Annotated in this window: 99 protein-coding genes and 1 tRNA gene (1 of these 100 running past the window's edge); 50 read left to right on the forward strand and 50 right to left on the reverse strand. The window is 40.2% G+C overall.

The window, feature by feature from the left end; genetic code table 11:
• Positions 1 to 170: 170 nt before the first annotated feature.
• The 5 genes from AAG807_RS07395 to sucC all read right to left on the reverse strand — a co-directional run bounded on the left by AAG807_RS07395 (position 171) and on the right by sucC (position 5,849).
• Positions 171 to 650 (reverse strand): hypothetical protein, encoded by a 480-nt coding sequence (locus tag AAG807_RS07395; RefSeq protein WP_341902005.1) that lies wholly within the window; start codon positions 648 to 650, stop codon positions 171 to 173.
• A complete protein-coding gene (gene prfH, locus AAG807_RS07400) occupies positions 647 to 1,342 on the reverse strand; it encodes a peptide chain release factor H (protein WP_341902007.1) in 696 nt (231 codons plus the stop codon). Before prfH ends, AAG807_RS07395 begins: the two co-directional genes overlap by 4 nt.
• A 7-nt stretch (positions 1,343 to 1,349) precedes the next feature.
• Positions 1,350 to 2,735, reverse strand: a complete 1,386-nt coding sequence (locus AAG807_RS07405) for an RtcB family protein (RefSeq protein ID WP_341902008.1) — start codon at positions 2,733 to 2,735, stop codon at positions 1,350 to 1,352.
• A gap of 688 nt (positions 2,736 to 3,423) precedes the next feature.
• Entirely contained in the window at positions 3,424 to 4,350 is a 927-nt protein-coding gene (locus tag AAG807_RS07410; RefSeq protein ID WP_341902010.1) for a hypothetical protein, read from the reverse strand.
• A gap of 287 nt (positions 4,351 to 4,637) precedes the next feature.
• Entirely contained in the window at positions 4,638 to 5,849 is a 1,212-nt protein-coding gene (gene sucC, locus AAG807_RS07415; protein WP_341902012.1) for an ADP-forming succinate--CoA ligase subunit beta, read from the reverse strand.
• 175 nt (positions 5,850 to 6,024) lie between these two features.
• Between sucC and AAG807_RS07420 the strand changes: the two genes are divergently transcribed.
• The 3 genes from AAG807_RS07420 (at position 6,025) to AAG807_RS07430 (ending at position 9,057) form a co-directional block, all read left to right on the forward strand.
• Positions 6,025 to 7,887: a hypothetical protein gene (locus AAG807_RS07420; RefSeq protein ID WP_341902013.1), complete on the forward strand. Its 1,863-nt coding sequence runs from the start codon at positions 6,025 to 6,027 to the stop codon at positions 7,885 to 7,887.
• A 194-nt stretch (positions 7,888 to 8,081) separates the two neighbouring features.
• Complete coding sequence (gene phhA / locus AAG807_RS07425; RefSeq protein ID WP_341902014.1) at positions 8,082 to 8,825, forward strand: phenylalanine 4-monooxygenase; 744 nt, start codon at positions 8,082 to 8,084, stop codon at positions 8,823 to 8,825.
• Positions 8,794 to 9,057 carry a 4a-hydroxytetrahydrobiopterin dehydratase gene (locus tag AAG807_RS07430; RefSeq protein ID WP_341902015.1) on the forward strand — a complete coding sequence of 88 codons (264 nt, stop codon included), beginning with the start codon at positions 8,794 to 8,796 and terminating at the stop codon, positions 9,055 to 9,057. The genes phhA and AAG807_RS07430 overlap by 32 nt, the downstream gene beginning before the upstream one ends.
• A 60-nt stretch (positions 9,058 to 9,117) precedes the next feature.
• Here the strand turns inward: AAG807_RS07430 and AAG807_RS07435 are convergent, their stop codons facing one another.
• Both AAG807_RS07435 and AAG807_RS07440 read right to left on the reverse strand, forming a co-directional pair.
• Positions 9,118 to 10,602, reverse strand: coding sequence for an acetyl-CoA carboxylase biotin carboxylase subunit (locus AAG807_RS07435; protein ID WP_341902016.1), 1,485 nt, complete (start codon positions 10,600 to 10,602; stop codon positions 9,118 to 9,120).
• Between the two features lie 85 nt (positions 10,603 to 10,687).
• Positions 10,688 to 15,328 carry a translocation/assembly module TamB domain-containing protein gene (locus tag AAG807_RS07440; RefSeq protein ID WP_341902017.1) on the reverse strand — a complete coding sequence of 1,547 codons (4,641 nt, stop codon included), beginning with the start codon at positions 15,326 to 15,328 and terminating at the stop codon, positions 10,688 to 10,690.
• 24 nt (positions 15,329 to 15,352) lie between these two features.
• Here AAG807_RS07440 and tsaD point away from each other — a divergent pair, with 24 nt between their 5' ends.
• Together tsaD and AAG807_RS07450 are read left to right on the forward strand one after the other, a co-directional pair.
• Positions 15,353 to 16,381 carry a tRNA (adenosine(37)-N6)-threonylcarbamoyltransferase complex transferase subunit TsaD gene (gene tsaD / locus AAG807_RS07445; RefSeq protein ID WP_341902018.1) on the forward strand — a complete coding sequence of 343 codons (1,029 nt, stop codon included), beginning with the start codon at positions 15,353 to 15,355 and terminating at the stop codon, positions 16,379 to 16,381.
• Positions 16,378 to 17,715 carry a hypothetical protein gene (locus AAG807_RS07450; protein ID WP_341902019.1) on the forward strand — a complete coding sequence of 446 codons (1,338 nt, stop codon included), beginning with the start codon at positions 16,378 to 16,380 and terminating at the stop codon, positions 17,713 to 17,715. Before tsaD ends, AAG807_RS07450 begins: the two co-directional genes overlap by 4 nt.
• Here AAG807_RS07450 and AAG807_RS07455 read toward each other — a convergent pair.
• From AAG807_RS07455 to AAG807_RS07470, 4 genes are all read right to left on the reverse strand, one after another.
• Complete coding sequence (locus tag AAG807_RS07455) at positions 17,712 to 18,200, reverse strand: hypothetical protein (RefSeq protein ID WP_341902020.1); 489 nt, start codon at positions 18,198 to 18,200, stop codon at positions 17,712 to 17,714. The genes AAG807_RS07450 and AAG807_RS07455 overlap by 4 nt on opposite strands.
• A gap of 211 nt (positions 18,201 to 18,411) precedes the next feature.
• On the reverse strand, positions 18,412 to 21,129 hold the full coding sequence (locus AAG807_RS07460; RefSeq protein ID WP_341902022.1) for a gliding motility-associated C-terminal domain-containing protein: 2,718 nt from the start codon (positions 21,127 to 21,129) through the stop codon (positions 18,412 to 18,414).
• 292 nt (positions 21,130 to 21,421) lie between these two features.
• Complete coding sequence (locus AAG807_RS07465) at positions 21,422 to 23,965, reverse strand: gliding motility-associated C-terminal domain-containing protein (protein WP_341902023.1); 2,544 nt, start codon at positions 23,963 to 23,965, stop codon at positions 21,422 to 21,424.
• Between the two features lie 24 nt (positions 23,966 to 23,989).
• Complete coding sequence (locus AAG807_RS07470) at positions 23,990 to 24,373, reverse strand: hypothetical protein (protein ID WP_341902024.1); 384 nt, start codon at positions 24,371 to 24,373, stop codon at positions 23,990 to 23,992.
• Between the two features lie 208 nt (positions 24,374 to 24,581).
• Between AAG807_RS07470 and gdhA the strand changes: the two genes are divergently transcribed.
• Both gdhA and AAG807_RS07480 read left to right on the forward strand, forming a co-directional pair.
• A complete protein-coding gene (gene gdhA, locus AAG807_RS07475; protein ID WP_341902025.1) occupies positions 24,582 to 25,937 on the forward strand; it encodes an NADP-specific glutamate dehydrogenase in 1,356 nt (451 codons plus the stop codon).
• Positions 25,938 to 26,100: 163 nt separating this feature from the next.
• A complete protein-coding gene (locus AAG807_RS07480) occupies positions 26,101 to 28,107 on the forward strand; it encodes a dehydrogenase E1 component subunit alpha/beta (RefSeq protein ID WP_341902027.1) in 2,007 nt (668 codons plus the stop codon).
• Positions 28,108 to 28,180: 73 nt separating this feature from the next.
• Here AAG807_RS07480 and AAG807_RS07485 read toward each other — a convergent pair whose 3' ends face one another.
• The 4 genes from AAG807_RS07485 to AAG807_RS07500 all read right to left on the reverse strand — a co-directional run bounded on the left by AAG807_RS07485 (position 28,181) and on the right by AAG807_RS07500 (position 32,871).
• A complete protein-coding gene (locus AAG807_RS07485) occupies positions 28,181 to 28,819 on the reverse strand; it encodes an outer membrane lipoprotein carrier protein LolA (RefSeq protein WP_341902028.1) in 639 nt (212 codons plus the stop codon).
• Between the two features lie 78 nt (positions 28,820 to 28,897).
• Positions 28,898 to 31,459 (reverse strand): DNA translocase FtsK, encoded by a 2,562-nt coding sequence (locus tag AAG807_RS07490; protein ID WP_341902030.1) that lies wholly within the window; start codon positions 31,457 to 31,459, stop codon positions 28,898 to 28,900.
• Between the two features lie 76 nt (positions 31,460 to 31,535).
• Positions 31,536 to 32,177: a hypothetical protein gene (locus tag AAG807_RS07495; RefSeq protein ID WP_341902032.1), complete on the reverse strand. Its 642-nt coding sequence runs from the start codon at positions 32,175 to 32,177 to the stop codon at positions 31,536 to 31,538.
• A gap of 1 nt (position 32,178) precedes the next feature.
• Positions 32,179 to 32,871: a hypothetical protein gene (locus AAG807_RS07500; protein ID WP_341902034.1), complete on the reverse strand. Its 693-nt coding sequence runs from the start codon at positions 32,869 to 32,871 to the stop codon at positions 32,179 to 32,181.
• A 118-nt stretch (positions 32,872 to 32,989) separates the two neighbouring features.
• Between AAG807_RS07500 and AAG807_RS07505 the strand changes: the two genes are divergently transcribed.
• Both AAG807_RS07505 and argS read left to right on the forward strand, forming a co-directional pair.
• Entirely contained in the window at positions 32,990 to 33,943 is a 954-nt protein-coding gene (locus AAG807_RS07505; protein ID WP_341902036.1) for an arginase, read from the forward strand.
• Between the two features lie 30 nt (positions 33,944 to 33,973).
• The gene (gene argS / locus AAG807_RS07510) at positions 33,974 to 35,869 is read left to right on the forward strand and encodes an arginine--tRNA ligase (RefSeq protein ID WP_341902038.1); all 1,896 of its coding nucleotides are present in this window, start codon (positions 33,974 to 33,976) and stop codon (positions 35,867 to 35,869) included.
• Between the two features lie 49 nt (positions 35,870 to 35,918).
• On the opposite strand, the gene AAG807_RS07515 is transcribed toward argS, so the two are convergent.
• The 8 genes from AAG807_RS07515 to holA form a co-directional block, all read right to left on the reverse strand.
• Positions 35,919 to 36,170, reverse strand: a complete 252-nt coding sequence (locus tag AAG807_RS07515) for a GlsB/YeaQ/YmgE family stress response membrane protein (protein WP_341902040.1) — start codon at positions 36,168 to 36,170, stop codon at positions 35,919 to 35,921.
• 220 nt (positions 36,171 to 36,390) lie between these two features.
• Positions 36,391 to 37,668 (reverse strand): TolC family protein, encoded by a 1,278-nt coding sequence (locus AAG807_RS07520; RefSeq protein ID WP_341902042.1) that lies wholly within the window; start codon positions 37,666 to 37,668, stop codon positions 36,391 to 36,393.
• Positions 37,669 to 37,707: 39 nt separating this feature from the next.
• On the reverse strand, positions 37,708 to 40,833 hold the full coding sequence (locus tag AAG807_RS07525; RefSeq protein ID WP_341902043.1) for an efflux RND transporter permease subunit: 3,126 nt from the start codon (positions 40,831 to 40,833) through the stop codon (positions 37,708 to 37,710).
• 36 nt (positions 40,834 to 40,869) lie between these two features.
• A complete protein-coding gene (locus AAG807_RS07530; RefSeq protein ID WP_341902044.1) occupies positions 40,870 to 41,907 on the reverse strand; it encodes an efflux RND transporter periplasmic adaptor subunit in 1,038 nt (345 codons plus the stop codon).
• Positions 41,908 to 42,117: 210 nt separating this feature from the next.
• Positions 42,118 to 43,035: a helix-turn-helix domain-containing protein gene (locus AAG807_RS07535; protein ID WP_341902046.1), complete on the reverse strand. Its 918-nt coding sequence runs from the start codon at positions 43,033 to 43,035 to the stop codon at positions 42,118 to 42,120.
• A gap of 37 nt (positions 43,036 to 43,072) precedes the next feature.
• Positions 43,073 to 43,729, reverse strand: a complete 657-nt coding sequence (locus tag AAG807_RS07540; protein WP_341902047.1) for a DUF4159 domain-containing protein — start codon at positions 43,727 to 43,729, stop codon at positions 43,073 to 43,075.
• Between the two features lies 1 nt (position 43,730).
• A complete protein-coding gene (locus tag AAG807_RS07545; RefSeq protein ID WP_341902049.1) occupies positions 43,731 to 44,411 on the reverse strand; it encodes an RsmE family RNA methyltransferase in 681 nt (226 codons plus the stop codon).
• Positions 44,411 to 45,409, reverse strand: a complete 999-nt coding sequence (holA, locus tag AAG807_RS07550; protein WP_341902051.1) for a DNA polymerase III subunit delta — start codon at positions 45,407 to 45,409, stop codon at positions 44,411 to 44,413. Before holA ends, AAG807_RS07545 begins: the two co-directional genes overlap by 1 nt.
• Positions 45,410 to 45,573: 164 nt before the next feature.
• Between holA and AAG807_RS07555 the strand changes: the two genes are divergently transcribed.
• On the forward strand, positions 45,574 to 46,011 hold the full coding sequence (locus AAG807_RS07555; protein WP_341902053.1) for a type I restriction enzyme HsdR N-terminal domain-containing protein: 438 nt from the start codon (positions 45,574 to 45,576) through the stop codon (positions 46,009 to 46,011).
• A 94-nt stretch (positions 46,012 to 46,105) separates the two neighbouring features.
• Here the strand turns inward: AAG807_RS07555 and AAG807_RS07560 are convergent, their stop codons facing one another.
• A complete protein-coding gene (locus tag AAG807_RS07560) occupies positions 46,106 to 47,710 on the reverse strand; it encodes a peptide chain release factor 3 (RefSeq protein ID WP_341902055.1) in 1,605 nt (534 codons plus the stop codon).
• 296 nt (positions 47,711 to 48,006) lie between these two features.
• Complete coding sequence (locus tag AAG807_RS07565; protein WP_341902057.1) at positions 48,007 to 48,894, reverse strand: PorP/SprF family type IX secretion system membrane protein; 888 nt, start codon at positions 48,892 to 48,894, stop codon at positions 48,007 to 48,009.
• A gap of 55 nt (positions 48,895 to 48,949) precedes the next feature.
• On the opposite strand from AAG807_RS07565, the gene ung reads away from it, so the two are divergent.
• From ung to AAG807_RS07605, 8 genes are all read left to right on the forward strand, one after another.
• Entirely contained in the window at positions 48,950 to 49,624 is a 675-nt protein-coding gene (gene ung / locus AAG807_RS07570) for a uracil-DNA glycosylase (RefSeq protein WP_341902059.1), read from the forward strand.
• A gap of 277 nt (positions 49,625 to 49,901) precedes the next feature.
• The gene (hemE, locus tag AAG807_RS07575) at positions 49,902 to 50,939 is read left to right on the forward strand and encodes a uroporphyrinogen decarboxylase (RefSeq protein ID WP_341902060.1); all 1,038 of its coding nucleotides are present in this window, start codon (positions 49,902 to 49,904) and stop codon (positions 50,937 to 50,939) included.
• A 1-nt stretch (position 50,940) separates the two neighbouring features.
• Complete coding sequence (locus AAG807_RS07580) at positions 50,941 to 52,116, forward strand: OmpA family protein (protein ID WP_341902061.1); 1,176 nt, start codon at positions 50,941 to 50,943, stop codon at positions 52,114 to 52,116.
• A 70-nt stretch (positions 52,117 to 52,186) separates the two neighbouring features.
• Positions 52,187 to 52,414, forward strand: coding sequence for a hypothetical protein (locus AAG807_RS07585; RefSeq protein WP_341902063.1), 228 nt, complete (start codon positions 52,187 to 52,189; stop codon positions 52,412 to 52,414).
• Positions 52,415 to 52,488: 74 nt separating this feature from the next.
• Complete coding sequence (locus AAG807_RS07590) at positions 52,489 to 52,938, forward strand: hypothetical protein (protein WP_341902064.1); 450 nt, start codon at positions 52,489 to 52,491, stop codon at positions 52,936 to 52,938.
• A 3-nt stretch (positions 52,939 to 52,941) separates the two neighbouring features.
• Positions 52,942 to 53,373 carry a hypothetical protein gene (locus tag AAG807_RS07595; RefSeq protein WP_341902065.1) on the forward strand — a complete coding sequence of 144 codons (432 nt, stop codon included), beginning with the start codon at positions 52,942 to 52,944 and terminating at the stop codon, positions 53,371 to 53,373.
• Positions 53,374 to 53,382: 9 nt separating this feature from the next.
• Entirely contained in the window at positions 53,383 to 53,766 is a 384-nt protein-coding gene (locus AAG807_RS07600; RefSeq protein WP_341902068.1) for a hypothetical protein, read from the forward strand.
• Positions 53,753 to 55,825 (forward strand): hypothetical protein, encoded by a 2,073-nt coding sequence (locus AAG807_RS07605; RefSeq protein WP_341902069.1) that lies wholly within the window; start codon positions 53,753 to 53,755, stop codon positions 55,823 to 55,825. Before AAG807_RS07600 ends, AAG807_RS07605 begins: the two co-directional genes overlap by 14 nt.
• Before the next feature lie 12 nt (positions 55,826 to 55,837).
• On the opposite strand, the gene AAG807_RS07610 is transcribed toward AAG807_RS07605, so the two are convergent.
• On the reverse strand, positions 55,838 to 57,178 hold the full coding sequence (locus tag AAG807_RS07610) for an ATP-binding protein (RefSeq protein WP_341902070.1): 1,341 nt from the start codon (positions 57,176 to 57,178) through the stop codon (positions 55,838 to 55,840).
• Positions 57,179 to 58,175: 997 nt separating this feature from the next.
• Between AAG807_RS07610 and AAG807_RS07615 the strand changes: the two genes are divergently transcribed.
• The 23 genes from AAG807_RS07615 (at position 58,176) to AAG807_RS07725 (ending at position 85,417) form a co-directional block, all read left to right on the forward strand.
• Positions 58,176 to 58,775: a DUF4255 domain-containing protein gene (locus tag AAG807_RS07615; RefSeq protein ID WP_341902071.1), complete on the forward strand. Its 600-nt coding sequence runs from the start codon at positions 58,176 to 58,178 to the stop codon at positions 58,773 to 58,775.
• Between the two features lie 15 nt (positions 58,776 to 58,790).
• Complete coding sequence (locus AAG807_RS07620) at positions 58,791 to 59,696, forward strand: hypothetical protein (RefSeq protein ID WP_341902073.1); 906 nt, start codon at positions 58,791 to 58,793, stop codon at positions 59,694 to 59,696.
• A 12-nt stretch (positions 59,697 to 59,708) separates the two neighbouring features.
• Positions 59,709 to 61,628: a phage tail sheath C-terminal domain-containing protein gene (locus AAG807_RS07625; RefSeq protein ID WP_341902074.1), complete on the forward strand. Its 1,920-nt coding sequence runs from the start codon at positions 59,709 to 59,711 to the stop codon at positions 61,626 to 61,628.
• A gap of 33 nt (positions 61,629 to 61,661) precedes the next feature.
• Positions 61,662 to 62,093, forward strand: a complete 432-nt coding sequence (locus tag AAG807_RS07630; protein WP_294859415.1) for a phage tail protein — start codon at positions 61,662 to 61,664, stop codon at positions 62,091 to 62,093.
• Between the two features lie 2 nt (positions 62,094 to 62,095).
• Positions 62,096 to 62,548 carry a phage tail protein gene (locus AAG807_RS07635; protein ID WP_341902075.1) on the forward strand — a complete coding sequence of 151 codons (453 nt, stop codon included), beginning with the start codon at positions 62,096 to 62,098 and terminating at the stop codon, positions 62,546 to 62,548.
• A 25-nt stretch (positions 62,549 to 62,573) separates the two neighbouring features.
• Positions 62,574 to 62,726, forward strand: a complete 153-nt coding sequence (locus tag AAG807_RS07640; protein WP_294859417.1) for a DUF5908 family protein — start codon at positions 62,574 to 62,576, stop codon at positions 62,724 to 62,726.
• Complete coding sequence (locus AAG807_RS07645) at positions 62,726 to 63,454, forward strand: LysM peptidoglycan-binding domain-containing protein (protein WP_341902077.1); 729 nt, start codon at positions 62,726 to 62,728, stop codon at positions 63,452 to 63,454. The genes AAG807_RS07640 and AAG807_RS07645 overlap by 1 nt, the downstream gene beginning before the upstream one ends.
• Positions 63,454 to 65,199 (forward strand): type VI secretion system tip protein VgrG, encoded by a 1,746-nt coding sequence (vgrG, locus tag AAG807_RS07650; protein ID WP_341902079.1) that lies wholly within the window; start codon positions 63,454 to 63,456, stop codon positions 65,197 to 65,199. Before AAG807_RS07645 ends, vgrG begins: the two co-directional genes overlap by 1 nt.
• A 2-nt stretch (positions 65,200 to 65,201) precedes the next feature.
• Positions 65,202 to 65,492 carry a PAAR domain-containing protein gene (locus AAG807_RS07655; protein ID WP_294859420.1) on the forward strand — a complete coding sequence of 97 codons (291 nt, stop codon included), beginning with the start codon at positions 65,202 to 65,204 and terminating at the stop codon, positions 65,490 to 65,492.
• A gap of 11 nt (positions 65,493 to 65,503) precedes the next feature.
• Positions 65,504 to 65,938 carry a GPW/gp25 family protein gene (locus tag AAG807_RS07660; protein WP_341902081.1) on the forward strand — a complete coding sequence of 145 codons (435 nt, stop codon included), beginning with the start codon at positions 65,504 to 65,506 and terminating at the stop codon, positions 65,936 to 65,938.
• Entirely contained in the window at positions 65,935 to 69,141 is a 3,207-nt protein-coding gene (locus AAG807_RS07665; RefSeq protein ID WP_341902083.1) for a baseplate J/gp47 family protein, read from the forward strand. Before AAG807_RS07660 ends, AAG807_RS07665 begins: the two co-directional genes overlap by 4 nt.
• Positions 69,129 to 71,828 carry a hypothetical protein gene (locus AAG807_RS07670; RefSeq protein ID WP_341902084.1) on the forward strand — a complete coding sequence of 900 codons (2,700 nt, stop codon included), beginning with the start codon at positions 69,129 to 69,131 and terminating at the stop codon, positions 71,826 to 71,828. Before AAG807_RS07665 ends, AAG807_RS07670 begins: the two co-directional genes overlap by 13 nt.
• A 22-nt stretch (positions 71,829 to 71,850) precedes the next feature.
• Positions 71,851 to 75,291: a PKD domain-containing protein gene (locus AAG807_RS07675; protein ID WP_341902085.1), complete on the forward strand. Its 3,441-nt coding sequence runs from the start codon at positions 71,851 to 71,853 to the stop codon at positions 75,289 to 75,291.
• A 25-nt stretch (positions 75,292 to 75,316) separates the two neighbouring features.
• Complete coding sequence (locus AAG807_RS07680; protein ID WP_341902087.1) at positions 75,317 to 76,720, forward strand: contractile injection system tape measure protein; 1,404 nt, start codon at positions 75,317 to 75,319, stop codon at positions 76,718 to 76,720.
• Between the two features lie 12 nt (positions 76,721 to 76,732).
• Positions 76,733 to 81,019: a DUF4157 domain-containing protein gene (locus AAG807_RS07685; protein WP_341902088.1), complete on the forward strand. Its 4,287-nt coding sequence runs from the start codon at positions 76,733 to 76,735 to the stop codon at positions 81,017 to 81,019.
• 10 nt (positions 81,020 to 81,029) lie between these two features.
• Positions 81,030 to 81,422 carry an Imm7 family immunity protein gene (locus AAG807_RS07690; RefSeq protein ID WP_341902089.1) on the forward strand — a complete coding sequence of 131 codons (393 nt, stop codon included), beginning with the start codon at positions 81,030 to 81,032 and terminating at the stop codon, positions 81,420 to 81,422.
• 279 nt (positions 81,423 to 81,701) lie between these two features.
• Positions 81,702 to 82,487, forward strand: coding sequence for a hypothetical protein (locus tag AAG807_RS07695; RefSeq protein WP_341902091.1), 786 nt, complete (start codon positions 81,702 to 81,704; stop codon positions 82,485 to 82,487).
• On the forward strand, positions 82,484 to 82,837 hold the full coding sequence (locus AAG807_RS07700) for a hypothetical protein (RefSeq protein WP_341902092.1): 354 nt from the start codon (positions 82,484 to 82,486) through the stop codon (positions 82,835 to 82,837). Before AAG807_RS07695 ends, AAG807_RS07700 begins: the two co-directional genes overlap by 4 nt.
• A gap of 114 nt (positions 82,838 to 82,951) precedes the next feature.
• On the forward strand, positions 82,952 to 83,572 hold the full coding sequence (locus AAG807_RS07705) for a hypothetical protein (protein ID WP_341902093.1): 621 nt from the start codon (positions 82,952 to 82,954) through the stop codon (positions 83,570 to 83,572).
• A complete protein-coding gene (locus tag AAG807_RS07710) occupies positions 83,544 to 83,717 on the forward strand; it encodes a hypothetical protein (RefSeq protein WP_341902094.1) in 174 nt (57 codons plus the stop codon). The genes AAG807_RS07705 and AAG807_RS07710 overlap by 29 nt, the downstream gene beginning before the upstream one ends.
• A gap of 11 nt (positions 83,718 to 83,728) precedes the next feature.
• Positions 83,729 to 84,508: a hypothetical protein gene (locus AAG807_RS07715; protein ID WP_341902095.1), complete on the forward strand. Its 780-nt coding sequence runs from the start codon at positions 83,729 to 83,731 to the stop codon at positions 84,506 to 84,508.
• 27 nt (positions 84,509 to 84,535) lie between these two features.
• Positions 84,536 to 84,874: a hypothetical protein gene (locus AAG807_RS07720; RefSeq protein ID WP_341902096.1), complete on the forward strand. Its 339-nt coding sequence runs from the start codon at positions 84,536 to 84,538 to the stop codon at positions 84,872 to 84,874.
• 306 nt (positions 84,875 to 85,180) lie between these two features.
• Positions 85,181 to 85,417 carry a hypothetical protein gene (locus tag AAG807_RS07725; RefSeq protein WP_341902097.1) on the forward strand — a complete coding sequence of 79 codons (237 nt, stop codon included), beginning with the start codon at positions 85,181 to 85,183 and terminating at the stop codon, positions 85,415 to 85,417.
• 74 nt (positions 85,418 to 85,491) lie between these two features.
• Here the strand turns inward: AAG807_RS07725 and AAG807_RS07730 are convergent.
• Positions 85,492 to 85,567, reverse strand: a tRNA-His gene (locus AAG807_RS07730).
• Between the two features lie 186 nt (positions 85,568 to 85,753).
• Here AAG807_RS07730 and AAG807_RS07735 point away from each other — a divergent pair.
• From AAG807_RS07735 to AAG807_RS07755, 5 genes are all read left to right on the forward strand, one after another.
• On the forward strand, positions 85,754 to 86,752 hold the full coding sequence (locus AAG807_RS07735; RefSeq protein ID WP_341902099.1) for a Gfo/Idh/MocA family oxidoreductase: 999 nt from the start codon (positions 85,754 to 85,756) through the stop codon (positions 86,750 to 86,752).
• Positions 86,753 to 86,786: 34 nt separating this feature from the next.
• The gene (locus AAG807_RS07740; protein ID WP_341902100.1) at positions 86,787 to 87,659 is read left to right on the forward strand and encodes a hypothetical protein; all 873 of its coding nucleotides are present in this window, start codon (positions 86,787 to 86,789) and stop codon (positions 87,657 to 87,659) included.
• A 12-nt stretch (positions 87,660 to 87,671) separates the two neighbouring features.
• The gene (locus tag AAG807_RS07745) at positions 87,672 to 89,063 is read left to right on the forward strand and encodes a sugar transferase (RefSeq protein ID WP_341902101.1); all 1,392 of its coding nucleotides are present in this window, start codon (positions 87,672 to 87,674) and stop codon (positions 89,061 to 89,063) included.
• Positions 89,063 to 90,034 carry an NAD-dependent epimerase/dehydratase family protein gene (locus AAG807_RS07750; RefSeq protein ID WP_341902103.1) on the forward strand — a complete coding sequence of 324 codons (972 nt, stop codon included), beginning with the start codon at positions 89,063 to 89,065 and terminating at the stop codon, positions 90,032 to 90,034. The genes AAG807_RS07745 and AAG807_RS07750 overlap by 1 nt, the downstream gene beginning before the upstream one ends.
• Positions 90,035 to 90,106: 72 nt before the next feature.
• Positions 90,107 to 90,862, forward strand: a complete 756-nt coding sequence (locus AAG807_RS07755) for a DUF1295 domain-containing protein (protein ID WP_341902105.1) — start codon at positions 90,107 to 90,109, stop codon at positions 90,860 to 90,862.
• On the opposite strand, the gene rlmD is transcribed toward AAG807_RS07755, so the two are convergent.
• The 15 genes from rlmD to AAG807_RS07830 form a co-directional block, all read right to left on the reverse strand.
• Positions 90,859 to 92,289 (reverse strand): 23S rRNA (uracil(1939)-C(5))-methyltransferase RlmD, encoded by a 1,431-nt coding sequence (gene rlmD / locus AAG807_RS07760; protein ID WP_341902106.1) that lies wholly within the window; start codon positions 92,287 to 92,289, stop codon positions 90,859 to 90,861. The genes AAG807_RS07755 and rlmD overlap by 4 nt on opposite strands.
• A gap of 54 nt (positions 92,290 to 92,343) precedes the next feature.
• Positions 92,344 to 92,763 carry an Rrf2 family transcriptional regulator gene (locus AAG807_RS07765; RefSeq protein WP_294859444.1) on the reverse strand — a complete coding sequence of 140 codons (420 nt, stop codon included), beginning with the start codon at positions 92,761 to 92,763 and terminating at the stop codon, positions 92,344 to 92,346.
• 50 nt (positions 92,764 to 92,813) lie between these two features.
• On the reverse strand, positions 92,814 to 93,590 hold the full coding sequence (gene lpxA, locus AAG807_RS07770) for an acyl-ACP--UDP-N-acetylglucosamine O-acyltransferase (RefSeq protein WP_341902107.1): 777 nt from the start codon (positions 93,588 to 93,590) through the stop codon (positions 92,814 to 92,816).
• Positions 93,587 to 94,993 carry a bifunctional UDP-3-O-[3-hydroxymyristoyl] N-acetylglucosamine deacetylase/3-hydroxyacyl-ACP dehydratase gene (locus AAG807_RS07775; RefSeq protein WP_341902109.1) on the reverse strand — a complete coding sequence of 469 codons (1,407 nt, stop codon included), beginning with the start codon at positions 94,991 to 94,993 and terminating at the stop codon, positions 93,587 to 93,589. Before AAG807_RS07775 ends, lpxA begins: the two co-directional genes overlap by 4 nt.
• 1 nt (position 94,994) lies before the next feature.
• Entirely contained in the window at positions 94,995 to 96,041 is a 1,047-nt protein-coding gene (lpxD, locus tag AAG807_RS07780) for a UDP-3-O-(3-hydroxymyristoyl)glucosamine N-acyltransferase (RefSeq protein WP_341902110.1), read from the reverse strand.
• 90 nt (positions 96,042 to 96,131) lie between these two features.
• On the reverse strand, positions 96,132 to 96,812 hold the full coding sequence (locus AAG807_RS07785) for a hypothetical protein (RefSeq protein ID WP_341902112.1): 681 nt from the start codon (positions 96,810 to 96,812) through the stop codon (positions 96,132 to 96,134).
• A gap of 66 nt (positions 96,813 to 96,878) precedes the next feature.
• Entirely contained in the window at positions 96,879 to 97,196 is a 318-nt protein-coding gene (trxA, locus tag AAG807_RS07790) for a thioredoxin (RefSeq protein ID WP_144332914.1), read from the reverse strand.
• An 83-nt stretch (positions 97,197 to 97,279) separates the two neighbouring features.
• Positions 97,280 to 97,765, reverse strand: coding sequence for a hypothetical protein (locus tag AAG807_RS07795; RefSeq protein ID WP_341902115.1), 486 nt, complete (start codon positions 97,763 to 97,765; stop codon positions 97,280 to 97,282).
• Positions 97,766 to 97,767: 2 nt separating this feature from the next.
• Positions 97,768 to 98,037: a DUF493 family protein gene (locus AAG807_RS07800; protein ID WP_341902116.1), complete on the reverse strand. Its 270-nt coding sequence runs from the start codon at positions 98,035 to 98,037 to the stop codon at positions 97,768 to 97,770.
• Positions 98,034 to 98,612 (reverse strand): hypothetical protein, encoded by a 579-nt coding sequence (locus AAG807_RS07805; protein WP_341902118.1) that lies wholly within the window; start codon positions 98,610 to 98,612, stop codon positions 98,034 to 98,036. Before AAG807_RS07805 ends, AAG807_RS07800 begins: the two co-directional genes overlap by 4 nt.
• Entirely contained in the window at positions 98,609 to 99,364 is a 756-nt protein-coding gene (locus AAG807_RS07810; protein WP_341902119.1) for a TerC family protein, read from the reverse strand. The genes AAG807_RS07805 and AAG807_RS07810 overlap by 4 nt, the downstream gene beginning before the upstream one ends.
• Positions 99,365 to 99,710: 346 nt before the next feature.
• A complete protein-coding gene (gene menD, locus AAG807_RS07815) occupies positions 99,711 to 101,411 on the reverse strand; it encodes a 2-succinyl-5-enolpyruvyl-6-hydroxy-3-cyclohexene-1-carboxylic-acid synthase (RefSeq protein ID WP_341902120.1) in 1,701 nt (566 codons plus the stop codon).
• A gap of 103 nt (positions 101,412 to 101,514) precedes the next feature.
• Positions 101,515 to 102,495: a hypothetical protein gene (locus tag AAG807_RS07820; protein WP_341902122.1), complete on the reverse strand. Its 981-nt coding sequence runs from the start codon at positions 102,493 to 102,495 to the stop codon at positions 101,515 to 101,517.
• Between the two features lie 65 nt (positions 102,496 to 102,560).
• Positions 102,561 to 103,535 carry a chorismate-binding protein gene (locus tag AAG807_RS07825; protein ID WP_341902124.1) on the reverse strand — a complete coding sequence of 325 codons (975 nt, stop codon included), beginning with the start codon at positions 103,533 to 103,535 and terminating at the stop codon, positions 102,561 to 102,563.
• Positions 103,532 to 103,957, reverse strand: coding sequence for a hotdog fold thioesterase (locus AAG807_RS07830; protein WP_341902126.1), 426 nt, complete (start codon positions 103,955 to 103,957; stop codon positions 103,532 to 103,534). The genes AAG807_RS07825 and AAG807_RS07830 overlap by 4 nt, the downstream gene beginning before the upstream one ends.
• A gap of 250 nt (positions 103,958 to 104,207) precedes the next feature.
• Between AAG807_RS07830 and AAG807_RS07835 the strand changes: the two genes are divergently transcribed.
• Positions 104,208 to 105,002 (forward strand): hypothetical protein, encoded by a 795-nt coding sequence (locus AAG807_RS07835; RefSeq protein WP_341902128.1) that lies wholly within the window; start codon positions 104,208 to 104,210, stop codon positions 105,000 to 105,002.
• Positions 105,003 to 105,296: 294 nt separating this feature from the next.
• Here AAG807_RS07835 and AAG807_RS07840 read toward each other — a convergent pair whose 3' ends face one another.
• The 8 genes from AAG807_RS07840 to AAG807_RS07875 form a co-directional block, all read right to left on the reverse strand.
• Positions 105,297 to 106,448 (reverse strand): hypothetical protein, encoded by a 1,152-nt coding sequence (locus AAG807_RS07840; protein WP_341902130.1) that lies wholly within the window; start codon positions 106,446 to 106,448, stop codon positions 105,297 to 105,299.
• Between the two features lies 1 nt (position 106,449).
• Entirely contained in the window at positions 106,450 to 107,874 is a 1,425-nt protein-coding gene (locus AAG807_RS07845) for an MBOAT family O-acyltransferase (protein WP_341902131.1), read from the reverse strand.
• Between the two features lie 76 nt (positions 107,875 to 107,950).
• The gene (locus tag AAG807_RS07850; protein ID WP_341902132.1) at positions 107,951 to 108,112 is read right to left on the reverse strand and encodes a hypothetical protein; all 162 of its coding nucleotides are present in this window, start codon (positions 108,110 to 108,112) and stop codon (positions 107,951 to 107,953) included.
• 8 nt (positions 108,113 to 108,120) lie between these two features.
• Positions 108,121 to 109,437: a c-type cytochrome gene (locus AAG807_RS07855; RefSeq protein ID WP_341902133.1), complete on the reverse strand. Its 1,317-nt coding sequence runs from the start codon at positions 109,435 to 109,437 to the stop codon at positions 108,121 to 108,123.
• Between the two features lie 23 nt (positions 109,438 to 109,460).
• Positions 109,461 to 110,915, reverse strand: coding sequence for a cytochrome c (locus tag AAG807_RS07860; RefSeq protein WP_341902135.1), 1,455 nt, complete (start codon positions 110,913 to 110,915; stop codon positions 109,461 to 109,463).
• A gap of 235 nt (positions 110,916 to 111,150) precedes the next feature.
• Entirely contained in the window at positions 111,151 to 112,014 is an 864-nt protein-coding gene (locus tag AAG807_RS07865) for a helix-turn-helix transcriptional regulator (RefSeq protein ID WP_341902136.1), read from the reverse strand.
• Between the two features lie 28 nt (positions 112,015 to 112,042).
• Positions 112,043 to 112,435: a hypothetical protein gene (locus AAG807_RS07870; protein WP_341902137.1), complete on the reverse strand. Its 393-nt coding sequence runs from the start codon at positions 112,433 to 112,435 to the stop codon at positions 112,043 to 112,045.
• A gap of 12 nt (positions 112,436 to 112,447) precedes the next feature.
• On the reverse strand, positions 112,448 to 113,032 hold the full coding sequence (locus AAG807_RS07875; protein WP_341902139.1) for an SCO family protein: 585 nt from the start codon (positions 113,030 to 113,032) through the stop codon (positions 112,448 to 112,450).
• Positions 113,033 to 113,665: 633 nt separating this feature from the next.
• Between AAG807_RS07875 and AAG807_RS07880 the strand changes: the two genes are divergently transcribed.
• The 3 genes in view from AAG807_RS07880 to AAG807_RS07890 are tightly spaced (at most 34 nt apart) and all read left to right on the forward strand, a layout consistent with a single transcriptional unit that may run on beyond the window.
• The gene (locus AAG807_RS07880; protein WP_341902141.1) at positions 113,666 to 114,076 is read left to right on the forward strand and encodes a hypothetical protein; all 411 of its coding nucleotides are present in this window, start codon (positions 113,666 to 113,668) and stop codon (positions 114,074 to 114,076) included.
• A 34-nt stretch (positions 114,077 to 114,110) separates the two neighbouring features.
• Complete coding sequence (locus AAG807_RS07885) at positions 114,111 to 114,878, forward strand: MbnP family protein (protein WP_341902142.1); 768 nt, start codon at positions 114,111 to 114,113, stop codon at positions 114,876 to 114,878.
• Positions 114,835 to 115,343: the 5' end (the start) of a cytochrome c peroxidase gene (locus tag AAG807_RS07890; RefSeq protein ID WP_341902143.1), read on the forward strand. Its footprint extends 562 nt past the window's final position; only the first 509 of its 1,071 coding nucleotides appear in the window; its start codon is at positions 114,835 to 114,837; its stop codon lies beyond the right edge, outside the window. Before AAG807_RS07885 ends, AAG807_RS07890 begins: the two co-directional genes overlap by 44 nt.

Here is a 115,343-nt window from a genome sequence, read left to right on the forward strand (position 1 = left end):
CTGCCATAGCTATGCGAAGGCTAAGAGCTTCAGCGTAAGTATTAGGCAAGCATTTTTATTTGTGCATTCGTGGGAAAAATTGTGAATCCGTTGGTGTGAACTGTTCCAATGAATAAAATGAGAGGCTGCCTAACTTTTTAGACAGCCTCTTAAACGGTTTATCTGCTTTTTCATTTCAACGCGATTTTCTTCTCAATGCGTTTTTTCATTTCCTCCAGGTCTGACATGAAAGAACCTGTCTGCGCCAAAAGCATCGCCTCTTTGATTGCCTTCTGTGCTTTCTTGAATTTCAGTTGTTTTTCCAAAAGCAAGGCTTCATAATAGAATAACAAACCTCTGTCAATTCCTTTTCGTAAGCGTGCAAAGGTCAACAGCTTGTTCATTTCATCAAAATCTTCCTGAATCAACAGGCAATCCAAAAAGTAAGCATACGTTTCGAGGTAATTGACATTTGCTGCAAGCGCTTCTCTGAAATAACTGTTTGCGAGTGCATAATCTTTGAATATTTCCAAATTTACTCTTCCCATCAGGCAAAGTGCAATCGGATTGTTCTCTTCATATGCCATCGCATAATTCAATGATTCCAGGGCTTCTTCCAGGTTGTATGGATAATAATCCAATGCTTTAACCAGGTAACTATTTGTTGTCATAATTTTAGTTCTTTATGCAATTCGTTTTTCAATTGACTGCGTTGTTTCTTGAATGATTTCACTTCCTTGCTGGGTTTGAAATCCATTCCTGTAAAGGTTCTCACCGGATTTCCCCGTTCCAGTTCATGGTGTTGCGACCACGTTTGATTCACCACTTCTACCATTTTTTCACTTTGGACTTTTTCCAGCTTTTCACGGATGCGTTCTCGTGCAATTTTCTTGTTTTGCATTTGTGAACGGCTTTCCTGAACAAACACGGTTGTTCCCGTTGGTGTATGAGTAGCTCGAACTGCCGAACTTACTTTGTTCACGTGCTGTCCGCCTGCTCCACTGCTTCGAACGGATTGATAAACAATCTCGTTTTCATTCCAGGAAAGCGCTTCTGCCCGATTGACTTCAAAGATGCCGACAAACCAGTTTTTTCTCCCATGATTGGGACGATACGGACTCTTTTGAATCCATTGAATCGTCCCTAACCATGTTTGAATTGCTTCTTGAACTCCGTCTCCCACAACCTGGATTGTAGCAGATAAAATGGTTCCACTTTCTTGCCCTGTAATTCGATCGATTGTTTCAGCTTGTAAGCCTTTATTTCTCAAATCGGCAAGCAAAGCACCCAAAATTTTCCCAGCTGCCAATTGGCATTCCAATGGTCCTTTGGCTGTGGTGATATGTATTAATTTTGTTTCCATTTGTCTCCTATTTATCCATTCTTACAATTCGGGGAGAAAATGTCCCGATCGTTTCCACCAATTCCTGCTGATTTCCCATGACGTGATGGATGTTTTTGTATGCCATCGGACATTCATCCACAGCTCCACCAATCAAGCTTACATCTGCAGCACTCAGAGTCTTCATCATCTCACTTTTAGTGAACCTACTCTTGCATTCGGAACGTGAGAACACGCGTCCTGCGCCGTGTGAAGCGGAATTTAAACTGGAAGTATTTCCCAATCCCCGGACAATGAAACCCGGTGCTGTCATGCTTCCCGGAATCATTCCCAATTCGCCTTTCCCAGCCGGTGTTGCCCCTTTTCGATGCACAATACACTCTTTGCCATTCACGAATTCCTTCCATGCAAAATTGTGGTGGTTCTCTATCGTCATCAACATGCGGAGCCCCAACTTTTTGGTCAATCGTGCGTGAATATCATCGTGACAAGCTTTGGCATATTCACCTGCCAGGTTCATCGCATTCCAATACTCCTGACCATCGTGCGTATCCAGATTCAACCAGGCCAAGTGCTGTACTTGTCTTGGTAATGGACATTGCTTGATCGCCAACTGCGTGTATTGTTTTGCAATATTTGCACCCAATCCTCGTGATCCGCTGTGACTCAGCAAAGCGAAGTACGAACCCGGAGGAATTCCTGCATCGGTAGCAGTGATCGTCACTGTTCCAAACTCCACAAAGTGATTTCCTCCGCCGGAAGTTCCCAGTTGCTGGTAAGCCTTTCCTTGCAATTTTCTCAGGAATGGAATCTCACGAAACAGCTTACTTTCCATAATCGGATGATCGTGTTTGACCTTGTGTGTTTCGTACATTCCAAACTTGGTATGTTCCGAAAGCAAATTCTCCAATTGGTGTGTTTTTCCGTTGAAAAAAGACGCCGGAGCATCAAAAATACTCAGCGACATTCTACAACCGATGTCGACACCGACACCGTAAGGAATCACCGCATTGTCTGTGGCTAAAACTCCTCCGATGGGTAAGCCGTAACCGTAGTGTGCATCCGGCATCAATGCTCCCTGAACGGAAATTGGCAATTTCAATGCCTGGTAAAACTGATGTTTTGTCTTGTCATCAATTTCATTTTCTCCGTAGATTAAAAACGGTGAACGTTCGATCTTCAATTCGTTGAATTTCACTTCAACAGGTGCAACCAATCCTTCTGCTACCTTGCCCCAAACACCGTCTCCGATGTATTCATCCGGAGCGTAAAGTAATTCGGACAATTCACTTAAAACGCGGTCTTTACTTTCTCTTTTTTTATATCTGCTGATCAGCCCCAAGGCGATATTTACAGAGTTATCATTGGGAAAACCTATCTTCAATAGGTCTTTCCCCTTAATCTTATTTCCCATGATATTTGTTCTATGGATTGTCTTTAAACTCCCACAGATGCACAGATATTTATGGCGTCCGCCGTGGCGGATTCGCCATTTTATTTGAACTACAAGCGAGTCCGGTAGGCGAGCCTAAATTTGTGCATTTGTGGTAAAGTCATCACCGACTAATCGATGAGTTCCAATCCAAGTTTTGATTTGGCCATTTATGACCTTGATAAGAAAAGAGATTTCGGCATTTCGACTACGCTCAATGACCGAAATTTGACTTCGATCGGAACGTTTGAAAACAAAAAAAATCCGAAACCTCTAAGAGCTTCGGATTTTCATATGATAGATGATTTTATAATCGCTATTGAAAAACCCAAAGCCCGAGCACACTAGTCCCTAGACCAGTTGGAGCTCCTAATGTTGATTGTAATTTGAACATTGCTTCGGTTTTAAAATTGTTACTACTTGTTTTCGTCGACATCCCTTGAGCGACGATGCAACGCCTAAGCAAAAGCTTCAGCGCCGACACAAAGATAACGCATAAAAAATGACATGGTTGTGTGTCGATTGAAAAAAAAAAATTGAGGGCGATCTCTTATTACGTAGTAATAAGGAAAAATCAAGAAACCAATTTTTTCGTGCGCTTTGCACTCTTCGGGGTTCATTTTGACCACAAGGTAAACGAAGACCATGAGGTGAATTTATTGCCAACTTGTTATTTCAATTCAATTTTCACCTGATAAATCTTACTCAAACCATTCTCGTTTTCGTTCACGTATTCCTGAAATTCTTTCACGTTTTTGAATGCTTTTGATTGAAGCAAATTTCGTTTACTGGTGAAGTACAAAGTCTGTGTTTTTTCATCGTAGAACGGACAATATTCCATGTGCTTACTGTTGATGATTGCACCCAAATTTTCGGCTTTCTGCCATGCTCCATTTTGGTCTTTTTTAGCCATGTACAAATCACCGCTTCCGAAACCTCCATCCGCATTGTATTTGGTGTAAATCAAAAAACGTTCATCATTGGAAATGAAAGCGTTAAATTCGAATCCTGAACTATTGATGTGGTCATTCAAAATCACCGGAGAAGCATATTTTTTACCATCCCAGACACAGAAATAAATGTCGTCTTTTCCTTTACCGGTTGGAACATCCATAGTGAAATACAAATTGTTGTTTTTGCTCAAAGTTGGATAGAATTCGTTGTTCTCGGAATTGACTGTTTTACCTAAGTTTATCGGCTCCGACCACCCGACCATATTCGTTTCCCGTTCCACATACCAGATATCGAAATTCTTTGCCGAATTCTTCGAATCTTTTCGGGGTCTGTCAGAAACGAAATAAAGCCGTAAACCATCGTCGGAAAGGAAAGCCTCCATATAGCTGTTTTCATCGCAAAAAGATAAGAGTTCGGGTTCCGACCAAGCATTGTTTGTTTTCCGGATAGTTGCCAGATGTGAAATGGCTCCGTCGGGGCTTTGGATTGTGAAATAGGCTTCCGCTCCATCTTTGGAAATGCAAAAATCACGCACATTCAAAAATTGATTGAGGCTTTTATCGAATAACGAAACTTGGAGAGAATCCTGAGAGAAAGAGAAATTGGTCAGGAACAGAATACAAAGTAGTTTGAATCGCAGCATGGTGATGAATTATTGAACACGAATGTAGTCAATTCCCAAACAGAAAAAGTTGTCAAAAAGAGCAAAACTTCTCCCACGGACGGGCACGGAAGAGCACAGAAGTTTTTATTATTGTGGGGGTGGATAATACTATTACATCCGTGCTCGTCTGTGTTCCTGCGCCAACGCTGTAGCTAAGGCGTAAGCGTTCTGTGGGAGAAAAAATCTGCGCTATCTGCGTAATTAGCGGGAAACAAAAAAAGCCCTGACATTTATCGTCAAGGCTTTCAAATATAATCTGTGTTGACTTACGCCAATACTTCTTTCACTTTATCTGCTGCTTCTTGCAACAATACAGCTGAATGCACATTCAATCCTGAATCATCAATGATTTTCTTCGCTTCAACAGCATTTGTTCCTTGCAAACGTACAATGATCGGAACAGGAATGTTTCCAATGCTTTTGTAAGCATCAACAACTCCTTGAGCAACACGGTCACAACGAACAATACCACCGAAGATATTGATCAGGATCGCTTTTACGTTCGGATCTTTCAAAATGATGTGGAATGCTTTCTCAACACGCTCAGCATCTGCAGTTCCACCAACATCCAAGAAGTTTGCCGGGTTACCACCTGAGTATTTGATAATATCCATAGTCGCCATTGCAAGACCAGCTCCGTTTACCATACAAGCAACGTTTCCGTCCAATTTCACGAAGTTCAATCCTGCTGCATCAGCTTCCACATCCAATGGATCTTCTTCCATTGTGTCTCTCATAGCAACATAATCCGGGTGACGGAATAAACCGTTTCCATCCAATGTCACTTTCGCATCCACTGCAATAATTTTATTGTCTGAAGTTTTCAATACCGGATTGATCTCGAACATCGCAGCGTCACAACCTTCGTAAGCACTGTACAAGTTCACAACGAATTTCGTCATTTGCTTGAAAGCTTCACCTGATAAACCTAAGTTGAAAGCGATTTTACGCGCCTGGAATCCTTGAATCCCAACACGTGGATCGATTTCTTCTTTGAAGATCAAATGTGGTGTATCGTGAGCAACTGTTTCAATATCCATTCCTCCTTCTGTAGAATACATGATCGTGTTGCGACCTCTTTCGCGATCCAACAAAACAGACATGTAAAACTCCTCTACTTCAGCTTCACCCGGGTAATAAACGTCTTCAGCAAGCAATACTTTGCTAACCAATTTCCCTACACCGTTTGTTTGAGCTGTTTCAAGATGACCACCAAGGATTCCTTTTACTTTTTCTTCAACCTGATCAATTCCTTTTGCAAGAACTACACCATGAGAACCAGTTTCTTCAACGACACCTTTTCCGCGTCCTCCAGCATGGATCTGTGCTTTAACCACATACCAACCTGTTCCGGTTTCTTCTGTCAATTTTTTAGCTGCAGCAACTGCATCTTCTACTTTTTCTACAACAACTCCGCGTTGGATTGCCACGCCGTATTTTTGTAAAATTGTTTTTCCTTGATATTCGTGTAAGTTCATGACAACTTTTTAAATTTTTTGGTGCGCTAAAGGTAAACATTAAATTGGTTCGAGATTATTGGAATTCCATAAAAATTCAATGGATTTGTAAAATTTAAATATGTCGTTTTATACTCAAACCACTAGAGGAAAAGATTAAAAATTATATTTACCAAACTAAACTGAACTATTCATTATGAAACTGGAAAAAATTTTAGATCAATTGAACTCGCTGGAGAAAGGTGCCTTTATCAAAATAATAGACACCATTGTCAGTTCAAAACCAAAAAACTACAAGGAAATTGAAAAAATTCTATCCAATTCGGATCGCATAATCAAAAACGTCGACAATAGTAATATTGCACAGATCTTTCATCTAATCGAAGATGATTTCATTACCTTAATTAAATCTGAATTCCGGAAAACTTCATCTCAGCTAGATATCATTATTGACTTAATAATTCAGGATGGTAATTCTATTCTAAATCAGGAATGGTTTTCCAGACTTTATGAAAATGAAATCAAAATTTTAAAGAACAAAATTAAACAGTTCCAATCAGACATAGATGACGAGAAAAGCGAAATTTCGGCTGAAAGGAAGCGTGATTACAGAATTTACAAATCGTGTTTAAAAACGGCTTATCAGAATGATTCCAACAATAATCAAGAGCAAAAAATAACGAATGATGAGCTATCAATTCTAATTACTATTTCAAAAGAACTGGAACTTTCGCAAGATGAAGTGAAACTGATTAATTATTCAGTTATCGAACCTAAAAAAATTGATACAATCCAAATAATAGAACAATTAAGAAGTTGCGGTCTTTTATTTGTTTCTAAAAAATCAAATACATTGTACATTTCAGATGAAATGGTTCGTGTGCTCCGAAAGGTTCGAAAAAAAGATGTTGCAGATAAGTTTCTTCGACGGGTACTAAAATTATTTAAGGATCCACAAATCAATTTGATCTGCAAAAAGCACAATATTGATCGCAAACTATCAATTGCTGAAAAGATTGAAACGATCATAAAAAATGGAATCTCATTAAGAGATATTCTTTCAGAATCAGTTCATAAGGATGGAACTTCAATACTTGATAAAAGACGATTCATTAATGAGTTTTGCGATAAGCAGTTAAACATTAATCCTGCTCTAAAAGGTTCAACAGTTGATGAAAAGATTGACAACTTACTATATTATTTCGAACAAATAGAAAAAGACGAAAAAGTTGGAATTTCTCACGATGGATATGCTCGACTTCTAAAGGATCTAAAAGAATCAAATCTTGGAATTGAGAAGGCTTTAAAAGCAACCTTAAACCAAAGTTCAGAAATAGATTTGCTTCAAACTGATTATTTATTGGATCGGAATTTTAAACCTGCCGACATTTTGGAATTGATTTCTGAAGAACAATTAATCGCTTTTTGCACAAATCAAAACATCAAGACTAGAGGTGAAAAAATAGCCAATATTCTTGATGCATATACTGACTCTGAAAATATTTTCATTGAGAATTATGAAAACATTGGATTTAGACGATTCAATGAGCTCAAAGAAGCCGGTCTTTTCTTAAAAGAAGCAGACCTAGGTCTAAAATTTGAAGAAGTAACCAAATCCATATTTGCTCAACTTGGTTTGTCAATTGATGACGACTTAAAAAAGAAAATAAATACTTCAAAAGACATGATGGATATTCTCATCAATGTTGGCAATAATGATATCATAATTGTCGAATGTAAAACACAAAAGGAATCTGGTTACAATAAATTCTCAAGTGTTTCACGACAAATAAAATCTTACAAAAATTTAGCAGAATCATTAGGTCATCGGGTAGTAAAAACATTACTCGTTGCTCCTGAATTCTCAGATCAGTTCATTTCAGAATGTGATTCTGATTTATCCACCAGTGAAATTCACTTGTCATTGATTACTTCCAATACATTACTGAAAATATTGGATGGATTTAAGCAACAAACGAAGCATAGTGTGTTTCCTCATGTACTTTTAAGAGATGTATTAATTGATGAAAACCGAATCATTAAAGCTATTTCAAAATAATTCAAACAATAATTCCGTTTTTTGTTATTTATAAAACAATTATCTTACATTTGCCTTATGAATATCCAAATGCACATCTGCACTTATTATTATCAGTTTCTAAATTCAGGAACCGAATAAGTCGTTGTGTAAACTTTATAGCTGAAAAGCCCGGTTCTTATGAATCGGGCTTTTTTTATTTAATTTTTTTTGAAATGAAACAGGAATTTGAAAAGTACACCAAGGAAGACGGTGCAGTTTGGTCGCTGTTATTCAAGCGACAAGTAAAGAACTTGAAACAGTTGGCTTGTTCCGATTATCTGGAATCATTGGATTACATGAAGGAAGTATTGAATCCAACTGAAATCCCGAATTTCGAACAAATCAACAAATGGTTCAAAAAGAGCACCGGCTGGGAAATCTATTGTGTTCCGGGATTGATCGATGTAGCTGATTTTTTCGATCTGTTGGCAGAAAAGAAATTCCCTTCATCCACTTGGTTGCGTTCAAAAGACAAGTTGGATTACCTGGAAGAACCGGATATGTTTCACGATATTTTCGGACATGTTCCCCTGCTTTCCAATCCCGTTTACTCCAACTTCGTTCATGAATTCGGTAAATTGGGGAAAAAGCATAAAGGAAATCATCAGCTTGTTACGGAACTACAGCGTATTTACTGGTTCACCATCGAATTCGGACTTATTTTCGAAAAGGGGAAACCACGAATTTTCGGAGCCGGAATTATTTCCTCTTTTCACGAATCCATTTCCTGCCTTTCAAGCAAAGAGGTCACTCACCTTCCGTTCGGATTGGATTCCATCATACAAACAGACTTTTGCACCAGCGAATTGCAACAAACCTATTTTGTGATCGATCACCTGGAACAATTGGAAACAGCAGTTACATCACTCTCAAACAAACTTCAACATGAATTGGAATATTCTGGCAAATCAATTTAGAACGGTCGTGCAATTCGACAACCAAACAGAACTGGCCAAATTTGTGCTTCTGGTTGCGCAATTGGCGGATCAACTAGATCACCATCCGGATATGGAAATCAAACACTGTAACGAGTTGAGTATTTCCGTTTACTCCCATGACCGACAAAAAATCACCCAGCGTGATCACAAACTGGTTGACAGAATCAGCGAGTTATACAAAGACTGGAAAACAAAAAAAGCGGATGAATAATCCGCTTTTTTCTATAGTTATCAGTAAGGGCGAAAAATTTTCCACCCTTACTAGTATCAATTAATGTGCATGCATTCTCCAATTGGAAGTGATTTCCCTTGAAGCTGCATTCTTGTTTGTTTTCTCTGTCAAATCATTCCAAACCTGTCCGATTCCGGCTTCCAGGGCATGTCGTTCATCCTTAAACATATCCCACATCACAGTCGGATCCTGAAAATAATGTTTGACAAAATTCGTATCGAAATCTCCTGAACGGAATGCCGGATGCATCATCACGAACTTCCCGAAATCCAAGGTTGTTTTCAATCCGGAGATTTGGTAATTGTTGATTGCGATGATCATTTTTTCAATTGCCTCTTCTCTATTTTCACCCCAAACTACCAGCTTGGCAATCATCGGATCGTAATAGATCGGAACTTCCATCCCTTCCTCAAACGCATCGTCTACGCGCGCCATATCTTTTCGGGGTCTGCGGTAACGGTTCAAGGTCCCGATATCCGGAATAAATCCATTTAACGTATCTTCTGCATAAACACGCACTTCAATCGAATGTCCGTGAATATGTAATTCATCTTGTAATTTGGGTAAACGCTCACCTCTTGCAACGCGTACCTGCCATTCAACCAAGTCAGTTCCGGTAATTTCTTCGGTAACCGGATGCTCTACCTGCAAGCGGGTATTCATTTCCAGGAAGTAAAAATTCAATTCAGCATCCAACAAGAACTCAACGGTTCCCGCACCTTCATAATTACACGCTTTACAAACTGCTACTGCAGCTTCCCCCATTTTCTTCCGCAATTCAGGAGAAAGGATTGCTGAAGGAGCTTCTTCGATCACTTTTTGGTGACGACGTTGGATGGAACACTCGCGCTCGAACAAATACACTGTATTGCCCAATTGGTCTGCAAAAACCTGGATTTCGATATGACGCGGTTTTGTCACGAATTTCTCAATGAATACAGCATCGTCCCCAAAGGAAGAACGCGCTTCACTCTGAGCCATTTTCATTTGCTCTTCAAACTCTTCCACATTTTCTACCAAACGCATTCCTTTTCCTCCACCTCCGGCAGATGCTTTGATCAAAATCGGAAATCCAACTTCAGCAGCTACTTTTTTAGCTTCTTCTACATCTGTGATCGCTTCATCAACTCCGGGAACCAAAGGAACATTGTATCCTTTCACCGCTTGTTTCGCAGAAAGTTTATCCCCCATCAATTCCATCGCTTCAGGAGAAGGTCCGATGAATTTGATTCCTGCTTCCTTCACCTTACGTGCAAAGCCCGCATTTTCGGATAGGAAACCATAACCCGGATGAATTCCTTCCACTCCCAGTTCCTTACAATATTTTAAGATCAGATCTTGTTGCAAATAAGACTCCGACGAAGGAGATTTCCCAACATAAACAGCTTCATCAGCCTCATGAACATGCGGAGCGTTTGCATCTGCATCCGAATAGATCGCTACAGTAGCAATATTCATTTTCTTTAATGAACGAATGACTCTTCGTGCAATCTCTCCTCTATTTGCAATTAAAACTTTTTTCATAACCAATTTCAATGACGGTAAAAATAATGAATGTGCAATGAATGACACTAAAGATCCGGATACTTTCCTAACAAATTCGAAGAAATTAAGGATTCGGTTTCTCTCCCTCTTCAGCGGAAGGTGTCGTTTCTTCCTTTTTCTCATTATGAATAACAGGAGGTTGACCCGGAATATAATCCACCGGAACCCGGTTTTTTCGTTTGGAATTGTTCACCTTATTTTTCTTTCTGAATAAGTTGGCAAAGAATTCAATAATCCGTGATTCCGATAAGTTGTTGAATGATTCCTCGTAGTGTAAACCGACCCCTTGCGTGAATTCCCCTTTATCCTTATTACTCAGGATTCCTTTATCATTGGATTCATTGAACAGGGAAATCCGGAAAGTTCCATCCGCGTTGATCAGATAATCCAGGTTAAAGCTTCCTATCAATGAATTCTGTGCTGTTCCGGTCGAAGTGTTATTGGAAACCCCCAATGAGGTAGTCAAGACGATATTTTGCCTCGCACCATAGGCCCGCCGCATCCCGAATTGGAAATTCTTATCTCCGGTAGCAGCATTGTCATTGTACCCCACATTCATTTTCACATCTTTCGATAACTGATCCAAAGCCGTGTTGATTTGCTGTGTGACAATTTCCGCCACAGCACCGTAACTTCCTCCGGCATTTCCGCCGGAACCTTGAAATTTATTCAATAACAGCAAGGAGACAAATTGTTTCTGGACCTCATCCTTATCTGAGCGAATCCTACTCAATATGGCTTTTCCGGATTCACTCACATTCGGAACTTCAATATCCAACATAATGGAAGGATTGGAAAGTGTTTGTCCGATGTTCAATACGCAATGTACCTCCGACTTCGTAACGGACGAACCACCAATCTGATCTTTATTCAATTCATCCAGACTGGCATTCACTTTATAATACGCTTTGATATCCAGGTTTGCATCGTAAGGACTTCCGGTCCAGGTGATATTACTTCCCTGGTCTATCTCAAAGGTCTTTTTAATCGGGTTCAAAACAAAATCATATTGCCCGCTGTTGATAATGTATTGACCTGTCATTTTGATCTGATTCAAATTGTCTATTGACAAGTGCAAATCGCCATGTCCCTGCGCACGAATCTCTTCGTTAGTCTGTTCATTCAAAATCAATCGGATCTTGGCATCAGGTGTTGCCGTGATATCCAGTTTCAAATCAACCCCTGTCAAATCTATTTTCTTTTCTACGGTAGCTGTATCCTGATTGAAATCAATGAAATCAAATTCCTTCACTTCTTTGGCGCCGTACATTGGCAAATCCACTTCGGTACCTTTCTGGGTCTTCGCTTCAACGTTGATTTCCGTATTTCCTTTCTCGATCAGAATACTTGCGGTTCCGGTTGCATAAGCCTTCCCATAATAAATCGTTCCTTCCCGATATCCGGTATTCAGAACCATGAATTTTTCCGGAGACTTCAAACGCGTACCACTTATAGGATCCCTAAATCCACTGACAGATTCATCAAATACCACATCAAAACTCATAGAAAAATCCTTGAAGTTGTCGTGGAATATCGTTGCAATGGCATAAGCGGTATGACCTTCATCATCCTGCACAGGGAAATTCCCGTAAATACCATCATTCTTCCCGTCAAACTTTAGCGGTCCACTCAAATTGTAATGGGTTCCTAAAATCCCGACTTTCAAGCCTCCCTTTTTCAATTGGAGATTTCCTGTAATTTCAGGTTCTTCGATACTTCCGGTAGCATGAATCACACCTTTTAAATTTCCTGCGATATCGGAAATGACATCCGGATCAACAAAAGCATTCGCAAAAGACATGTTCATATCCTTGAATTCCAAGTCAAAGTTGATATTGTCATCCTTCTTCAAAGGCAAAACATACCCGTTGAAATCAAAGGTTTGTAAGTCGTGGTATTTCAAATCTCCATTCAGGATGATTTTCTTTTCCAAATCAACCCAAATACCATTCAAATGGACATCCCCGATTTCCTGTCCTTCTAAAAACAAATCCTTCAAAACAAAATCCCCATCCACTTTAATGTCGGTAAACGGTGTTGCCAGACGAGCAGTACCGTCAAGGTTTCCTTCCATTTTTATTCCCACACCTAGCAGCGATGAAAATTCCGCGATTTGCAGTTCATGTGCTTTTATAGTCAGATAATCTTCTGCTTTTTCTGATAAGATTCCATTGACGGCCAGGAACTGATTTTCTCTTTCCAACATCAAGTGGTCTATTTCCAACTGGTTTTTCTTGTAAACCAATTCGGCCGTGTTCATGATATCCCATTTGTTGTTTTTAACCGAGAAATAGGACGGTTTCACTTGAATTCCGAATTCACCTTCTTCGCGAACATCCAGAATAAAATCAAAATCAGAGGTATTTGCCACATCCTTGTTCCAGATCAGATCTGTTTTATAGATGTTTTTTGTTCCATCCATTGTAAGTTGAATGTTTTCCACATCCAACGAATCCCTTAACTGCGTCTTATCCGCATTCAAGGTCAATGTTCCTTCACCCTGAGTGAACTCCTGATGAAGAACCACATTTGTCAAATAGGCATCACTCTTCTCACTGATGAGTTTTTCATAACTGATCTTTGAGGATTGGATATCCAGCATCTGATGGTGTATCCTGGAATCCAAATCCAATTTGACAACCGTTCCGTAAGCTATTTCCAATTTCGGAACGAAAATATCCAAAAATGACTGTGAATTCTTGATCGTTGCATTCAATTCAAAATTATCTTTAGATTCCACTCCTTTCGGATACTTTTGAGGAGAGAAATAAGATGGGAATGCATCAGAAAGACCATTATTGATAGCAATCGGGAACGTATTGAAATTAATTTTTCCATTCAGGTCCGCATCCACGATATCACTTCTCAATTCAAAGCGGTCACTTCCCGGATTTCGTTCAATATAAAGACTCAATTCGGGCAAGGTCATGACTTTGCCCTTTTCGACAAATACGATATTATCCGCATAGATCATTCCTTCATAGGTTTCCAGCGAGTTCCCTTTCAAATCGAGATCCAAATTCCCAACAAACGATGATTCGGGATCCTTATCAAAATTTAAAATTCCCAGGTTCGCCTTTTCAATTCCAACCTTGAAGTCAAAATGTTGAATTTTCGAAACATCGATCGATCCGTCAAATGTCAACTCCAGATTGGGATCCTGGATATCCAGATTTGCATCCAGGATGTTATTGATAAACGAACCGTTGGTTACCGAAATATTCGAGTAGGTATAGTCGTTAAATTTGAATTTTAAAATTTCACCCTCCAATGTTTCCAGGCGGATCATATCTTTCTGACCAACGATTCCACTCAGGTATACTTGTCCGGAAACATTCCCAAAAGTGGGATTATCAAGGAATTTGGCCAAATTAAAACTATCGATGACCACATCGTAATTCTCATCCAAAGTTCGATTGAACGAATACCCACCTTCCTTGAGTTTATTGAATACGATCTCATGATCCAGTTGTACAGAACCCAGAACGGATTGCAGTTTATCACTCTTCAATGCAAATTTATCGATGGAACCTCTAACAGAAGTGTTTTTAATCTCCGCATATTGGAGCCTATCCACCATTTCATCAAAGTCCACTCTTCTCTTTCCTGAATCTTTAGGAAGTCTGATCCTTTCCACATCCGAAAAATCAATCAGCGCATAATCAATCTGTTCGTTAAAATTTGAGGCTGAAAGGTTCCGGAAATCCGGAAGGGAATAATCTCCGCGCACAACGCTTCGGGTTCCAAAACGCAAATCCAGATTATCAATCCTTAAATCCTTCACTTTTTTGGTCACCGTTGCACTTAGGGAAACCATGTCATTCATTCCTTCCAAAGCCGTCCCAAACATAGAAATATCCCAAAGACTCACCCGGGATGAATCCACTACCGCATCAAATGCAACACTATCCACAAAATCATTGAATCCCTGTAAGGAACTCATCAACATATTCAGTTTGGAGGCATAAATCTGCGAACGGGAGGTGGTGATTTCAACATTACTCAATAAAACTCCCTTATGCGGGTCAATGACTGCATTAGCAAAAAGCCTGTTTAACCAGAACCCTGATTTTTCTTGAGTTTGTAAGTGTTTCAATTGAAATGCAACAATCCCTTTATCCTCTTTGAAATCAACAATATGGAGAATCACATCATTGAATCTCAAATGATCGTAATCCATTCCATAGGTATTCCTGCTCTTCCGGTTATCGTCATACGAAATGGTAACCCATTCGATATCCACATTGTCAACGGTCACTTTGGGAGGATCCGATTTGGGTTTTTGGGACTTTTTCCCGGAGAAGTAATCCGCAATAAATTCGTAATTGTAATCTCCATTGATGGAGTCACGTTCGATTCCTACTCTTCCCTTCAGAAGTCCTACACTTTTCAGGTGGATGTATTCCCCCCCCAAATCAAAACTCTTTACACGAACCATGATCTGATCCAGGGAAGCCAAAGTATCACCATGCAAGTCACGGACAAAAACGTCTTTCAGATAAACCTTGTCAAAGAAAACAATGTCAATCTTCCCGATACGCAATTCGGTATTCAATTCTTTGGATAAAAAATTAGTTGCGAGCGACCCTAAATAGGTTTGAAATTGGCTGGTGCGTATGGCAAACGCAAAAAGAATGAGTACCAAAAGCACCCATTCAAAAGAAATCCCTACTATTCTACCTAGTATTTTGAGTACTTTTACCATGTATTACTTACAAATTTAACAAAGTTGAGCCAACAATCGTTCGTAATTCTGGGAATTGAGTCATCTTGTGATGACACTTCTGCTGCTATACTCAAAGATAATACCATTTTATCGAATGTAACGGCAAGTCAGGCGATTCATGAACAATATGGTGGTGTGGTTCCGGAACTCGCTTCCCGCGCACATCAACAGAATATCATTCCCGTAGTTGATGCCGCTTTGAAGAAGGCTGCTATTGACCTCAAAGACATTGATCTGATTGCATTTACGCAAGGTCCCGGATTAATGGGTTCCTTGGTGGTCGGTACCGCTTTTGCAAAATCACTCAGCTTGGCTTTGAACAAACCAATGGTTGCGGTACATCACATGCATGCACACATTCTGGCACATTTCATCGATGAAGGAGTTCCAATGCCTTCCTTCCCATTTATTTGCATGACAGTTTCCGGCGGACATACGCAATTGGTTCGCATAGATTCACCTGTAGAAATGCATGTTTTGGGAACAACAATCGATGATGCGGCAGGAGAAGCATTTGACAAAACAGCGAAGATATTGGGCTTTCCCTATCCCGGCGGACCTTTGATCGACAAATACGCCAAAGAAGGAAATCCTGCAGCATTTACCTTTGCAAAGCCTCAGGTCGACGGTTATAATTTCAGTTTCAGCGGACTGAAAACTTCTGTGCTTTACTCCATACAGAAGGAACTGGCAAAAAATCCGGCATTCATTGAAGAAAACAAAGCGGATTTGTGCGCATCCATTCAATCCACTATTTTGGAAATTCTCTTCAAACAACTCCGAAAAGTTTCAGCGGATACCGGAATCAAGGACATTGCGATTGCCGGTGGCGTTTCTGCCAATTCCGGATTGAGAGCGAAATTGGCTGAAGAAGGAAAAGCACGCGGTTGGAATGTATTCATCCCGAAATTTGAATATTGTACGGACAATGCGGCAATGATCGCGATGGCTGGAAAGTTTTTAGCCGAAAACAACCAGTTCGCATCTCAAACGATTAGTGCAAATGCACGATTACCATTTGTAAAACCATGAAAAAAGTTGAACTTCCGAAAGCATTTGCAGAACGTGTGACCAAAGATCCGTTCCTGGGCGACTCCTTGCTGCAAGCCTTAAATGAAGAACAACCGATTGCCATTCGAATCAATTCATCAAAAGGAACTTCCGGGTTCAAAGATTTGGAAACGATTCCCTGGTCGGAAAATGGATTTTACCTGAAAGAACGCCCCATTTTCACACTGGATCCACATTTTCACGGAGGAAGCTATTATCCGCAGGAGGCAGGTTCACAGTTTATCGATTATATCCTAAGACAACTCAATCTTACGGATGAACCGGTTTTATTGGACCTATGCGCCGCTCCGGGTGGAAAAAGCACATTGATAGCAGATTTCCTGAATGGACATGGATTACTTTTAGCCAACGAAGTCATTCAGAACAGGTCGAAAATCTTAAAAGAGAATCTAACGAAATGGGGAGCTAAAAACAGCTTGGTAAGCAACAACGACCCCGCAGATTTTGAAGCCCTTAAAAGTGTGTTTGATTGCATTCTGATAGATGCACCATGCTCCGGAGAAGGAATGTTTCGAAAAGATCAGGAAGCGCGAAACGAATGGTCCGTTGAATCCGTGAATCTATGCGCTGCACGACAAAAAAGGATTGTCATGGATGTGTGGGATTCACTAAAACCGGGTGGCTTTTTGATTTATTCGACTTGTACATTCAATACACAGGAGAATGAAGAAAATGTGCAATGGATCCTGGACAAGACAGACTCACAAATCCATTCACTGGAAGTTCCATTTGCCAAAAAAGGAAGAAATGATGTCGGTTATTATGCACTTCCCTCCGAATTAAAAACAGAAGGTTTCTATGTTGTGGTGATTCAAAAATTGGGAGAAGAACGCACCCAAAAGATCAAATCGAAGAAAAAAAGCTCCCTGACCAAATTGAAACCGGAACCCTGGTTCAACGAATGGGTTGGGGATTCAAAATCAGAGTTTATCCAATGGAACAATTACGTATTTGCAATTCCTGAAGGAAAAAGTGAATTGGTGGAAACACTACACGCTCATTTGAGAATCATCAAAATGGGGACTGAATTAGGAGAAGTTTCCCGAAAAGGATTGATTCCAAATGAAGCTCTGGCTCTTGATCCATCCATACTTTCAAGCCAGATTCCCAATATTGAATTAAATCGTGACCAGGCTCTTCATTACTTAAAAGGTGAAACTTTCAACCTGGAAGGAAAACACGGATTTCATACGGTTTCATTCGAAGGAACAAAGCTAGGCTGGATCAAACATTTGGGAAACAGATTCAACAACCTCTTTCCAAAAGAATGGCGAATCCGTATGCGGATCGATTAGTTCTTCGGACGAAAGAATTCCATTTTACCCTTCTTAAAATCCGTCATAAAGATACTCGACTGACCTAATTTCTTTCCGAACCTTCCGGTATTCTGATGCCATAAAACCAACTCACCATTTGGCTTCACTTCCTTCACGACCGCAAAATGCTTTTCCATGTCTTCAAAATACTTCATTCCGTTTTGAACACCTCCGAATTTCACCCCTTTAAATGCAATAATATCTCCCGGAGAGATACATTCCTTTTTGTAATCGTACCGAGTACCGAACACATCGTAACCATTCCAGGTGGCATGCACTTCATTTAATGCCAGGCTCAGCACGTCCCAACATTCGCCTCTTAAAATCTTCTGCCCCATATAGGGTTCCAGGACAGTCAGTATTTTCGAATTCAACGCAGGAACCGAATCACACGATTCAATTTTTTGAGTCTTTCCATGGAAAGAAAACAAAAGAACAAAAACGAGAATACTTAAATACTTCATGTTTTTAATATTGATTGTATAATGCATAAATATAGAAAAGTTAAAATCCAATTTGACGGTGTAGTACCAACATATTATTTCGCATTGTTTGAATTGCTTGTTCCAGTCGGTTATTTTCAAAAACAAACCTGTTCTGCAAACCAAAGTAAAGCAAAAAGCCCCGACATTTATCGTCAGGGCTTTCCTTTATATAATTAAAGTAGTCGGTAATCTATTTGAGAATATTAATTGCTCCGTTAAACGTTTTCTTGGTATCAGAGTAAATGTCTTTCACACGGGCAATCCAGGAATAGGCTCCAGCTGGAACAATCTTACCATTGTAGGTCCCATCCCATGCAGCATTCGGATCGTGTGTTTCCCAGATAATCTCTCCCCAACGATCAAAAATCATCAATTCAAAATTATACACATCAATTCCTGAAACATAGAACTTCCATGTTTGATTGAATTCATCCCCATCCGGTGTAAATGCATTTGGTGCATAGAAGATAATGTCACTATTGACCGATAGAATACGTTCTACCGTATCAATACAACCTTCAGCTGTTTCAACAATCAACTGAATCGGATAAGTTGCCACAACCCCTTCAGGATAATGGAATGTCGGATTCTCATAAGTACTGTTATTTGGTGTTGATCCCGGAGAAGACCAGGTCCAATTCACAACTCCCGGACTTGATTTATCCTGCATTTTTACCACCGTTTCAAAAATGGTCGTCGGATTTGCCGACATCGAAAAATCTGCAACCGGATTCGCAATCACATTTGCTATTCCAGGGAATGTAGCTGTCGTAACACAACCTCTAACGGAAGTTGTCACTACACTGATAGTATAAATCCCTGCCTCTGTGTATGTATAGGCAATATTTGAGTCACCGTAGAAAACTCCCATATCCCCATTTCCAAAATCAACAATTACAGAATCAACCTCATCATCGTGATCATTATTCAATGCATTCAGGAAAATCAGATCTCCAGGCAAACATGAATAAGGTTTATTTGCTTGATAAAGTGGTACGATCGGAGTTGGAAAGTTAATTATCATACACGAATCCGTACTTGGAGAACCACATTGCTCGGTTAGTTCGACACAATAATTTGTTGCTGTATTCGCGGGATCAACTGTAATTGAAGTTCCTGTACCGATCATTGCTCCATTCTCTTTCCAAGTAAATGTATAGGGTGAACTACCACCCGTTCCTTGTACATTCAATGTAATTGATGATTCAGGACAAATAATCGTATCCGGAGTCAGGTTTGTAATCTTTAATGCAGCAGGCTCGCCTATAGTTGCTGTTGTTGTGATGACACAGTTATTCGCATCTGTAATTGTTACCGTATGAGTTCCTGCAAATAAATCGTTTGCCGATGGACCCGTTGAAGGAGAAGCATTCCAAGAATAGGTATAAGGAGCCGTTCCAGCCACTACACTAACCTCAATGATTCCATCATTTACACTATTACAGGTCACATCCACCTGATTGATGATTGTCGACACCATTCCTGGAATCTCTGAAACAATAACTTCAACAGTGTCCGTACAACCGGTAGAGATCGAAGTTGAAACGACACAATGATACGTCCCGGCAATCAAGCCCGTTGCAGTTTGTGTGATTTGTCCACCTGCATCAAACCAATTATAGGAAACAACTCCAAGTGGAGGAGTCATTGTTGCGGTAGCAGTTCCGTCATTTCCACCAGGGCAGCTTACCAATGTGGAAGAACCGCTGAATGTTGCATTGGTATTCGGAACGTTTACATTCACATTGACACCGCAACCAAGTGCATCCGTTATATGAACCGTATATGGTCCGGAAACCAAGTTCGTCGCAGTTTGAGTCGTTTGTCCTCCGGGAGTCCATAAATAAGTAAACGGAGCTGATCCTTGAGTCGGGTTAACCGTAGCTGAACCGACACCTCCGAAACAATAATCGGTAACTGCTGTAGCAGTTCCTGTAACAACCTGACGGGTTATAAACGTGGTATCACTAACTCCTCCAACTGCTGCATTACACGCGGTGGCAGTTAAATAATATCCGGTCGTTCCAGGAGGAATTGTTGTCACATTCAATACTCCGTTATTATAAGGGAATAATCCTCCAATGGTATTTGCCCATTGGATACTGTTATTGGATGTCGAAGTAACAGTGTAATAAGGAACTGTAGCAACGGAATAATTGGAAGTGTTACTTGGTGCGATCGGTGTAAAACGTTTCCCATCCTGATTTGCATTCCAAGCCGTATTGTTTCTTCCCGGAGTAATCGTTGCTACAGTACCTGCTGCATTTTCAACCCCTTGAATAGCCAAACCACCATTCCAGCTCGTGCAATTGGGTTTTTGACCAATCATCATGTCAATTAGATTGCTTGTCTCGTAAAAGATAATCGCTCCATAATAACAGGTATTAGGACATTGGAATGCATTCACACTTTCAAACAATACCACAAACTTTCTATTTGGCGCAGTCCCGATAGTTTGGTACTTGATTGGTCCAATAGGAGTCTGGGAAGGATTGATATCCGAGTAAAACAACATTGCCGAGTTTCTAGCAGTTGTGAGCGTAGTATTGGGAAGTGTTCCCATACCTACTAAACTCCAGGCACATCCGGAATTTGCATTCGACGCAGTAAAACTGATGAGACCATTCGAACCAATAACACAATTGGTATAATTGGTACCGTAAAAATTAAATGTAAAACCCATTGGAATCAATGCGGAGAATGAATCATCCGAAAGTTGAGGAATGGTTGTCGCATTATCAAGAGTAATACCTGAGCCTAGAACCGGACCACCTCCTGAACAATTTGTTATCTGAACTGTTTGACCTGCACATACTGTTGCATCCTGACCCAAACAAAGTGTTACCTGAGCGTTTAACACATTGTTTGAAACAAACAAAAGCATACAAATTAAGATTATCTTCCTCATAGTTAACATATTGTGTTGTTTTTAAAACGAAATTTTTAACTCCAGGTTGCTTGAAATTAAAAGAAAAGGGGAAAAACAACAAACAAGTCATCCTAACCATTGAAAATCAACAAACTTAAACTGAATTTAAACAACCGTTTTTTTTAGTTATATATTGCCTAATACCAAGATAACTTTAAGGTTAAAAAAAGCGCATCATGACTTTATCCCAACGAATTTGTTTCAAAAAAATAGCCCTGATTCACTAATGCGAATCAGGGCTACCCGATATATATTAAAGTAGTTGGTCTATTTACTTGATAATATTAATTGCTCCGTTAAAGACTTTCTTGTTATCCCAGTAAAGATCCTTTACACGTGCAACCCATGTATAGGCTCCTTCTTTCACAGGTGTACCGTTATAAGTCCCATCCCAGCTGGAGTTTACATCATGTGTTTCCCAAATCACTTCTCCCCAACGGTTGAAGATCATTAATTCAAAATCATACTCATCGATTCCTGAAACATAGAATTTCCATGTCTGATTGAATTCATCTCCATCCGGAGTAAAGGCATTCGGTGCGTAGAAGATGATATCACTATTTACGGTCAAAATTCGCTCTACTGTATCCACACATCCTTCCGGTGTTTCAACAATCAACTGAATCGGATAAGTTGCCACAACACCTTCGGGGAAATGGAATGTAGGATTCTGATAAGTACTGTTATTCGGATCAGATCCCGGTGAATACCACGTCCACTGAACAACAGTAGGACTTGATTTATCCTGCATTTTCACAACTGTTTCAAAAAACGTAGTTGGATTTGCCGACATCGTGAAATCAGCCACCGGATTTGCAATCACATTCGCAATTCCAGGGAATGTACCTGTAGTCACACAACCACGTTCCGAAGTTACCGTAACATCGATTGTATAAATTCCAGCTGCTGTATAAATGTAGTGAATGCTATCATTTCCATAGACAACCCCCTCACCTCCGTTTCCGTACATAACTATTACAGAATCAATCGGATCGTCATAATCAAAATTCACCATATTTAATGTGTCTAAGAAGAAAATCAAATCTCCTGGCAGACAAGAATAAGGCTTATTCGAAACATAAAGCGGAACAATCGGTGTAGGGAAATTAACCATCATACAAGAATCTGTACTTGGCGAACCACACACCTCCGTCAACTCCACACAATATTGGGTAGCTGTAGTTAGTGGATCCACCGTAATGGATGTTCCTGTTCCGATAATTGTTCCGTTTTCTTTCCATGTGAAAGTGTAATTCGAATTTGCAGGACCGTTACCACCAATACCTGTAACGCTCAATGTAACTGAAGATTCAGGACAAATGATCGTATCCTGAGTCAGAAAGCTGATCTGCAACGGAGGAGGTTGATTCAAAACCTGACTCTTCGTAATGACACAACCAAGGTTATCTGTAACTGTTACCGTTGAATTTCCAACGAATAAATCATTCGCAGTATTTGATGTGGATGCAGAATGATCCCAAGAATAGCTATACGGTGGCGTACCAGCGGTAACAGAAATTGCTAAGATTCCATCATTAGCTGAATTACATGTTACGTCACTAATAGTATCGAAGGTTGCAATCATTCCGGGGATTTCTGTTACTGTAACATTTACAGTTCCTGTACATCCGATATTGGAAGTGATCACACAAGAATAAGATCCTGCGGATAAACCTGTTGCCACTTGTGTACTTTGAGCTCCCGGATCATTCCATGCATAGGATAATGTTCCGACTACCGGCGCCATAGTTGCAGTTGCAGTACCATCCGCACCTCCAGGACATGAAACCAATGTAGAAGTTGCAGAATATGCAACCGGGTTTGCAGCAACTGTTTTAGTAACAGTTCCGGTACATCCGTTCGACAAAGTAACTGTACAAACATATGTTCCAGGTAAAAGCCCTGTTGCAGTTTGTGTTGTTTGAGCTGCCGGGTCATTCCATAGATAAGTAGCTGTTATTCCCGGCGGATTTCCTGGAACCGAGTAATTTGCAGTAGCTGTTCCGTTGTGCCCCATCGGACAAGATGCATTCGTAGTGGTTCCACTAAAAGATGCATTGATATTTGTAACAGTTACAGTTGCCGTTGTTGGAGGTACAGCCACCCCGTTAGCTGGGTTTGGACTTGAAGACACCTGAACAGTATATGTTCCCGGAGCAACATTGTTCACCGTTTGAGTAGTTGGATTACCCGGAGTATTCCATAAATAAGTATAAGGTGCAAATCCTCCGTTTGCAGTTACCGTAACAGAACCTGTAGCCTGATTACAAGTAGCAGCAGTTGAAGTAGCAGTGGCATTAAAGCTGATTGAATTACAATTCACACTTCCTGATGATGGCAAAGAACCATTCGGTTGTAAACTAATTGTTCCGGCAGAACCACTGAAGTTTGTCACCAACAAAATATATACTTGCCCGGCAACAGCGCCTGTAATATCCACATATTCTGTAGCAGAACCGGAATAAGAACAATCAACTTGCGGCGTTCCGGCTCCGATTGGACAACCGGCTCCAACACTGGTGAAAGGTCCATACAATGCAAAATCCACGTCGATACCAGCTCCACCGGATGTTGTTTGTGTTAATACCAGGTGAATACTTCCGCTGGTTCCGATTGAAAATGCCAACCAGTTCGGATTTGGGGTTGAACCTAAACACCCCCAATTCCCCATACTTCCCACACCTGTTAAGTTTTGGTATGACCCCGCCACAGAACAACCGGCTTGGTTACAGTTTGAACCTGGTGAAACTTGGGCTATTGCAGTTACATTCAAAAGTAAACCTAATGAAAGTAAAGTCTTTTTAATTATTTTCATGATATTAGAATCTCTTGGTTTGGGTTAAATAGAGTATTCGGCGGTGTATCCAGCGATGACACCATTCAATGTTTGGATTAGAAGTTGGAATTCTTCTCTAGTTAATACCGCTTTTGAATCAAGCACCAACGATGTTGCGTCTTCACTTAACACAAAAGAAATAACTCTGGAATCATTTGTCAAGATTGTTTCCAAAGCAGATTTTTGAGAAAGACCAATTCCGGTCAATCCAATAACATGATGGGTTTTCACCCCCGATAAAATTTCAACACCCGCGATCTTATTTTGATCTATCTGATTTTGAACTTCAGAACCGGCCAGACTGTATATTTTTTCATATACCTGTCCAAAGGATTTGAAGGTCAAAAAAACGGTGCTTAATGCGATTAGTAGTATATATTTCTTCATTTTGGATTATTGTAATACATGCAAAAGACGGAATTATTAAGATTTAGTTGTCTCTGCCTTTGCTAAATATTATCAATTGCATCATTTCAACAAACAAAATGGGTCTCACGTCGATTAATTTCAGATTACTTATAATGTTCTATAAAAGTTCGGCTTCATTTTTAAAATTAGTTACATTTGCTTCGCATAAAAACAAAAGCATTTATATATGTCAAGTAAATACCAAGCACAGATTGACGCTTTTATGGACAAAGTAAAAGCTACCAACGGTCATGAAGCAGAATTTTTACAAGCTGTTCATGAAGTTGCTGAAGCAGTTATTCCTTTCATGGAGGAACACCCTAAATACAAGGCTGCAAAAATTTTGGATCGAATTGTCGAGCCAGAAAGAACAATTTTGTTCCGAGTTCCGTGGTTGGATGACAAAGGTGAGATTCAAGTGAATCGTGGATACCGCGTAGAGTTCAACTCCGCAATCGGACCATACAAAGGAGGACTTCGTTTCCACCCTTCTGTAAATCTTTCTATCTTGAAATTCTTAGGATTCGAGCAAATCTTCAAAAACTCTTTGACTACTCTTCCAATGGGAGGTGGTAAAGGTGGTTCTGATTTCGATCCGAAAGGAAAATCAGATAACGAAGTAATGAAATTTTGTCAATCATTCATGACTGAGCTTTCTCGTCATATTGGTGCTGATACGGATGTACCTGCTGGGGATATCGGTGTTGGTGGACGTGAGATCGGTTACATGTTCGGACAGTACAAACGTATTCGTAACGAATTTACAGGTGTATTAACTGGTAAAGCTCGCAACTGGGGTGGATCTTTGATTCGTCCGGAAGCTACAGGTTATGGAACTGTTTATTTCGCGAAAGAAATGTTGGCTACAAAAAATGATTCTTTCAAAGGAAAGATCGTTGCTGTTTCCGGTTCTGGAAACGTTGCTCAATATGCTTGTGAAAAAGCAACTCAATTGGGTGGTAAAGTAGTTACATTATCTGACTCATCAGGATATATCTATGATGCTGAAGGAATTAACGCTGCAAAATTGGATTTCGTTATGGAATTGAAAAATGTGAAGCGTGGTCGTATTGAAGAATACGTAACAAAATATCCTTCTGCTAAATTTATCGCTGGAAAACGTCCTTGGGAAGTGAAAGCTGACATCGCGTTGCCTTGTGCTACTCAAAACGAATTGAATGGTGATGAAGCAAAAGCTTTGATCGCAAACGGAGTGATCTGTGTTGCCGAAGGAGCGAATATGCCAACTACACCGGAAGGTATTGCTGCATTCCAAGCTGCTAATGTATTGTTCTCACCAGGAAAAGCATCCAATGCTGGTGGTGTGGCAACTTCAGGTTTGGAAATGTCTCAAAACTCTTTACGTTTAAGCTGGACTGCTGAAGAAGTAGACGCGAAATTACACGGTATCATGGTTTCTATCCACGAAGCTTGTGTAAAATACGGTAAAGACGACAAAGGAAATGTTGACTATGTGAAAGGTGCAAATATTGCAGGTTTCGTAAAAGTTGCTGATTCTATGATTGACCAAGGTTTGGTATAATCGAAAAAACAAATATCCCTGAACCGCTTTCGTCAATGACGGAAGCGGTTTTTTTGATATAAAAAGGTGGGGACATGATGCATCGCGTCCCTATCCTTTTTAATTTTTGAATTTTTCTCTTTTGAATTTTGAATTTAAAGTACATTTGTGTGCGATATTCAATATGGAGAAAGAAAAAACAAAACGATTGATTGATTTTGATCGAAATGGCTTTGACAACGACGAACTTGTCACCATTTATAAAGCGCTTGTAAAACCGCGTTTGATAGAAGAAAAAATGTTGATTCTCCTGCGTCAGGGGAAAATTTCCAAGTGGTTTTCAGGTTGGGGACAGGAAGGTATTTCCGTAGGGTCCGCCTATGCGATGAAAGAAGAGGAATTCATTCTTCCAATGCATCGAAATTTGGGGGTATTCACAACACGTGGAATTCCATTAAATCGTCTTTTCGCGCAATTTCAAGGAAAAATGTCCGGATTCACGAAAGGTCGTGACCGTTCTTTTCACTTTGGAACAAAAGATTACAACATCGTTGGAATGATTTCGCATTTGGGTCCTCAATTGGGAATCGCAGATGGGATTGCATTGGCAAATAAATTAAAAGGAAATAATCAGGCGACGATCGTATTCACCGGAGATGGCGGAGCTTCCGAGGGTGATTTTCACGAGTCTTTGAACGTTGCTGCTGTTTGGGATCTTCCGGTGATTTTCGCTATCGAAAACAATTGCTGGGGATTATCCACTCCAAGTAACGAACAATTCCGTTGCAAACAATTTATTGACAAAGGAATCGGCTACGGAATGGATGCTTTCCAGGTTGACGGAAACAATATCCTTGACGTCATTCGCACCGTTCGAAAAATTGCAGATTCAATCCGACAAAAGCCTCGTCCGTTCTTGTTGGAATGTATGACGTTTAGAATGCGTGGTCATGAAGAAGCTTCCGGAACAAAATATTATCCAGAGGGACTACAGGACGAGTGGGCGAAAAAAGATCCCGTTTCAAATTATGAATCTTATTTATTGGAACAAGGGGTTTTGACGGACGAATTAGTTGCAGAAATTCACCAGGAGATCAAAGCTGAAATCCAAAACGGATTGGACATTGCATTTGCGGAAAGTCCGATCGAAGCAGATCTTCAAAGAGAATTGGATGACTTGTATGCTCCATTCGAGCAAACCGTTATCAACCCGGTAAGTGAAATAAAAACTGAAAAACGCTTAATCGACGCCATTTCGGATTCCCTGAGAGAAAGTATGGTCCGCTATCCCGATTTAGTGATTATGGGTCAGGATATTGCGGAATACGGAGGTGCTTTTAAAGTCACTGAAGGTTTCGTGGAGCAATTCGGTAAAGGACGCGTTCGCAATACTCCAATCTGTGAATCAGCTATTGTTGGAGCAGGATTGGGATTATCCATTGCCGGAATGAAAGCGATTGTGGAAATGCAGTTTGCAGACTTCGTGACTTGTGGCTTCAATCAGATTATCAATAATTTAGCTAAAATACATTGGAGATGGGGACAAAATGCAGACGTTGTCGTTCGCATGCCTACCGGAGCGAATACTGCCGCAGGTCCTTTCCACAGTCAAAGTAACGAAGCATGGTTCTTCCATACACCAGGGTTAAAAGTGGTTTACCCTGCTTTCCCGGGAGATGCAAAAGGATTATTGAACGCTGCAATTGAAGATCCGAATCCGGTCTTGTTCTTTGAACACAAATTCCTGTACAGAAGTATCCGTGAAGATATCCACGATGATTATTACACCACTGAAATCGGGAAAGCCGGATACGTGCGTAAAGGAGATGATCTGACCATCATCACTTACGGATTGGGAGTTCATTGGGCAATGGAAGTGTTGGACGCACATCCTGAAATCTCTGCAAACCTGATCGACCTGAAAACATTGCTTCCTTTGGATACGGAAACCATTTTTGAAGGAGTCCGTCAAACCGGAAAAGTAATCGTTCTTCATGAAGATTGCATGACCGGTGGAATTGGTGGTGAATTGGTTGCACTGATCAATGAGAATTGCTTTGATGCATTGGATGCTCCCGTGAAGCGCGTTGCTTCCCTGGATACTCCTGTACCGTTCGCTGTGGCTTTAGAAAAGCAGTTCCTGCCTTTAGACAGATTCAAACAGGCATTGATTGAATTGTATGAATTCTAAATAAATACTGAAATAAAAAAGTCGGGGCGAAAAATTTTTCGCCCCGACTTTTTTTTAATAAATCTTCTTTGAATTAATCCTTCACAACCGTGTATCCAGGATACTTTGATTTGTCAAATACAAACTTGCTATCTTCAATAGCCGGGTTTGAAGTGAATTTTGTCATGGTGAAAGTCGAAACTGTTCCATCATTGGCTTTCATGATCGCTTTTTTCAATTCATTGTCATCTTTTGAAATAGAAATGATAATTGTATGATAATTCGCTTTCTTCGGATTCTTCGGGTACAAAAAGATCACATGAACTTTTTCGCCATTCAATGTCTCCTCCTTATCGTATTTGCTTTTGAACCCACTTTCCCAAATGGTCATTAATTTTTTCGGATTGATGGATTCTTCATCGTCACCTGAAGCATCTGTTTCATAAACAGTCTTCTCTTCCTTCACAATACTCCAGGATTTGATTCCATTCGAAATCAAAGTTGTTTCACCATAAGTCGCACTGAATTTATCACCTTTCACCCATCCTTTTCCGGACATGTTGCTATTCGTTCCGTTTGAGCTGTTCTTGATGGTTGCGCTAAATTCGACATAGAATGTCTTCAACCCTTTTATTTTTGCAGAGACCTTATCAAGGATCGCGTCCGCTTTTGCATCCTGACTATAAGACAAGGTGCTTCCAAGTAATGTCAAGCAAATAATTAAATATTTCATGTTTCACAATTTTCTGTGCAAATATCAGAAATTGTGCCAAGAATAAGGCAAATAATAAAAAAATAAGATGTTAGATTTTTAATTGATGCCTTTTGATCTTAGGAATTCTTCCAAACTCTCCAAATCACTGAACATTACTTCACGTGCCTTACTTCCCTGGAAAGGTCCGATGATTCCGTAACCTTCCAATTGATCCACAATTCGACCTGCTCTATTGTAACCCAATTTCAATTTGCGCTGCAACAAAGAAGCCGAACCTTGATTGTTGATGACAACAATTCGTGCAGCATCGGCAAACATGGAATCGATTTCATCCAAGTCCATATCCGAATCATTTCCACCATTCTCACCAACATATTCAGGAAGAATCAATGCTTCGGGATATGCTCTTTGCTCTCCAATGAATCGACAAATAGCTTCCACTTCAGGTGTATCTGCAAAACCGCACTGTACGCGAATCAGATCTTGTCCAAGGGAAATCAACATATCTCCTCGACCAATCAACTGATCGGCACCCGAAGAATCCAGAATGGTGCGTGAATCTATTTTAGAAAGTACCCGGAATGCGATACGCGCCGGGAAGTTTGCTTTGATCATCCCGGTGATGACATTCACAGAAGGTCTTTGGGTTGCAACAATCAAGTGAATTCCGATAGCCCGGGCTAATTGTGCCAAGCGCGCAATCGGGTGTTCCACTTCTTTACCTGCCGTCATGATCAGATCTGCAAACTCATCAATCAGTACGACGATATATGGCAAATAGCGATGTCCTTTTTCCGGATTCAATTTGCGTGCAATGAACTTGGCATTGTATTCCTTAATTGTACGAACCTCTGCCACTTTCAATAATTCGTAGCGATTATCCATCTCAATACACAAGGAATTCAATGTATTCACCACTTTTGAAGTATCTGTAATAATCGCATCCTCTTCTCCGGGAAGTTTTGCCAAATAATGGCGTTCAATGCGGTTATACAATGTCAACTCCACTTTTTTAGGGTCGACCAATACAAATTTAACTTGAGATGGATGTTTCTTATAAAGTATGGAAACCAGAATCGCATTCAATCCAACGGATTTACCTTGTCCGGTTGCTCCTGCCACTAGTAAGTGAGGTGCTTTCGTCAAATCAAATGTATAGGTCTCGTTCGTAATCGTCTTACCCATTACGATTGGCAATTCGAAATCGGAATTTTGGAATTTCTCCGATGCAATCAATGATTTCATAGAAACCATATCCGGATTACTATTCGGAACTTCGATACCAATGGTTCCTTTCCCTGGAATTGGAGCAATAATACGAATTCCTAAAGCAGACAAACTCAAGGCAATATCATCCTCCAGATTCTTGATTTTTGAAATCCGAACTCCCGGAGCCGGAACAATCTCATACAATGTCACGGTCGGACCAACCGTTGCCTTGATTTTAGCAATGTCGATCTTATAATGTGAAAGCGTTTCCACAATTTTATTCTTGTTGTCTTCCAGTTCCTGTTTGTTGATTGAAACTTGTCCGTTTCCATATTCTTTCAACAAATCAATCGGAGGCAACATATACCCGGAAAGATCCAAAGTAGGGTCATAATCCCCATATTCCTGACGGATGGAATTGAACTCATCATCAGAAAGGGTTGCATCCGTTTTTGCAATGCGCACTTTAAAATCACCTTCCTCATCTTCATCTTCCTCATCTTCTTCAATAAGAGCTTCTTCAATTTCCGCTTCATCCTGATAGTTATCAGGCTCCGGTTCCTTTTCCGCGCCATTTTGAATCACGATGAAGCTGTCTTCCTCCCCATCACCATACGATTCATCCTCCTCTTCATCAAAATTGACTTCAGCAGCTTCCTGTTCTGCACGAATTTGGTCATCCCGAATCGTATTCACCACATGAATATCCGTCATGTCAGCCGAAACCGGTTTGTCATCTTCAAAAAACGATTCTTTCGCTCCTTTTGCACGATTCCACCAAGACACAATGTCCGCATTAAACAGGATTACCAGTACCATCCATAAAAGTGCTACAATGGCTATAAAGCTTCCAAAATTTCCAATCGTCAGTTTCAACCATTGATTGATCGCGTAACCGAATGTTCCTCCTAAATAATCAATGTGTTCTACGAAATACCCCAAGAAGATAGAGCTCCAAACCATAAACAAAACGGCTACAGCAATGGATCTTCTGATCGGAAGAAGTAAAATATTGAGCATCCATTTAAAACCGATCAGGAAAATAACGAATGAAATAGCAAAAGATGAAACTCCGAACCAACGATACATGAACAAGTGAGACATCCATGCACCGAACTTCCCTAACCAGTTTTCTACCGGCTCAGGATTACTGTCAAAAAGAAAACCAAATAATGAGACATCCAAGACACGGTCCTGATCGGATGTCCAGGTAAAAAAATAGGAAAAGCAGGAAAGAAATGTGAAAAAGGAAAACAGAACCATTGCAATCCCGAAGATTGTTTTGACTCTTTTTTTATCAAAGCGATTTGACAAACGGTCCAATAACGCATTGTCGGAAGGTTTACGTGCTTTCGCAGGCTTCCCTTTCGGCTCTTTTTTATCCTGATTCGTATCGGATTTCCCTTGCGTTTGCTCGCTTTTTTGCCTGTATTCGTTTTCCAATGTCATTCTTCGCGAAGTATCTCACGAAGATAACGACAGAAAGGGGCTTTGGTTAAAGGCAAGTGATTTAACTATAAACAAACTAGTGTTCATTATTCGAGTAGAATACCCTCATGAATTCCTCAAAGCTGATACGCTTGTAATCCGAGGGGATTCCAAATAAGTCGCGATTGACCGATTCATCTCTTTTTTCAATCAATTCATAATGTATCAACCCATCTTGGGACGGAATATAATAATCCAGTGCCAAGCCCTTTACTTCCGGGTAAACCTGCAGGTATTTACTTCCTAACTTCTTTGAAAAGTAACAGTAGTATCCATCCGTATTTTCATCTTTCACCAGATACTTCTGAGCTTTCAATCCTGCGATTTTCTTCGATCCCATTTTCTTCTTGACTGTATATGTCTTTTTGATCGAATCGTTTTTTTTAGATAAATCCGTTTGAATCGCATATTTGTTCCCATCCAATTCCAATAAGAGGTAAGCTTTATTCAAGCTCATGTTCCGGATATACACCTGAACTCCAAATTGTTGGGTTTCTGTTTCCAAACGAACAACGGTATCATTCGTGTAAAGCGTAACATTCCACGATTTCCAGACTTTATTCGAATCCGGCGCCATGACAGTAGCCTTATATTTCAAAACACCCGAAAATTTTGTTTGGGAAAAACCGGAAATAGAGGTTATTAGGAGAATGCTAAGCGCACAAAGAAATCGATTCATATTACTCAAATGTTGCAAATAAACTGTTCATTTTTTGATTGTACTCATCATAACTGATTGATGTCCCTTTCGCCGGCAAAGTAAACAAACGTTTCTTAGACTCATCCATTTTTGAAATAAACCTGGTAGCCTTGTAATCTATCCGAATCCCGAAACGATCAACTGAATACGCCAATAAAACTCCGGGCACTTCCTTGAATGTATTGTACCAATTGGGGTTTTTCAATTTGATTTCCTCCGTGTACCAGAGCGTGATAACATCTTGCTTGTCTTTCCTATTCGTTGCGAGCGCTTTCTTCACGTTAAATCCTGCCAGTGTATCCACCTCATCCGTAAATTTGATATCGTATTGCGTTTGCTCGTTTAGCATGTTCTGAATCTCCTTCGGTGTCAGCTTCGTCTTAAATGCCTCTTCACCGTATTGGAAATAAATGTCCATTTGCTTTTTGTTACAATCAAAGAGTAAAATATTTTGAAAATTCCCTCTGCTGATATCGTTCCGCACCATACCGTTCTTAAAGCTTATCTCAACTTCTTTCGGAAGGATGTTATACAAAAAAACGTTCTTCTTGTGATTGGGGTAATCCGCTGAATAGATGATCGTTCCCTCATCAATCACTTCTTCTTTGGAAGAGCAAGAAAACAAGAGAACACTGCAGATTACAATCAAAATGGTTGAATGCTTTACAAACATATAATTCCTTTAATAAGAACTTAATACGCCAAATTGTTGAAAAGGTTTCGATAGCCTGCATAACTTAAAATAGTCAGACTAAACCAAATATGTATTTTTGCGGTATTAACAATCTGTTATGCATCGGAAAATTGAAATCATTGTAAACAACTCAGAATTGGCAGCTGGAACCAGAGGAGCCTCCCTAGGACCTGGAGCTATTATGACAGCAGCAAGAAAAGCAAACAATCCTTTTTTTGGATTATACCCGCTTCACCCTTTACCTGATTACAATCGATTTCTAGATCAAGAAAACGAGACTGAATTTGCCAAAAACCTGATTCCGTTTAAACTGGTTTTCGAATCCGTAGCAGAAACAACAAGAGACATTCTGAACAAAGGAGCTTTTCCACTTGTTTTGGCTGGAGACCACGGTTCTGCCGCAGGAACAATTGCAGGAATTAAAGCTGCATTTCCGGATAAGCGCCTGGGTGTTATTTGGATTGATGCTCATGGAGATTTACATTCTCCTTACACCACTCCATCCGGGAATATTCACGGAATGCCTTTGAGTCTTTCACTCGGAAATGACAACTTAGCATGTCAGCGCAATACACCTTCTGAAAAAACAGTTCGTATTTGGGATGAACTGAAGCACAAATACACCAACTCGGTGAAGCTGAATCCTTCTGATCTGGTATTCATCGGAGTAAGAGATACGGAACATGAAGAAGATCATTTAATTGCTCAAAACAATATTACAAATCACACGGTAGAATCTGTTCGAAAAGAAGGTTCAAAAGCGATTGTAGCGCATGTTTTAGAACAACTTCAGTCATGCGAAATCATTTATGTTTCGTTTGACGTGGATTCAATGGATCCGGAAATCACTTCTTTTGGAACAGGAACTCCGGTTGGCAATGGTATTTTCCCGGAAGAAGCCGAAGAAATATTAACTTTGTTAGCTCAAAATCCAAAAACGGTTTGCATCGAATTTGTAGAGGTGAATCCGTGTTTGGACAATAAGATAAATACAATGGCAGAAACTGCATTCTCATTACTAGATTCTGTAGCTGCCGCATTAAAGAGTTAAAAAGTTCAAATAATAAAACAAACAGTCCTAATGGAAGATTTAATCAAGTCGGCAATCATTGAAAAATCAAATCAATTATTTGGTTTTGAATGTTCTGACTCGCTAATTCAGTTTCAAAAAACGAAGAAAGAATTCGAAGGAGATACCACTTTGGTATTGTTTCCTTTGATCAAACTTGCAGGAAAATCTCCGCAAGAAATTGGAAAAGTGCTTGGTGATTTTTTAAGGGACGAACTACGCTGTGTGAGCGACTATTCTATTATTGGCGGATTCTTAAACTTAAGTTTCCCGAATAGCTATTGGACGCAACAATTGAGTGACATAAACGCAGATGCCCATTTCGGTATGGCTGAAAAGAATTCAAAACCGGAGATCATGGTGGAGTATTCCTCGCCGAATACCAACAAGCCATTGCATTTAGGTCATTTACGAAACAACTTCTTAGGTTATTCCGTTGCACAAATACTAGCTGCTTACGGACATCGCGTGATAAAAACACAAATCATCAATGACCGCGGAATTCATATTTGCAAAAGTATGCTTGCCTGGTCCAAATTCTCTCCCTTGAATGAAAAAGGAGAGCGCGAAAACCCAAGCAATACGGGGCTTAAAGGAGATAAACTGGTAGGGAAATACTACGTTGAGTTCGATAAGCGATTCAATGCGGAAGCAAAGGAAATAATAGCCGAATGGAATGCCGGAAAAATGGAAGGTTATCCGAAAGCTACGATTGCCAAATTCCATGAATTTACGGAAGCAAAAGTTGGTAAGGAGGAAAAAGCTATTGCCGGTTTGGATGACAAGATCAAGGAATTGGCAAAAAATGAAACATCCATTCTGCGTGAGGCAAAAGATTTGTTGGTTCGCTGGGAAGGAAGAGATCCGGAAGTTTATTTGCTTTGGACAACCATGAACGGCTGGGTATACGATGGCTTCAATCAGACTTATGAAAAAATGGGGGTTGATTTTGACCGTTTGTACTATGAATCCGACACCTTTATTTTGGGGAAAGATTTGGTGAATGAAGGGTTGGCCAAAGGGGTCTTCTACAAAAAAGAAGATGGATCTGTTTGGATCGATTTGACCGGAGAAGGTTTGGATCACAAACTACTTTTGCGTTCTGACGGAACTTCTGTTTACATGACGCAGGATTTAGGAACAGCAGTCGACCGTTTTAACGATTATCCTGAATTGACGGGAATTATTTATACCGTAGGGAACGAACAAGATTATCATTTCCAAGTACTTTTCTTGATTCTAAAGAAGTTGGGATATTCTTGGGCGGACTCTTGCTTCCATTTATCTTACGGAATGGTGGATTTGCCATCCGGGAAAATGAAATCCCGTGAAGGAACCGTTGTCGATGCAGATGATTTGATGGATGAAGTGATTGAAAGCGCAAAAGAAATGACTTCTGAGCGTGGTCATTTGGAAGGAATGAGTGATGAAGACCGTGAAACCCTATACAAAACGATCGGAATGGGTGGATTGAAGTATTATTTACTAAAAGTTGACCCAAAGAAACGAATGATGTTCAATCCTGCGGAATCGATTGAATTGAATGGTCATACAGGTCCATTTATCCAATACACACATGCACGTATTCAATCGCTCCTTAGAAAAGCAAGCGGATTCAGTTTGGATCCGACAACGGAACTTGGAGCCTCTGAAAAGGAAATCATCAAGCAATTGGCTTTATATCCTGCTATCATTGAGGATGCAGCAAAAACACATGCTCCATCAACTGTAGCGAACTACACCTATGAATTGGTGAAATTGTTCAATCAGTTCTACCAGAATGTGATGATACTAAGCGAAACAGATGAAAAGCAAAAAGCATTGCGCTTGACGGTGAGTCAGAATGTGGCTAAAGTGATTAAGAGTTCGATGAATCTTTTGGGAATTACGGTTCCAGACAAAATGTAATCTATAGAAATAAAGCAGGGGCGCGATTAATCGCGCCCCTGCTTGTTTATTAAACCTTCCCACCCGTGATCAAGCGGGCTATTATAATGATTATAACTGCACCTACCGTGGCAGTTAATAAGACTCCCCAAATATTATCCGCGGGAAAAATATTCAACAACCCGAATAACCAGGCTCCGACAATACCTCCTAAAATCCCTATGACGATATTGAATAAAACTCCACCTCTGGAACTGTCCATAATTGCTCCAGCCAACCAGCCGGCAACCGCTCCTATAATCAATGCTACTAACCAACTCATAATTCCTGTTTTTAGATGTGAATAAAGTCAATTTAACAAAAATGAGCGAAAAAAGAAGCCGTGCTTGAACCTTTTAGATAATGTTAACATGTAAGATTAAATCATAACCTCCACAAAAAAATGATTCAAACTATCGAAAATCAGAGTCGTGCCAGAAACCCTGATCACAATCATTCGCATTCATTCAACTTCATGGAGGTTGTTCAAAACAAACTATTCATCAATTCAATCCTACCGCTTTTTTGTAAGTTGCTTCATTAATCATATACTCAATACGTGCATCGATAAGCTTACTGTAAGCATTTTGCCAAATAGCTTGTGCTTCCTGTACATCTTTCCCTACAATTGTTCCGGACTTCAGACGATCATCCGCTAACTTTAAATTTTCATCTGCCTGAACCAATGATTGTTCTGCAACTTCAATTTGCCGCAATGACTGTTTCAACATTAATTCGGCATGCTGAATTTCCAAATTGATCAATTCTTTCGTGTTTTCAAGCTGCTCCTGCTGCGCAGCAATTTTGAAGGATTGCTCTTTTACTTTATTACTGGTCTTTCCCCAGTCAAAAATCGGAACACTGATACTCAAAACACCATAATAGGTAAACATCGTATTGGATCCATCTTTGATATTCACGCGCTTCCCGGCAGTTCCTAAACCACTTACAGCAAGTCCTATTGTTGGCAAATTATCACCACGCGTAATTTTCCTTTGGAATTCCATTGCTTCAATGGATTTATTTAACATATCAATCTCCGGACGAGCAGCAACTGTATTTTCGGTCTGAGTCGCATCCGCTACCAGAGTAATCACAACTTGATCCTGCACATCAAAAGAAATATCTTTTAATCCAATCAACAAAGCCAAATTTAACTTAGCAAGCTCTAATCCATCCTGCGCTTTTTCGATTGCCAGCTTTGCTTCATTACGACTAACCTGCACCCGTAAAAGATCATTCTTGTAAATCAATCCGGCATTGTACGAGTTATTCAAATCTGTTTCCAAAGCGGCTAACATCAGTTCATATTTTTTTGCCAGTTCTATTTTTTCTTTCACCTGAATAATCTGCCAATATGCTTTTTTCGTACTCAGTAAAACATCCGCCACCGTCATTCTCTTCTGAGCCTCATAAATTTCGATAGCCTTAGCCGCCGCCGCTTTTCCATTGATTATTTTTCCACCGACATATATCGGAATAGTTGCATTTACAGATCCGGACGCTATTGCTTCAGGTATCATTCCGTTGAATCCTCCACCAAGAGGTTTTCCCAAATAAATTCCCATAAGACTTGCATCAAATTCAGGAAAAGCATTTGCATCAACAGATTTTTTAGTTGCTTTGGCTGCTTCAATCTCGAAATCAGCGGCTTTGATCCTTTTATTTTGTTCCAACGCCTTTGATAAGCAGGTATCAAGTGGCAGAATAGTCGCATTTTGTGCAGAAACATCCAATCCGACAAGCAGTAGGATAAAGGATATGCTCTTTATTTTATTCATCTTTTCTAATTTTAAAATTTCCTTTTGTTCCGAAATCGCTTAATTGTTTTCATGAGCTATTTGCACATCACTTATCTCTTCCACCGAATCGGGCCGGGGTTTTACAAAGAGGTAATACAATACAGGAATAATAAACAGAGTCAGGATCATTGAGAAGATCAATCCGAAAGACAAAACACTTCCTAAAGGTGCCCACATAGGTGATTTACTGATAATCATCGGAATAACTCCCACTGCTGCAGCTGCAGAAGTAAGGAATATCGGACGCATTCTCCTTTTTGCGGCGGCAAGTGCAGCGGCTTTGATTGTGTACCCGTGATCTAAAACCAATTCATCTGCATAGTCAATGAGGATAATACCATTTCTGACCACAATTCCGATAAGACTTATGATTCCCATGAAGGCAGTCATACCCATTGGATTATCCAGGACATACAATCCTAAAAAGGCTCCTAATAAACTAAGCGGGAATGTAGCCAGAATAATCAATGCTTTTCCGATCGTTTTGAATTGGAATAATAATGTGAGGAAAATCAGAATCAAACTGATTCCAAGCGCGACCCCCATACCAGGAGCATTTTCCGCACTGGATTCTGCATCTCCTCCATATTCTATACGGATTCCGTCAGGAAGTTTTAGTTTTTCTATTTTGAGTTGTGCTTTTTTCAAAATAGCAGCTGCAGTTATTCCCTTTTGCGCTTCAGACATTACAGTAAGTGTGCGCAATCCATTCTTATGGGCAATCAATCCTGTATGCCAGGACGGCACGAAGTCTGCCACTTGTTTTAACGGAATTTTCCCTCCAAACATAGTACCTACAGTCAGATTTCCTAAATCATTGTAATCTTTTCTGTTACCGGCATCCAGACGAAGAAATATCTCTACGGGTTTATCCCCTTCCCAAAGCTGAGACACCGGAAATCCTTTCAAACCAGCACCAAGAGTTTGAGTTATAATCTGGTTCGGAACTCCCAATCGCAAAGCAACATCTTCTTTGGGTTTAACACTCAGAGCAAAATAATCATCCATATAGTCAGAGCGAACCCAATTGGTTCCTTCTACCTCTTCAAGAATTGATTTGATCTGCCCGGCAACCATTTTTTGTGTGGTTAAATCATTACCTATAATTCGGACTGCAATCGGTGAACCAGACTGCATACTAAGCTGATGCAGGTTAATGTGTCCATCAGGAACAAACCCTTCAAATTTAGGAAGGAATTCTTTCACCAGATCATTTACATCTTCCGCTGAATTAGCCGTAATAAATATTTGAGCATAACTGGTTCTCGGTGTTTGAGATGAATAAGCAATATTGAATCGTGGAGATCCCGTACCAATAAAACTTGCGGTGCGTATAACTCTTTTGTCTTTGCGGAATTCTTGTTCAACCCGTTTGGCTACTTTATCCGTTTCTTCTAAAGAGGTTCCCAAAGGCATCCATACTTCCGCATTAAACTGCTTTACTTCGCTCAACGGAAAAAATTCCTGATCCACCTTTCCAGCAATAAAGAAGCTTAAAAAAACAACTAAAACGCCTAATCCAATAGTTGTTTTTGGCCAGCGAAACGCAGCTTCAACACCTTTGTTAAATACATTTTGCAACCTGTCAAGCAACGATTTTCGCTGAGTCTTCCTGTTTGCCATCTTATGCTTCAAACCATTCTTAATAAAGACGTAACAAGTATAAGGTGTCAGTAAAAGTGCAACAATCATAGAAGTCAGCAATGCAACTGCTACTGTAACAGGAAGTGCAGCAATAAAGTCTTTTGCAATACCATCCATAAAAAAGGCCAATGGCATGAAAGCAAATATGATCGCCAGTGTCGCAGTGAAAATAGGTAACATCAGCTGGGAAGCAGACTTCCATGCAGCAGTCCAGGGAGTAATCCCTTCGTCAATTTTTTCAATGTAATTATCTACAACAACAATGGCATTATCCACTACCATTCCCATTACGATAATGAGTCCGATCAAAGTTACCTGATGCAATTCTACTCCTATTATACTCAGCACACCGAAGGTGATCATAATGGATATAGGAGCCGCCAAAGACGCTACCAATGCTACTCTTACCGGTAACAGCAACATAATAACCAAAACCACAGAAAGAATAGCGATTAAAAACTCCTTCATAAAGTGAGTAATACTTTCTCCCACTACTTCCGGCTGGTTCACGATAATATCCAGTTTCACATCATCCGGAAACGTACTTTGAACTTCCTCCAATTTTTCTTCTATTGTTTTTCCAAATGCAACAATGTTGTTTCCCGGCTGCATTTCTATTGAGAGCACAAGTGTTTTATCATCCCCGACCCGGACATAAGAAGACGTTTCCTCATAAGTACGCTTAATGGTTGCAATATCTTTCAAACGAACCTCCGTACCATTGGGAGACGTATAAACAATCTGATTCGCCACATCACTTTCATTCTTATACTGGCTATTGGTCTGAATCGGAATGGTGTTATTTTGAATGGTTAATTCTCCTGAATATCCCGTAATATTTTCGGCCTGCATAATTTTGACCACATCAGCAAGAGAAAAACCATATTGGCGTATTTTAGCATCATCGACCGTTACCAGTATTTGTTGTTTTTGTCCTCCAGAACGGTTTATTTTGGATACTGTTTGAATGAGTTTAAACTCATCCTCCAGCTTATCCAGGTATTTCTCCATTTCAGCATAACTTCTTGTGGACGATGAAAGAGTAATGATCTGTGCTGTAACATCTCCGAAATTACTATTGACGATAGGACCAATTGCTCCTTTTGGTAAAGCTTGCGACATGTTCATGTTCAACCCATGCTGCAGCGCACTCCAAAACTTTTTCCGGTCCTTCAGTCCGGTCTGGGCATATACCGTAATAAACACCTGACCGGCCATTGTTTGAGAGGTAGTCTTCTCTTTATCAATTTCTTCGAAGGAAAAAAGATATTGTTCTATTTTATTGGTAACCTGCTGCTCTGTTTGCATTTCATCTGCTCCCGGATAAAATGCCATGACCATGGCTACAGGCAAATCAATTTTAGGCATTTCCGCACGAGGCATATTCACTAATGAATATACACCTAACAGAAGTAATATTACAGTAACGAAAATCGTAATCTGCTTATGCTTCATTGCGGCTTCTATGAAATTCGGTTTACGCTTCATTTGTTCCATCATTTTCTAGTCATTTATACTTTCTGAAAATTTATCTGTTTACAGACTTATTAATGTTCCGTCCTTTAAATTCGTAACTCCAGCAATAATCACTTGATCTCCTTTAGCTATCCCTTCAAGTACCACCACATTATTACTCCCGGTTACATTCCCTAATTTTACACGCTTACGAATCGCTTTTTGATTTTCACCAGCCAAAAAGACATAAGTCAATCCGTCTGCATCCTTTATAATAGCTGAAGTAGGTATCGCCGTTAATACTATTTTTTTGCCCGTATTGATTGATACATTTGCAATCATTCCCGGCAATAGTTTTCCATCTAAATTTTTAACAACTATTTTGACCGAATACGATTTCGAAACATTATCTGCCTGAGGATTGATAATGGTTATTTTACCTGTAACTATCTCATTCAATGTAGGAATGGAAATTGTTGCTGACATTCCGTTCTTCAAAGCTCCGATTTCACTTTCAGGGACAGCTATTTTCGCATACAGCTCGTCTGTTTTCACGATAACAAACGCAGGTATTCCCGGTGCTGCTGTGCTTCCAATTTCCACTTGTCTGGAACTGACGATTCCAGACATAGGGGCAAGAAGCTTGCTGTTCGAAATTCGTTTTGCATTAATATTCTTGTTTGCTTTTGCCTGTGCGACTTTTGACTTGATATCAATGTAATCCTTTTCAGGAAGGCTTCCTTTTTTATACAACTCCTCCATTCTCTTGAGCATATCTTCTGCCTGATCCAGTCCTGCATCTGCAATTAATAGTGCATTTGAAAACTCTGTCGCATCAATACTTGCCAACAACTGGCCTTCCTGAACAGATTGCCCTTCCTGAACTTTCACCTGGTTAACAACACCTGGTACTGCAAATCCAACTTGTACAACATTCGTTGCCTCGAGACTTCCGGAGTAGGTAAACTGTTCTTCATTTTCAGTAAGTCCTACTTCCTGAGTATTTACTTTTACGATTAGTTGATCCTTGCTTTGTTTGCTTCCATCGTCACTGCAAGAAACAATCAAATTTGAGATCATTACTAAAGAAGCAAAATAGATCATTTTCATATTTTTCATTTCATTTCAAAATTTAAAAGATTTCTATGTTGAGAAATAAGTATGGAAATACTCTTCTTGATTTTTCAACGCTACAAAGTTGGGCACTAAAAAAAGGGCATAAAAGCCCTTTTTTACGGTAATACTTTGCACTTTCACGGATTAACCTGCGAATAAATCCAAATCACATCAATAAATCTTTCAACTGAAACTAAGAAAAGTCTGATCTATCTAAGCAAATATTGCTTTACGGAATTGACTGGGGGAACAGCCTTCCATTCGATGGAAAAAACGACTAAAAACATCCGGAGAACTAAATTTAAGTTTATCTGAAATCTCGGTAATACTTAATTTATTGTTCTCAAGCAAGCGTTTTGCTTCTATCAAATCAATCTCATCCAATATTCTCCCTGCCGATTTTCCAGTAATCTCCTTTACTGTTTCAGAAAGATATTTCGAAGTAATATTTAGTTTGTTTGCATAAAAAGTAAGCTGTCGTTGACCAATGTGATTCTTTTGCGCCAGTTCCCCGAACTTATTTACAAGTTCTTCTTTTCTGCCGTATTGAAAACCAGAAAAATTTGCATTTTCAGTTGCTATTTCAGCAGTTTCAAGCAGAAATTCGGTAAAAGCAACCGCCACTAATTCACGTCCATGACTATGTCGATCAACTTGCTGTATACGCATGTCTATTTTTCCGATCAGACTACTGATCAATTTTCCTGTATCATCATCCAGATTCCAGTGAGGAGACAACTGATTTCCAAAAAACAGCATCATATCTCCTAAATTCTCAATCAACCTTAAATCCTTGAAAAAGTCAATTGTAAAACCAATACCTTCAAATTCACAATCATCACTAAAATTTAATCCGCTTTTCAAACTACTCGGCGTACTAAAAACAACCGAATTTTTTGCAGCCTGATACTGTCTGTTATTAATTTTCAGTGTTGTCTCTCCCTTCAAGACGTGAATCATGACAAAAAAATCAGAACGAAAACTTTTATCAAACAACTGTTCTTCAATTTGGCGAATATCGCTCATTGAATAAACATGAAAAATCCGGCAGCGATCCTGAAAGACTCCTGCTTCTTTAACACCCTTCAGTGAATCAAATCTACCGTCTAATCTGATAAAGCTATCTTCCATTATTAAAATCTTTTAGTCTAAAAAAGATGATTTTTCATTATTTCGAACCGCCCAAGAAAGCATACATCAAGATATTCGCCCCCATTTGAAGCGCTTGCTTTCTTTTTTCTTCCGAATCATTGTGAACCGCCTGATCTTCCCAACCATCACTTAAATCGGTCTCAAAAGTATACAGACAAACCAATCTCCCTTCGATGATAATTCCAAAAGCTTGTGGACGCTTGCCATCATGCTCATGGATCTTGGGTAAACCGTTGAAATCATATTTCTGATGAAAGATCGGATGTGAAAAAGGAAGTTCCACCAATGAGTTATTCGGGAATACCTTTTTCAGTTCTTCACGGATGAATTTATCCATCCCGTAATTATCGTCGATATGCAAGAATCCGCCTCCAATAAGGTAATTTCGAAGGTTTTCAGCTTCAGTCAATGAAAAGACCACATTTCCATGACCGGTCATGTGTACAAAAGGGTACAAACTCAATTCCGGACTTCCGACATCCACATAAGGTGCTTCCTTTGAAATCGTCGTTCCCAAATTGGCATTGCAAAACTGAGCTAAATTGGGCAATGCAGTCGGATTCGCATAATAATCCCCGCCTCCATTATATTTCAAAAATGCAATCTGATAACTTCCCTGATTCCATGCGATGGAACCAAAAAAAAGTGTGGTGATTATAAGTAATGCTTTCATATTAACTGTTAATTGCCAGAACACAAGCAACCATCCCGGCTGTTTCCGTTCTTAATCGCGACTCTCCCAAATGTACAGCTTCGTAACCGTGTTTCAAAGCGAGTTTCAATTCAGATTCACTAAAATCTCCTTCCGGTCCGATTAAAATGCGGAACGGATGATCCAATTGATTGACCGGTTTCTTGTCTCCTTCCATACAATGAGCAATTCCACCCTTCGGATTGTTTGCTACAAATTCCGGAAAATTTTGCAGTTCTTCGATCTCCAATAAAAAATCATGTTGTGCCTGTTTCATTGCAGAAATGGCAACCCGTTGCAAGCGATCCAGTTTCAATTGAACCCGCTCCGATCGTTCACAATTCAAAAAAGTGAGTTTCGTTGCTCCGATCTCCACTATCTTTTCCACCATCCATTCCATGCGATCCAGGTTTTTCGTTGGGGCAATTGCCAGATGGAATCCCGGTTTTGTTCGTGTTTTCACTTCCTTTGAAACAACCTTTACGACACATTTCTTCGGATGTGCATCCGTAACTTCTGCGGTTACGATCAATCCCTTTCCATCCAACAATAAGAACCGGTCACCATTCTCATAGCGCAACACGCGAATGATGTGTTTCGATTCTTCTTCCGGAAGGGTAAATGTTTCCGAATCCGGAATTTGTAAGAGAAAAAAGCGTCTCATTAATTGAGTATTTGAACCAACATTTCTTTTAGCAACTGACCATCGGAAGTAGAACTGTTCCCTACCCCTTTTGCTTTCAAATCATAATTGTGCAGGATTTCCACATTACGCGCCAATATCTTTGGTGGATAATTCGGGCAATTGCGTATCAATTCTTTCGCAACAAATGGATGCAAGCCTACAGAAGAAGCAATTGCTTCGGGTGTTTTATTCGGTGCGAAATGAACACGCATCATATTTGTAAACAACTTAAAAACGGATGGAATAACTACAATAATCGAATGTTCCTTGGGATTCTTTTCAAAATAATCCGCAATTTGAAATGCTTTCAAGGTATCGCGAATCGCAATGGCATTGACCAATTCGAACACGTTGTAGTCTTTCGAAATTCCGATATTCTCTTCGATATGAACATCCGAGATCTTGGTTCCTTTCTCCAGAACGATTGCCAACTTGTCCAATTCATTGACAATCCGGGATAAATCATTCCCCAAAAACTCACCAAGTAAAGCAGCAGCTTTAGAAGTGATTTCGTAACCTTCCGAACGAACATATGTTGCGATCCATTCAGTTAAGTTATAATCTTTTACCTTCTCTGATTTGAAATTCACTCCAACTTTTGCCAAGTCTTTTGTAAACTTTCGCTTTCCGTCGAGTGCTTTGTATTTGTGACACAGAACCAAAATATTGCTTTCCACCAAGTTCGGAAGTAATTTTTCCAGTTCGTAAATATCTTTCATATCCTGCGCTTCGCGCACAACGACCACTTTTCGCGTTCCCATAAAAGGAAAGCTTCGTGCCTCGCTCATGAGTGTCAATGCATCAATATCACGTCCGTAATAAATTGCCAGATTAAAATCTTTCTCCGATTCATCCACTGCATGCTCAATCAATGCATCAGCTATCAGGTCGATGAAATACGGTTCTTCACCATGTAACACATACAAAGGCTGGAATTGACCATTTTTGATGTCTTTCAGAAGAGCTTTGTAATCCATCTTTCAAAATTACGAAATATCAATTACGAATGCCGAATTACGAATGCCGAATTATGCTTTTTACACTTTTGAGCCTTAAAAAATCAAGACCAAATTGATTCATGTTTTTATAGATAACACTAATTAATTCGGAATTCGGACCTCGGAATTCGTAATTTTGCACCATGTCGTATCCTTCGTTGAATTTACCTCCGGCACAATTAAAGCTTTCCAAGGAGAAGGAAGGATTTTACGTTTGGTGTATCATTCGTAAAAAGAAGTTACTTCTAACACCGGAAGAATGGGTGCGTCAACATGTGATCCATTACCTCATCCATCACAAGAAAACTCCGATAGAACGAATCAATAGCGAGCATTTACTGAAGATCAACGGTCAAAATAGAAGATGCGATGTGGTAATCGTTGACAGCTATGGAAATGCCAAATTGATAATCGAGTGCAAGGCTCCGGATATTTCGCTGGATGAAAAAGTCTTTTTACAAACGAGCAATTACATCCAAAAAAGCAAAGCTGCCTATTTCTGGATGACCAATGGAATGAACCATGTCATTGTAGAATGCGCCAATCCGGATGTATTTTTGGAGGAGCTTCCGGAATTGTAGGTGCCTTCGACTACGCTCAGTCACTTACCATAATCAGATCGATATCAAAATTTTATTCAAAGGACACTGAGCGCAGTCGAAGTGTAATTTTGAATTAATTCGCGTGTTTCGCGTCCAATTTGAATTCGCTGGTTGTATGGAATGTCAAATCCGGATAATCTTTCTCTGCCATTTGAAGTAAGAAGGATGTTTCAGCCAGGAACACCAGATTCCCATCCTTATCTTTTGCCAAATACTGTGATTTTGCACGGGTAAAATCCTTCAATTGTTCTTCATTATCGGTAGTAATCCAACATGCTTTATGGTAGCTTTTCGGAACAAAACGACATTTCGCCCCATACTCATGATCCAATCGATAAGCAATTACCTCAAATTGAAGTTGTCCAACTGTTCCGACAATTTTTCTATTTCCCGGTTGTTGAATAAACATTTGGGCTACTCCTTCATCCATCAACTGGGTAATTCCTTTTTCCAATTGCTTGGACTTCATCGGATCCAAATTTTCCAATTCCTGGAATAATTCAGGCGAGAAGCTTGGAATTCCTTTAAACATGAAGTGTTCCCCCTCATTCAAGGTATCTCCGATTTTAAAGTTTCCGGTATCGTATAAACCAATTACATCACCCGGATATGCCTCATCGATCACACTTTTGTCCTGTGCCATGAAAGAGGTAGGATTCGCAAATTTGAACTTTTTATCCAAACGCACATGATTGTAAAAGGTATTTCGCTCAAATTTCCCGGAAACAATTCGCAAAAATGCAATACGATCGCGGTGCTTTGGATCCAGGTTCGCGTGAATTTTAAACACAAATCCGGAGAATTTCTTATCAGAAGGTTCTACACGTTTCAAATCTGTTTCTCTACCTCTTGGAGAAGGAGAAATGCGAACGAATGTATCCAACAATTCCTTTACACCAAAGTTGTTCACTGCTGAACCAAAGAAAACCGGAGCCACATCTCCTGAAAGGTATGCATCCCGATCAAAAGCATCATAGACACCTTCGATTGTTTCCAATTCCTCCCGCAATTCCGCTGCCGGTTTCTCACCGACCAATTCATCCAACTCTTCTGAGTTGATATCGGAAAGTGAAACGATATCTGTAGAAATCTTTGTTTTATTTGCAGCAAACAGGTTGATATTCTTGTCGTAAATATTGTAAACTCCTTTGAAGCGGTCACCCATTCCGATTGGCCATGCCAAAGGTCTAACGTGGATATCCAAAGACGATTCCAATTCATCCAACAGTTCAAACGGATCTTTTCCTTCCCGGTCCATTTTATTGATAAAGATGATCACCGGAGTTTTACGCATACGACAAACTTCCATCAATCGCTTGGTTTGTTCCTCCACTCCATTCGCACAGTCAATCACCAGGATTACACTATCAACAGCAGTTAGGGTTCTATAGGTATCTTCCGCAAAGTCCTTGTGACCGGGAGTATCCAGGATATTGATCTGTTTTCCGGAATATTCAAAAGCCATCACGGAAGTTGCAACGGAGATTCCACGTTGTTTTTCAATCTCCATAAAATCCGAAGTAGCTGTCTTCTTGATCTTGTTATTCTTTACAGCTCCCGCAGATTGAATCGCACCACCAAAAAGCAATAACTTTTCAGTCAATGTAGTTTTACCTGCATCGGGATGCGATATAATTCCAAAGGTTCTGCGCTTTTCAATTTCTACGTCGTTGCTCATGATTGCTGTTTATTGGGTGCAAAAGTAGTTCAAAATTTGCGAAGTGAAAAGTGAGATTGGGGAAGTGAGAATGAGGAAGTGAAAATGATGACCTAAAAAGAAGGAATCCTTAAGAAAATTACATTTAGTTTTTCAATCAATACAAAAGATTAACACCCTTAAAAACAAATAGTTAATACCAATCCTGTTCGCATCTTTGCGAATTCGCGAATTCGCGAACAAACGAATTTCCAAACACGTAAATTCTATTAAAGAGAAGTGTTAATTGTCAATCAATCAAAATCTTGGAAACAACCTTATTTCAACTGATAAGAAAGAATGATTTCATGGGTTGCATTGTTCTTAATCGCATTAAACGGATAGTTATTAATTCCAAATTCATAGGTATAACCTACCCGAAATTTACCAACTATATCGTAGCCGATCATTGGTCCCAATTCAAATCCATTATTACTAAACGGGTTAGCAGCAGTTGCTCCAAACCACAAATTTTTCCAAGATGCTGTCAATGCAACAATCGAATAGATATTCAACATATCCGTACCAACCTGAGCTCGTGGAGTTAATTTCCAATTTTGTCCCAATGGGAAAGCATAATCACCGAAAAACCAATAATGAGGAGCTATATCATAGGAACTTGAATTTCGTGTGAAATACCCGTTTAATTTGGTGCAACTCACCCCTGCATTCCATCTTTCTCCGTGCAAAGCAATTCCTAAATCTCCCCGAAAAAATGTTTGACTGCTTTTGGGGATTGACGGATCATTCGGATCAGTAAAAACCAAACCTGATTTATCGAATAATAGCGTTGAACTTCCTACGGAAACACCTAAGGACAAAAACATCTTCTTAATCGGAATGTGATACGCATAAGAAACCAGTGCCGTATGCTGCCTGTTCAAGCCAACTACATCGTATTCGTAACTTACTCCAATTCCGCTGTTAATCGAATCCAGTTTCATTGCATAATTCAACCACAAAGTTGTCGGTGCACCGTTAATTTTCGTCCATTGGTTCCGCCATTGCGCATTTGCATGATGCTTGTAAATTGCTCCTGTCATTGCAGGATTGGTATGCATATAGTTATTCCAGAAAAACGAACACCTTGGATCTTGTTGAGCGTTAGAAACAGTGGAAACAATTAGCAAAGTAACGAAGGTGACGATTCGGCTTGTTAAGTTCATTTATTTTCAATTTAGATTGCGAACATAGTAAAATCAGATTAATTATCTTCGTCCAATGAAAGTTTCGATACATCCATCTTGGGAAAAAGCACTTCAATCCTCTTTTGAAGCACCTTATTTTGAAAACTTGGTCCAATTTGTAAAGGAAGAGTATACCCGTTTTCCAAATCAGATTTTCCCGGAAGGAAAACACATTTTCAGTGCTTTTGACAGCTGTCCCTTTGATCAGATCAAAGTGGTGATTTTAGGTCAGGATCCATATCCGACCAGAGGTCATGCACATGGACTTTGCTTTAGTTGTGATTCGCATGTTCGTCCTTTACCTAAAAGTTTGCAAAACATTTTCAAGGAATTGGAAGACGATTTAGGAATTCCCGCTCCTCCGAATGGCGATCTGAATCATTGGGCAAACCAAGGAGTTCTATTGTTAAACTCTATTTTGACTGTTCGGGAAGGACAACCGCTTTCACATGCAAATCAGGGTTGGGAGAAATTCACGGATGAAGTGATTCAAAAGATCAATGACGAATTGGAAGGGGTGATTTTTGTTTTGTGGGGATCTCCGGCACAGGCAAAAGCAGCGCGAGTGGATCAAAATAAACACATTGTATTAAAAGCGCCCCATCCGTCACCCCTATCCGCTTATCGTGGATTTTTTGGAAGTAAGCCTTTTTCGACGATTAATGGGATATTGACTAAAAGAGGTGAACAAGCTATCAAGTGGGCTTAAGACAAACCTGGCTTTATATTTCCCATAGAAGACCACGGATTTCCTCGCCAATTCGAGGGAACACAAGAGTTTAAAAGACATACATCCGTGAACTTTAGTGCTCGTCCTCAGATTACAACTTTTATCAAAGTTATCTTCGTCTTCAATCGCTATCGCGCTTTCTTGTGGGAGAAAAATAAACGCTCCTATCACCAGGGTTGAAAAATCTATTCACATCTCAAAACTTTCCCCCACTTACTTCCCTTATCTTTTGCCATAAAAAAGTATTTTTGCACCAATGGAATTTCAAAATGATTTAATCTTACGCGCTGCAAAAGGCGAAGATATTGAGCGTTACCCGGTTTGGTTAATGCGTCAGGCAGGAAGAATTTTACCTGAATACCGAGCGGTTCGCGAAAGCGTAAGCGGGTTTAAGGAATTGGTTGAAAATCCGGCTTTAGCAGCCGAAGTCACCATTCAGCCTGTTGATATTTTAGATGTCGATGCAGCCATTATCTTTTCAGATATTTTGGTGGTTCCCGAAGCGATGAACATTCCCTATCAGATGATCGAGAAGCGAGGACCATGGTTCGAACATACGATCCGTTCGGAAGAAGAAGCCAAACGATTGGAATTTGATTTCGATGTGGAAGACCGGTTAGGTTATGTTTTGGAAGCAATTCGTTTGACAGTAAAACAATTGAATGGGCGGGTTCCTGTAATTGGATTTGCCGGCGCTCCCTGGACTATCCTGTGTTACATGGTAGAAGGTCACGGTTCTAAAACATTCAGTGAAGCACGTAAACTATTGTATACTAATCCGACTTTGGCACATCAATTGCTACAGCACGTCACAGATGTTACAATTGCTTATTTAAAAGCACAAGTTAAAGCTGGAGCGAGTATGATACAAGTTTTCGATTCATGGGCTGGAATTTTAGGAACGGAGCAGTACGCGACTTTTTCTCTTCCTTATCTGTCTCAAATAGCATCCGCTATTGAAGATGTTCCGGTGACCTTGTTTTCGAAAGGAGCCTTCACTTCTATTCCTGCTTTAGCAAAACTGGATTGTAATACGATTGGGCTCGATTGGAACATGGATATTCCGGCAATGAGATCTTTGATTGGCGATTCCAGAACCTTACAAGGTAATTTAGATCCTTGTGCTTTATATGGTTCTCATCAAAGTATTGAGTTAGAAACAATAAAAATGTTAAATTCGTTTGGCAATAATAAAAGACATATTGTAAATTTAGGCCACGGTGTTTATCCGGATGTCGACCCAGAAAAGGTTAAAACATTCATTAAAACTGTAAAATCTTATGAAACCAAATAGTATGAAACTAAAACAACTTGTTGCATTAACTGCTTTGATTGGACTTCCGATTATTGCATCAGCGCAAAGTGGAGACAACCTCGTAGATAACGGAGGATTTGAGTCCAACGCAGGTAAACCGAAGAAATTGGGTCAAATTGATTTGGCAACTGGGTGGAAATCTCCAACTGGTGCCCGAGCAGATTATTTCTTAAGTGATTCAAAAGTGCCTGATGTTGGTGTTCCTGATAACGCTTTTGGAAAAGAATCCGCTAAGGAAGGTGAAAACTATGCCGGGATCTTCGCTTTTTCTTATGGAAACAAGTTGCCGAGAACATACATTATGACCAAATTGAAAACACCTTTAAAAAAAGATGTTACCTATTGTATTTCTTTCTTCGTTTCCATGTCCGAATCTTCCAAATATGCTTGTAACCAGATCGGTGCAAACATTTCGAAAAAAGAATTCGGGACAGATCAGAAAGTACATTTGATCGATCAAACACAAATCCAGCATCCGGACAACAAGGTGTTCAATGCTTCTTACAACTGGGAGAAAGTATGTGCTTCGTACAAAGCTGAAGGAGGTGAAAAGTTCCTTACAATCGGTAACTTCACTTCTGACCAGGATACCAAATACGAAACGAACAAGAAACCAAAGGATTCAAAAATCACTCAGATTGTTGCTGCATACTACTATATCGATGATGTAGTAGTTACGATGTTGGACAAAGACGAGGATTGTAAATGTTACGATGCTGACAAGGACAAAAACGAATTGTCTACAACTGTTTACATGAAACAAGTTGCTGATAATGATAAAATGTCTACAAAAGACCGCATCGAAAAACAAGAGATCTACTTTGGATTTGGTAAAACATTCCTTACTCCACAAGCAAAAGCAGCTCTTGATATCGTAGCGAAAGTTCTTACAGAGAATCCTGCAATGTCAATCACTGTAATTGGAAACAATAACGAAGAAGAGGATAAATTGGCTGAGAAAAAGGATTTCTATGCTGATATGGATACTAAAAGAAATCAAGTCGTTAAGGAATATCTGATTGCCAAAGGAATCAATGCATCGCGTTTGAAATCGGAAAGCAAAGGAAGTGATACTCCTAGCCCGGAAGTAAAAGAAACAGATGATGAGGATTTGAAATTGGCGAAAAACAGACGCGTTATTTTCAAAGTGGACTAATACTAATTCTTTAGAAAAAAGGTAGGGGGGCGATTAATCGCCCCCCTACCTTTTTTCAATCTTTTGAACTATGGAAAATACCTTCCCCATTTACAGAAAACTGGATGGATTCAGTCGCTTTTATAAGATTGAAAGTGCTGACTCGTTTATAGAGGTAAGTATTCAGCTAGGGAAGATTCAGCATCAAACCATCCAAGCCATTCAATTTCCCGAGAAACTTCGGATCCAGGATATGATTTCATGCTCCTTTAACTATGTTCCGATGAGTATAGAAGAAATCGGGACCTATTTCCCTTAAAATAATCATCTTACGATAGTTGGATTTTCTATCCAAAAAATACTATTTTAGTCACTGACAAAAATCAATTATCCGTGCTGAAGTTTTCAAGTTTCCTGATTATTATACTACTGGCCTTTAGCTGTACACTTTCCGCTGAACAAGAAAACAGATTGAACAAGCAGCTATCCAAATACGTCAAATCATACAACAATAACAATACGCTTGAATACGCAGGACTGACTCACCCCGCTGTGGTGCGCTATTATTCCTCACTGGGAGATTCGGACTTTATTAAGCATTTCAGCAATCTTGGCAACGAAAAAGCAGTTAATTTGGACAATCCATTATTCCGTGAAATGAAAAGCAAAGGCAATTGGATTGAACGCAAATACACTATTCGCAGGGAAACTTCCGAAAAATCGGATAACGACTACGAAATCTATGCGATCTCATCCGATGGCGGTAACAATTGGTTTTTCCTTACTCAGGAAGACTACCGACTTCAAAAAATTCCACTCAAAAAACGATTGTTCTTAAAATAAGATATGATAAGACTCTTACTACTACTATTATTCACCCATTCATTCCTGGTCTCTTTCGGACAAGGATGGAATCCTGTTGGTTCAAGGGCGGTATCCCTTGCAAATACCAGTATCTGTTTGGATGATGTCTGGGCATACCATCACAATCCGGGTGCTACCGCTTCCATTAAAACCATTTCAATAGGGGCGTACTACGAAACGCGATTCCTGACTAAAGAGCTTCAAACACAAGCATTGGCGGTTGCAATTCCATTAAAAGTCGGAGTGATTTCTGCTGGTGCGCAATTCTTTGGTTACCAACAATATCGAAATACACGAGCTGGTTTAGGCTATAGCATGAGATTTACCGATTTTCTTCAAGTTGGCGTTCAGGGAAACATTCAAACACTGAGACTCGGAGGAAATTATGGATCAACCGTTAGCGGAACAGTCTAAGCAGGTCTTTTGGCAAAGATTTCGGAAAAATGGAGCGTCGGTGTTTCTGTGATGAATATCGGAAGACAACGGATCAATCCTACAAATGATCGTTTTGCTACCGTTATGCGAGGTGGATGTCAGTATAAACCTTCTAAAAAAGTTTCCATTTTTGCTGAAGTTGAAAAACAGATCATCACGAAAATCTCATTCAAGGGTGCAGTTGAATACCAACCGGTTCAATCATTGTTCATCCGTTTTGGTGCACAAAGCGCTCCTATGGAATTCGCACTTGGAATCGGTTATAAAGTAGCAGGCTTTTCTATCGATTTAGGGTCCAAATATCATCAGACACTCGGTTGGTCACCCAACTTCGGTTTAAACTACCAATTTAAGGAGCATGTGGAAAAATAGGCTTTTACTTATTTTTTTCATCAGCATCGGTTCTTTCCTTTTTGGACAGGAACGGAACGAAATTATTCAGCAACGTGTGGAATTCATTGCCGAACAATCGGAGTCGGAAGAATTAGATCTGACAAATATCTTTGACCAGCTCAATTATTTCTTTGACAATCCAATCAACCTGAATAATACCAACGCAGACGAGCTGCGCTCACTTGGATTACTTACTGAGGTCCAGATTACGGACGCATTGCTGCATGTAGAACGATTTGGTAAATTCATCAGCATCTATGAACTTCAATCCTTAAAATACTGGGATTTGAACACCATTTCTTTAGTCCGTCCCTTTATAAAAGTTGACGATCGCCTGGAAAATATGCACATTACGTTCAAAGATGCCATCAAAAACGGAAAAATTGAATGGTACACCCGCTATCAGCGGACTCCTGAACAAAAGAAGGGATATACTGAAGTATCTGATTCCATTCTAAACAACTCAAACAGCTATTATCGGGGAAATGCCGACAAATATTACACCCGATTTCGATACACTTACCGAACAAATATCAGTCTCGGTTTTACAGCGGAAAAAGATGCAGGAGAGGAATTTTTTAAAGGTTCGCAGAAAAACGGGTTTGATTATTACTCTTTTCACGCTTTTTACAAAGGCGGAAAATACATTCGTGCAGTTGCTGCCGGGGATTACCAGATTCAAATCGGTCAAGGGCTGAATACCTGGAGCGGTTATGCTTTCGGGAAAAGTGCAGACATATTCTCAACGAAAAAAGCTGCCAATCTTTTGCGGCCGTATACATCCGTCGATGAAAACCGATTTTTCAGAGGAGGAGCTGCAATTCTTGGTTATAAGAAATGGAACCTGCTAACTTTTTACAGCAACAAGAAAATAGACGGTTCCGGAATAAATGATTCCCTAACCGATGACCTGGAATTTGTTACAACCATTGACTTATCCGGTTTGCATCGCACAAATAGTGAAATTGCGAAGAAGAACAAACTAAGTGAACAAGTGATTGGGAATTATCTTAGCTACAATTCCACCCGATTCAATGCCGGAATTGCAGTTGTAAATCAACAATACAATCAGCCGCTTCAGAAAGACACTATTCCTTACAATTTGTATGCTTTCAGAGGAAAAAACACCACCGCTATCAGTGGAGATTACAATTTTGTCCTTCGGAATTTCAACTTTTTCGGGGAAGTTTCCTACAGTACCCATTCCAAATCAGTTGCCCAGCTTCATGGTCTGATGGCTATCCTGGATCCGAATGTTTCCATTTCCGTGATATACCGGAATTATTCCAAAGGATACTTTTCGTTTTACAACAATGGATTTTCAGAAGGGAGCAATACCCAAAATGAAACCGGATTATTCTCAGGAATCAAAGTGCGGCTTGCTTCGGCTTGGTCTGTCAGTTCCTACATCGATTTCTTCCGGTTTCCCTGGTTAAAGTATCAGGTTGATGCACCATCCAAAGGATATGAATTTTTAGTTCAGCCGACCTATAAACCAAATAAGGTCTTTGAATTGTACGCACGTTTCAGGCAACAGGTCAGACAAAAGAACTCACGAGAAACAGACGGGAGCATCACCGGAATTGAAAATGTGGTTCAGAACAATTATCGCTTGAATATGTCCTACAAGGTCCTTGAAAGCTTCACCTTGAAAAGCAGGATTGAATATGTGACCATTAATCGAAAAAGCAATGCCGCGGAAGACGGCTGGATTTTCACCCAGGATTTTTTATTCAAACCCAAAAACCTACCATTTGATCTGACCTTGCGTTATGCCTTATTTGATACCGACAGTTACGATACGCGCGTCTACACTTTCGAAAACAATGCCTTGTATGTCTTTTCTATTCCTGCTTATTATTATCAAGGTTCAAGAGCCTATGCTTTGGTGCGCTTTTCATTCCTGAGACATTGTGATCTGTGGATCCGTTACGGAACCTATTTGTACTCGAATAAAAAAGTCATCAGTTCCGGTTCGGAAGAAATCAAGGGATCCAGAAAATCGGATATAACGGTTCAACTAAGGGTGAATTTCTAGCTTAAACGCTTACTATGCAAACATCTTTCCTTCTTTCACATACTCTTTCCGGATTCCCTCAATGAGATTTGACCGGCTGATCTCATTACTTCCTTCCTCCGCAGTTTTCAAACAGGCAAATTGAACTACATTCACAATATTAGCTCCGCTGAGATTATAGGTTCGGGCTATCTGTTCAATAGAAATATCGTCTTGCAAAGCAAGATTTTCAGGTAAGATGTCTTTCCAAAGTAACAACCGTTCAGTTGCTCCTGGCATATCATACTCAATCATGGACTGGAACCGGCGAGTAAAAGCAGTATCCAGGTTACTTTTTAAATTAGATGCCAGAATAACTAGTCCGGGATGGTTCTCGATTCGTTGCAATAAATAAGAAACCTCCTGATTGGCATATTTATCATGAGAATCCTTCACACTTGTACGTTTTCCGAATACCGCATCTGCTTCATCAAAGAAAAGAATCCATTCCTTATTAGCAGCTTTATCAAACAAGCGTGAGAGGTTCTTTTCCGTTTCTCCAATGTATTTGGAAACCACCAAAGATAGATCTATCCGATAAACATCCCGACCTGTATACTTTCCAAGGAGTGTCGCCGTAAGTGTTTTTCCGGTACCCGGCGCGCCATAAAAAAGAACCCTGTAGCCGGGTTTGATTTTCCCTGCAAGCCCCCATCCATTCATTAATTGATCCCGATGCTTCAACCAGGATTGAATCTCCAGTATCTGATCAAGTGTTTTTTTCTGTAAAACGAGATTTTCCCATTCAAGACTTGTCTCAATAAGCTGCGCAGGGAACCCGGCACCCATTCGGGGTTTTTGCACTTCACCCGTAGTTATAATATCTACATACTCTTCATCAATAATCAATCTACCGCTCATTCTGGGTTCAAATGCAGACCCGTCACCAAATGAGAGAATTCCGGTATTGAAGAGTCCGGATTCGAGCTGAAAATACTTTAAAAGGTACATTCTGCTTTCCAAATTTTTACCTGCCAGCAAATAAAGAAGTGTATCTCCGGTAGGGAAAAACAATTCACGGTCTTTAGAACGTACCAGCCCCATCTCCGGACATTCTTTACCCTGAGGCAAGTAAGTCGATAACAAATCGGGAATTAATTCCGGCAACATATAAGGAGAAAGTGCCAGAGTAAGGGCAACCAGATCAATTTCCGTAAGTACCCCTTGTGCGGGTATTTTACTCAAAGATTCTTCAGAAATAAAAGATGTAATATCCGGAAATTCAACTTCCTCATCCGATTGAACGGTTTTCATTCGATAATGAACTACCTCGCTCAGGAAGAGAAACAGTTGGTCCCAGATAGCAACAGAAGTGATCGCTGATTTATTTAGCATGTGAATTTAGTTTGTGATTGAAGTTATGGATAAACGAATTCAATAGAAGAATTCAGATTTAAATCTAATTTAAAATTATCAATAAAAGAAGTGATTTTGACTTTCCTGCAAAAAAGTTTTTTTCGTTTACAGGACATAAATAGCTTACGTTCTTCTCCTATTATCTTTGCTTCAGTAAAAACAATAATTTCATCAACTAAACGTTTACCACTTATACTAACATAAAAATACAATTTTAACACTTAAAAAAATATAAAAATTTGCATTTAAGTAAAAAATCTTTTTATATTTATCCGGATCTAACTACGATCTTCTTTCCAGTTTTATTATCAACATACTAACTTAGCTTTTCCAGGAGCTAGTAACAAAATAAATTTACTTTTTGTAGGATTGGTTTTTCCAAAACTTTGAAAGTAAGTGGCATTAAAAGTTTGATGTTCATTCTTTTCGGAGATTGTTCAGTGCATTTTTTCTGCCCAAAAACTGTTATCGCATTTATGGAAAACAAGAGAACACATTATCGATAGATAATCTGCACTTGCGCATCGCACGAATCACCTGTCAGGTGTGTTTTATTTGATTTCCTTGCTTGTTTCTGCAGAATGAGCCGATAACAAGAACGAGAAATATAGGGCTTTCGGGCATACGTTTTGAACGTGTTTTTTTGCAGACTGGAAACTGTAAAGGACGCATCATTGCATGTGTTTCCGGCAATAATCGATCATTTCAAAAACACTACTGGAAATGTTCCGAACTTATTGATTAGCGCTATTTGGCTAGACTTAAACCTTAAAAAAGACAACTGTTCACTGACAGAATTGGTACTCAACTCTTTGAGAACCGACTCTACCCTATTGAACTTCTTTTATAATGCTATTTCCTGCCAACTAAAAGTTCATCGAAAGTCCTCCTTTCTCTCGTTCGACTCATTTGCGGTCATTTTAGAACATTAAAATCAACAATTTAAACAGAATTAAGAACCACAAAACGCACTATCATGATTTACGAAGCATTGTACATTTTGGTTGGAGAATTGAATAGCTACCTGGCCAGCCAGGGACTGAATGAAGATGTTATACTCGATAACATTGCGTTTGTCGAGAACGAATCAGATTCAACAGAACCAATGACAGATAAAGTGGTACTGACGCTCCTCAACCTGAATGAAGAAGTTACCATGCGGAATCTTCCAAACAACCGGGTAGAGAATAACAAAGTAGCTTACCGTAACAACAAAATCAACCTGAACCTATATATTATCTTCAGTTCGAACAAGACCGGTTACGACATCTCTTTAAAGTATCTTTCACGCTTACTGGAATTCTTTCAGGGAAAAAGTGTTTTCACCCAATCCAACACCAATTTTGATCATTCCGATCCTATTTTGAGTTCCATGGGTGATTTCAGGTATACCCTGGAGTTGTATACTCCCACCTTTGAAAACCTCAATTACATTTGGGGAACACTGGGAGGAAAGCAGCGACCATCGGCACTTTACAAAATGAGTTTAGTGGTAATTGATCGTGAAAAAACATTAATAGAATCTCCACTAATCACACAAAACTCCGGAAATATTATTGTCACCAATCCAATCTGATTTTACACCTTTATTATGAGCTATTCACAATTATACCGGACTCTTGCCGACGTGCAGGTACTGCATGAATATTATCTGAACAGTGGTTCCGACTCGTTTAGAGGAATGGAGACAGATCAGCAGCGATTGATGTTCAAAAACTATGCTTTCAACGGGTTTCTTCAGGTGATTCCAACGGCACAAACACGTCGGATTCTGGAGAATCAAAACCTTTTATTACGGACAAATCCACTTGGATTACAGCTATTGGCACAAGTGGAACCCGCCTTGATAAATGAACCAGCCAAGCCATTCATTCCGCTTGATAACGATCTGGAATTACATTTTTTGATCAAGATCGGCGATCCGGCTTTTGAGATCTACACCGATTTGACATTGGTCAAGAATGAGATTTTTTATTTCGCGAATATCAAACCGGCAGGTGCTCCGCAGAACTTTCCTGTTTTACCCATAGCACCTGATCAGGAAAGCGATCCGGAGTACATTTCCAATGCCTATCGTCTGGATGAAACGCTTTCAAAAAATGTATTGGATAACATGCAGGTTTCACCGGGAGATCGATTCGGGCTATTGGGAGTCCTTGTACTCAGAATGCATGGTAATCCCCACCAAATTACCAATAATGACGGAAAAGTTCCGGCAACTCCGATCACTTTCGTGATGGAATTTGCCAACCGGAGCACCATCTGGAAATATTACTTTCAAAACTCTGATTATTATGCAGAAACAACAGGACCAAAACCACTTACCAAAAACGGATACGTCGTGATCGATCAGTCACAGCTCACACTCCGGAACAAAGATCCGGAAATTCAATCCGAAGATTATGTATTCGATCTGAATCCGTACTACTACCCCGCGCCGGATGTCAGAAAAACAGAAATTGAAGCGGGGAATTTTTATTCAGTAATTTATATCTAAACACAATAAACAATGGCGTTAACATTAAATACACCAGGCGTTTACGTGGAAGAAGTCAACTTACTTCCACCGTCAGTTGCTCAAGTAGCAACAGCAGTTCCGGCCTTTATCGGGTACACGGAAAAAGCATTAGCATTGGATGGTTCTCCTTTAAGACCAAATCTAACTGTACCTCCCGTTCCGGTAAGGATTACTTCCATGCTGGATTATGAAACACAGTTCGGGAAAGCACAAAATCAACAGGGAATAACAGTCTCTGTGGTCGGTAATGCCATCAAGTCTGATCTGCTTCCTTTAGACCGCAGCGAATTTCTCATGTATTACTCCATGCAAATGTATTTTGCAAATGGAGGTGGTTCATGCTACATCATTTCAGTAGGAGATTATAGTACACCACTTTCTCCAATAACTCTGAAAACAGGTCTGACAGCATTGGAAAAAGAAGATGAGCCAACCCTAATTGTTTATCCGGACGGTACCTCCCTATCAGCAGATGATCTTTACGGATTGTACAACGATACCCTGATGCAGTGCCACAAATTACAAGATCGCTTTACGATCATTGACACACGCATGAGTGATCTCACGGTTGTGACCCCGGCAACTGATTTTTCAGAATTACGAACGAAAATTTCTAACGATCCGGAATACATCAAATATGGAGCTGCTTACTATCCGTATCTAAAAACGACGATTGATTATCAGTATCTTGATTCCGATGTGGCAGTTTCCATTACAACTGATGCTGATTACGATGGCGATGTAACGGCAATCAATAACGGTTCTGTGACCAATGCAAAAGTCCTGCTGGATGGTTATAAAACAGACCTGTCCACTTACGAAACAGTAGCAGCAGGAGCTCCAGACATTGCTACAGCACTTATTGAAAGGTCAAACGCCGTGACAAAAATCAGTCAGATCACCAACGTTTCTTCCTCTCTGATTTCATCTCTGAATGACATTATCGCCATTGCAGATGAAGTAATTTCCTCAAATCCACCTGCATCAACAGGAACAGTAAGTACGCTCAGAGGACAAATTGCAGCATGGATCACCAGTGATCCTACAGCAATGAATGCTGCTCTTATCACAGATACAGATACATTGAATAATTTAACCGGATCGAATACGCCGACTGATGTAGCTACAGCGATCGGTGATGCAATCGCATCGATGGGAACGCCGGATATCGGAACAGCACTTGCCACTTTGCAAAGTACGCAAATTGCCGGTCTGATTACAGCATTGATTCCGTTTTCAACTGTTACTACTTCCATGCAGCTCGACGCTGTTAAGATCAGTAACAATGCCTTATACAACCGAATCATCAACTCTATCAGTCAAGTTCCTGTATTGTTACCTCCAAGTTCATCTATTGCTGGTGTTTATGCCAAAGTAGACGGAACATCCGGTGTTTGGAAAGCGCCTGCGAATACGAGCCTGAACTACGTGATCGGACCAAATTACAACATTTCAAACGACTTGCAGGATGGAATGAACGTGGATACGTTTGCAGGAAAATCCATCAATGCTATTCGCGCATTTACCGGGAAAGGAACGCTTGTTTGGGGGGCTCGAACATTGAATGGCAACAGTACGGAATGGAAGTACATTTCTGTGCGTCGTTTCTACAACATGGTAGAAGAATCCGTTAAAAAAGCGACCGAAGGTTTTGTATTTCAGGCAAACGATGCCAACACTTGGGTGCAGGTACGTGCAATGATCGAAAACTTCTTGATTTTGCAATGGAAAGCCGGGGCACTTGCCGGAGCTAAACCGGAGCAGGCATTCTTTGTAAGAGTTGGACTCGGATCTACCATGACAGCCGACGATGTATTAAACGGCCGCATGATCGTGGAAATCGGAATGGCAGTAGTAAGACCAGCCGAATTCATTGTACTGCGTTTCTCTCACATGATGCAACAAGCATAATTTACAATCACTAACAACAAAAAATAAATAATTATGGCAACATATCCATTATCCAAGTTTCACTTTCAGGTAGAATGGGGAGGAACAAAAATCGGTTTCACAGAGATCTCAGGACTTGATTCAGAACTGGAAGTTATTGAATATCGTCAGGGGGCAAGCCCGGAATACAGCAAAATCAAAATGCCCGGACTTCGAAAATTCTCGAATATCACCTTGAAACGAGGAATGTTTCAGGGAGACAATGAATACTACGATTGGTTGAATTCCGTGCAATTGAATACCATCGAACGACGTGACATCACCATCTCTTTGCTAAATCAGGATCACGAACCGATTGTGGTTTGGAAAGTCCGAAATGCTTTTCCAACGAAGGTACAATCTACCGATTTGAAAGCAGACGGAAATGAAGTAGCGATCGAATCGATGGAAATCGTACACGAAGGTTTATCTATTCAAAACGATTAATCATGATCAACTACTATCCGCCCAGAGGATTTCACTTTCAGGTGCAATTTCTCAACAAGCAGTTCGCAGTGATCGATTCGATGTTTCAATCCGTCTCGGGACTTTCTGCCAGTGTTGAAATAACGGAAGTAGTTGAGGGAGGTGAAAACCGCTTCAAACATAAATTACCTCAGAGCGTCAGGTTTCCAAACCTGGTGCTCAAACGAGGTATGGTTCCCGACTCCACTCTGCTGCGTTGGTGCAACAGTGCTATTGAGAATTTCGAATTCGCTCCGATGGATTTGTTAATCATCCTGATGAACGATCAGATGCTACCACTCAAAACCTGGAATATCAAAGGAGCGCTTCCTGTGAAATGCGAGGTTTCGGAACTCAATGCAGAAACCAGTAACATCGTAATAGAAACCATTGAGCTGACTTACAAATATTTCACCATACCGAATGTTAGTTTTTAAATAGACGGTAAGTAACAGAACCATTATGCCAATAGAAATCAAAGAATTACATGTGCGAATTCAGGTCAACGATGACCAATCAAAAAAGGATCAGAAACCTGAACAATCAATGGACCAGTTAATGGACACCTGTCTGGATGAAGTATTTACAATTATGAACGACAAAAAAGAACGGTGATGAAACCATCAATAAATATCAAAGGCAACCCCAACGGAGAGCTCAAAAAGCTGGAAATTCAAGCCTATTCTGATGAGAAATATAGCAAGAAAGTTCCTGACGGGTTGTTTAAAACACTTATAAATCCCGAAAAGTTCGTTCTGAATCACAAGGTTGAATACATTGTCCCGGAAACAACGGAAGGGAAACCACAGGCGTATTTTCAAAATGCCCCGCCCTCAGACATTGAACTGGAATTTTTGTTCGACGATACCGGTGTATTTGATGAAGGTGATTTTAGTATTTTGGAAAAAAGAGAATCATTGGGTGTCGAAGCTGACATTGCCAAGTTCATGAAAATTGCCTATGAAATCAACCCTGAAACTCACCGCCCAAATTACCTTCATATTGACTGGGGAACTTTACAATTCCAGGGAGTTTTGGCTGAAGTATCCATTGAATACAAACTTTTCGCTCCGGATGGTAAACCATTGAGAGCGACGGCAAAGGTAAAGTTTCGCAAATTCATTGAACCCAAAAAAGAGGCTGCTAATTCCAATAATCAATCGCCGGATCTTACACATGTGCGCATCGTTGAAGAAGGTGATACTTTACCACTCTTGACAGAACGTATTTACGGCGATTCCAAATACTATCTGGAAGTGGCCCGCGTGAACAAATTAACCACTTTCCGAAAACTGAAAGCCGGACAGCAATTATTCTTTCCACCCATTCAAAAACCTGACTAATGAATAATACCGGAATCATACAAACTGGAAAAAGTCCGGATCTTGTTACTCACCAAATCCTGGTAGAAGGAAACGAGATTCCTGGAACCTATCCTGTTTTAGGCATAGCTGTCCGTAAAGAATTCAACCGGATAGCCAGTGCACGCATCACTTTTTTTGAAGGGACACCAACAGATCAAAATTTCCAGATTAGTAATAGTGCATTTTTTGTTCCGGGTAAAAAAATCCAGATCAATGTAGGCTACCACTCTGAAAACAAAATGATCTTCAAAGGAATGATCATTCGCCATTCCATTAAAGTACGCAATGGAAAATCTTCCCTAGTAGTAGAATGCAAAGATGAATCCGTGAAAATGACGGTCGGCAGAAAATCCAAATTCTTCTATGACAGCACTGATAGTGATGTGTTTGATGAATTAATCACCGCATACAATCTGGAAAAAAAGATTGAGAAAACAAATTATCAACATGAAAAGCTGGTTCAGTACAATGCTTCAGACTGGGATTTTCTGGTATCCCGTGCTCAGGCAAACGGAATGGTTTGCTTCACAGATAACGGCAAAATCATCATCAGAAAACCTGATCCGGGACAAGACCCGATCGAAACAGTTGCTTACGGACTGTCCATCATGGATTTCGATGCGGAAATTGATGCACGCAACCAGTTCTCCAAAGTCACGGCTTACAGCTGGAATCAGGCAGATCAGGAAATCAGTAAGATCGAAGCAAACAATCCGCCCGTGAAAACAAGCGGAAACCTGGATTCGGATCAACTCGCAAAAGTAATCGGACTGAAAGACCTGGAACTGAAATCTGGCGGAAACATGAACGAAACTGAAGCACAGGACTGGGCAAATTCCAAAATGGTATTCCAGCAACTGGCAAAAGTACGCGGACGAGTTCGTTTCCAGGGAATAGATAAGGTGAACCCGGGTACTGTATTGAAACTGGAAGGCATCAGTGATCGTTTCAACGGAAACATTTTCGTGTCCGGTGTACAACACAACATTACCGCCGGACTTTGGACGGTCGATGCCCAATTCGGACTGGATCCGGTTTGGTTTTCTGAAACCTACGATATCAACGATGCTCCTGCTGCCGGGTTAATTCCTGCCGTAAAAGGATTGCAATACGGGGTTGTTTCACAATTACAGGACGATCCGATGGGAGAATGCCGCATCATGGTAAAGCTGCCGATCGTAAACAGCCAGGAACAAGGTATCTGGTGCAGATTAGCAACACTCGATGCCGGAGAAAACCGCGGCTCCTTCTTCTTGCCGGAAATTGGTGACGAGGTGTTGGTTGGATTTATCAATGAAGATCCGAACAATGCAGTAATTGTAGGGATGCTGAACAGCAGCGCCAAACCTGCACCGTTAACAGCAGAAGATGCAAACAATATCAAAGGTTTCATAACCCGCAGTGAGTTGAAATTTCTGTTCGATGACGAAAAGAAATCAGTCACCATCGAAACTCCAGCCGGTAAGAAAGTGATCATTGACGAAGATGCCGACGAAATCACACTAAAGGATGAGCATTCCAATAGTTTGAAAATGAATAAAGATGGAATCTCTATTGAAAGTGGAAAAGACCTGATTCTAAAAGCAACCGGCGATGTCACAATCGAAGGGGTGAATATTGAGATTACAGGTCAGGCAGAGGTAAAAGTAGCTGGAAATGCAGGAACAGAATTGAGTTCAAGCGCCACAACGACAGTCAAAGGTTCAATCGTTCAAATCAACTGATCATGGGACAACCGGCAGCACGCACAACGGACATGCATGTATGTCCCATGGTAACAGGAAACGTTCCACACGTCGGAGGACCAATTCTTCCTCCGGGCGAACCAACCGTACTCATCGGAGGAATGCCTGCAGCACGTATGGGAGACATGGCAACTTGCAGCGGTCCGCCAGATACAATTACCAGTGGGTCCGCAACCGTACTGATCGGTGGAAAACCAGCCGCCAGGATGACGGATACAACAGCTCATGGCGGAACAATCGTTGCCGGTTTGGCAACAGTATTAATCGGATAATAATTTACAACATGGAAATAAACGAATCATTCTTAGGCACCGGTTGGAGTTTTCCACCCAGTTTTGACAAAACAAACAGCTTTGTTCGGATGAGTTCGGATGAAAAAGACATCATGGAAAGCCTACAGGTTTTGTTATCAACCAGACCAAACGAACGCATTATGCTGCCGGAATATGGCTGCAATTTGGAATCGCTGCTTTTCGAATCTATCACCCTGACACTGACCACACAGATCACGGAAATCATCCGTACAGCAATCCTTTATTACGAACCACGGATCGACCTGGAAAATGTAACACTGGATCAGAAGCACATCCTGGACGGAAGAATAGACATCATTCTTGATTACCGCATCCGTACCACCAATTCAAGACGGAATATGGTTTACCCATTCTATCGAATCGAAGGAAATGATATTTCATACACTAAAACCGGAATCCTATGAGCAATTGTAACGACATAGCAGAAGTCCTCAAAAGAAACGGACTTGATCAATCGATGCGCTACGACCGTTCGCTTGATCCTGAAAATATCAAACTGATGGGATTCGGTTTAGAAGACTGGATGAAATTCACCTACAACTTTGCAAAAAATGTAAACTATTTTGATGAATCCAATGATGTGGATCCCAATGGGAACTGGCAGGACTTTTTTCCGGATTCAGCAGGGATCAAAATACTCCTTGATCAACTGGAGAACGATAACAAACTGACTCCTCATTTGACTCTTTTCGTCTGTTTTCTAACCCTGATCAATCAATCTACCGATCGGTTGAACGGCTTTACAAAACGCCACCTCGACTTTTATTATTCGGAAGTACTTCAGTTAAATCATTTGAACGAAGAGCCGGATCGTGTAACTATTATTTTCGAACTGGCCCGTGCTTTCTCACAGGAAAAAATCGCAGCAGGAACCGAACTCAACGGAGAGAAGGATAGCACAGATGTTACACGCGTTTACCTTCTGGAAGACGAAACGGTCTTAAATCAGACTAAAATAGCAAGTGTCAAAAGTGTTTACAATGCTCCTGATTCTCCTGTCAATAACAGTTATGGGGTAAAAGCAGCTTCAAATGCATCCAGTTATGATGGAGCCGGAGCAAAATTTCCTGGTGATGATACCAGCTGGTATCCCTTCGGTTATGCGGGAACTCCTGATAATCGCCCCGAACAAGCTACCGCACGCCTTGGTTTCGCTGTCGCTTCGCATACACTTGAATTGTCAGAAGGAAAACGCCAGGTAGTCGTTCAGGCTCAATTTTCCGGTTCTCCGGTAGCTTTAACAAATGCTTCCAATTCCTCTTTTATTTCGGTCTATTATACCGGAGCCAAAGGATGGGTCGGTCCCATTCCGATTTCCACCAATCCCATTGCTATCAATGAGAACAATGGAGCAAATCAAAATTACACTACTGGTGTCAACGGGCAACTAGCTACCTTGTGTGTAGAACTGCAACCGGAGCAGGAAGCTGTTGTAAATTACAATCAGACAATTCACGGTGAAAATTACAGAACGGACCATCCGGTTTTCCGTTTTGAAGTTGCTACAGAAGACTTGGGGGGATATGACATTTACCGATTCCTTTCAAAACCAATCTCTCAGCTTCGCTTAAAAGTGAATGTACTTAACATGCGAGCTTTGACGATTGAAAGTGACACCGGTACTCTGAACGTCAAGAAGCCATTCTACCCTTTCACCACCAATCCGGTAAAAGGATCTGCATTTTCTGTATTTCATCCGGAAGTTTTCAGTAAAAAGTGGAAGCACCTGGATGTAACTATTCATTGGAAAAATACACCCGATAACTTCAAAAGTTATTACGAAGGCTATGACAAGGCATTTTTAGGAACTGTTACTCAGGAAAGTTTCAATAACATTATCCCGATAATTAAAAATACTTCGACAAATGCCAAATCGGCAGGAAATGCATCAGCTATAGAAAAAACTGCTTATAAATTCGTCAATTTTGTCGATTACTACACCAATATCGTTAACAGCAGTTCTTATTTCAAAGCAGATTCCTGGATTTTTTCCAATGGTAGTTGGAATATACCCGTTCAAAACAACTTAGAATTATTTGTAACAGATGGGGGAACTCCTATCGAGTATAAAACCAATTTCGGAATCTCGAATAGCAGCTTTACGGAAAATACTTCCGGACCTGTCCGCTTAACGCTCGACCAATCCTTTTTACAGGAAATATATCCTCGGATCTATTCCCTGGCCATGATGAGTACGAATCCCAATGTTCCTATTCCCAACCAGCCATATATTCCGTTTGCCGATACAATCTCACTGAGTTACTCAGCAACTGATGAGTTGAATTTAACCTTGAATACGGAGCTGGATTTTAATAATCGCAGCCTCCAGTTATTCCATGTTCACCCTTTTGGAGAAGCCGAAGAAAACCCTTTTTTGAAAGGATTGTATGACGGTCAATCTACCGATTGCACACTAACTCCGGAATATTGTAAAGGAGGAAGCTTGTTCATCGGAATGGAAAATGCAGAAGTATTGCAACAGGTATCTCTGCTCATTCAGGTGCTGGAAGGATCTGAAAACCCACTTGGAGAATCATTCAGTGGCGCCCAAAAAGTACATTGGTCGATTCTATGCAACAACCAATGGAAAAAGCTTGATTCTACGCTCATGCTCATCAATCAAACAGACAATTTCCTTCAATCCGGATTAGTCAAATTCAAAATTCCGGTTGAAGCAAGTTCGGATAATACCCTACTTCCACCCGGAATGTTCTGGATACGGGCAAAAATGTACAAAAATTACGATGCCGTATGCCGTGTACTCGGAATATTCAGTCAGGCAGCTACAGCTATTTTCGATAATCGGGGAAATGAACTTTCTCATCTCGAAAAGGGACTTCCTGCTGAAACCATTACGAAACTCGTTTCACGGATTGCTGCCGTTAAGTCTGTATCTCAGCCATACAATTCCTTCGGAGGAAAACCTAAAGAAACAGATACCCTTTATTACAAGCGGATCAGCGAACGATTGAGACATAAAAGCCGGGCAATCAATTTATGGGATTACGAACACCTTGTACTCCAGAATTTTTCGGAGATCTACAAAATAAAATGCCTTACACACACCTGTGATTGTTCGTTTCAATCGCCGGGTAATGTCACTTTGGTAGTGATCCCTGACACCCTTCAACGCAATGTTTTTGATCCTTATCAGCCAAGGGTCAGTAAAGCGACTCTAAACCGCATCGAATCGTTTATTTCAGAATTGAACTCGTTACATGTTAAAACGCATGTCGTCAATCCGGATTACGAAGAGATCAGAGTATCACTGAAAGTAAAGTTCTATCCGCAGTTCGATGAAGCTTTGTATATCGATCAACTCAATGAGGACATCACCCGATTCCTTTCTCCCTGGGCTTTTGCTGAGCGCGAGACAATCAATTTCGGTGGAAAATTGTATCTCAGTGTATTGATCGATTACATCGAAGAACTTTCCTACGTGGATTATCTGCAGGATGTTCAGCTTTTCCAAAATGGAATTGCTTCAACAGTTGCAGAACCATCTTCTCCGAAAGCCATTCTGTCTTCAGCAAAACGACACGATATTTCGACCGCTATTTATTCATGTTCCACTCCTAACACAGCAACTGAACAATGCCAACTCTAAAAAACAGTATCACTATTAACCGGGACGTATCTACAGAAAACGATCTCGATTTTGACTACCTGCGACGCATCGGTATACAGCATATTGCATCGATGGGAGGTGGACTCTGGACGGATTATAACGAGCATGATCCGGGAATCACCATCCTTGAAATGCTTTCGTATGCCATTACCGATCTGGGAAACAGAGCCAGCCTTTCTATTGCCGATCTACTAACCGGACCGGAAGGAAGCACTTCCATATCCAAGCAATTTTATACCGCAGAACAGATCCTTCCGAACCGTGCACTAACGGCACTAGATTACCGTAAACTATTCCTGGATATTGAAGGAGTTCGCAACTGCTGGATCATTCCTTACGATGTAAAAGTTTACGCCAACTGCAAAGATGGATCGCTTGCCTATAATCCGGAGTTGTTTCCAAACATCTTGCCTGAAGACCTCGGGGAATTCAATCTAAAAGGACTCAACCGCATTCTGGTGGATTTCGATGTAGAAGATGACGATCCGCAGCGTCAGCAAAAAATCGATGCTATTAAATTGCTAATCAAGACGAAGTACCACGCAAACCGCAATTTGTGCGAGGATTTGGTCAAAATTGATGAAGTAGAAGAACAACCGGTCTCTATTTGTGTACAGGTAGGTCTGGAAAACGAAGCCGATGAAGATGAAGTCAATGCACGTATTTTGCTTGCTATTGAAGGATATCTGTCACCCCGTGTACGCTTCTATTCATTGAAGCAAATGCTCGAAAAGGGATACCGGATGGACGAAGTATTCGAAGGACCTCTTCTCGATCATGGATTCATTGACACCGCAGAACTCCGAGAAGCCGGGCTCCGAAAAGAAGTCCGTTTGTCCGACATAATCAACATCATTATGGATATTCCGGGAGTGAAACAGGTGATGGAAATCTCGATCGGAAACTGCTCCGGATCAAATAATCCGGATACTTGGTTAATTTGCATAGATCCGAACAAACGGCCTCGTCTCTGCGACCAAAGTGTTTTCAACTATAAAAAAGAACAACTACCTGTTCGGGTAAATGAAAAAAGATCTGAGGAAATCTATCAGGAACTAAAAGCAGAAGAAGATGCAACCGATGATCAAGCTGCACTAAACCGTTTTCCTGAAATTCCTTCCGGGGAATCACTGGATACAGGCTGGTACACGACTATTCAAAACGATTTTCCGGACACTTACGGGATCGGACAGGAAGGGTTGGTATCTTCCGCTGATACGGTGCGGCGGTCAAAAGCAAAACAGCTGAAAGCCTATTTGTTATTCTTCGATCAGATTCTTGCGTCTTACTTCTCACATCTGGAAAACGCAAAAAAACTCCTATCCATTAATTCTGATCTCAGTAATACCTACTTTACCCAAGCTGTATCTGACATTAGCGGTTTCACCGATCTGGTAAATAATTATCCGCAGAATGATAATACGCTATTGTCCGAACAATTATTCGAAGGATTAGCAGACGATGTAGCAAGAAGAAATGAATTGCTGGATCACTTGCTGGCTCGTTTTGCAGAGAATTTCAGTAAGTATGCTTTTGTTATGAAAGAATTATATGGTTCTTTCACCAGTGAAATGATCCTGAAATCCAAAGAACTGTTCCTGAAGGAATATGTGACTTTGAGCAGTGAACGGGGACTCGGATTCAATTACTACCATCAACCGGTTTCAGAATTATGGGATACCGGAAATGTATCAGGAGTTGAAAAACGGGTAGCAAGGCTCTCCGGAATAAAAAACTATTTCCGCCGGAACCTGTCAGAATCGTTTATTGAAGTATATGAACAAAGTCCGGGAGTTTTCAAATGGCGAATCCGCAATGCTTCAGCTACCGTCATACTTTCTGCCGAAAACACCTATACGAGCTACAAGAAAGCAATTAACAACTTGTATTTCGCGGTACTTCAACTGATTGAAAGCAGCGAGGAAAAAATTGAAGACGCCTTCCAGGCCGGGGTTGTTGCCAACCAGATCATCGATAACATCCAGGTAAAAGTATCCGGAAGTGGAAATTTTTATTTTGCTGTAATCGACCCGGAACTTCCGGACACAGATCCCAATTACACGGTTGCCAAGCAGTTGATTTATTTTCCGGATGCGGCACAAATGGAAGCTTCACTATTGGAAACCATCCGCTTCATGAAGTATGATCTTACGGAAGAAGGCATGTTCATGGTGGAGCACATCCTGCTCCGTCCGGACAGCAATGAACCGGATACCCCGACCTATTATTTCATGCCGATTTGTGCGGATGATTGTAAGGAATCCTGCTGCGGAATCGATCCGTACTCATTCAGAGTCAGCATTGTATTGCCGGGCTATACCCAACGTTTTTCAGACATCCATTTCCGGAATTTCATGGAAGAACTCATCCGGGAAGAACTTCCTTCCCACATCCTGGCAAAAATCTGCTGGATCGGATCCCGCAAAGGAGAAGTTCCGGATGACGACAATCAGATGATGGAATTCGAAAGGTTATACAAGCAATACCTCATTGCCAAATCACCGATGGATCCGTTCTTCCCGGAAGACGAAACACGGGATTTCATCAGCATTCTGACCAAGCTCCATACCATTTTCCCTACCGGAAAACTACATAACTGCGACGCCGAAGAAGAAGAACAAACCGATGACATCATCCTTGGAAGAACAAAATTAGGAACATTATAATTAAAAGAAATAAGTAAAAAATATGGAAACAAAGTTGACCACAATCACTCCCACTTACCGCACATTTGTGCCGGATCAGGTACTTACAGCGGGGCAGTTGAATGAATTCCTGAATTACTTTGAAGATCAGGATCGATTATCGCGTATTTTTCTAAGCGGCGTCGGAATCGTATGCGGTTTCAAAGTTCAATACAATTCAGACGGCGAATTGGTCGTTTCACAAGGAGCAGGAATTACCACCGATGGTGATTTGTTTAAACTCTCAATAGCTGATCCTGCTGATCCCTCACTGGAAATGATAGATATTCCGGACCTGAGATTCACCTATTACCGTGCTTTTGACGATAGCAATGCAAGATACCTTCCCTTCTGGAGAACGATCAATAATGTGCCAGTACAGTTAAATCTTTGGGAAGCTATCCCGGAAGCTAATGCTTCCTCTTCTGATCAACTCATCAGTTCCAGAACGGATCTTCAGAATTTGGTCGTGTTGCTCTATCTAGAAAGTTATGAGGAAGATCCGAATGCATGTACCGGCATTGATTGTGAGAACCAGGGAATTAAAAACATCCGCAAACTGCGTGTATTGTTCACTTCCCAGTCGGATGCGGATTACATTCTTTCAAACGATACCATCTTTGATACGAATTACCTCATCTCAACGTATTTGAATATCGACGAAGTAGCGATTCAACGCGTAACGGTAAATACTACCAATTCAGCAAGTTTTGCAGCATTGAGATCCAACTACCTGAGCGCCATTCAATCAGAGAACATCATCGGGAGACTCAAAAACGGCTACACCACCATGTTGAGTAAACTGGGAATGACCTCAAAAGCGAATGAAATCAAGTCGAAAATAGATCAGTTCTTCGGAGCCGGAGCAACTTATCCGTCTTTGTTCTTCCAGTACAGGTATGATCTTTTACGTGACCTGGTGAACGGATACAATGAATTGAAAGAGTTGTTTATGGAAAGCGTATGCAACTGCAATCCCAACATTCGTTCATTTCCAAAGCACCTCATGCTGGGAAGACTCATTCCAACAGATCAAGACCGTTATTTAAAACAATACCGTCATGAATTCTACAAGTCTCCGATTTTGGAAGATGAAAAGAATTGGTGTGAACGTTTCAATTTGTATGTAGAGCGCACCATTGAAATGCTTGATTCCTATCAGGGAGATATTCCGGCAGGCGAAGTCCGCATTACACCTTCGATCTATCGTTCTACTCTGGAAAACAAAGCGGTCCCTTTTTATTTGGGATTCGGAAATTTCCCACGCTTACTGGAAACATGGAATTACGACAAATACAAAGTCAACAAACAAAACCGCAACCTGAGTTATTATACTTCGTTCCTTGATCCGTCCGGTCCGATTCAGTTCCCATTGAGATACAACCTTGAACCGCACAATTTCCTGAATATCGAAGGGCATCAGGGGTATACTTATCAGATGGCTATGCAGAAAATTAATGACCTGAAAAATCAATACGGGTTGGCATTCGATGTAAAAGCGCTCGGAATTACAATTAATGAAACTGATCCGATCAATATGGATGATTATGCTTGTCAATTTGAAGACTTGCAGATTCTTTTGGATGCCTGGAAACAGGAACACAATTGCTTACTTGGTAAAGTTTCCAAATACTATTCGGCTTTCAGTACGCAAACGCTGGGGGTAAATTACCTGGTGCAAGACTACATGTACCCGATTGCTGATGAAGAAGTTGCTGCAGTGGACAACAACGTGGTTAAAGCAAACATGTTTACCGGAGTAGACTCTTTAGGTGTGATCATGCTACCAGTTCTCAATAGATTTAAGGGTTGTTCAGGAAACGACATCATGTATCAGGTAAATAACCAAATTGACCAATTCGATTATAGTCCGGAGTCAAAAGATCTGGTTGATGCAACCTTAAAAGCACCCAATGATGTACTGTCTCATGCCTATGTGTTGATTGACAAAAGTCCGGCAACACTGGCTGATGTACTACCAAGCGTCATAGACTCCGTAAATGCCAGCGCAACGAACCTTTGCGGTGCAGCGCGAAAAACGTTTGTCAAAGCTTCGGCTGTTTCTTCCCAAATTTCAAGACCAACGTTGTCTCTGTTGTACAACTTGTCACAAGATACTACCGCATTATGCTGTAGCGCAGAAAAGCTGCAATTGATTTACGATGAAATTGAAAAGCGAAAAAAAGACATCCTGATCGGATTAAGTCTTGCAAAATTCCAGGAACAACATCCGGGAATGGAGCATCTTGCAGGAGTACATCAGGGAGATACATTCCTTTTGGTATATGTGCGAAATGCAGTAAACGGAATCGGTGCAAATACGGTAGTTGCCGATTTCACCTTGCCGTATCTCTGTTGTTCGGACTGCAGACCGGTTGGATACATTATGCCGGAAATTATTGCAGATCTTCGTTTGGGAAGCAATTCCATTTGCGTGGAAGAAGGTAAAATTGCTAAAATACCATTATTCCGCTACCCTGCTGATGGAATAGTAGCACCATTACCAGCTGTTGAAGGAGTTTATGCAGAAGGTGATGATTTGGTTATCAATCCGGCATTGGTTCCTGAAAGTGCTTACGACCAAGTGATCCATTTCACCCTGAATGGTCATGAAACCAGTGCGGAACTCACTTTACATAAAGCTACGGTAGCTACGATGGTTGTTCCTAGTAACCCGATAACCAATGCAACTGTCAATTTTAATTGTGAACTTCCTACTGGTACCGATCCAACAACTTATTCTTTCTTCTGGGATTTTGGCGACGGAACAACCTCCATGGAGCAAGCTCCGACTCATACGTATGACACACCGATAGTCGATGCAACCGTAAGACTCACTATTCTTTCGGGAAAAGAAGATCAATGTCCTCTGACTATTGAGAAAGTACTTAAATTCGAGTTTCCTAATCCGGGGATTTGTGAATCTCAATCCTCAGAAAAATTCAATGTTCTGAATAGCCAGTTTGATCAAATTGTTGCTGAGCATGGACTGACTCAAGAAGTCATTGCTAAACTGGCAAATCTCTACAATCAAGTTTCTAATGATATACCTGCTTATATATCCGGAGATAAGAATACGACACTCGGGACTGATCTGGAATCAATAGCTAATGGGTTATTTAACGAAATCTTTACTGCACATTCAAACGGTAAAGAGACAGCTCCATTAGTAAGTGTCTATCACAACTCGATGCTTCTGGGATTGGCCCTGATTCGTTGTCAGGAAGAAAGTACTTTTAATAAGGATAAGGTGATAGATATGCTCACAGCTTATATCAATGGAATGGATTTCAAAATTACTCCATCACTGCCTACTATGGGAATTCGGTCCAATTCACCTGAGAATATCAGTTACATCGAAAGTGTAATCAGTATACGCCCAGAAGGTTCAAATTCATGGACCAAACTGAATAGGCTCCTGGCTGTAGTTTCCTGGGAAAAGTAATCTGAAAGATCCATATCAATCTGTCATGAACACTGAAACTCAACATATCGTCCATAAACTGATCGTGGAAGTAGAGACCAACTCTAAGGAAAAAGGGATTGCCCTGAAAGACAATGCTGCCGGCTTCGTGTCGGGCGGCTTGTCTCCTGTGTTGGAAGAACTCTTCGAAGAATTGGAGAAAAAACTGAACGGGAGAGTACTCACTCTCGAAAGTCTTTCCATCCAGGTGTCTGCCGCATCAACGGACCTGACTTACGGTGATATTGACAGATTGATCGGTTCTGCTATTCGGGAAGAAATCGAAGCACAGATTCCGCTTGCTCCGGGGCAGCTGATCTCCGTGCCTAAAAGGCAGTTGCAATCTATTTTTCATTTCCTGAAAACGGGAACAAAACCCTGGTGGCTTACGAATAACACTTCGTTAAACCAATTAATGGAGACCAACAATCTACTGGAATTGGCAGTTACCGATACCGAAACACTCGTCCGGGAACTTCATTCGAACAACACCGAATCTTTTCTGAAGCGCCTGGTTCTTCAGTTACCGGAGACTGTGCTAATCGAGTGGTTTACGCGCGCCTTTCATTTCCCGGAAAAACTTCCCGATCTGCCGGCTAAGATTCCTATCCGGTTTCCGGATGAAGCGACCAAAAGGAACTGGTGGATTTCGCTGTTTCAGGCTTTTTATGAATTCCGGCAAACAGGACGTATTTCACCGGATAAAGCGGAAGAACTGATTGCGCTAATAGCTTTCAAACAGGAAGCTGATCCGGAAACACTTGTCCGGTTTGTGCGCTCCATCACCGGGGAAGCCATTCCATTGAAGCGGGAAAAAATGATCCGGATCCTCCAGGATAACCGGGAGAAAAAAATCTCTTCTAAGGAAGAAAAAAGAATCGAACAGGGAAAAAAAACGGATGAAACCGAAACAACTGATTTTCATACACCGGTTGAGAATGCAGGTTTGATCCTTCTCCACCCTTTTCTGAATCCCTTTTTCACCGAGATCGGATTACTGGAAGGGGATCAACTCACCGACCCGGAACTCGCAGTCCACGTGTTACACTACCTGGCAACAGGGCAGGAAAACTCCAGGGAATATGAACTTCAATTTGAAAAATTCCTTTGTGGGATTCCGGAAGACGAACCCATACGGCAGGAACTTCCTTTGTCAAAAGAAATCAAGGAAGAGGCAGAAAATCTGCTGGATGCCGTTCTCGAACACTGGACCGCATTGAGAAGTGATTCCCCGGAACTGCTTCGCAACGAATTTTTGCAGCGCGAAGCAAAAATCATCATAGAAGAATTTCAGTCCACCCGACTGGTATTCGAACGTAAAGCACAGGATATTCTCCTCGAAAAACTTCCCTGGAACCTGGGAATTGTAAAAATCGACTGGCGGAAAGACCTCCTATTTGTAGAATGGTAAGACACTGATAAAATGAAGACGAAAGTCCAATCTCCCGATAAACCTTCCGGCGCTCCTTTTCGGAGCCGCGGTGGCACCAATCATGCGGTACAAGCCAAATTGTCCGTCAATCAACCCGGCGATCAACATGAAGCCGAAGCGGATTCTGCGGCTGAACGCGTCGTGAATGGCGCATCCCCTACCGGAACAACATCCGCGAATTCGAATGCCGTGCAATTGAAACCGATTGCACAGACTGTTACGCCGCGCATTCAACGCAAAGAAGCTCCCGGACAAATGGGACAACTCGATGTGGAAGGTACCGAAGATAAAATGGCTGCCATCGGTCATGAAGGTATCATTCAGCGAAAAGAAGATCTATCGATGGGTAATGATGTCCTTTCCCCTGCTCCTCTGGGAGACAAACTACAGGAAACCAAGGGACAGGGAAATCCGCTTCCTTCCGGTGTAAAAACAGAAATGGAATCCGGTTTCGGGGCAGATTTCAGTGGTGTGCGAACCCATACGGGAACGAAAGCCACGGACATGAATCAATCCCTGAAATCAAAAGCTTTTACCAACCAGGGAGACATTTATTTCAATGAAGGAAATTTAGATCCGAATTCGAAAGAAGGGAAACAACTTTTGGCTCATGAGCTGACCCATACCATTCAACAGGGAGCAGCAACACCTGCTGCGGGCAAGGACAACAAGTCCAATCCGGAGCAGAAAAATATCAATCCGGCGGATGTTGCACAAGCAAAAAACCAGGCAAAAAACACTCCCGGAACAGAAGAAAAAGCTGAAAAGCTGGTAAATGAAGCAACGAGTGAAGCAAAAGGACAACAACCTGCTGCTGTGAATCAAAATGCTGTTGCTGAAAAACAGCCTGAGGATTTGGAAAAAAAGGCAGAAGAAGCCAATAAAAAGGAAGAAAAATCCAAAGAAGAAACCGAAGATGCGAAGGAAGGAAAAGTTGATGCGGAAAATCCCGAAAAAAATGCGGAAGCAGTAGATAAAGCCGTAGAAAAAGAAGTTAAAGGAAAAGCAAAGGAAGAACCCAAAGAAGAGAAAGCAGCACATTCGAAAGGCAAAGGTTCCGGAGAAAAAGAAAAATCCGAAGAAGGAGAAGAGAAGAAAGCCGGGGAAGGGAAAGGTAAGAAAGAAGAAGACCCTGGACCTGACGGTGTGAAGGAAGATTATAAAAATCCGCCTCCGGTAAAAGACGCTAAAGTAGACGAAGCAACCGATAAGGTCGGTGAAGGCGTTGGTGTGGACGAAGAAGCCAATGTGAATGTCGAAGGATTAATCATGACTTCCCAGCAATTCCGCGACCAGGGGAAAGAATCCGTTAACCGCGCAGAAAAGCAGGCAGAAAAACGAGAAGAAGCCGAAAAGAAAAAGCGTGAGATCGATAAGAAGATCGAAGGATCTGACAAAGCCCTGAAAACGGCGGATAAAAACACGGATATCCGTGAAAAGAAGATGACAAAAATCATGGAAAAGGCCATTGCCACTTCCAAGCAGCGCCAGGAAAAAGTAAGCGGCGAAGTAGGCGGGTATGCCGATGAAGTCAAAAAGAACAAAGCAACAGCCGGTAATTTAAAGAACAAAAGTGCCGGACTCAATAAAGGTTCCAAAGAAAATTCCAATCCCGAAGAGAAAGAATCAGGCGAATTGAGCTCCAACTACGAGGAAATGGAAAGCGGAACGGCAACCATGGCGGATGGGATCACGGGTGTAGGAAACGTTGCCGCCAAACAAAAAGCGGACGCAAAAACAGCCAAAACCAAGAATGCCAAAACAGAAAAAGATTACAAACAATCCAAAGCCAACATTCAAAAATCGAAGCAAAAGATTTCCTCCGAAAAAAACCGGAATACGGATGCGAAATCCAAAAGCAAGTCGCTGAAACCAAAATTCCAGGCGAGTAAAAAACAGGAGGAGCAGCTGACCAAGGAAGGAAAATCCCTGATGAAAACCTCCTTTGAAATGGAAAACGAAACGCATCGTGCGCAGTATTTCTATTACAAAGACATGAAGACCATCGAAGGAGCAGACGAAATGATCATGCAGGAAGAACTTCGTGCACAATCTGAACTGTCTAATGGTCCGGAAGCCTTGCTGTTCCGATACGCCAACATGAAAGGCGATGCCGAACGGGAAGCTTTTGTTGCCTCATTGAGCGAACAAGATAAAAATCAGCTAGGCATGCAGCTGATGCAATTCAATATGAATTTTGAAGCCTGGATCGAAAACAAAAAACTGGAACTCGGTGACCGCGTGGAACGGAAACGTGCTGAAAAGATCGATCACTACAATGGCAAACGCAACAAAGGTCTCCAATCGCCACTGAATAAAGCGACCAAGAACATCGATAAGATTTCCAAAACCGGGCTTATGTGGACCAGTATGACCAAGTCACTGGAAGCCATGTGGGAAGGATTGAAGAACATTACCTGGGCCGATGTTTCCAAGCTCGGGTTGGCCATGATCAATCCGCTCGAAACCTACAACACCATTGCAGATGCAGTGGGCGGAATCTGGACCGATTTGAGCAACTGGGAAGGATTCAGTGAAAATCCGGTGGGGATGATCCTGCAAAAAGGATCCAGCGTGGGAGTCAAATTATTGACCATTGCCGGAGTGATAACCGGGTTATTGTACGTACTGTCCGCGCTGACCAGTGTGGCAGCCTTCTTCTTCCCACCGTTGATCCCGGTAGCAGCCTGGCTGATCGGTGCAGCAGCGACGATGACCACAGTAACCTTCTGGCTGGGATTGATTACCACCATCTTGAGTGTACTGTCCGGGATCAAGAACATTTACAATGTGCATACGGCCAAAACTGCAGAGGAGATCTACCAGGGCAATAACAAAATCAAGACCGATGCAGCAAATACCACTGCAGGAGTAATGGCCATGGTGGGAGCAAAATCCCCTCCTCAACCGTTCAATATGAGTAAGCTCGGAACCATGAAAAATATGGTGGTAAAAACTTACAAAGCCAGCAAAGGTTTTATCAAACGTGGTGTCCGCAAAATTCCGCGCTTGGTTAGCAAATCTTTCAAAAAAGAAACCTGGTCCGGTTTGTATACAAGCTTCAAGAAGTTTTCTACCAAGAAGGCCGATAACCTGTTTGGTGGTGGAAATAAGAATCAACTGGCAAACAAAACAGATAAACTACCCGATGTTGCACCGAAGAAAGTGTTGAAAAATGCGGATCAAACCAAAGTGCCTTCCCAAACAACGGGAACAACCAGTAAGTTCGAGAAAAGAATGCCGGATAAAACAAAACCGGTAGATCTCGACAACACTACCACGACCAAAACTCCGGACTTAGATCCAAATACACCGGCAACTAATAAGCTTCCGGAAACAAATAAGCTGTCGGAACCAAGTACTTCCGACCTGAAAAAAGTGGATACCAAACCTTCAGATGCTAGCGTAGAGAAACTGAACAATGACATTGATCCACAGAAATCAGATCTGGATAAAACAGCTGCACCGAAAGATCAACAAGTAGCAAACGGAGAAAAACCACCGAAATCCGAGATTCTCGAAGACGATCCGAACCTCAAAGACCGGGAACTGGATGATTTGAAGAAGTATGAAGATGACGTGGATGCCTCTACCAAGAAAAAAATGGAGGACAAAGCGGATGGTGACATCGAGAAAGGAAAAAATCACAAGAGCAAAATGAAAGCCCTTGTGATGGCCCGCATCATCACTGAAACAAACGATAAATTAGACACTCCTGTTCCTGCACTGCTTGCAGAACTCGCTCCTCTAAGAGCCATGAAAGGGGTAGAAAAATTTGCCACTGAAGGTGGGCAGAACGGAAAATTCCATATCTTCATGTTCGGATGTAAAAATGAACTGAATAAACCTAGTGGATATGATGTAAATTCTGAAAATGAAGGCAATGATAAAGAAGAAAAGAACGATCAGAATAGCTTAGACGACGCAAAAAAAATTATAGAGAATGAATGGGAAGTAATCCCATCAAACTTAAAATATGATAAAGGAGCTCATGATTTAGCTAAAGAAATCGGAGGGGTACCCCAAGCATGTTTTAAAAATACTCCCAATATAGAATACGATGCAATTAGTGATGAATTTATTGGACAACATAAACCCGCACTCAAAGCAAATATTGGTAGTTCATTCAAAAAACAAGCGAAAAGAACTTTTGAAGTAGCCAAAGAAACTGGCAGAAAAGTAATTTACCGATTTGACTCTGAGCCAGCACCGGAAGTCATAGAAAAATTAAATGAATACTCCGCACGTTACGGAGTTGAATTAGTAATTAGATTTTAAAATAAAAAAAATGATTGAATTTAATGGATGGTTGACTATTTGTTCAGATTCAGATGAATTAGATATAATAGCACAAGATAAAAAGTTAATCGCCGATGTAGAAAACATACTACGTGAATTTAAAACCCAAAATCAGCTTTGTGAAATCAAAATGATAAACGGTTTTGTAAATCTCTTTATTGGAGGAGGACATAATCACGATAACGGATATAGCGATGACTTACTAAAAATTTTACAGGAAATTTGTCAAATAGCTTCCAGAAGTTTTGGGATCATTTATGTTAGGTGGCCAGAACATGAAATTCATTGGAATCAATACAAAGTCTATCAAATTGCAAAAGGGATAATAACCGTTAAAGATGATGTATATCTTTCACCTTGTAATCCTGTTATAGAAGATTAAACACATCACTTAAACTTATGTAATTCATGATTTTTAATCTATAAACGAAAAGAGGTATGTAGTGTTATCAATTAGTTGGTAAAGCTACTTTAAATACATAACAACTTGTTAATCAACATGAATTGTGTTGGTGTAAATATAATATCGGGTGGACAGATTGTTTACCCGATTGTTTTTTGATTGCTTAAAACGACCAAAACTCCGGACTTAGATCCAAATACACCGGCAACTAATAAGCTTCCGGAAACAAATAAGCTGTCGGACCCAAGTACTTCCGACTTGAAAAAAGTGGATGTGGACCTGGGGGATGGAAACGCCAATAAACTAGATTCGAAAGTGGTTACGAAAACCGATCCGCCAAAAGATCCGCAAGTAGCAAACGGTGAAAAACCACCGAAATCACAAATTCTGGAGGATGATCCAAATCTAAAAGACAAAGATTTGGACAATTTCAAGAAGTACGAAGACGATGTAGATGCTTCGACCAAACAAAAAATGAAGAATGATGCCGATTCAGAAGTCCAAAAAGGGAAAAACCACGATAGTAAAGCGAAAGCTTTACTAATGGCAATGATAATAACTGAAGCAAATGATAAAATTGACACCCCCGTATCAGCTTTAATGCTAGAACTGTCACCGTTAAAAGCTCTTAAAGGCGTTAGAGGATTTGGAGACAAAAAGAACCCAAATGGAACTTTCAAAATTGTAATGTATGGAAGCGAATTAGATGTAAAAAAAATATATACAATTGATGATGGTCCAATTTATCGTGGTGGAGAAGAAATATTTATGTCTGATGTTGATATTCGTAACTCAGTAAATAAGCAAGGATTTATGAAAAAAAGAGGTATTTCATTAAATTTGAATAAAAAAGATTTTTGGGTACAAGAAAAAGGTGGTGCGTTCGAAGTGGATTATTCAACTTTACCTAAAGAACTTGAAATTATGCACACAAAAGGCACCCATTATGAAATAGTGCCTGTGGAAGCTGGTGTTATGAAAATGGAACGATATAAAGAATTAGTTAGTCAAATAAAAGTTATCAAATTTAATACAATACCATGAAGTACGAACTTATTTATACATTAGGTAGAGGAGTTGACGCAGAATGCAACATGAAAGGGGCAAGAGGCGATCTATTACTACGTAACATGAAAGGTGAATATTATGAATTAAATTATATCTCTATAGAAAGACTCACAAATAGTTTGGATGAAAATGATAGTTGTTTTTTTGATTCAAACTTAATAATTGTTTTGAATATGGATTTTGAAACAATACTAAAGTCAATAAAAAGCTTAATTAAACAATCTTTTATTGAATGGAATTGGCGACCGTTAACCATTGAACAAGTAGAAAATTTTTATTATCCCATAGAAAGTTGGGAAACCTATGAAATCACTAATGATTTATAATTAAGTTACTTAGATTAAATAAAACGGAGAATATCCCTATTAGAGAAACAAAAACCACTTCATAGCTGATACCATACCAAAACAGACAAAGTATCGGATGTTGCACCGAAGCAAGTGCTGAAAAATGCGGATCAAACCAAAGTGCCTTCTCAAACAACGGGAACCACCAGCAAGTTCGAGAAAAAAATGCCGGATAAAACAAAACAGGTAGATCTCGACAACACTACCACGACCAAAACTCCGGACTTAGATCCAAATACACCGGCAACGAATCAGTTACCGGAAACAAATAAGCTGCCGGAAGTCAATTCTTCCGACCTGAAAAAAGTGGATCCGAATCTGGGGGATGGAAACGCCAATAAACTAGATTCGAAGGTAGATACGAAAACCGATCCGCCAAAAGACCCGCAAGTAGCAAACGGTGAAAAACCACCGAAATCGGAAATCCTGGAGGATGATCCAAATCTGAAAGACAAAGATTTGGACAATTTGAAGAAGTATGAAGACGACGTGGATGCCTCTACCAAGAAAAAAATGGAGGAAAAAGCAGATGGCGACGTAGACAAAGGAAAGAATCACGATAGTAAGGCACAGGCTTTGATGATGGCGCGGGTGATTACAGAAGCAAATGATAAGATCGATACTCCAATTCCTGCATTGATGGCAGAACTGGCTCCTTTGAAAGCGATGAAAGGAGTAAAAGACTTTGAAGAAGAAAGGAAATGGAAAATTTGAGATATATTTAATTGCTAGTAAGATTAAAACAGGTGATTATGATATTGATCCCGGAGACCCAGTTACAAGAGATATGATTATCGATGGTAAGATTCCAGGAAAAAATGGTGTTCCTCTACCTAAGGCAAACCCATTTAGTGATTAATTTTAATACTTATGAAAGTATTTTTAAACGAAAAAATTATTGTTGAAATAATTGAAGAAATTCAATTACCAAACTTTCCAAGGCTATTCTTGGATACTAGACGTGTAGCCATTTCCAATGGAAATCGCTTTGGTTTTTCGGAAGAAAAGTCAAAGAGTATTGGAAGTATGGAAGCTTGGTTGGAATTTGAAGATTGTGATGAAATTGGATTCGATAAAGAGACAAATATGCTCAGATTTGTTTTTTTTAAATACCCGGAAAAAACAAGGTCTTTGACACTAAAAAAATTGTTAGATATTAAATCAATCAAAGCTTCGTTCAAAATTCTCCCATATGAAGGAGAGTTCATATTATTACCATTTACTTACAGGCATTATGATAGTGAACTTGGAAAACTATTCTCTTTTTCTGAAGATTTTTTAGTATCTGATAATATCATAGAAATAGAAATCAGCCCCGATTTTTCCTTTTATTTTCAGGATGAAAAATATAGTGGATGGTCCATAAAAAATCCGGAGATATATCTGTCAGATATAAATTGGGATTTTGTTGAGGAGCCAAGCGATCTAACTCTTAAAAAGAATTTTCAAGAAATCATGGATTTGACAACTGAAGATAATATAGAACTTATGGAAGAGGAAGATAATGGATTGTTGTTGAGATTGAATTCTCTCTATGAGAGTTCCTCCAAAAGCAATTCAAAAAGCTCTAAGATTTTGTCTACATGGATACTTGATCTGGCAGATGTTTTTTATGATAATGAAAAAAGAAAGTTTTTTGGCAATTTTTAGTAAACTCCAGTGCAACAAAATAAAATCATGAGAGATTTTAAAAAAGAACTATTTCAAAACTTTAAAAAAGGAAACGTCCATTTTCGTAACTATTTCCGGAATCTCGATCCAGACCAAGATGGAAATTATACTATTTTTGGTGTCTTTGGGGAATTACTTAGAGATATTTTAATTGGTGAAATTGATGATCACGAATTATTTTTAAAGCAATGTGCATTTATTGATTTAATAACATCGACGAAAGATGCCGAGTGGAATAATATTATGAAACTTGAAGTTTTCTCCATTTTAAACACAAAAGAATTAATAAAATTGCAACCATTTTTATCTGAAGAATCGAAGAAACTTCTTGAGGCTTATTTGTGATTGAATAAATTTGCAACTCAAAATGTACCCGTTAAATTGGACTAAGGCCGCTATTGCGCGGTCTTTTTCATTATAGCTCACTCCTAAAGAGATCGAAAAATTCTTTGGAAAACAATAATCACTTGATGTAAATACTGAAGCTCCTGTAAAGCCGTCAGATGTAAAGAAAGTCGATACAGATCTCCCTAATACGAACGTCAAGAAGTCGGACTCCGATCTTTCGGAAACCAATATCAAAAAGCTGTAAAAGGATATTGATCCACAGAAAACAGATATGATAAATCAGACCCACCAAAAGATCCGCAAGTGGCAAACGGGGAAAAACCACCGAAATCACAAATCCTGGAAGATGATCCAAATCTGAAAGACAAAGATTTGGACAATTTGAAGAAGTATGAAGATGACGTGGATGCTTCTACCAAGAAAAAAATGGAGGATGATGCTGATTCCGACGTAAAAAAAGGAAAAGACTCACCAAAGGATCTGCCGACCTTCAACCGAAATATGATTGAAGAACTCAGGGAAGGAGCTCACGACAGGTAACAAAATGAGAATCAAGATGATGTAAAACAAAAAGAGTGTGACCGCTTTCGCACTTCACACTCTTTACTGTTTTTGGGAGGGAGACGGGTCTCGAACCCGCGACCTCTGGTACCACAAACCAGCGCTCTAACCAACTGAGCTACAACCTCCGTATAGTGGCGCAAAAATAAGTATTTCTATTTAAATTCCTACACCGAAATGCATTTTTTTTTCAGGAATCAAGTAATCAAGAGATAATGAACTGATTCCGATTTATTTATCACAACTAAACATTGGTTGTTAATAACACTCATTCCCTCGCTCATATCCGCTACTTCGAATCCCTACATTTGTATTATGTGTGAAAAGAAACTTAAAATCAGTGTTTTTGGAGCAGGACATTTGGGCCGTATTCATATTCGATTGATTTTGGAATTAAGCGATTTGTATGAATTAATCGGTTTCTATGATCCTTCAGACGAATCTGCGGAAAAAACCACTTCCGAGTATCCGGTGAAAAGATGGGATGACATGCAGGCATTGATTGATGCTTCTGACTGTGTGGACGTCGTTGCTCCTACCCTTCACCATTATGACATCGCTTACAAGGCTCTCCGTTCCAGCAAAAATGTGTTTATCGAAAAACCACTTGCGGAAACAACGGAACAAGCCAAGATCCTATTGGATTTATCCCGGGAAGCCGGAGTTATTGTTCAGGTCGGACATGTGGAGCGATTCAACCCGGCTTTTCAGGCAGCGGAAGCCTTGATTGTGAAACCGATGTTCTTTGAAATTCATCGCCTGGCGCAATACAATCCCCGCGGAACAGATGTTTCTGTAATCCTGGACCTGATGATTCATGACCTGGATATTGTTCTGAGCTGTGTCAATTCCTCCATCCGGCGAATTTCTGCCAGTGGTGTCAGCGTTGTCAGCAAAACTCCGGACATTACTTCGGTTCGTATTGAGTTTGACAATGGGTGTGTTGCCAACCTCACGGCATCACGTATGTCTTTGAACAACATGCGAAAAACACGGATCTTCCAAAAAACAGGTTACCTCGTTATCGATTTCTTGAATCAGTCGGTCGATCAAATCATGATTACACCAAAAGACCAGGAAGCACCCGGATTTTTCAGTTTTGAACTCAATGACGATGTCAATTTTTCAGCCCTCAAACCTGAAATAAAAAAGACCAATGCCATCCAGGAGGAGCTTCGTTCCTTTTACAATTCCATCGTTCATAATCAGCCGGTTGTCGTCTCCATTGATGATGCGTATCGCGCACTGGATGTCGCTTATCAGATTATTGATAAATTGAAATCCGCACATCTCTCGGTTTTCGACAATAATTAACGTAAATTTGCGTTAGCTACGGATAGGCTTATCTATGAAATATTTATACATTTTCGTTTTACTTTCCTTTGGATTGTCGAGTTGCGTGAAAAACAACCCGTTACCTGTTTACCTTGAAATAAATAACTGGACACTTAATTCCAATCCAAATTCCGGTGTTCTTCCCAATACGGACCCTAAGATATTAACCCAAAATTTTTCTGATGTGTGGGTGTATATTGACGGGAAAATCATTGGAGTTTTTGAACTTCCTTGTAAAATTCCGGTCTTGGTTTCCGGTTCTTGTAAAGTAACCCTTTATCCGGCAATAAAAAACAACGGAATTTCGGCTACCAAAAAAATCTATCCTTTTGTGGAGCCTTTTGAAACGACTCTTGAGCTTACTTCGGGTGAAACCTATACCTTCAATCCAATTACCCGTTACTACTCCAATGCCCAGTTTTGGATCGAAGACTTTGATGAATCATCCGTGAAAATTGAAACAGATGTAAGTGTCTCGAATGCAACTTTGGCTGTTGAATCCAATTCATCCATCGGACCGTGGGATAATTATGGTCACATTGCTTTAACATCCTCTGATTCCTTGTGGGTCGGACTTACGAATACGGCATTGGTATTGCCAAAAAGTGGTGCGGAAGTCTATATGGAAGTCAACTATAGAAACACGAATTCGGTTCTTACCGGATTGATCTCCTACGCTTCAGGTTTATCAACCGATCATCCGAATGTTTCAATGAATGCGCAAACGTCGGATGTAAAATGGAAAAAAATCTACATCGATTTGAAGGATATTGTTTCAAACACGGCGTCTGCAAATAATTACAAAGCCTATTTGAGAACACTTTTGGATTCTGGTCTAAGCTCCGGTGACGTCTACATTGACAATATCAAAATTGTACACTTTTAGAAGAATGGTGTAATGCAAAAATTGTTTAGAGCTCTACTTATTGGAAGTGATTTTTTAACGGCAGCATTCTCTTGGGCGTTATTCTATTATTATCGAAAAACGAATATCGAGCACGAAGAATTCTCATTTAATCAAACCTTCTATTATGGAATTCTTTTTATTCCATTGCTTTGGCTTTTGTTCTACACCCTTCAGGGAACCTATCAGGATGTCCGAAGATTGTATCGCTTAAAAATTCTCTCTTATACTGCTTTCGCTACTATTTTCGGATCCATTGTCCTATTTTTCGCCTTATTGATTGATGACGATGTAAATACCTACCTGAATTATTACCGTTCTCTTCTGACATTGACTCTCCTTCACTTCGGGTTTACGTTTTTCTCCAGGCTGGTTCTCACAAGTATCCTCGTTGGCAGGATACATTCCCGAAAAGATGGATTTAAAACACTCCTAATAGGTGGTTCTGAAAAAGCCGTTGCCATTTACCAGGAAATTGAAGGAATTGAGAAAGGAGGCGGAAATCAATTTGTAGGTTTTGTGAACCTGAATGGGATTGATAAACTATTGGAAAATAAGATGCCTTATTTAGGTCATGTGGACCAACTGGAAAAAATCATTTCAGAAAATAAGGTAGAAGAAATCATTATCGCACTTGAAAGTACCGAGCACGAACGTCTGAAAAACATTATTTCCAGAATCAATAGCGATCATATTGTCATCAAAGTACTTCCTGATATGTACGATATCTTATCCGGATCCGTCAAGTTGAACAATATCTTCGGAGCTCTCCTGATGGAGGTCAACGCCGAAGTGATGCCTTATTGGCAACGTGTTGCAAAAAGGGTGTTCGACATTGTCTTTTCCGTGCTTGCCATTATCCTTTTGATTCCCGTTTATATTTTCCTGACAATCGGTGTGAGATTATCGTCACCCGGACCAATTCTCTTTTTCCAGGAACGCATCGGTTTAAACGGAAAGCCTTTCAAAATCATTAAATTCCGCACCATGTACATTGACGCGGAAAAAGCAGGTCCTCAACTTTCGAGTACGGATGACCCGCGGATTACACCCATTGGTAAATTCATGCGGAAAGCACGTTTGGACGAATTCCTACAATTCTTCAATGTGTTGAAAGGCGACATGTCCTTGGTAGGTCCCAGACCTGAAAGACAATTCTTCATCGACCAGATAAAGGCACGGGAACCTCAATTTCTGGAATTAACGAAAGTGAGACCTGGAATTACTTCGTGGGGACAAGTAAAGTATGGCTATGCCGAAAACGTGGATCAAATGATCCAGCGGATGAAATTTGACCTGCTTTATCTCCGAAACAGATCCATTGCATTGGATCTGAAGATTCTTTTGCATACCGTGATGATTATTGTGAAGGCAAAAGGAAAATGATGAAAGTTGCAATCACAGGAGGAAACGGACATATTGGAAATGCGATTATTGAAGAATTGATTCGTAGCAATTACAGCATCAAGGCATTGGTTCATTCTAAAAGTAATTTCCTGGAAAGTCGGGCAATTGAAACCGTAAAAGGCTCATTACAAGATGAGGAATCCTTACTGGAATTAATGAAAGATTGTGACTACCTCATTCACTGTGCAGCCCTCATTTCAATCACCGGTGACCAAAATCAATTGGTGCAAAAAATCAATATCGAAGGATTGGAAAATGTACTGAAAGCGGCAAAGAAAAGTCAGTTGAAGCGCATTGTTCATTTATCTTCCGTCCATGCCTATGATCACCTTCCGATAAACGAACCGTTGAATGAAACACGCCAATTTGTTTCGGATACTGCTTATTCTTACGACAAAAGCAAACGGGATGGTCAATTGATTGCACGCAGGTATTTTGAAGAAGGATTACCTGTTATCGTTGTAAATCCGACATCTGTTTTCGGACCTCCAAACTACGCGAAATGCAAGCAGAATAACGCATTTATTGCCATGTCCAAAAGAAAGATTCCTTTTGTTTTCAAAGGCGGATACAACTGGGTCGATGTGCGAGATGTTGCAAACTCAATCTGCAATGCATTAACACAGGGGACATTGGGAGAATCCTATATCCTTGGCGGAAGTTATTACACCTTGAAAGAGCTGTCCGGAGTCGTGGCAAAAGTTTCCAATAAACGAATCCCCTGTTTCGAATTTCCCATCAGATTGGTCAAATCATTTCTTCCAATTATCGGACTTTATTACAAGATCAGGAAGCAAGACCCTTCCGTTACGCGGGAAAGTATCGCCATTCTCGAATTCGGAAATAAGCGGATCGACTCTGAAAAAGCAAAAAAAGAATTGGGTCATAATCCACGACCTGTTGATGAAACGATGAAAGATTTACTATCTTGGCATCACGAGAATCACTAATACCGACGCTATTTTTCAAATACATCGGTAGTACATCTCATAAACCGAATATCTATTTTCATTCGATAAACTATGACACAAGAAACATTCTATTACTTCTGCTATGCCTGGATCGGTGTGGGAATCATTGCGTTTTTAGGACTTCAATTCAAAGATGCTCCTTACGGAAAATTCACCACTTCCAAATGGGGACCCACCATGTCAAATCGCTGGGGATGGGTGATTATGGAAGCGTTTGTTCTAGTAGTACTTTATTCCTTCATTTTGACGAGTCCCAAGCAGCTTTCAGCTGTTGATTGGACGATTGTAGGTTTGTTTACTGCGCATTACGTGAATCGAAGTTTTATCTACCCTTTCCGCACACGCACAAAAGGAAAACAGATTCCCGTAAGCATTGTAGGAATGGCGATGTTCCATAATCTGGCAAACGGATTCCTGATCGGCTATTACCTCACGCATTTCTCTTCCTACACCAATGATTGGTTCACTTCCTGGCAATTCATTCTTGGGGTTTCCTTATTTGTAGTGGGAATGTTCACCAATATCTATTCTGACACGGTTTTAATCGGTTTAAGAAAGAATCCGACTGACGGATACAAAATTCCTTATGGAGGTCCATTCAAGCTGATTTCCGCGCCCAATTTAGGTGGTGAATTACTGGAGTGGATTGGATTTGCAATTCTTTGCTGGAACCTTCCTGCATGCTGTTTTGCATTCTTTACTTTCTGCAATTTATTTCCACGAGCGCTTGCAAACCACAAATGGTACAAAAAAACGTTCCCGGATTATCCGAAAGACCGAAAAGCGGTGATTCCTTTTATTTTTTAAATTTTCTCATAAACCGCGATCGCCTCGATGTGGCTGGTATGCGGAAATTGATCTACTAAAGACAATTTAGTGAGTTTGTAGCCCCCTTTTTCCAAGGTTTCCGTATCTCGTGCCTGAGTGGACGGATTACAGGAAATGTAAACCAGATGAGAAGCACCCAAAGCCATTACTTTCTGTAAGGTTTTCGGAGCAATTCCAGCTCTTGGCGGATCTAAAACAATGGTATCAATCCGATTCAAATATTCCGGGTGAAGGGAGAGGAATTTCCCCACGTCTGCAGCAAAGAAATGCAAGTACTCCAAATTATTTCGTTTCGCATTGCGCTTGGCATCTTCAATTGCTTCTTCCACAATGTCCACACCAATGATTTCCCCCGCATTTACGCGTTGTGCAACCAACTGTCCGATCGTTCCGGTTCCACAGAACAAATCCATGATTACTCCTCCATCTTTTGCGTGATCACAGACATAATCGATTGCTTTGGTGTACAAACGTTCCGCACTCTTCGGATTGGTCTGGAAGAAACTTTCCATGCTGATTTCAAATGAAAGACCCAGCATTTTCTCAACCACTACCGAATCGCCAAAAAGTAAGGTACTCGTACCATTTTCAATCTTCGCCCGATCTGCAATATTGTCGTTGATCGTATGCCAAATTCCAGCCAAACGATCCCCTAATTTCTCTTTTAGAAAATCTACGACTTGCTTCGTATCGAATTTTTTGATTCCTGCCGAACTTGTCACAATGTGCAAAAGGATCTTATCCTGATCAAATGATTTCCGAACGACAATATGCCGGAAAAATCCTTCTTTTTTTGGTGGATGCCAGGCAGGAAGTCCGAATGTTTTCAATAAATCTCTGAACTCCGGAAGAATAGTTTCCCATTGCTCATCAAACAAACCACTTGGCTTATTGAGGTTTTCCACTTTCCACCAAGTACCTCTGCGCTTGAATCCCAAAGCAAATGCATCGTCAATTTCTTCACCCGTTTCCGGAACATGCTCAATACAGGAGAAGCTATATTCCATTTTATTTCGATAAAAGAAAGCTTCAGGAGAAGAAATAAAGGTGTCAAACAAAGAGCTGGGATCTGAAATCCTCCCTATTTTACGGTAAACATCCAATGTGGACTTCTTCTTATATTCTTGTTGGATTTCAATGGGAACAAACAAATAAGGAGCTCCGGAAATCTCTTGAAACGGCAATTCTTTTTCCAAAGGAGAACGTTCCAAAACTTCCAGTAATTTGCACTCTGCATGGCGTTTTCTTTTCTTATCTACGCGTGCTCTTACAAATTGACCTGGAAAGGTGTTTTCAACGAATAAAATAAAATCTCCTCCTTCTTCCGATTTCATGCGGGCAATTCCTTGACCACCAAATGCAAAATCGTCGATTTTAATTTCAATAATTTGATTTCTATGTACCACTTTGATTGTTGTTCTTTTTCAGCCGCGCTTGTCCGCAGAGGCGGGGCTGACTGATTACAATTCCTGATTTACAATATCCTGAATTGATTTATTTTCTAAAATACGCAGTGTCTCGTTTCGAACATCGATAAACACCTTGTTCAATCCACATGTCTTTTCGTCCGTGCATTCATCACAACGCTGGTAGTAATTCAAACTGACACATGGAAGTAATGCAATCGGACCATTGAAGAGCCTGATGATTGTGGAGATCTGGATTTGAGCAGGAGTTTGTCTTAAAAAGTAACCTCCGCCCTTTCCCATCTTGGAATTCAGGATTCCCTGTTTCTTCAGGTCCAGTAAAATGGATTCCAAAAACTTTCTGGGAATGCGACTGTTTTCGGCAATTTCGAGAATCAAAGTTGGCTCATTAGCATCCTTCTTTGCCAGGTAGGTCAAAGCATGTAATGCATATTTTGTCTTCTTTGATAACATGAACCGTAGTCTATAAGCCTAATTTACAATTAAATTTGAAAAGACAATTGTTATATCAATCCTTTAATCACACCTTTATCAGAAGCTTCAATAAAAGATAAAATTTCTCTTCTGATCGGAGAATCCGGAATAGTATCTTTTACAATCTCCAAAGATTTTGTAACGTGACTGTTTTGTACAAAGATAATTCGATAGATATCCTCTATCTCACGCACTTGCTCATCCGTATAACCACGTCTTCTCAATCCGACAGAATTGATTCCTGCATAGGTAATCGGCTCTCGTGCACACTTCACATATGGAGGAACGTTTTTACGGATCAATGATCCACCTGCGACGAATGCATGCGCACCAATATGAATGAATTGTTGTGACCCGCAACGTCCTTCCAGGATGGCGTAATCACCTACTACGCAATGCCCCGATAAACCGGAATAACTCGCCATGATGACATTATTTCCAATCTGACAATCGTGAGCAACATGCACATAAGTCATCAACAAACAATCATTTCCGACAGTTGTCTTCCACATGTCTTTAGTCCCACGATGAATCGTTACACATTCCCTGATTACGGTTCTGTCACCGATTTCAACCGTAGTATATTCTCCCTCAAATTTCAAATCCTGAGGAATAACCGCAATAACAGCGCCCGGATAAATCTCACAATTATCTCCGATTCTAGCTCCTGGATAAATGGTCACATTCGGATGGATTTTTGTTCCCGCCCCAATGACAACATCATCGTAAATCGTACTGAATGCTTCTATAATTACCCCTTCTCCTAGTGTTGCATTTGGAGAGACATGTGCTAGTGGACTTATCATACTTCTGCTCTATCTTTAATGACTTGTGCAAGCATTTCAGCTTCCATTACGAGTTTCCCATTGACATATGCATTTCCATGCATGTGTACCAAACCTCGTCTAATAGGTGAAATTAAGGTTAATTCAAACACCAATGTATCTCCAGGGATAACTTTTTGCTTGAATTTCACATTGTCGATTTTCATGAAGTAGGTAGAATACAAATGGGGATCTTCCACTTTACTCAATGCAAAGATACCTCCACACTGCGCCGTTGCTTCAATTTGAAGGACACCTGGGAAAATCGGATTCCCCGGGAAATGACCTTGAAACATCGGTTCGTTCATGGTCACATTTTTTACACCTATAATTTTCTCATCGGTGATTTCCATGACCTTGTCAACCAACAAGAATGGATATCTATGAGGTAGCATGCGCTCAATATCGTTGATATTGTATAATGGTTCACGCTCCAAATCAAATGAACGGGTACCTTTTTCCTGTCTTTTAATTTCTTCTTTCAAGACTTTCGCAAAACGCGTATTTCCTGAATGTCCCGGACGAGCTGCCAAAACATGCCCTTTGATGAATTTACCAACCAAGGCTAAATCCCCAACGATATCCAATAACTTATGACGAGCCGGTTCATTTTCGAACTGCAATTTCAAGCTATTCAAAACACCGATTCCGTCGTAATTCACTTTCAACTTGTCTTTTCCTAGCAGTTTCGCCAAACGGTCCAACTCCTCTTCCTTCACATCATTTCGTTCAACCAAAACGATTGCATTATCCAAACTTCCTCCTTTGATCAGGTTATTTTGAGCCAAAAACTCCAATTCACCTAAAAAACAGAACGTTCTGCATGCAGCGATATCTTTTTCGAACTCACCCAAGTGATACATGCTTGCATGTTGTGTACCCAATGCAGGTGAATTGTAATCAACCATGACGGTTACGCGGTATTCCTTATCCGGAACAGCTAAAAACTCAATTCCTCTTTCAGCATCTTCCCACTTGATATTCTCTGTCAACTCCAGGTATTGGCGGTCTGCATTCTGCTCTTGCTTTCCAACGCGTTGTATTTCACGAACAAATAACAAAGAAGATCCGTCCATGATTGGAATCTCCGGCCCTGTAAGTGTAATCAATGCATTGTCCACTTCCATTCCGTACAATGCTGCCAAAACATGCTCTGTTGTGTATACTTTGGCACCATTTGATTCCAGTGTAGTTCCACGCTCGGTAGAAACCACTAAATCTGCATCAGCTTTAATAATCGGTTGACCTTCTACATCCAATCGTTGAAATTTATATCCATGATTTTCAGCAGCTGGATGAATTTCCATTACAACTTGTTCTCCGGTATGTAAACCAACGCCAGTGAATGTGATTTTTTCTTTAAGGGTGAATTGTTTTTCCGACATATTATTCTGCAGATTTTGAAAGTGTTTTTATTTTATCTTCTAATTCTGATAATTTCTTGATTATAATTGGAAGTCTTCTGAATCCGACAAACGATTTTTTATAATCATCCATTGGAATGGCCGGTGAGCCCATCAATACTTCCGCTTTTTTAATTGTATTAGGAATTCCGGATTGCGCCACAATTTTGGTTCCATCGGCAATGTGAAGATGCCCACTGATTCCGGCTTGACCTCCAATCAACACATGCTTGCCAATTTTCGCCGATCCGGCAACTCCTGCCTGAGCAGCAATGGCAGAATGATGTCCGACTTCCACGTTGTGAGCCAAGTGAACCAGGTTATCTATCTTAACGCCTTGACGAAGAATGGTTGAACCCATTGTTGCGCAATCAATCGTTGAGTTCGAACCGATTTCCACATCGTCTTCCAAAACGACATTTCCAATCTGCGGCACTTTTGAAAAAACACCTTTTTCATCAGGAGCAAAGCCGAAACCATCGCTACCGATTACTACACCGGCGTGTAATATACACCGATTGCCGATCTTAGTGTCCGCATAAATTTTCACTCCGGCATGAATCGTGCAATCGTCACCGATCACGACCCCATCACCAATGTATGCTTGCGGGTAGATTTTCGCATTCTTTCCAATCACCGTATTTTCTCCGATGTAGGCAAATGCACCCAAATACAATCCCTCACCCACTTTAGCCGATTCCGAAATAAAAGAAGGATTTTCGATTTTCGGTTGCTTCTGGCGCATCTGATTGTACACATCCAGTAATTTTGCAAAACAGGCATAAGCATCATCTACCTTCACCAAGGTTAAGGTTCCCGGAAGATCTTTCGCCGGGTTAAATGTCTTATTTACAATACAAATACTTGATTCTGTCGTGTAAATGTATTCCTCATATTTGGGATTCGACAGGAATGAAAGTGTACCTGTAGTTCCTTCTTCAATTTTAGCCAAACCCGAAACCGTAACATCTGAGTTACCAACGACTTCACCATTCAAGATAGTAGCTATTTGTAGCGCTGAAAATTCCATGGGACAAAATTAGTAAAAACCTTTAGGTTATGTGAGTGTTAAGGTATGATTTATTAACAGAACATTGTGATGTAATGCTTGAATCCGAAGCTAATTGCGCTCAAATTGATAAAACTCAATATGATCCTTAAACCAACTGGTTCTTGCGGACAAAGTATCCCCTTTTTCACGAGGCAAAACAACAAACTGCTCCGGCATCGGTTCCGCTTTCAAATTTGATTTTGAAAAGTCGATCAATCCCGATTTTTTCATCAGGTATTGGATATACTCCTCGTCCTTCACCCCAAGTTCGCTCATCTGTTTTGTCAACTCATCATTTTCTTTCAGATAAACGAAGCTTTTTACATTCGGGAAATGGATCATCCGTCCATATCCGGTAGTTGTACTTTTAAATTTCTGAATGGATCCTTTCGGCCAAACCGCTTCAGCAATAAAAGCATCTTCGGGGATTGAAAACCAAAGCGCTACATTTTTACCGTTTATTTCTTTTTCAATCATATAAACCTTCGTATCCCCTTGTTTCTTACTTGATCCGAAAGAAATCGATCCGTCATCCAAAAAAGACACAATCATTGAATCCGTCAGATGATGCTTGTCAAAGATCCGTTGGTTATCTTCTGAAACGACAACTACTTTCCCCAAAAAGGTGTTTTTAACCCTGTTTTCCGGCAACCAGGTACAACCTCTGTTTCTAAAAAAGAAAAAAACAAAGATGAGCCCAATCCCAAAACCTACTCCATACAAACGCAGGCGTCTCCAAAAATTCTTCATGTAAACGAGTTGTAAATTTCAAAAAAAAGGTCCGACTAGCGGACCTTCATTTTATTGAATTTTTAATTAAATCAGTGCATCCAACTTAGCTGTCAACTGTCCTTTCGGAACAGCTCCAACTGATTTGTCAGCAATTTCTCCACCTTTGACAAAAATGATTGTCGGGATGTTACGAATTCCAAATTGAGCAGAAACCCCTGGGTTTAAGTCAACATTCACTTTACCTATGATTGCTTTACCGTCGTATTCATTTGCCATTTCCTCAACGATAGGACCTATTAGTCTACATGGACCACACCATTCTGCCCAAAAGTCTACCATTACCGGTTTGTCTGATTTCAATACAAGCTCTTCAAAGTTTGCATCTGTGATTTCTAATGCCATAATTGTTTCAATTTAATGTGACTTCTTTCGTCGGTCTAAAGTTACTATTTGTTTTTTGTTTGCAAAAGCTTTGCCAATACAAATTACACTGTCAGATTGTCATGCTGAACAACCATTTTCTTCATTGTTTTTTGATTATCCGTCTCCAGACAATAAAAATAGGTTCCGTTCTCCAAATCATTCGAATCAAACCGGACGATGTGTCCGCCGGAAGAAAATGCTTTATCCTGAAGCACCTTGATCGCTTCCATTTTTGCATTCAAAATTGAAAACACAACCTGCTTCTCCTGTTCGATTGTAAAATAAAATTCCAACTCACCACTTTGCTCCTTACTTTCCAGGTCAAATAACAAAGCATAATCTTCTTTCTTCAAAGCTCCTTTGGAAAAACGCTTGATCACAGCCTTGTAAGCGATGTACAACATCATGATTGCTGCTAATACAATCAATGTCCCTAACAACTTACTTTCCCAGGAACGAATTCCCTTTACGAAGTTTACACGGAATAAGATCAATAACGTGATTGTGAGACTGAGACCAACCAAGGTCAATACGGTTCTTTTTTTCATAGTTACAGGGAAATGATTCCCGGGATTATTTGTGCTTTTTCGTAAACTGCAATAATTGAATCCACATCCAACATCATTTCTTTCACACTCACGCTGACAAATTTGCCATTACTCGACTCATGGAACTGAATCTGCGCCGTCTCGTCAAACAAAGCGGTTGTCTGAGCTAACGATTGAGGAGTGTTCGGTACAATAAACTTGAAAAAATAGACATTCGGCCATTCTTCCAAACTCAATTGCTCTTTCAACTTATCAAAGGCTCCTTCACTCATGGTTTTAAATATTTCGGCAACAAAGATAAGCGCTTTATAGCTAGTAAGAGGTCTTTTTCGAGTTCACCTTTATTCTTTTCCAAATCACGGAAGGTAATCCATCCATTTCGGGAGGCTTCCTTCAATCCGTTTTGAATCAACATCGGATCCGGCTCAACACCAAATACCGGTTCTTCATCCATCCAATCCAAAGCTTGAAACTGACTTGAGAACGCGATTTCCATCTTCAATCCCTCTTCCAGAATTGCAGACAATCCAAGTGGGCTTTGTGTTCGGGTAAAGAGCATCTTCCAGTGACTTTTGGCCTTCATGTAACCTTCCCATAAAACCAAAACCTCATCCGATTCAACCAAATTGTAATCAAATGAAAGATTCTCCTGGTTTTGAAAAAGCTGTCTGCTTTCTGCAATCCCAGCCAACTGATTCAGACGAACCAATTTCGATTTCAGAGTCAATCTCAACAAAGGCTTGGCAAGAATGGATTTTTTGAGTTCAAAAAGTTCCAATTCCAATGCGTCCTCCACCTCATCGAGATTATCAACGTGAAGAATGGCCAGAATCTCTTCTTGGGTCACTGCTCAGGCTCCTTTTGATTTTTACGCATGCGGATATTGAGAAACTCAACAAACAAAGCGTATACCATGGCGAAATAGATATATCCTTTCGGAATGTGTTGACCGAATGATTCGGCAATCAACAATACTCCGATTGTCACCAGGAAACCAAGCGCAATCATCTTGATTGTTGGTCGTGCATTGATAAAATCAGCAATCGGTTTCGCGAAAATCAACATGATGATCATGGAAATGATTACTGCCAGAACGATAATGATAAATGGATTGCCATGTGTTTCATGGCGAATGTCATTAGTCATACCAATTGCAGAAATCACGGAGTCGAAACTGAAAATAAAATCAATTGCCACGATTTGCAAAACAACTGCACCTAAACGGACTTTTTTCTGCTTCTTTCCTTCTTCGTGACTTCCTTTCACACTCGAGTGCATCTCCCCAACTGATTTGTAGATCAGGAAAAGTCCTCCGATCAACAGAACCAGTGAATGTGCTGTGAATTTGATATCGTAAACCGTAAACAAAGGTGTTTTATCCAAAGTCATGATATAGGACACCACACTCAGAAGAAGCAGTCGGATGATCAATGCCAGACTCAAACCTAAAAGTCGGGCTTTGCGTTGATCTTGTTTCACTAACGAATCAGTGATGATCGAAATGAAAATGATGTTGTCAATTCCTAATACGATTTCCAGTAGTGTTAAAACAACTAGATAAAAAATTCCAATGCCGGTAGTTAATATATGAAAATCCACTTCTCTTTTTTTGGGACAAATTTAGTGTCAATTAAACTATAAAAAATGGATTTGTGATATTTTTCATTTTTAACAGAATTATTCCTTTTTAAATTTTGTTTTAAAGAACTGATTTTCTTACATTAGCGATATTGAACCTTGCCCTATTAAGAGGCATTCAAACCAATCAGAGGGTCCAGCTGTCTTTTTCGTAGTAGTTTTTAGCAGTTTGGGCTCTCTTTGTTTTACCCTTCGACTTCGCTCAGGGTACTTTCAACAAATCTCTTTTTAGAAAAGATGACTGAGCGGAAAAGGTGACTAATGCTTACGCTAACCTTGATCCAGCATAAGCGCAGTAGAGTCAAAGTCACACTCTTTTCGCAAACGACTTAAAATACCCTTCCAAGACAGCACTATTCTGTTCATTCATGGTATTTATCTCCAGCAATTTCGGTTTACCATTTGTACTTTCAGCGAAGAATAATTCCAAATGTTTGTCCAAATCTGCTTGAGAAGAAGCATGAAAATATTCCAGCTGATAGGTCTTTGCAATGTCTTCTGTAGACAATTCCTGTTCTGCTACGAAGATTTTCTTCCACTGTTTTGTTGATTTCGGTCCTGGAATGATATTGAAAATATCACCTCCTCCATTATTGACCAAAACAATTCTCAAATTAGCCGGAAGGTGTTTACTCCACCACGCATTGGAATCATAGAAAAAGGATAAATCACCTGTTACTAAAATATGTGCTTCATTTGGAGAAGCAACAGCAGAACCTACAGATGTTGAACTACTTCCATCAATACCGCTTGTTCCTCGATTACACCAATAAGTCACCGTTTTGATCGGATCAAATAGCAAGGCATATCGAATTAAGGAACTATTTGAAATGTGCAGATTGCAATAATCCGGAATGACATCCATGACAAATTCCATTGCTTTCAAATCACTCCAGGGTTGAGCGGCACAGATTTGTTTTTGGTCGTCCGAACCGAACTGATCCACTTTTTTCCAGGCAAAACCAAAACGCGATTTATGTGGATTCTTCTCCACAAATTCCTGTATCAATTCCAATCCTTTCCATGCCGGAATTGCTGCTGTGAAACGCAAATTCTGATAGGTATCCATGAATGGGAAATCCACTCCGAAACGAATCACAGGTGCTTTTGACTGACGCAGGAACACTTTGATTTTCTTGGAAACAATCGCACCACCGATGGTAACAATACAATCCGGATGAAAGGCTTGTATTTCAGATTCAGGAATGAGATTCAAGGTTCGATCTATCGTAGAGACAAAATACGGACTATACATATTGGATGTATGTTCTACAAAAACAGCAATGGAACCATCCAGTGCCAAACGTTCCAATTGCTCTTGTAAGTCCGGATCTTTTTGATGTTGTCCGACAATGATGAGTCTTCTTTCAGAATTCCCCCATAAGATCTCCAGCTTACTTTTGCTGTTTTTGGATAAATTGGATTCTGTTTCAGCCAATTCTATCCAATTCTTGAGAATATGAATATCTGTTGTCGTTTCATATAATGGCTCCGAAAAAGGAATATTCAAATGAACCGGTCCTTTTCTGTTTCCAATGGCAGTTTGCAAAACTTCAGATAAATTGCGTTCGAAATGCCAACGCTGATTCTCCGAATGAATCTCATTCAATTGAGCACTTTTCAGAACTAGTTGGTCGAATACCCGCTCTTGACGAATGGTTTGTCCATCTCCCTGATCCACCCATTCCGAAGGTCTGTCGGCAGAAATAACGATCAAAGGTGTTTCCTGGTAAAATGCTTCCGCAATTGCCGGATAATAATTCAGAGGTGCTGATCCGGAGGTACAGGTAATGACAACCGGTTTCTTCAGTTTCTGGGCCATTCCATGTGCATAGAAAGCAGCTACCCGCTCATCGGGAACAACAAAAACCTGGAAGTGAGGATCTTCATCAAAAGCGATACTCAACGGAGCATTTCGAGATCCGGGAGAAATAACGACGTGCGTCACACCTACTTTTTTACAACCATCAACCAAGAGTTGCACTTCCAATTTTGCACTTGAAATCATGGTGTAAATTTAATTAAAAGTTGCCTTCGACTGCGCTCCGTCAGCTTTTAAAACAAACTTTGGTCACTGAGCGTAGTCGAAATGCCAATGTTCAAAAAACTTATTAATTAAAAACCTTCCGCGCCCTAAGAAGACTCAACAGGTCCTTCATGTTTTCCTGACTGAAGTGAATGCGCTTATCCAACGATTCGGACTTCAGGATCAGTTCTTCCGCTTTCCGGTAATTCTTCAGGTAAAATGCAACACATGCCTTTTGATAATAACAAACCGCAGCAATTTCATTGTCAACGCGTGCTTTTTTATCTTTCGGTTCGTGCTCCAACAAAGCTTCGTCATAGATCAATAACGCTTTTACTACATCGGGATCCAAAGCATCCGCAGGCTTTGTGGCAAACCATTTGATCAATAGCTCTCCTGCATTATTGATATCCGAATAATCCTGTTTTTTCGATTTTGCGCCAATTGCGTACAAATCGATGTATTTGTTCCCAATCAGATAATCAGCGCACATCTTACTATAAACTCTTCCAACCAAATCCTCTACGGTACTCACCACCTTTTTTGATTTATTGTTGTAATACTCTGTTCGCGCATTCTCGTAATCTTTTGTCGAAGTACCTGAATATTGACTGTAACCGGATTCCCTATACGTTTTCACAGTCGTTCCATTTGCAAGATTCAAAGTAAAAACAAGGTCAATCTGTTCTTCCCCATCGTAACGGTAAGTTATTGTGGTTGTCTTATTTCCTGCCTTGTCCGTACTGGTGGAAGAGGATGTGGATGAAACCGCATTCTTTTTGATAATTCGATTCATGGAGAAAGTAACGTACATATCACTCGCCTCGATGGAGGTTGCAAAAGTATACACGCGGCTATTGAACTTCTGGATAAACATTCCACGAATGTTGTAAGAATCATTTGACATCGGGTCAACGTAAATCCGCGTGTTTGAGATATAATCCAGGTTGATGGGAGGAACATCTATTTGTAATGAAACCGCTTTTTCGGGCTTCAAATTTTGTGCTTGAACCGGTTGGAATAAAAAACAAGGTGCGAAAAGAGCTGCAAGAGCCAGAATCTTCATAAGTATCCGATTTAAAGTCTTTGGCGAAATTAGTCCAATTGTTGAATTATCAATTGATTCGGAAACTAATAAATTTTCTTCATGACACGCATCAGGGTTTCTGCCTTGTGTTCCGTTTCTTCCCATTCCAGATCCGGAATCGAATCAATGGTAAAACCTCCTCCAACATATAAAAAAGCTTTATCCCGGAACAACTGTGCGCACCGTAGATTCACAAACAGGTTGGTATTCCCTTCTTCAAACAACCCGATAAATCCGGTATACAATTTACGGTCATGCATTTCCCGGGTGGCAATCGCTTCAATTGCATTTCTTCTTGGAGTTCCACAAACTGCAGGAGTCGGGTGAAGATCCAATGCAATCGACCAGGCATTCGGTTTGGTTAAAAGTGCTTTAAAGTCTGTTTTCAAATGCTGAACCGGTCCTGCCTGAACCACATACGGTCCTTCGGATTCAATTTCCACGCATTGGTTTCGCTCCAGACTTTCTTTGATCGCATCTACCACAAAGGCATGCTCTTCCAATTCCTTCGGAGTCCATTCGTGCTCTTCATTTTCCCCATGAGTTCCGGCCAAAGCCACTGTTTTACAAATCATTCCTTCTTGGTTCATGAGCAATTCAGGAGTTGCACCGATCCATGTCCCGAATTCAGCAGAAGAAATCAGGTAACAGAATGCATTAGGATAAGTGCTTTCCAAAACATGGAACAAATCAAATGCTTTCTCACCTTGAAAGGGTGTTTGCTTGATCCGGGAGAAAACCCCTTTCTCAACCCCGAGCAAGGGAAATGAATTCAAAAAAGCCTGTGCCTCTATCTGATAATCCCTTCTTGAAATGACTGTTGGGATTTCCTTGCTGTAATGAAAATCAAAAACCGGATCGAATTCGGTCGTTTCCTTGAAGTGAAAAGTTCGTTCATGCAAGAAATCGGACACCACGAAACCGGAGGGTTTTTCATCTCCGTCCAAAGCTAAAAACTCCCCTCTTTTGATAACAGCAGCTTTTTCTTTAGGCAATCTATAAATCAGTAAATCTTTCACGATCTGGGAACAATCATTACAGTTAAACGTCCGGTACAAATCAATCGATCATTCGATTCATCGAAAATATCCACTTGCCAGATGTGTGTCCGTGAACCTGCGTGAACAATCTTTCCAATCGCTTTTACAGAACCCGTTTTCACACTTCCTATGTGATTCGCATTGATTTCAATCCCAACCGGCGCTTCCTTACTGAGATCCAATAACAAAGTAGAACCAATGGAACCGATCGATTCGATCAAAGCTGCACTCGCACCACCATGTAATAGCCCCATGGGCTGATGTGTCCGGTGATCGACAGGCATGGTTGCGACAATGTAGTCTTCCCCGATTTCCACACATTTGATATCCAAATGTCCCAACATGGTATTGTTGGAATACTTATTAATCTCTTCCAGCGAAATGTTATTCAATTTTCTCATCGACTCGTATACTTTTTTAAATTAGTTAAAAGTCTTTCAACAACTAACTTTCTCCCGATAAAATTACTACTTAAAGAGGTCTTGAAGACAACAGAAGTCCTTTTATTTGATTCAAAATAAAGCTAAATCGAATCAGTTGAGATCAATAAACCCCAAAATAAACCCTCAAAATAAAGCAAACCTACACTTTACATTTTTTTAAAATCTGGGATTGGATTAATTCCTATTTTCATTTCATCAAACTACAATTATGAACAAGCCAATCATGTCACTTCCTTGTAATCAGTCGCATACGCGGATGGAAAAGCGAGATGGTGGCTACTACTGTTCCAATTGTGAAAAGGTATTGACTGATTTTCGTCAGAAGTCAGAAACTGAAATCAAACAACTCATTACGTCAAACCCGGGAAAGGTTTGCGGAATTTTTCATAATCACCAAATCAGTTCGAAAACATCACATATTGCATTGTCCAATGCTTCCTACAGAGTGGGATTATCGTTGCTAGGTATACTTGGTTTTTTGGGTCCGGTAATCTCATCCTGTGAGTCGGCACCGGACGATGCAATTAGTGTGAAAGAAAAAGCGTTCAAAAAGTTGAAATTCCCGATGAAGATCAGCGGTCAACTGAAAGATGAGAAGACGGGAAAACCGTTGGCAAAATCACCTGTTGAAATTCAACAAGGAGGAAAGACCATTTTGAAAGGGTATACGGATGAAACCGGAAACTTTGAATTGACAGTCAACCAAAAGGACTTAAGAAGCGAAACCTTCGATTTGATCTACCTGTCAAAAAATCACATTTCAGATACTTTACCCAAACAGCACATCGAGACTTTTGCAAAAGGAAAGAAATTGATCCTTACACTTAAAGCGGAAGCCCTTAAATGCAATGTGAAAAACGGAGAAATTCCTGTTCCGGGAGAACTGGTTTTTGAGGGAGAAGTGGTAGAATATGAACCGCCAACAGCTGGTATTCCCATAATGGAAGTTGAATCTCCACCGAAGATTCCACCAATCAAACCGGCTGAAGAAATGAAACCTTAATAATTAACATAAATTTCTACCTACACCTAAATCAGATAAGGGGACTTGCGAAAGCAGTCTCCTTATTTTTTTAAACAAGGGACGCGATGCATCGGACTTGATGTATTATGCTCACCAAAATAATAATACGTTCTGATTTAGAAAACAATCCAAGCTTCAAACTGAATATTTACTATGTGTTCTATGGTTCTATGTGGTAAAATGAACCACATAGTACACAGTAAGTCACATAGTTTTTATAGTTTATATAATAGCTTGGTGAGTTTTCTACATTATTACCGATGCATAGCATCCCTACTTTATTCCGTATTCCTTACACGCCATTTCAACAAATCCGAAACCGAACTTGTACAGGTTGGCATCTGTAATTAGTAGAATCACCATCTTATTCTCTTTCAGCTTTTTATCCAAAGGCTGATTTTTCACCAACGTTTCTTTGGTAAATGAGGCCGGATAGATTTGTTCGTTGTAATACCAAAATTCTCCACCATTAAATAGCGAATTAGAAACATTCGAATTATATAAACCCCAATAGAAACTGTCCGCAATCATCAACACTTTGGGATCTTCCTTTTTAGGTTCGCGATTCGGATGAAATTCCGGATAAGCCAACAATCCAAGATCCGGAATTCCCAATAATAAGTTCATCCCACTTCCAATATCATTATCGTCTCGTTCCGGTCTGTTTTTTTCAATAATTCTGTCCAAGACAAGATATGGCGTTTGTGTTTTACAAGTGGAAGAAACATATTTCCCGATAGAATCAGCTGCCAAATATTGTCCATATACACTCCAATGAATACCTGTTTTGGGGAAAAGTGGGTACTTTGAACTTTTCTTCATGGATTCAAACCAGCTATGCATATCAATATAAGAAACACCCTGTTTGATGAATTGTTTCTTGAACACCTCATAGTTTATTTTGTCTTTCCGTTCACTTTTGTAATGATCAGGAATGAATTCCGGATAGAAGCTTCCTTTTCCGGGAGCAAAAATTACCGCCAATTGAATCCCTTTATTTTCAAGAGTATCCTGAATAGATTTCCATTTACGCGTTATCTCCTCAATTTTCTCTTCTCCCAGGAAATCTATACCGTAATACGCTTTGATATAATTCTCCTCATACAGGTAATCTTCTTTTCCCCTTACGACCCCTCGAGCATGTGCTATATTGAAAAAACTATAGTTCCATTGGTTATATAAACGCACCCAACCCGACCGAAATCCTGTATGCTCCTGAATGTATTTATCTTGTTCTTCCTGATACTTACCGGAGAACCAATTTGCTTTATTCAATGCAGGCTTGGATGAAAGTTCATAGGATCCATTCAAAGGTTTCTCCTCAAGAAAACGGAACTTATGTTGAATCATCGGGATGAACAACAAGGCAATGATCCCAGCAAAAACAACTTGCTTCAAACGTTTATATGTCGGTTGTTGATCCATCTTAAAAACGGTAATAAATGAATGGATTGAACCCTGAGGAAATTACCGAACTTGCACTCATAACAAATAGCAAGCACGTAAAAAACAAGAAAAGTGCATTTGCTAAAAAGGAATAAGAATTTCGCGTGTAGACAAAGTCTTGCATCTGCTTACCTATTTTAAATGCAGAAAGAAAGGAAAAGAATGCTGCAACAAACATCAAAGGCCAAAAATTCGAAAGGGTGATAAAAGTGGGATCCCAGCTAAAATCAAATAAGCGCTCAAAATAAAGTCCCACCTTGCTCAAATCATTTTCAATGTGAAAAATGACCCAGCCCATCATGACGATAACAAATGTGATCGCAATGGAAAGTACGCTGCCTAAGCGATTCAGGAGTTTCACCAGGAAAATGCGATCCAGGATCAGAAATGTTCCATGAAATGCTCCCCAAACAATGAAATTCCAGGACGCTCCATGCCAAAATCCGGAAAGGATGAACACCAGAGCCAAATTAAGATACAAACGCATTTTGGATGAAACACGATTTCCTCCCAGAGGAATGTAAAGGTAATCGCGCATGAAATTCCCCAAAGTCATGTGCCACCTGCGCCAAAATTCCGTGATGCTTTTGGAACTGTACGGACTATTGAAATTCTCCGGAAAATGGAATCCCATGATCTTACCCAAACCAATTGCCATATCGGAATACCCGGAGAAATCGAAGTAGATTTGCATCGTGTAAGCCAAAATTCCAATCCATGCTGTAGAAGCACTCAAGAGATGAAAATCCGTATCGAAAATCACTTTTGCCTGCTCTGCCATGACGTTTGCAATCAGCACTTTTTTAGCCAAACCGATGGAAAACCGATAGAATCCAATCAATTTTTCATCGATATTTTCCTTTCGCTCAATGACCTCATCCGCAATTTCCTGAAAACGTACAATGGGTCCTGCAATCAGTTTCGGGAAAGCCAACAGGTACAATAAATAGTCTTTCAGGTTCTTTAATGGCGCATGTTTTCCGCGGTAGACATCCACCGTATAAGTGATGGATTCAAAGGTGAAAAAGGAAATCCCGATCGGCATTATCACCTTGGTCCAGGTGACTTCCTTCAGACCAAAACTTTCCAGTAAAGCATTGGCATTTCCAACAAAGAAATTGGAGTATTTAAAATAGGCTAAAAGACCTAGATTGATAGAAAGAGAGAGAATGAGAAGGATTTTTCGCCTTTTAGCATCCTGTGATTGATGAATGGTACGAACCAATAAGAAATCTAAAAAGGAGGTTCCCAATAGTATGAAAACAAATACCGGGGCTCCCCAAGTATAAAACAGAATACTAAAAAAGAAGATCACCCAATTCTTCAGTGATTTGGGGACTACATGATAAACAAGCAGGAAAAAAGGCAGAAAGTAAAAAAGAAAGAGTGTACTGCTAAAAACCACTTGTTATAATTTCGGATTCCGAAGATAATAAAACTAGTGAAACGTCGACTTAAATTTCTATTCCGTTCAATTCATTTCAGTACAATCCTTTGATGAACTGATATTCTTTTTCCAATTTATTCGGGTTGGAAGTGATAACCTTCTCTTTACTCAACTTCGTTGCGAAAGCATTTACATCGATTAACAATTTAGCGATGTAGAAAAACATCAAAATATCTGCAATAATTACTAGTGTCATTTTCGAATTTATTTAATGGATAATATATATTTAGACAGTTCTTTCAGATCATCATCTGAGAGTTGCGAAAAAGCTGGCATTTGCGGATAATCCGCTCTTTTCTTACCGGGCTTTCTTACCCAATCTCTTAAACCTTGTTCATTTTTTTCATAAATAGAAACCATTTCAGTCATGGGCGGTCCAACCAATTTTTCATTTTGTTTATGACAACCTGCACAATTGGCCTGAAAAATAGCAGCTCCTTTAGCAACCTCTCCTAGTGAAGGGTCAATTTCCAATTCACTTTCTACTACCGGATTTTCTCGTGCTTCTTTACTCAAACGCTGAAATTCTTTGGTGTTTGCTGCTACTAAGGATTGATGCTTCTCTAATGAATGATGGCGATATAGTTGACGACTTCCTCCATAGAGGATCAAAAAAGCCAACATGGAAAAAATGATTTTTTTAAAATGCAGGTTGATGTATTCATCTGTATTAATCAGTGTTTTATAACAAAACCATAAAGCTAGCGCCAACAAGCCCCCTGCTACAACCATTATCCCTATCAATTCAAAAGAAATTCCTTTGGAAGGCAAAGTAAAGAGTACTATGATTCCAAAAAACAACTGCAATCCCAATCCAAGAATGGTAATCCGGTACCCCAAACGCTTTAAATCAACAACTTTAAATACGGAATAAATCGTACTGACTGCATAAGACTTTCTTCCGTTGTACCAAACAATAAAGATTCCGGTAACTGCAATGCAAGCACCTAAAAATTCGAAGTATCTTGGAAATACATTGGGCAAAGTCATCGCACTAAGAAACCCTTGAATCGTTCCCCATTTTTCAGGGAACATCATCAGATTCACATTTGCTAGAAAAATCAACGGAATAAAAAGAAAAATCAAAACAGCCAGCGCCATGATAGAAACATGAACCATCTTGTTATTTTCTAGGGCTTTCCAAGAATACTTATGCAGATAAGTAAGCAAAAACGCAACAATGACTAATGGAATAATCATAATCCATGCAAATCCGGTGAGCGCATTTGCCGAATAAAAATAAATCGTGTAGAGCGTGTTGATACTCAACAAAGGAGCAATCCCGAGAACAACAGCCATACTCTTATTGACGGTAATTGTTTTAGCAATTTCATGCGCAAAAGTATCGTATTCTTTGTTTTTCAAACCTTTAATTTGTGCCCAGAGCGTTACAATACTTCCTCCCACCATTAACTGTATGAACACAATATGGAGCAAAAATGAGACAACAAGGAGGGTAACCAGCAACCATTCAGGTAATGGCAAACTTAAGGGAATGTCTTTCGGAATTGGCGTATTCATCTATCTATCAATTGGTTATTTATTTATTTATTTTTCATTTCACTTCTTTCAGCAACGGATGAAGCGGAGTTGTAAGGATTTATTTGAACTCCGGTTGTTTGCGCTCCTTCCAAACCCTCACCTGTTTGTTGCAAATGCTTGATATATGCGGCCAAAGCTTCTAACTCTTTGGAATTTCCCGGAAAGGGTGGCATAAAGGTGCGCCCGTTGTGCATGCTCGGGACATACGAGATGATATCCAATTCCTGAATCGGTTTATTGAATCCATAAATTCGTTCAAACACATAAACAATGGAATTCACCCCCTGAGTCGTGTGACAGCGGCTGCAGGTATTCATAAAAACATCCTTCCCTGCTTCCAACTTGTTCTCTTCGGTAATCTCAGTTACAGAAGTATAAGTTGCATATTTGAGAATTCCATCTTTCTTATAAAGCGGATAATCTTCTTCACGCAATAAATTGGAATACATGTATCCTCCAATTACATAGGGCTTCCGTATAAACTCACGCACTCGTTCAAAAATCCCTAGAAATCCAAAAGTGAACAGGCACGGAATCAGCACATGAACGAAACGGATTTTCACCGAACGGAAAAGTGCCCAAATCGCTAATAAAACAGATAATGAGGCCGTACCGACAATGAAGTATTTAAGCAAATTATAGTATTCCGTGAACTCCATTGTCCCAACCGCCGTGCTCATGTTTTCCTTCATGGCTTCCGGCATCACACTCCAATAATAAATAGCTCCGGCAATAACCAATGGAGTCCAAGCCAACATCCATTTGGCTGCATATTTAATGGCTTTCGCTCTCAATTCACTTCCACGTCTGGTGAAAATGGTTGTGAGTAGCATTCCGAAAACACCACCTACCAACATTGCGGTGGGTGTTCTGAAAAATAATTGTGGTAGATAAATCGGATTTGAAAATCCATTCAATAGGGTGTGCTCATTGTTCCAATTGCCCGGATCCATCATAAATCCTAAAATGGCTACAATTAATACCATCGTCACCCAAGAGAAAATAGATAGAAACCAACCGAACCGAATATGTCTTAGTTTCGCTTTCAAGGAGGTATTGGAATTCTTCCATGTCAAGAAATAGATTAGAATCAGAACAACTTCCGTTACGAAAACAATCCATTCCGTAAACCAAGCCCAGTAAAATACCCGAATCAAACTACCAATGGAGGTCGGACTGACCAAAGCAACCGAAAACCAGATTCCAACACCCGTCATAGCGCCAATCGTGGTTGTTATAATGAAAGCAACTTTCATCTTTTTATAGATCAGTTTATCCCATTCCAAGTCTGTTATTTGGTCTTTTCCGGCTTTTACTACTCCTTTGTTTTCCAGCCAGGTAATGTAGGGTATAAATCCTACTGCTAATCCATGATTAATAAAAACGTGCAGAATGGCAATCATCGCAATTAAAAAGCGGTCATTGAGCCAATCGAGGTGAAACATCGGGAAATCCATATTCGTTTATTTCATTGAAAAATTCGTGCTGCAAAATTGGGTACTTACAATGCAAAACGAGCTAAAACAAAAGCGCAGGAAACCCTATTAATCGTTCCTGCGCCTATTCTGTTTCGGGACAATACTTGTCAAAAGCATTCCTTCGACTGTTACTTTTCAATTCAAATCAACTCTTTTTTAGTCTTGTCACATCTTCTTATCTCCTTATTCTGAACCGGCTATCTTACAAACCCCATTAACTGTTTGATTTTCGATACTGCTCAGGGGTGAGTTTCGTATATTTTTTGAAGAATGAAATAAAGTAAGAAGAATTATCAAACCCCAATTTCTCAGCAATTTCATAAACCGTCATCGAAGTGTAATGCAACAAGCGCTGCGATTCCAATACGATTCGTCTCCGAATGATTTCACCGGCTGTCATTCCGTATTCCCTTTTACACAATTTGTTCAAATAATTAGGAGTTACAGATAACTTGGCCGCATAGTTGACTGGTAATTTCCACTCCGAAAAATGCGCTTCAACTAGCCCTTCAAATTTTCTCAAACGATCCAACTGATGATTCGTTTCCATTTTCACTAATCCCGAGCTCCAATTTCGTTCAAGACTAAACAATAAAATATTTAAATAAGATCGCAGCACGAGCATACGTTCTTTGTGGCGCCCGGAAAATTCCAGCTGCATCCATTCTATTAACTGGCCGCAAGAATTCATCAGCTCTTCCTTCAGACGCAGAAAAGACTTTGTTTCTGCCTTCAAAAACTTAAACTGATGCAATAAATTGTTGTTGTATCTCAAGGAAAAAAAATTCTCTGAGAATGCAATAATCATCCCCTTTGCCTGCTTATTCATCTGTATTTTGCTGACGCAACCTGGCTTTATTACAATAACTAATTCCTGATCCAAACGAATCTGTTCATCATCAATGACAATTTCCCCCTCTGCTTGTTCTATAAACAACAAGCAATAAAAATCCTGTACATGAGGTTCTTCCAAGATGGGATAATCCGTCAATAAACCGGTTAATGACCTCATCCAAAACTGAACGTTACCGGAACCAAAAAGTTGCAGGTTGCAAACAGCTATTCCACTTCTGGTCATAACTTTTTGTTTGCGTTTTAAATATGAACTAACTGATTACCTGATTTGTTTGCGGAGGATGAAAAATTAGGGGGTGAAAAGTAAAGAGTGTTGATTTCCGGGTAAAAAAAGATTCGGAGCAATCCGGTTCATCAAAAACAGCAGATTCCTTGCAGGTAAAAGATTCCTCCCAATAAAAAGTCCATTCGAACTGCTTGAATTTACCGGAAGGATGCTTGGGTAATTGCTTTTCCTCGTGTTCGGATAATTGTTTTTCCAGATAACAACTTCCTTTACAAACCGGAATTTTATCAAACCTATTGATACATAAATCCCGGGCAATGTAATCCCGATTAACATAAAATGAACCAACAATATAAAGCCCATAGAATAGCTGTATCAGCAAACAACTCAACAGAAGCACTATCACTGTTCTTTTCATTTTCATCGCTTCTTATTCTTCTAAAAGCAACTTAATATCTGCCTCCAGTCTAATTGTTTCCTGATGATTCGTTCCGTCATAAACCCCGCGAATATGACCTTTTCTGTCTATTAACAATAATCCTCCACTGTGTGCATACCCTCCAGGAGACAAACTATCCTTTTTTGCAATGGAATAATACCCTTTGTCAGCAATATCCATAATTTCATCCTGATTTCCGGTAACAAAGTGCCATTTAGATGAAACAGCTTTCAGACTCAAAGCATAGGTCTTAAGCCTTGGAATTGAATCGTTTAAAGGATCAATCGTATGTGAGAGGAATAGCACGTCTTTTTCTCTTCTGAATGTTCGGTATACCTGATTTAGCTCCCTAGTCATCTTCGGACAAATGGTTGGACAAGAAAGGAAAATAAAATCGACCACATATATCTTCCCCCGAAAGGTTTCATTTGTAACCAAATTACTATCCTGATCAACAAAACTGTAAGGAGGAACAAAAGGATAAACCGTATCCAGAACAGTTTTTCCGTTTATCTGTTTTTCAACAATCTCGGGATTTCCTAAATACGGAAGTTCACTTGAACTGTTAGGTCTCATATTACAAGCAAATCCCCCCAAAAAAAGAATCAAAAAAAGAAGGAAGCCTTTATAACCGCGAAAATTCAATCTTTTCCATGAACTATTTTTTATCATTCCCCTCTTATCCTAATAAATGATTCACAAAAGTACGAAACTTTGCTCCTTCCCGGTATCCTTCCTTGAAGACTTGAAACACTCAAACAAGTCCTCAAAATCCCAAAATTGAGACAGAGCAACAACTAAGCTTATTCTTTTAAGAATGGGCAGAAGTAAAAAACGATATAAAAAACCTAAAAAACATCACTTAATGAATTGAAAATGAGTATTACTATCCTTTTTAAAACTCCCCCATTCCTCAGAAAAAGTTGACATTTGGCACTCAAATCAGATTAAAATGATGAATCTTTTGATTTTTTTGGATACGGTATTATTCATCTACATCGTCAAACTATTTTACGACATTTATAAATCTCTTGGAGAGATGAAGAATAATCAAAAGCTCAGTCAGTATATCAGCAAAAAAATGAATCGGAAAATTTCCTGAAAGTTTCTTGACAAACAAAGTGATTTTCTTAAGTCTGTACCTATGACGAGAAAATACAAATCAAACCATTTGTTTTTACTTTCATACAAAAATCTTACTTTTGGGGCGTGAAAAGATTCGTACTTTTTTTGGTTATTTGTTCCTTTTTGATACAAGCTTCCTTGAAGACAGCTATTTTCATTGACTGGAAAATCAACCAAAGCAAGATTACTGAACTTTACTGTATCAACAAGAACAATCCACTCATGCATTGTGAGGGAAAATGTTACCTTTCCTTGCAGCTCAAGAAAATCGAATCCGATTATCACGAATCAAAAGCTCCCTTCAATCCAAAGAACATCAAATCCACCGAATTTCTGCTTTTCGTTGAGAATTTCGTTTCAAACTCACTGGATCTAAGTGTTCCAGCGGAATCTACTTCAAAAGGAGGGATTTATCGGGGAAATTCAGCTCAATTTTACATCAGCACTTGTTTTCGACCACCCAATTGTTTTTCTAATTCTGCATTAGCCGCTTAACCGAAATCGATTAATTTTTATTAGAAAAAACATCATGAAAAACACATTTAAACTGGGTGTAACTGCCCTTGTATTGACTATAGCTGTAGCTTGTAAAAAAGATAAAATTGAACCCACAACTCCTACTACAGGAACCGATGTTGTCACACTTAAAATTGAACATTCTTGGCAAGACAGTTTGGAATTCGCTTTGAATACCGATTTGGTCAATCCATTAACAGGAGATTCCTTGAATTTCACCACTTTCAAATACTATATCTCCAATATTCGCCTGAAAAAAGACGATGGAACTTGGTGGACACAACCTAACAGCTACTTCTTATTGGATTTAGCAAACGGGACAACACCATCGGTTCAATTGACAGGTGTTCCTTATGGGGAATACACAGATGTACAATATGTACTTGGTGTTGACAGCACACGCAATGTTTCCGGAGCTCAAGATGGTGATCTATCTCCATCTTTGGGAATGTTTTGGAGTTGGAATTCAGGATACATCATGTTGAAAGCAGAAGGAATCTCCCCGGATGCAAGTATGGGTGGTTCATTTGCTTTCCACCTTGGAGGTTTCTCCGGTTCAAACAACGTGGTCACAACCAAATCGCACAATTTTGTTGGTAATAGCTTATCAGTAACAGGAAACGGACATTGTCAAATTCACTTATCTGCAGCTCCGCAAACACTTTGGCAAACTGTTGGAAGTGTCAGTATGAACTCCATGATCCACATGCCGGGTTCCGATGCTAAAACCATGGCAGATGATTTCTACGGATCATTTGAGTTTGAGCACATCCATGAATAAATTAAAGATAACATCCAAACTACTAGTTGTTCTTGCAGCTAGTAGTTTGGTGCTGTCGTGCCGAAAAGCGACCGTTGAACCCTATAAAAAGTGGGAATTCAATTCTCCGGATTATTTTCCGGCACCGGTCTACAATTTTGAAAACAATAAGCAGAACTTCCAAAAGTTTACATTGGGAAGGGTATTGTTTTATGATCCCTTGCTTTCTTCGGACGGAACGGTTTCCTGTGCATCTTGTCATGCCAATTCGCATGCTTTCGCGGGACATAACACTGCCTTAAGTCCCGGAGTAAATAATTTGGTTGGGACGCGTAATTCGCCGTCCATTGTGAATTTGGCCTGGTCACCATCGTTTATGTGGGACGGAGGCATCAATCATATTGAAGTCATGCCAATTGCCCCACTCACAAATCCGGTTGAAATGAATGAATCTTTGGCCAATATCATTCTCAAATTGAAAGCTTC

The sequence above is a fragment of the Fluviicola taffensis DSM 16823 genome (genome assembly GCF_943372375.1).
Lineage (GTDB): Bacteria > Bacteroidota > Bacteroidia > Flavobacteriales_D > Crocinitomicaceae > Fluviicola > Fluviicola taffensis_A.

What these genes read in the sequence shown, in the direction of transcription:
- AAG807_RS07565 (WP_341902057.1), bottom strand. Translation starts at nt 48,894, where the DNA reads ATGAACTTAACAAGCCGAATCGTCACCTTCGTTACTTTGCTAATTGTT.
- AAG807_RS07620 (WP_341902073.1), top strand. Translation starts at nt 58,791, where the DNA reads ATGAGCTATTCACAATTATACCGGACTCTTGCCGACGTGCAGGTACTG.
- AAG807_RS07630 (WP_294859415.1), top strand. Translation starts at nt 61,662, where the DNA reads ATGGCAACATATCCATTATCCAAGTTTCACTTTCAGGTAGAATGGGGA.
- AAG807_RS07795 (WP_341902115.1), bottom strand. Translation starts at nt 97,765, where the DNA reads ATGAAAAAAAGAACCGTATTGACCTTGGTTGGTCTCAGTCTCACAATC.
- AAG807_RS07495 (WP_341902032.1), bottom strand. Translation starts at nt 32,177, where the DNA reads ATGAATCGATTTCTTTGTGCGCTTAGCATTCTCCTAATAACCTCTATT.
- AAG807_RS07530 (WP_341902044.1), bottom strand. Translation starts at nt 41,907, where the DNA reads ATGAAAAATATGAAAATGATCTATTTTGCTTCTTTAGTAATGATCTCA.
- AAG807_RS07410 (WP_341902010.1), bottom strand. Translation starts at nt 4,350, where the DNA reads ATGCTGCGATTCAAACTACTTTGTATTCTGTTCCTGACCAATTTCTCT.
- AAG807_RS07395 (WP_341902005.1), bottom strand. Translation starts at nt 650, where the DNA reads ATGACAACAAATAGTTACCTGGTTAAAGCATTGGATTATTATCCATAC.
- AAG807_RS07605 (WP_341902069.1), top strand. Translation starts at nt 53,753, where the DNA reads ATGTGGAAAAATAGGCTTTTACTTATTTTTTTCATCAGCATCGGTTCT.
- trxA (WP_144332914.1), bottom strand. Translation starts at nt 97,196, where the DNA reads ATGGCATTAGAAATCACAGATGCAAACTTTGAAGAGCTTGTATTGAAA.
- AAG807_RS07860 (WP_341902135.1), bottom strand. Translation starts at nt 110,915, where the DNA reads ATGGATTTCCCGATGTTTCACCTCGATTGGCTCAATGACCGCTTTTTA.
- AAG807_RS07765 (WP_294859444.1), bottom strand. Translation starts at nt 92,763, where the DNA reads ATGTTATCAAAGAAGACAAAATATGCATTACATGCTTTGACCTACCTG.
- ung (WP_341902059.1), top strand. Translation starts at nt 48,950, where the DNA reads ATGAAAGTTTCGATACATCCATCTTGGGAAAAAGCACTTCAATCCTCT.
- prfH (WP_341902007.1), bottom strand. Translation starts at nt 1,342, where the DNA reads ATGGAAACAAAATTAATACATATCACCACAGCCAAAGGACCATTGGAA.
- AAG807_RS07715 (WP_341902095.1), top strand. Translation starts at nt 83,729, where the DNA reads ATGAAAGTATTTTTAAACGAAAAAATTATTGTTGAAATAATTGAAGAA.
- AAG807_RS07885 (WP_341902142.1), top strand. Translation starts at nt 114,111, where the DNA reads ATGAAAAACACATTTAAACTGGGTGTAACTGCCCTTGTATTGACTATA.
- AAG807_RS07645 (WP_341902077.1), top strand. Translation starts at nt 62,726, where the DNA reads ATGAAACCATCAATAAATATCAAAGGCAACCCCAACGGAGAGCTCAAA.
- AAG807_RS07870 (WP_341902137.1), bottom strand. Translation starts at nt 112,435, where the DNA reads ATGAAAAGAACAGTGATAGTGCTTCTGTTGAGTTGTTTGCTGATACAG.
- AAG807_RS07420 (WP_341902013.1), top strand. Translation starts at nt 6,025, where the DNA reads ATGAAACTGGAAAAAATTTTAGATCAATTGAACTCGCTGGAGAAAGGT.
- AAG807_RS07615 (WP_341902071.1), top strand. Translation starts at nt 58,176, where the DNA reads ATGATTTACGAAGCATTGTACATTTTGGTTGGAGAATTGAATAGCTAC.
- vgrG (WP_341902079.1), top strand. Translation starts at nt 63,454, where the DNA reads ATGAATAATACCGGAATCATACAAACTGGAAAAAGTCCGGATCTTGTT.
- AAG807_RS07545 (WP_341902049.1), bottom strand. Translation starts at nt 44,411, where the DNA reads ATGAGACGCTTTTTTCTCTTACAAATTCCGGATTCGGAAACATTTACC.
- AAG807_RS07680 (WP_341902087.1), top strand. Translation starts at nt 75,317, where the DNA reads ATGAACACTGAAACTCAACATATCGTCCATAAACTGATCGTGGAAGTA.
- AAG807_RS07435 (WP_341902016.1), bottom strand. Translation starts at nt 10,602, where the DNA reads ATGAAAAAAGTTTTAATTGCAAATAGAGGAGAGATTGCACGAAGAGTC.
- AAG807_RS07455 (WP_341902020.1), bottom strand. Translation starts at nt 18,200, where the DNA reads ATGAAGTATTTAAGTATTCTCGTTTTTGTTCTTTTGTTTTCTTTCCAT.
- AAG807_RS07635 (WP_341902075.1), top strand. Translation starts at nt 62,096, where the DNA reads ATGATCAACTACTATCCGCCCAGAGGATTTCACTTTCAGGTGCAATTT.
- AAG807_RS07535 (WP_341902046.1), bottom strand. Translation starts at nt 43,035, where the DNA reads ATGGAAGATAGCTTTATCAGATTAGACGGTAGATTTGATTCACTGAAG.
- AAG807_RS07850 (WP_341902132.1), bottom strand. Translation starts at nt 108,112, where the DNA reads ATGACACTAGTAATTATTGCAGATATTTTGATGTTTTTCTACATCGCT.
- holA (WP_341902051.1), bottom strand. Translation starts at nt 45,409, where the DNA reads ATGGATTACAAAGCTCTTCTGAAAGACATCAAAAATGGTCAATTCCAG.
- AAG807_RS07640 (WP_294859417.1), top strand. Translation starts at nt 62,574, where the DNA reads ATGCCAATAGAAATCAAAGAATTACATGTGCGAATTCAGGTCAACGAT.
- AAG807_RS07585 (WP_341902063.1), top strand. Translation starts at nt 52,187, where the DNA reads ATGGAAAATACCTTCCCCATTTACAGAAAACTGGATGGATTCAGTCGC.
- AAG807_RS07800 (WP_341902116.1), bottom strand. Translation starts at nt 98,037, where the DNA reads ATGAGTGAAGGAGCCTTTGATAAGTTGAAAGAGCAATTGAGTTTGGAA.
- AAG807_RS07515 (WP_341902040.1), bottom strand. Translation starts at nt 36,170, where the DNA reads ATGAGTTGGTTAGTAGCATTGATTATAGGAGCGGTTGCCGGCTGGTTG.
- AAG807_RS07555 (WP_341902053.1), top strand. Translation starts at nt 45,574, where the DNA reads ATGTCGTATCCTTCGTTGAATTTACCTCCGGCACAATTAAAGCTTTCC.
- AAG807_RS07740 (WP_341902100.1), top strand. Translation starts at nt 86,787, where the DNA reads ATGAAATATTTATACATTTTCGTTTTACTTTCCTTTGGATTGTCGAGT.
- AAG807_RS07490 (WP_341902030.1), bottom strand. Translation starts at nt 31,459, where the DNA reads ATGACATTGGAAAACGAATACAGGCAAAAAAGCGAGCAAACGCAAGGG.
- AAG807_RS07755 (WP_341902105.1), top strand. Translation starts at nt 90,107, where the DNA reads ATGACACAAGAAACATTCTATTACTTCTGCTATGCCTGGATCGGTGTG.
- AAG807_RS07835 (WP_341902128.1), top strand. Translation starts at nt 104,208, where the DNA reads ATGAACAAGCCAATCATGTCACTTCCTTGTAATCAGTCGCATACGCGG.
- AAG807_RS07685 (WP_341902088.1), top strand. Translation starts at nt 76,733, where the DNA reads ATGAAGACGAAAGTCCAATCTCCCGATAAACCTTCCGGCGCTCCTTTT.
- AAG807_RS07500 (WP_341902034.1), bottom strand. Translation starts at nt 32,871, where the DNA reads ATGTTTGTAAAGCATTCAACCATTTTGATTGTAATCTGCAGTGTTCTC.
- AAG807_RS07855 (WP_341902133.1), bottom strand. Translation starts at nt 109,437, where the DNA reads ATGAATACGCCAATTCCGAAAGACATTCCCTTAAGTTTGCCATTACCT.
- AAG807_RS07450 (WP_341902019.1), top strand. Translation starts at nt 16,378, where the DNA reads ATGAAAAAAGTTGAACTTCCGAAAGCATTTGCAGAACGTGTGACCAAA.
- AAG807_RS07540 (WP_341902047.1), bottom strand. Translation starts at nt 43,729, where the DNA reads ATGAAAGCATTACTTATAATCACCACACTTTTTTTTGGTTCCATCGCA.
- hemE (WP_341902060.1), top strand. Translation starts at nt 49,902, where the DNA reads ATGGAATTTCAAAATGATTTAATCTTACGCGCTGCAAAAGGCGAAGAT.
- AAG807_RS07745 (WP_341902101.1), top strand. Translation starts at nt 87,672, where the DNA reads ATGCAAAAATTGTTTAGAGCTCTACTTATTGGAAGTGATTTTTTAACG.
- AAG807_RS07655 (WP_294859420.1), top strand. Translation starts at nt 65,202, where the DNA reads ATGGGACAACCGGCAGCACGCACAACGGACATGCATGTATGTCCCATG.
- AAG807_RS07875 (WP_341902139.1), bottom strand. Translation starts at nt 113,032, where the DNA reads ATGAGACCTAACAGTTCAAGTGAACTTCCGTATTTAGGAAATCCCGAG.
- AAG807_RS07580 (WP_341902061.1), top strand. Translation starts at nt 50,941, where the DNA reads ATGAAACTAAAACAACTTGTTGCATTAACTGCTTTGATTGGACTTCCG.
- AAG807_RS07785 (WP_341902112.1), bottom strand. Translation starts at nt 96,812, where the DNA reads ATGAAGAATTTTTGGAGACGCCTGCGTTTGTATGGAGTAGGTTTTGGG.
- AAG807_RS07505 (WP_341902036.1), top strand. Translation starts at nt 32,990, where the DNA reads ATGCATCGGAAAATTGAAATCATTGTAAACAACTCAGAATTGGCAGCT.
- lpxA (WP_341902107.1), bottom strand. Translation starts at nt 93,590, where the DNA reads ATGATAAGTCCACTAGCACATGTCTCTCCAAATGCAACACTAGGAGAA.
- AAG807_RS07840 (WP_341902130.1), bottom strand. Translation starts at nt 106,448, where the DNA reads ATGGATCAACAACCGACATATAAACGTTTGAAGCAAGTTGTTTTTGCT.
- lpxD (WP_341902110.1), bottom strand. Translation starts at nt 96,041, where the DNA reads ATGGAATTTTCAGCGCTACAAATAGCTACTATCTTGAATGGTGAAGTC.
- AAG807_RS07690 (WP_341902089.1), top strand. Translation starts at nt 81,030, where the DNA reads ATGATTGAATTTAATGGATGGTTGACTATTTGTTCAGATTCAGATGAA.
- AAG807_RS07480 (WP_341902027.1), top strand. Translation starts at nt 26,101, where the DNA reads ATGGAGAAAGAAAAAACAAAACGATTGATTGATTTTGATCGAAATGGC.
- AAG807_RS07405 (WP_341902008.1), bottom strand. Translation starts at nt 2,735, where the DNA reads ATGGGAAATAAGATTAAGGGGAAAGACCTATTGAAGATAGGTTTTCCC.
- AAG807_RS07660 (WP_341902081.1), top strand. Translation starts at nt 65,504, where the DNA reads ATGGAAATAAACGAATCATTCTTAGGCACCGGTTGGAGTTTTCCACCC.
- AAG807_RS07560 (WP_341902055.1), bottom strand. Translation starts at nt 47,710, where the DNA reads ATGAGCAACGACGTAGAAATTGAAAAGCGCAGAACCTTTGGAATTATA.
- AAG807_RS07610 (WP_341902070.1), bottom strand. Translation starts at nt 57,178, where the DNA reads ATGCTAAATAAATCAGCGATCACTTCTGTTGCTATCTGGGACCAACTG.
- AAG807_RS07675 (WP_341902085.1), top strand. Translation starts at nt 71,851, where the DNA reads ATGGAAACAAAGTTGACCACAATCACTCCCACTTACCGCACATTTGTG.
- AAG807_RS07735 (WP_341902099.1), top strand. Translation starts at nt 85,754, where the DNA reads ATGTGTGAAAAGAAACTTAAAATCAGTGTTTTTGGAGCAGGACATTTG.
- phhA (WP_341902014.1), top strand. Translation starts at nt 8,082, where the DNA reads ATGAAACAGGAATTTGAAAAGTACACCAAGGAAGACGGTGCAGTTTGG.
- AAG807_RS07465 (WP_341902023.1), bottom strand. Translation starts at nt 23,965, where the DNA reads ATGAAAATAATTAAAAAGACTTTACTTTCATTAGGTTTACTTTTGAAT.
- AAG807_RS07670 (WP_341902084.1), top strand. Translation starts at nt 69,129, where the DNA reads ATGCCAACTCTAAAAAACAGTATCACTATTAACCGGGACGTATCTACA.
- AAG807_RS07775 (WP_341902109.1), bottom strand. Translation starts at nt 94,993, where the DNA reads ATGTCGGAAAAACAATTCACCCTTAAAGAAAAAATCACATTCACTGGC.
- AAG807_RS07820 (WP_341902122.1), bottom strand. Translation starts at nt 102,495, where the DNA reads ATGAAGATTCTGGCTCTTGCAGCTCTTTTCGCACCTTGTTTTTTATTC.
- AAG807_RS07595 (WP_341902065.1), top strand. Translation starts at nt 52,942, where the DNA reads ATGATAAGACTCTTACTACTACTATTATTCACCCATTCATTCCTGGTC.
- AAG807_RS07830 (WP_341902126.1), bottom strand. Translation starts at nt 103,957, where the DNA reads ATGAGAAAATTGAATAACATTTCGCTGGAAGAGATTAATAAGTATTCC.
- AAG807_RS07470 (WP_341902024.1), bottom strand. Translation starts at nt 24,373, where the DNA reads ATGAAGAAATATATACTACTAATCGCATTAAGCACCGTTTTTTTGACC.
- argS (WP_341902038.1), top strand. Translation starts at nt 33,974, where the DNA reads ATGGAAGATTTAATCAAGTCGGCAATCATTGAAAAATCAAATCAATTA.
- AAG807_RS07665 (WP_341902083.1), top strand. Translation starts at nt 65,935, where the DNA reads ATGAGCAATTGTAACGACATAGCAGAAGTCCTCAAAAGAAACGGACTT.
- AAG807_RS07440 (WP_341902017.1), bottom strand. Translation starts at nt 15,328, where the DNA reads ATGGTAAAAGTACTCAAAATACTAGGTAGAATAGTAGGGATTTCTTTT.
- AAG807_RS07485 (WP_341902028.1), bottom strand. Translation starts at nt 28,819, where the DNA reads ATGAAATATTTAATTATTTGCTTGACATTACTTGGAAGCACCTTGTCT.
- AAG807_RS07720 (WP_341902096.1), top strand. Translation starts at nt 84,536, where the DNA reads ATGAGAGATTTTAAAAAAGAACTATTTCAAAACTTTAAAAAAGGAAAC.
- menD (WP_341902120.1), bottom strand. Translation starts at nt 101,411, where the DNA reads ATGATTTCAAGTGCAAAATTGGAAGTGCAACTCTTGGTTGATGGTTGT.
- AAG807_RS07430 (WP_341902015.1), top strand. Translation starts at nt 8,794, where the DNA reads ATGAATTGGAATATTCTGGCAAATCAATTTAGAACGGTCGTGCAATTC.
- AAG807_RS07525 (WP_341902043.1), bottom strand. Translation starts at nt 40,833, where the DNA reads ATGATGGAACAAATGAAGCGTAAACCGAATTTCATAGAAGCCGCAATG.
- AAG807_RS07700 (WP_341902092.1), top strand. Translation starts at nt 82,484, where the DNA reads ATGAAGTACGAACTTATTTATACATTAGGTAGAGGAGTTGACGCAGAA.
- gdhA (WP_341902025.1), top strand. Translation starts at nt 24,582, where the DNA reads ATGTCAAGTAAATACCAAGCACAGATTGACGCTTTTATGGACAAAGTA.
- AAG807_RS07865 (WP_341902136.1), bottom strand. Translation starts at nt 112,014, where the DNA reads ATGACCAGAAGTGGAATAGCTGTTTGCAACCTGCAACTTTTTGGTTCC.
- AAG807_RS07460 (WP_341902022.1), bottom strand. Translation starts at nt 21,129, where the DNA reads ATGAGGAAGATAATCTTAATTTGTATGCTTTTGTTTGTTTCAAACAAT.
- AAG807_RS07520 (WP_341902042.1), bottom strand. Translation starts at nt 37,668, where the DNA reads ATGAATAAAATAAAGAGCATATCCTTTATCCTACTGCTTGTCGGATTG.
- AAG807_RS07625 (WP_341902074.1), top strand. Translation starts at nt 59,709, where the DNA reads ATGGCGTTAACATTAAATACACCAGGCGTTTACGTGGAAGAAGTCAAC.
- AAG807_RS07750 (WP_341902103.1), top strand. Translation starts at nt 89,063, where the DNA reads ATGAAAGTTGCAATCACAGGAGGAAACGGACATATTGGAAATGCGATT.
- sucC (WP_341902012.1), bottom strand. Translation starts at nt 5,849, where the DNA reads ATGAACTTACACGAATATCAAGGAAAAACAATTTTACAAAAATACGGC.